Below are 115,343 nucleotides of genomic sequence, written 5' to 3' on the forward strand. Positions count from 1 at the left end.
GGCGGCCCGGCGCGACGCGCCGGGCCGCCTAAAAAATCGTACCTTTGCCGCTTTAAGCCGGCACAAATTATGGCAATGACAACGGAGAAAAAGAATATCAGGCATCTGAGCCTGAGTGAGTTAGAACAATACTTCGAAACCCTCGGCGAAAAGAAATTTCGCGTCAGGCAAGTCTGGGAATGGCTCTGGCAAAAACATGCCCACCACTTCGACGACATGACCAACCTCAGCAAAGAATTGCGCCAACGCCTCGCCGACCACTTCTCTTTCCCCGCCCTCACCGTCGACGCCACCCAATACTCCGCAGACGGCACCATCAAAAGCCGCTTCCGCACCGCCGATCACCATTTGGTAGAAGGGGTCCTCATCCCAACCGACGAACGCAAGACCGCCTGCGTCTCCTCCCAAATCGGCTGCAGTCTCAGCTGTAAATTCTGCGCCACCGGCTACATGCAACGCAAACGCAACCTCGACTACGACGAAATCTACGACGAGGTCGTCCTGATCAACCAACAATCAGAGCGCGTCTACGAGAAGAAGCTCACGAACATCGTGTTCATGGGTATGGGCGAGCCGCTACTCAACTACAAAAACGTCCTCAAAGCCATCGAAAGGATCACGAATCCAAATGATGGCTTGGGCATGAGCCCCCGGCGCATCACCGTCTCCACCGCCGGCGTCGCCAAGATGATAAAGCAGCTAGGGGACGACAAGGTCCGCTTCAAGCTCGCCCTCTCCCTCCACGCCGCCAACGACCAAAAGCGCAACGAGATCATGGGCATCAACGAGACCAACAATATCAAGGCCCTCATCGAAGCATTGAATTATTTCTATCAGCAGACCGGCAACGAGATCACGTTTGAATACATCCTCTTCAAAGACTTCAACGATAGCAAACAAGACGCCGACGAATTGATCAAAATTTACCGTCAAGTACCCGCCGATCTCATCAACATCATTGAATACAACCCCATCGAGCAAGCGCTCTTTTCAAAGCCCGAAGAGAATGCCATCGAGCAGTTCATGAATCACCTGGAAAAGAATCGCGTCAACGCCCGCCTCCGCCGCAGCCGCGGAAAAGACATCGACGCCGCCTGCGGTCAGCTCGCCAACAAAGACCAATAAACACCCCGAATGGACGCCACCCTCCTGCTACAGAGCATCGCCCGCCATATCACCCTCAGCCCGGAGGAACAGGCCCACTTCATGTCCATCCTGCATTACAAAGCGGTAAAAAAGAAACAATTCCTCACCCGCGAAGGCGACATCTCCCGCGGACCGACCTTCGTCATCTCCGGCCTCCTCCGCAGCTACTCGATCGACAACAACGGCAACGAACACGTGATCCAGTTCGCCCCACCCGGCTGGTGGGTCGGCGACCTCGGCAGCATGATCCACCAACGCCCTTCCATCCTCAGCGTCGACGCCCTCGAAGACAGCGAAGTCATCTTTATCACCGAAGCCGACATCGAAGATCTCTACGAACGCATCCCCAAATTCGAACGCTTCTGGCGCATCCTCACCCAGAACGCCCTCGCCGCCCACCAGGCGCGGCTCGTCAACATCCTCAGCCTCCCCGCAAAAGCACGCTACGCCGAATTCTGCCGACTTTACCCTTCGCTTATCGACTGCCTGCCTCAAAAGCAGATAGCCTCTTACATCGGCGTCACCCCCGAATTCCTTAGCAAGATGCTCAACACCCGCGCTTAATCTACATTATTCCGCTCGCCTCGCCCCCATCGTACCTTTGCAACACAAGGAGATAACAATATGACAAAGAACATCGAACGCATCATCCCCCAACCCCTCGCCCCCGGCATGGTCGGCGACGGCTTCCGGGTCTATAATTATATCCCCGGCGGCGACAACCCCGCCACCTCCGTACCCCAACAACGCATCAGCCCCTTCCTCCTGCTCGACTTCGCAGCCGAGGTCGATTTCGCACCCTCCAACCGCGCCCGCGGCGTAGGCGTCCATCCCCATAAAGGTTTCGAAACCGTGACGATCGCCTACAAAGGCAGCGTCGCCCACCACGACAGCGCGGGCAACAGCGGCGTCGTCCATCCCGGCGACGTCCAGTGGATGACCGCCGGGGCAGGCATCCTCCATAAGGAATACCACGAAGAGAACTATTCAAAGAAGGGTGGCCCCTTCGAAATGGTACAGCTCTGGGTGAACCTTCCCAAAAAGGATAAGCTCACAAAGCCCCATTACCAGGCCATCACGGCCGATCAGGTCACAAAGCTCGTCCTCGAAAACAACCAGGGCCAGGTCAACGTCATCGCCGGCACCGTTAATGGAACCACCGGCCCGGCCCAAACCTACACCCCTGTCATCGCGGCCAACCTGGACCTCAACACCGGCGCGCAGTTCACCACGGCGACACCCTCCGGCTACAACACCGCCCTGCTGGTGATCAAAGGCAGCGTGGAAGTCAACGGCCAGTCTGCACCCAACCACAGTTTTGTATTGTTCGCCAATGAAGGCGAAGAGATAAACATAACCGCAACCGAATCCGCCACCCTTTTACTCCTCAGCGGCGAACCCATCAACGAACCCATCGCCGCCTACGGCCCCTTCGTCATGAACACAAAGGAAGAACTCATCCAGTCCATCCACGAAGCCCAGTCCGGCAAATTCGGCACACTAAAATAACTCCAACGCCCCCGGCTTGCGCCGGGGGTATTTTTATTCCGACCGCAACGCCCGCACCGGGTTCGCCGTCGCCGCCCGGACCGCCTGCCAGCTCACCGTCAACAAAGTGATCGATAGCGCCAACCCAAACGTATAAATGAACACCGAAACCCCGACCGTCGTCCGGTAATCGTACCCCGCCAACCACCGATTCATCCCCATCCACGCCATCGGCGCCGCAATAAGAAATGCAATCCCCACCAATCGCACAAACTCCCGGGAAAGCAACGCCCACAGCTGCGGCACACTCGCCCCCAACACCTTCCGCACCCCGATCTCCCGCACCCGCTGCTCCGCCATAAAGCTCGCCAACCCAAACAATCCCAAACAGCTGATAAAAATGGCAAAGACGGTAAAGAACACCGCCAGCCGCAACACCCGTTCCTCACTCAAAAACTTCCGCGCATAGGACTCCGATTCGAACCGGAAATCAAACGGTGCGCCGGGATTATATTTATGAAACACCGACGTTATCACCGGAATCGTCGAAGCCAGGCTCCTCGCCGGATTCGCCTTCACAAGGATCCAGTTGGAATTCGACGTGTCGATCATATAGATCGCCGGCTTCACCGTCTCCTCCGGACTCCGCATCACCATATCCTTCACCACCCCGATGATCCGGTACCGGTTGTCGGCCCGGCTGCTGTAGAGGTAATTGACAACCGAACCCACCGGCTCCTTGAATCCAAGATACTTCGCGGCCACCTCGTTGACCAGTATCGCCGCCGAATCCGTCGCAAACTGCCGCGAGAAATCCCGCCCCTTCACCACCTGCCAACCCAGGGTTTTGCCGAATTCCGGCGTGACAAAGCTGATGTCAAACCCCGGCGTCACATTGGGATCCTTCCCGGCCCAGTTGAACCCGCTCTGCTGCCAGGCCCCGCCCGTCGGCGTATTCGTAGATTGAGTAATATCGACAACAGCGCCGGTCTCCAACAACTCGTCGCGTATGGCTCTGAAATGATGGACCAGATCGTCCGTGTTCATCTCCACCGACAATAAACCCTCCAGCGCATAACCCACCGGCCGGTTCTTCACAAAAGCGATCTGCCGGAACACCACGACCGTCCCAATGATCAGCGAGATCGAGACGACGAACTGCAACACGATCAGCGCCTTCCTCGGGATCGCCGCCGCCGCACCCGCGCGGAAGGTACCCTTCAGCACCTTCACCGGATTAAAGGAAGAAAGATATAAAGCCGGGTAGCTCCCCGCAATAACCCCGACGAGCAGGGTCAATGCCGAATACACCGCCCAAAACCGCCAACCCAATTCAAGAGTGATCCGGCTCCCTGCCAGCGCGCTGAACCCCGGCAATGCCAGCTCGGCCAGCAACACCGCCAGACCCGCCGCCAACATCGCCATCAGCAGGGACTCCCCGAGAAATTGCAGCACCAGCTGCCCCCGCATCGACCCGATCGACTTGCGGATGCCGACCTCCCGTGCCCGCCGCTCACTCCGCGCCGTCGCCAGGTTCATAAAATTGATACAGGCCAGTAACAACACAAACACCCCGATGCTGCCAAACATCCGGAGATAGCGGATAGCCCCGCCCGTGTTACGGCCCTCCTTCCATTCCCCATACAAATGCCAGCGCGACATCGGGACGGCCAGCACCACGGGCTTGTCATTCCGGCCATGCCCGTCCAATGCTGTCCTGATCCGCGCATTCACCCGTTCGACATCGGCGCCCGGTTGCAATTCCGCAAGGATGCCAAATGAATTGGCGTTCCATTCCCCCTCGACGCCCTTCACCCAGCTCGCCGACTGCTCGAAAGCCGTCCAATTGACGATATAGTTCCTCCCCTTCCAGTCGCTGTTCTCGGGGATATCTTCATAGATACCCGTTACCTTCAACACCATCTTATTGTCCATCCGGATGCTTTTATTCAACGCCACACCCTCCCCAAACAGCGCCCTGGCCTGGCTCCGGCTCAGCAACATCGAGCTGGGGTCTTCCAGGCTCGATGACCCCGCCAGCATTCGAAGCGAGACGATATCGGCCAGGTCCGACTGCGCAAAAATGCCGGTGCTCACGATCGGGTCCGCGCCCTCCCGCTGCAGGATATGGCCGTCAGGAAAGCTATTCACCGCTACCCGCTTGAAATCGGCCGCATATTGTTCCCGCAACTTCCCCGCCAGCGGGAAGCAATCCTGGTCCCGGGTCTGCGTGTGCCCATTATGTGTCGAATGATGCCGGATGTCCACGATCCGCGAATAGTTCGCAAACGATTTATTATACCTGAGTTCATCGTTTATCCATGCCCCGATGAGCAACACGATGGCCATCCCCAGGGCCAGTCCCAGGATATTGATAATAGAATAGACCCGGTTGCGCGTCAGGTTGCGCCAGGCGATGGTAAGGTAGTTGATCAGCATAAAAAGAGGAGTTGCGACAAATGCGGAACAAACATCGTCTTTTTTTTGCCCCCCTTGGTACTATTTTTCCCGCCCCACCCTCCTATAGGCATGCACCCCTCCGAAGAACAGTTCTGGTCCCTCGTCAGCCTCGACCTCGCCGGCGAAGCGACCCCCGAACAAAAAACAGAACTGGCGCAGCTCCTCCGAGCCAACCCCGATTGGAATCTGCGCCTCGAACTCTATACCAACCTCTACAAAAGCCGCCCCAAACAAACCCCGGTGGACGAGTCCAACTTCAGCCGCCACCTCCAGCGCCTCAGCAACCACCTCTCCGAACCGACCCTCCAATATGAAAAGCACCCCAAGATCCGGAAACCCTGGATCGCCGCCGCGGCAGCAGTCCTCCTCGCCGCCGCCGCCATCTACCTCCTCAAACCCACCACCCCCAACAACGAATCCAACACCGTCACCACCCGCCCGGGCTCCCGCTCCAAAGTCCAGCTCCCCGACGGAACCACCGTCTGGCTCAACGCCGACAGCCGCCTGTCCTATAAAGTAAACAACACCGGCCGGGATGTCGAACTCACCGGCGAAGCCTATTTCGACGTCGCCAAAGACAAGGACCACCCCTTCCGCGTCCACACCTCCACCGTCGACGTCCTCGTCCTCGGCACCACCTTCAACCTCCGCAGCTACAGCAAGGAATACAACACCGAGACCAGCCTCTTCCAGGGCTCCGTCGAAGTCACGCTCCGCAACAATCCCGACAAAAAGATCATCCTGCACCCCGAGGAGAAGATCACGGTGCACAACAACGAGGCGGTCGTCACCTCCATAAAGAAACCCGAACCCGACGCCGATCAGCCGCTCATCACCGTCGGCAGGATCCACCGCCAGCAAAAGGACAGCAGCATCATCGAGACCCTCTGGACAAAGAATCAGCTGTATTTTGATGACCGTACCCTCGAAGAGGTCGGCTTTATGCTCGAACGATGGTTCGGGGTTCACGTCACCATCACCGACGACAACCTGAAACTCCGCCGCTTCACCGGCAACTTCGAGGAAGAAAGCCTGCCGGAAGTCCTGGAGGCCCTCCGTATCTCCAGCGACTTCCACTATACGATACGAAAAAAAGAAGTCATCATTACCCCATAACTAACGAAAAATTGCCGCATATGAAATTCCACACATAACCACCCCCGACAAACAAGAAGGCGGAAGATGCTCGCAACATCCCCCGCCCGATAAAAACGGGAGTTCACCCCGTCCAAGACAGCAATTGCCCGCGAGGGCAATCAACTATCCATTACTATCAACACTAAATTATGCAATGTCCTCCACTCATCAAATACCTGCTGATGATGAAACTTGCCATTTTGCTGGTCCTCGTCTTCTCCACCCAATCCTACGCCCGTCTCTACGGCCAGCAGCACAGCATTAGCCTCCGGCTCGAAAAGGTGCAGCTGAAAAAGGTCTTCCGGGCCATCGAGAACCAAAGCTTTTTCCGATTTGTCTACAACGACGACGTCATCCCCCGTGAACAGCTGGTCACGATAAACGTCAAGGAAGCAAGCATCGACGAGGTCCTTCAAAAAGTCCTCACAGGCACCCCCCTGAAATACCGGAAGCTCGGCGACAATCTCGTCGTCATCAGTCGCGGCGGGACCCCTCAACCGGCCCGCCAGGAACTCGCGGTAACCGAAGCACCCGCCCCACCGGTGACGGGAAAGGTCGTCAATGCCAAAGGCGAACCGCTGGCCGGCGTCACCGTACAGGAAAAAGGCACCAACAACGCCACCACCACGCGCGATGACGGCAGCTTCAGCATCGATGTGACCAATTCCAACGCCACCCTGGTCTTCTCCTATGTCGGCTATCAACAACAACAAGCGCCGCTGAACGGCAAGACCAACCTCAACATCACCCTCGCCCCCGAGACGACCAACCTCAACGAAGCGGTGGTCATCGGCTACCAGACGGTCCGTCGCAAGGACCTCACCGGCGCCACGGGGATCATCAATATGGAAGATGCCGGTAAGCTCACCACCGGCAATGTCGCCGAATCGTTCCAGGGCCTGGTCCCCGGCGTGACGGTCCGCACCGGCGGCAACCCCGGCAGCAACCCCACCGTGGAGATCCGCGGGGTTGCCAGCTTCACCAACACCTCGCCCCTCTACGTCATCGACGGGATGCTCGCCGACGTCGACGCTACCGTCAACCCCGACGACGTGGCCAGCGTCCAGATACTCAAAGACGCTTCCGCCGCGGCGATCTATGGGTCCCGCGCGGGTAATGGGGTGATCATCATCACGACAAAAAAAGGCCGCGAAGGCGCCGCAAAGTTCTCGGTCACCGGTAAATTCGGGATACAGACCCTGCCGAAGAAATGGGATGTCATGTCGGCCCCCGACTATCTCAAGACCGTCCAGACGGAATACGCCAACTCCGGTATTACGCTTCCCGCAGGAGTCGCCGCCCAGGTGGCGAACAACAGCATCAAAACGGACTGGCAGGACGCCGTCACGCGCACGGGCAACGACCAGGATTACAACCTCAGCATCTCCGGCGGCAGCCACACCAGCAGCTACCTGATCTCCGGCGGCTACTACAGCAACAAAGGCGTCCTTATCGGCAACGACTTCCAGCGCGCCAGCCTTCGCATCAACACCGAGACACACAAGGGCCGCCTCACCGTCGGCGAGAACCTGATGCTCAGCAACTCCAGTGGGGAATACCCCGGCGCCGGCATCAACGCTTTCTATGAGGCGCCCTCCATGCTTCCCATCATCGCGGTCAAGGGCCAGCAATACACCACCATCCCCTCCAATCCCGCCGGCTGGGGCATGGGCACCAACGACGTACCCACCTACGCCAGCAACTACGCCGCCGTCGCCGCGCTCGATCGCATCAACTTCAACTATTTCAAGATCATCGGCAACGCCTACGCGGACTTCAAATTCACCCCCTGGCTCAGCTACCGCTTTAACATGGGCGCCTGGGCAAGCTTCAACTACGGCAACGAGATCCGCGACACAGGCATCTGGCGATACAACAACCAGCCGCCGAACACCAGCGTCTCCAACGATCGCCGGACCTTCACCAATTTCCTCCTCGAACACACCCTCAATTTCAACAAGTCCTTCGGCCTTCATAGCCTCAGCGCGGTGGTCGGTTTTTCCCGGACCCAACAGCAGGATGATTACACCATCGCCAGCCGCACGCTGCTCCAAACCATCGGCGGCCAGCAGTTCACCACCATCGGCACGGCCGTCGGCGCCAGCTCGACCGACGGGGGCACCGACGTCCTCTGGCGCCAGCATGGCTATCTCGGCCGCATCAACTACAATTATGACGACCGCTACCTGCTGACCCTCACCGGCCGGATCGACCAGGATACCCGCTTCGGCCCCAGCAATCGCACCGGCTACTTCCCCTCCGTCGCCGCAGGGTGGCGCATCAGCCGGGAGAAGTTCTTCCATGTTAGTTGGATCGACGAGCTGAAGGTCCGCGGCAGCTGGGGCAAGCTGGGGATCAGCAGCAGCCTCGACGCCTATGGCTCCTTCCCCTATTTGTCAGTGCTCAACAACAGCCCCCGGGCGATCTATGGCGTCAACCAGAACGTCGTGGTCGGCCAATACCAGGCGGCCCTCTCCAACCCCGATATCCGCTGGGAAGAACGCAAGGAGGAGAATGCCGGCTTCGACGCCAACATCCTCGGCAATCGCCTTAGCCTTTCCGCCGATCTCTACACCTCCACCTCGAACGGCGTGTTGGTCGCGCTGCCCCAACCGATGTATCTCGGCACGGTACAGGCGACCGGCCAGCAAACGGTCACCAACGCGGCCTCCATCCGCAACAAAGGCATCGAGTTGGCCGTAACGTACCGCAGCCCCCGCCAGCGGGATTTCAAATGGGATATCTCGGGTAACCTGACGACCATAAGCAATAAAGTGTTGTCCGTAGGCAACCAGGGCGTGGACGCCACCGGCACAAAGGTGGACTATCTCGAGGCTACGAACTTTATCCGCGCCCAGGTGGGTCACTCCATCGGTCAATGGTATATGATCAAAACGGCCGGCATCTTCAAAAGCCAGGACGAGATCGACAATTACAAGAATAAAGCCGGCCAGGTGATCCAACCCAATGCCAAACCCGGCGATGTCAAATACATCGACGAGAACGGCGACGGCGTCATCGATAATAAGGATCGCCAGTACTGTGGTTCCCCCTGGCCCTCCCTGCAGGCCGGCGCCCAGTTCAACGCTTCCTACCATGGCTTCACCCTCAATATCCAGTTGGTCGGCATCTTCGGGTATAAAATATATGACGACGTCCGCCATGTCCTCGACGGCTACCAGCTGACCAATTTCCGCAAGGCCATCAACCCCTGGTCGGCGAGCAACCCCAATGGCAGCGACCCCCGCCTCGCCGTGGACAATCCGGGCGATCCCACGGTATCGATCAACAATATGGCGCAAACCTCCCGCTGGCTCGAGAACGGCAGCTATGTCCGCATCCGCAACATCGAGATCGGCTACCAGCTGCCCAAAAAGACGCTGGCCGCCGCCGGGATCAACAATGCCCGCGTCTACATCAGCGGCCAGAACCTCATCACTCTTACAGGCTACAAAGGGCTGGACCCCGACGTGATGGGCAACTCCATCATCGCCCGGGGCTTCGATACGGGTAACTGGCCCCCCAGCCGCGTACTGTCAGCCGGTTTGCAATTTGATTTCTAAGTCAAAAAAGGTAACAATGAAAAAACTACTCACCATATCGATCCTCATCACCGCTATCGCGGGCTGTAAGAAAGATCTCACCCTCACCGACCCGGATCACGCCACCGCGGCCAGCTTCTGGAAGACGGCCACCGATGCCCAGCAAGGCGTCGCAGCCATCTACAGCACCTATCACCGCGTGGGCCTCGCCCGGAATCTCTACTTCTTTACGATGATCCACTCCGACGAAGGCTACAGCACCAGCCCCAACCCGGATATCGTCAACGTCTACGACGTCTTCAACATCACCGACTACAACGACTGGCAGATCACTACGGTCTACCAGGATGACTACATTGGGATCAATCGCTGCAACCAGGTCATCGACAACGTCCCGGCCATTCCAATGGACGCGGGTGTCAAATCCCAGCTGATCGGCGAGGCAAAGTTCATGCGCGGGTTCTTCTACTTCAACCTCGCCACCACCTTCGGCAATGTCGCCATCCAGCTCCATGAACCCAAACCCGGCGAGTACCCGGCCACAAAGTCCCAGGACAGTGTCTTCGCCCAGGCCGAACAGGATCTCACCGATGCCGCCGCCGCCCTGCCCCCCAGCTATGACGCCGCCGATGTCGGGCGGGCCACAAAAGGCGCCGCCTATGCGATGCTCGGTAAATGTTATATGCAGCAACGCAAATGGCAGCAGGCCCAGGCGGCCTTCGAATGGCTCGTCACCGGCCCCGGCAAGTCCCTATATTCGCTGGTCCCGAACTATCGCTCGAACTTTATCGAAACCTCCGAGAACAACAGCGAATCCGTGTTCGAATGGCAGAACAAGGTGAACCCGAACGATACCCACGACGACGACACGCAACCCGGCACCTCGGATAATCTCAATTATGGCACTTCGATCCCACCCTTCTTCGCACCCTCGCCCGTAGGCTTCACCGATGGACAGGCCCGTCGCTGGGTCGTCTGGGAATTCCTGAAGGAACAGACAGCCGATGGTCACCGCGATCCGCGGCTGCCCGCCACCTTCCTCTATGACAGCACCGACGAACGGGGCCCCGCCTTTACCCTCGCCTACGGAAAACCCTGGAACCAGCTGGGGCTGGCGGCGCCCGGCATTCCTCATAGCAACGTGAACGAAGTGTGTTTCCGCAAGCAGCTCGACGATTCGCTGATGACCGGCGAAGTGTTCCACTCGGGGAATAACTATCGATATATCCGCTATGCCGATGTGCTGCTCCTTTACGCCGAAGCCCTCAACGCACAGGGCCAGACCTCGCAGGCCTATCCCTATGTCGACCAGGTGCGGGTCCGCGCGGGGCTGGCGCCACTCAGCACAGCAAAACCCGGCCTCAGCCAAACGGATTTCCTCAACCAGCTGAAGCATGAACGCATCACCGAACTGACCGGTGAAGGCCATCGCTGGGAAGATCTCGCACGCTGGGGCGACCTCGGCACCGGTCTCGCCGCCCGCGATGCCGGCTTCGCCTATTTCAAGACCGGCCGGGATGAATTCTTCCCGATCCCCCAGTTCGATATCGACGTCAATCCCAATCTCAAACAAAATCCCGGTTACTGATGCGTAAATTTTTTTTAATCCTATTCGCCCTTGCCTGCGGCAAGGGAAACACCCACGGGGGCGGCGTCACGCCGCCCCCCATCGACACCACCACTTTCACCAACCCCCTGCTCAACAGCGGCCCCGACCCCTGGGTCATCCAAAAGGACACCACCTATTATTACACCAACACCACCGGCGATCACCTGGCGATATGGCCGACCGGCAAAATGTCGGCCCTCAACAATGCCCGGCCGATCACCATCTGGACGCCGCCCGCCACCGGTCCCTACAGCAAGGAGATCTGGGCGCCCGAACTGCATTTCTTTGATGGCAAATGGTACATGTATTTCGCGGCCGACGACGGCGACAACTTTCACCATCGCATCTACGCACTGGAGAACGACAACGCCGATCCCACCACCCTCAACTGGACGTTCAAGGGAAAGGTCGCCGACACCACCGCGGACCGCTGGGCCATCGACGCCTCCGCCTTCGACTACAACGGCAAACGTTACCTCATCTGGTCCGGCTGGCCCGACACGCTCAACGTCGAACAGGATATCTATATCGCGGAGCTCGCCGATCCACTCACGCCAAAAGGCCCGCGGGTGCTCCTTTCGCGCCCGACCCTGCCATGGGAACGCCAGGGTTCCACCGGCGGATTGCCCTTCGTAAACGAAGGCCCTGAGGCGTTGATCAATCCCGGCGGACAGTTATTCCTCACCTATTCGGCCACCGGCTGCTGGCAGGACAACTACTGCCTCGGCCTGTTGACCCTTAGATCGGGAGGCGACCCCCTCAATCCCGCCGACTGGACCAAGGCCCAAAATCCCGTATTCACCACCGCGGCCGCCAACAACGCTTACGCTCCCGGCCACAACGGCTTCTTTATTTCGCGCGACGGCAAGCAAAATTGGCTGCTCTATCACGCCAACTCACAGGCCGGCCAGGGTTGCGGCAACGCCCGCAGCCCCCGCATGCAGCCCTTCACCTGGAATGCCGACGGTTCACCCAACTTCGGCACACCCGTCGCCACCGGTAAGCCGATGCCCAAACCGGGTGGGGAATAACCACTATATTTAAGGCACAATAAAAACGATTATGCGCAATCTCCTACTGCTAACTTGTCTTGCCCTCGCATTCCAAACCCAGGCGCAACGCGCTGTCTGGTCAAAAGAAAAAGCCAACGCCTGGTACGCGGACAAACCCTGGCTCCGCGGCTGCGACTTCATCCCGAGCACGGCGATAAACCAACTGGAAATGTGGCAATCCGCCACCTTCGACCCAACCACCATCGACAAAGAACTCGGCTACGCCGAGGGCATCGGCCTCAACTGCATGCGCGTCTTCTTACACCACGCCGCCTGGCAACAGGATCCCAACGGCTTCAAACAGCGCGTCGCACAATACCTCGACATCGCCGGCAAACACGGCATCACCACCCTCTTCGTCTTCTTCGACGACTGCTGGAATGAAACCTATCATACCGGAACCCAGCCCAAACCGAAAACCGGCATCCACAACTCCGGCTGGCTTCGCGACCCGGGCAAACGGTACTACGACGAGCCCAAACTCGTCGACACCCTGGAGGCGTATGTCAAAGACATTCTCACCACGTTCAAACACGATAATCGCATCCTTCTTTGGGATCTGTATAACGAACCCGGCAATTCCAACTACGGCGACAAAAGCCTCCCCCTGCTGGAAAAGGCCTTCCAATGGGGTCGCGAGATCGACCCCGACCAACCCCTCTCCGCGGGCGTATGGAGCGAACGGCTGACGACACTCAACACGTACCAATTGCACAACTCCGACGTCATCACCTATCACAACTACGAACCCGCCGCGGCGCACCAAAAATGCATCGACACATTGAAGCCCTACGGCCGCCCGCTCCTCTGCACCGAATACATGGCGCGGCTGAGGAACAGCACGTTCTATAACATCATGCCCATCCTGAAAGAACAAAAGATCGCGGCGATCAACTGGGGACTCGTCGCCGGGAAGACCAACACGATGTACGCCTGGGATACCCCCATGCCCGATGGGAAGGAACCGAAGGTCTGGTTCCACGACATCTTCCGCCCCAACGGGACGCCATACGATCAAAAGGAAGTGGACTTTATCAAGTCTTTAACAACCTCTCGCTAACGCCTGCCGGCAATAGCGCGACAATTTTCTTGGTGGCGATCGCCACCTGGTTGCGGACGGTCAGCACCGACAAATGCAGGACGTCCGCAACTTCTTTGTATTTCATGCCCTCCTCCTTCACCAGCTGGAAGATGATCCGGCACTGCGGCGGCAACTGCCGGATGGCCGTCCGGATCTTCTCCACCGCATCGGCGGAGATACAAAGCTCTTCCGGGTTATCGAAATGGATCAACACCTCCGGATCGGCCTCGTCCAGGCTCAACACGACCTTCTTGAATTGTTGGGTGAGATAGTTGTAGCAAAAGTTCCTCGCGAGGGTGAACAAATAGACCTTCAGGTTCTCGATGCCCATCAAACGGCCCCGAATCTGCCACAGTTTGATAAAAACGTCGGAGACCATTTCCTGGGCGATATCAGGGCTTTTTACAAAGGCGCAGGCGAAACGATGGAGACCGGGGTACAGGAGGTTATACAGTTGCTCATAGGCCTTCATATCCTCGTACAAAGCGATCTTTTCCTGCAGTTGTCTTATTTGAGTTAGTTCCTGGTCCATCAAGCCCTTAAAGTTAAGCAAAAAACGTACCTTTACAGCTTCGCCCCACTCGGTTCGCCGGAGCCGCTCCGGCCGGGATCCCACATTACTGTTGTAAAACAGCATACACCATGAAGCGTAAAACAGACAATTTCAGCAAATTCTACAACAAAAAGAACAACGCTGCCATCAAGGAATCCTTCCGCCAGGAAAAGAAGGCCGCCAAGCGCGAACGCAAAGAAGCCATCGAACGGCACTTCGAAGAAAAGCGTAAAGCCCGCGCCGCCCAGGAGGCCCAGGCGCAAAAAGCGCCCCTTCCCTCAAAACCCATCAAATCAACCTCCAAACCACCCGCCGCCGCGCCGCAGGCGCCGGGCGAACAGCTCCCATTAAATAAATATATCGCCCATTCCGGCGTCTGTTCCCGCCGCGACGCGGCCGACCTGATAAAACAAGGCAAAGTCACCGTCAACGGCAAGCTCATCACCGAGCCCGGCACCAAGGTAATGCCCGCCGACACGGTGAACGTAAACGGCAAAAAAGTCACCATCTCCCACAACCTGGTTTACATCCTTCTCAACAAGCCCAAGGATTATATCACGACCACCGACGACCCTCAAGGCCGAAAGACCGTCCTCCAGTTGATCCGCCAGGCCACCACCGAACGGGTCTTCCCCGTCGGCCGCCTCGATCGCAACACCAGCGGCGTGCTGCTGATCACCAATGACGGAGACCTGGCCCAAAAGCTCGCCCACCCCAGCCACGAGATAAAGAAAATATACCACGTCGTCCTCGACAAGCCCCTCACCAGGGCCGACTTCGACAAGATCATCGGCGGCCAGATCGTCCTCGAAGACGGCCCCGCCCATGTCGACGTCCTCGCCTATGCCGATCCGAAGGACAAGACGCAGATCGGTCTCGAGATCCACAGCGGCCGCAACCGCATCGTCCGCCGCATCTTCGAACATCTCGGCTATGACGTAAGAGGGCTGGACCGGGTGATGTATGCAGGCCTGACGAAAAAGAACGTCCAACGCGGCAAATGGCGCCTCCTCTCGGAGAAGGAGATCCGGATCTTAAAATATCTCAACTCCTCCTTCAAAGGCAGCCTCGCCCCAACCCGATCCGCCGCTGCCCCAACCCGAGCCGCAAGCCCGGCGCCCGCCAAACCCAAACCCGCGCCGGCGATCCCACCCAAAGGCGAAAAAAAGTCAAAACCCGTCAAGGGCCGCAAACCCTATAACCCTAATTCCGGCTCCGCCGGAATCACCGCGTCCATTGAAAAGACGTCTATTAAACAAGGTAAATCCCCCCGCCCCGAAAGCGATTAATCCCCCGATACCCCCTCGCCGATGCAAAAGCTCGACATCCTCTTCGAAAACGACGACTTCGTCGCCATCAATAAACCCGCCGGCCTCCTCAGCGTGCCCGACCGCGAAGGCAAGGAACAAAGCCTCAAATCCCTCTTAAGAGAAAAATACGGCAACATCTTCGTCGTCCACCGCCTCGACCGTGACACCAGCGGCGTCATCCTCTTCGCAAAGAACGAAGCCGCCCACAAAAACCTCTCCGGCATCTTCGAAGACCGCCAAGTGGAAAAGGTCTACCAGGGCCTCGCCCAGGGCGCCCTGCCCCAAAAACAGGGCAGCATCGACCTGCCCATCATGGAGCATCCCACAAAACCCGGTATCATGGTGATCAATCGGAAAGGCAAAACCGCCCTCACCGATTACGAGGTCCTCGAAGAACTCGGCCCCTACTCGCTCGTACAGTACCGTATCCACACCGGCCGCACCCACCAGATCCGCATCCATTCCCAGTCCCTCGGTCATCCCATCGCCTGCGACGAAGTCTACGGCGACGGCCGCCCCGTCTTACTCTCGTCTATCAAACGGAACTACAAATTGAGCAAACAGGAAGAGCACGAACGCCCCATCCTCTCGCGCCTGGCCCTCCACTCGGCCCTACTCCGCTTCACCGATCCCGCCGGCACGACCCATACCCTCGAAGCCCCGCTGCCAAAGGATATGCGGGCCCTGATCCAGCAGTTGCACAAATGGGGATAGTGATTCATTCGATATCCCCCAATTCCAACTCCACGTCCGTCTCCGCATACCCCACACAGGTGAGCACCAACCCCGCCTCCAGGTCCTTCTCCGTCAACACCTCGTTCTTGCTCATCTTCACCCGCCCTTTCACACACTTCGCCACACAGGTACTGCACACCCCACCCTTACAACTATAGGGCAACGCGATGCCCCGGTCCAGCGCCGCCTGCAATATCGTCGCCGGCCAGGCGGCCGTAAAGTCATATCGCTGATTCCCCGCCCGCACGACCACCTTCTTCGGGGTCGTATCCGCCAGCACCGGCGCGGGCGGCACATATTCCACGGTAAAGTTCTCCCGCCTTATCTGCTCGTCACTAACCCCCAACAGCCTCAACGTAAACACCGCCATCCGCATAAAGCCCACCGGCCCGCAGAGATAGAAATGCTCGTCCCCACGGATATCGGCCAGCATCTCCTGCAACAAGCCGTTGTTCAATCGCGCCACCGGCGCCACTCCACTCAGCAGGCTGATCCACTCCAAACGTCCCGCATCCGCCATGCGCCGCAATTCCTCGCGGAAAGGGATACTCGGCTCATCCCTGTTTTGAGTGATCAGCACTATCCGCAGCCCGGCCATCGCCCCCTTGATCAAACTAAAGACCGGTACCATCCCGCTCCCCGCCGCGAGGAATACCACGGTCCCGCCGGCCCGCTCTTCCAACAAAAATTTCCCCGCCGGCGGCAGGCTCTGCAACACATCCCCCACCCGCAACCGCCCGATCAACATCCGGGACACCTCCCCATTTGGGACCCGCTTCACCGTGATGGAAGGCAACGCATCCACCCCCGGCGTAGAAGAGAAGGAATAACTCCGCCTCAACCCCCGGCCGCCAAAGGAAAACAAAAAGGTAAGGAATTGCCCCGCTTTATATTCCAACGCCTCACCATCCCGCCGCCTCAGAACCACCGTCACCATCTCCGTCGCCTCGGGCCGGATGGCAACCACCACCAGGTCGATAGTCGTCATACGGCAATCTACGAATTCTCCAACAACTCCACCATCTCCGCATCCCCCCGCCGCCTCGCCCACTCCACCGGCCTCGCCCAGGGCCGGTCCGCCGGCGCCGATACATCCGCGCCCCGCGCCACCAACCACCGCACCATCTCCATCTGCCCATGCCGCGCCGCCCATCCCAACGGCGTCGACGCCCACTCCGACTCAACAACATCCAACTCCGCCCCAAATTCCACCAACACCTCCACCACGTCGACCAGGCCCTTCGCCGCACAACGATGCACCATCGCCATGCCCAACCAATTGGCCAGCCGCGGATTCAACCCCCGCTCGATCAGCCAACGCGCCTGCGAAGCAGAAGCAAAGGTCCCCGAATCCCACCAGGCCTGCGACAGCATCGTCTGCTTGCGCAGGATATCCGGCTGATAGTGCAGGATCAACTCCAGCATCGGCTGCAAACCCTCGCTGATGAGTCGACCAAGAAACTGTTCCACCGGCGCCGCCGCATCGGCCTCCAGGATGCCCCGCAACACCGACTCATCCGCCTCATAGGCAATAATATCGGGATCACGGCGGGTGACATGCGAAGCGACCAGCTCCATCAACTCCGGCGAGGCATTCGCATGCTTCGCCATATGCAACACGTCCCCGCTGGACTCCACCATCGCATTCGCATCCGCCCCGTGTTCCAGCAACAGCTCCGCTATCTCGAAATGTCTTCTCCCTACCGCCGAATGCAGCGCCCCGCCGAAGGGCGCGATCCCCGGTTCGGGCTCGTTTGGATTGGCGCCCCGCGCCAGCAACAGCTTCACGACTTCGAGATGCCCGTTCGCCGCCGCATTCCGCAGCGGCAGCCCACTATAGTACCCCACATGGGCTGGTTGACGATTGACCAGACCGGGGTCGGCATCCAGCAACTCCTTCACCCGCTCATACCACCCGATCTTCGCCGCTACCGCAATATCGCAATACGCTCCCCGGGCGATGAGCCAACCCAGTACGACGAGGTGAGATTGCAACCCCGTCGGCGGCAGGTCGCGATACCAGCTTCGATAATCATAATCCCCATTCGTCAGGTCCAACGGCCGCGCCCCATCCGGCCGCTGCGCCATGATATCGGCCCCCCGCGAAAGAAGCCAGTCGATCAGGTCTATCTGCCGCGTCAACACCGCCCAATGGATCGGCCGGTTACCCTTCTTATCCGCCGCATGCACTAACTCCGGATTCGCACCAATCAACTCCTTCACCCGCGCGACATCAAATTCTTTAATAGCCGCCCCAATCGCATCCCCCTCCGGCCGAACCCCATACTTCTCCCGCATCCACCGCTCCAACCAATCCGCCAGCTCCCCATACCCCCGCAGCGCGGCCGCCTCCGTCACCGGCATCCCGAAAGAATACACCGGCCTCACACCCCGCTCCAACAAATATTTTACCACCTCGATCCGGTTCTCACGGATCGCAAAATGCATGGGCGTCAAATATTCCAGCTCACACCTTAACAGCGCCGGATCACGCGCCTCCAACAAGCGAACCTGCTCAAGATCCCCGCTCATCGCCGCCACGAACATCGCCCACACATCCACTCCCCGCCCCCGGCTCCAGGGCAGATACGCTTCTGTTTGTAACACGGGCGGCTCTCGCATTCCGGCCGGTAATTGATAGGTACTCATATGCTAAATATACAATAATGCAAACTGGTTAATATCCTATCTCCCATCCGGTTACCACCCCGGCGCCCTCTTCGCGGCACCCCTACCTCACCACGATCACCGTCCCTTTCCTCTCCACCAACACCCCGCGGTAATCGATACCCGCGGCCATCCAAACAAAAGGAGTCGTGCCGGGTATGATTTGTCCCCCGGTGCTCCCATCCCAACCCACCGCCGGATCGGCCGTATAGAACACCCGCTGGCCCCATCGATTGAACACCGCAAAATATTTAAAGTCACGAATTCCCACCGGCCGGGCATGCAACACATCGTTATGCCCATCCCCGTTGGGCGAGAAAGCATTCGGCACGAAGATCCCCGCCACACTGTACACCTTGACCGATCGGAAACCCGTCGCCTCGCAACCCGCGGCGGTACTGGCAAGCACGGTATAGGTCACGCTCTCCTCCGGGCTCGCCACCGGGTTCCGAAGGGAAGCATCGCTAAGCCCCGTCACCGGTGTCCAGCTGAAATGGGTGAATCCGCTTCCATTCACATCGTCAACCTTCATCGGCACCGGCTGTCCGGCCAGGATACTCGTGTCATTCCCCAGCCAAACCGCAGGCGGCGGGGTCACCGCAATGACGACGGCATCGCTGTGAAGCGACGTGCAGCCCTTGTCGTCGGTCACCGACAGATAATAAGTGGTCGTGTGTAACGGATGCACAACAGTCGCATCCGGCGATGTAGCATCGCTTAGATAGGTCGCCGGTGTCCAACGATAGATCCCGCCTCCACTACCCTGCAGTTGAGCGGACTTCCCGTAACAAACAGTGTCATCCTTGCCGGCATTGGCCACCGGCGCCGGATTCACGCTTACCGTAACATCCGCCGTTTGCCGGCAGACACCCGTGCTTACCGTCAGGTGATACACCGTCGTCACGGCTGGACCCGCCACCGGGGTCAATACATTGCTATTGCTTAGCCCGTCGGCAGGGGTCCAGGCAAAATTTCCGGCGTTGGATACTGCAGCCAACTGTACCTGCTTGCCCTCGCAGATGGGCGCAGGCGTAGGAATAGAGGCAGTCAAATTATTAATGAGGTTCACCGTCGCCGTTCCGTTCACCGGGCAACCCCTCGCATCGACGACCATCACCTGGTGATCTCCCCATCCCACACCGCTAAAACGCCCATTCGTTCCCATCGCTCCCTGGTCGATCGAAAACTGGTACGGCGTCGTCCCACCGAGGCCACTTATCTCGATCACCCCGTCGTCATTCGCACAGGACGCGTCAAAAGTCCGTACCGCCATCGTCGGCGGCAGGATCGCAACAATCGACGCCGTCGCAACACCGGTGAATCCCTTTGCATCAACGATCTGCACCGTATAGCTCCCCGGCGCCAGCGAACCCAGCAACGGGTTCCCCTGCGTATGCGCGCCGGCATCGATCGAGTAGGAATAGGGGGCAGTCCCACCCGACACCTGCACCGCGATCTGCCCGTTATTCTGCCCGCAGCTCGCGTCCAACGGCGTCAATGTCCCCGTGATACAAACCCGCGCAAGCTGCACCTGGGCGCTACTCGTCAGCCCGTCCGCATCGCGGCACAGGATCGTATAGCTACCCGGCGCGAGCCCGGAAAACCCGCCCGTCTGCCAGCTCGTCCCGTTGTCTTTGGAATATTCGTAGGCCGGCCTGCCGCCGCTGGGCGTGACATCGATCGTCCCATCATCCGCGCCGCAACTCGCATCGCGGGAAGAAAGAGCCAGCCGCAGACAAGCCACGCCGACGGTAGCCGGTTGGGAACTAACACAGCCATTGGCATCCCGCACATATCCGGTATAGTCGCCGGTGGCGAGTGGGAAAACAGCCACCGGGCCATAATTGTTTCCATCGAGACTATAAGCAAGAGTCCCCGTCCCGCCGCTGGCCTGCAGCGTCAGCATTCCCCCCTGACCGTTACAATCCACCGGGTGCGGCGTCACCGCCAGGCTCGGCCCCGGCACATCCGTCAATGTCACCAGGATGCTCCTGGTCTTCCCATTCTGATCCTTTACCGACAGCGTATACGCCTGGGCCTGCAGACCCGTGAAATCCGGGAACGGCTGATACGACCCGCCGATGGAATAGGAATAAGGCGGAGTGCCGCCACTCGCGCTCGCATGGATCGCGCCGTTCGATCGACCACAACTGGTATTGGCCGGAATGGCCGATGCCTGCAAACAATTGTCGCCTACCGTCACCGTCGTCGATGCCGTAAACCCATCGGCATCCCGCACCCAGATCGTATAGGTTGCCGGCGCCAGTGGCGAGAAGGTCGGGCTGCTCTGGAAATTGACCCCATCCCGGGAGAACCCGTAAGGAGTTCTCCCACCGATACCCGTCGCGGTAATGCTACCGTCATTGTTTCCGCAATAAGCATCCGACGCCACAGCCGTTACCATGGGGCAGTTGTCTTTCACCTCGGGCGTCACCGATATAAGCGCGCCGGTTTGATCCCGCGCCCATACGGTATAGTTGCCCGGAGGCAATCCGGCAAAATGAGGACTCGATTGCCAGTTCAATCCATCGATGGAATACTCGAAAGGCCCCGTCCCATTGGTCACGGTCCCATCGATGAGGCCATTGCTCTGCCCGCAGTCCGCGTCCGTGACCGTAACCTGCAACCGGAAAAAGCAACCCGGGAAAAGATCATACCGAAAATAGCCGATCTTGCCCGTGTGATCCTTCACCCGGAAGTTGACCAGTCCCGGCCCCAGGTTGTAAAAGGTGCCGGTGCTCTGCCAGTTCACGCCATCGATGCTGTATTGGAACGGCCCCGTCAGCGCGCCATTGTCGATGGCCTCGAACTCCATCCAGCTGTCGTTGCCGCAGGCATAGCCTCCCAAGGCCCCTTTACCTGAGACACAACTGCCCCAGGGCCACCACAACCCATTGCTCTGGCAGCCATTGGCGTCTTTCACATAGAAATAATACCAACCCTGGCTGAATCCCGTAAACAAGGGCGAGGATTGCCAGTTGGCCAAATCCATGCTATACTGGTACGGCGGAGTACCGCCCGAAGCGCGCAGCGTGAGCGTCCCGTCCGTGCCGTCGCAGCCCGTGGGCTGTGTATAGGATGCTACATATACGGTCGGCTGCGAACCGATGTTCCCGACCGCGACCGTTTGACTGACGACCTGCCCCGAAGCATCCTTGACACTCACCGTGTGATTGGCCGGACCATTGGCCAGATGCAACGCGCTGCTCTGATATACGCCGCCGTCAAAAGAATAGGTATACGGCGCGTTTCCGCCGCTAGCATGCACCAGAAGGCTGCCGTTCGTACTGCCGCAATAAGAGTCCGCTTCGTCGACAGTCAGTGTGATGGTTCCGGAAAGGGTGTAATGGTGCTTCGCACCGGCCGGTGCATTGCTCACCCCCGGATAGGGCGCTGCCGGGGCCTGAACCTTTACCGGCGCCGCCGGATACTGGCCGACCGCTGCCCCCGGACTTCCCGCCCCGGCGTCTGCCGGCAGCGAGATCCTGATCGTCCCGGATCGGTACACCCGCTTCGGCCGCACCTGCGCAAAAATTGCGCTCGCACACAACAGCAATAAAGGCAGCAAAAAGGGAGATAAGGGGTTTCGCCTGGGCATACCGGCGAAAAATAATGCAAAGTATTGGGATTAGCAACCCGGTGCGCCGCACCAGCCTACACCCCCCAACGGCCCGGACTCTATAACTCCCTAACTTTATAGTACCAAAAAAAGCCGCCATGTTTGGAATGTCAAAACCGCGCACCATCGCAAGTATTCTATTGATACATCTCGCCGCCATTCACCTGCCCGCTCAATCCCCCTCGAAAGGTAACGATGCCGCAGAACGCAAATGGTGGAAAGAAGCGATAGTCTATCAAATCTATCCGCGCAGCTTCAAAGACGCCAACGGGGATGGCATCGGCGACCTGAAAGGGATCATTTCTAAATTGGACTATATAAAAAGCCTGGGTGTCACTGCCGTATGGCTCAATCCCATCTACGCCTCACCCAATGATGACAATGGCTACGACGTCAGCGACTACCGTGACATCATGAAAGAGTTTGGCACGATGGCCGATTTTGACAATATGCTGAAAGGGTTGCATGATCGCGGTATAAGACTGATCATGGACGTTGTGGTCAACCACAGCAGCGACGAACATGTATGGTTCCTGCGAAGCCGCAGTTCCCGCAATAACCCCTATCGGGAATATTATCACTGGTGGAACGCCGAAAACGGCAAACCACCCTATCGGTATAGCCTGTTTGACATAAATCACGACGCCTGGATGTACGATTCGGCCACCAACGCGTACTATTTACATTACTTTTCCCGCAAGCAACCTGATCTCAACTGGGAGAACCCCAAGGTACGGCAGGAGGTATACAGCGTCATGAAATTCTGGGCCGACAAGGGCATCGACGGATTTCGCCTGGATGCGTTTCAGTTTGCAGCAAAGGATACCACCTGGCCTGAATTCCCCAAGGGTTTCCAGAAGGACTTTATCAAATATTACGCAATGCAGGGCAATCTGCATGGCTATTTGCAGGAGATGAATAAAGAGGTGCTAAGCAAATATGACGTTATGAGCGTTGCCGAGGGGGCCGGGAACACGCTCGAGGATGCACACAACCTCGTTGACTCCAACCGCCATGAACTGAATATGGCTTACCCTTTTGATGGGGTGGATATTGCACGGCCCGAGGGCTACAGCCTGTCGCATTTTAAAGAAGTGTTTACCCGTTGGGACAAGGCTTTTGCTGAAAAGGGGTGGCTGTCTGTCTTCTTGTCGAACCATGACCAGGCCCGGCTGGTAAGCCGGTTTGGGAATGATCAACCTGAATATCGTGAACCGTCGGCCAAAATGCTGGCGACATTTATCTTAACCATGCGGGGCACCCCTTACTGGTACAATGGCGATGAGCTGGGGATGAGCAATGCCGGTTTTAGCGACATAAAAGACTACCGGGATGTTTCGGCCATGAATGAATATCGGCATTTAAAAAGCACCGGCGGCGACATGGCGGCCTTTATGAAAACGCTGCGCTTCAGCAGTCGCGACAACGGACGCACCCCTTTCCAATGGAACGACGCCCGCAATGCCGGCTTTACCACGGGTACCCCATGGATCAGCGTAAATCCCAATTACAAAACCATTAACGAAGCCGCACAGGACAAAGACCCCAACAGCTGTCTCAACTACTTCCGCCAGCTGACCAAACTGCGGAAAGACAACCTGGTGCTGGTCTATGGTAAATATACCTTGCTTGACAAAGACAATACTCAGGTGTATGCCTACACCCGCGAATGGCAGGGTAAAAAGATGCTCGTACTGCTCAATTTTTCTGACAAATCCGCACAAACGACAGCTCTGACAAACAATATACCGGTAAGACTGCTGCTGAATAACTATACAGAAGGTCCCACCCTAACCGCTGCCGGAGCCGGCTTAAAACCATACCAGGCGGTCGTGTACTCGATGGACGAATAGGCGGGAAAACTACCCCTGGCCGTTCCTCGCAACGATCTTCTTCCGCACCCGCTTATACCGCCCGGGCTTGATGGTCAACAGCCAGTCGGGAATCAACGAGAAGAAAGGCAATGCCGCATCCATGTCGCGCAACAGGGTATCCACGTGGTGGATCGTTCCCGGCATCGTACTGAGCCCGCTGGCGGAACCCTGTTGCCGGTACCGCGATCTCCATTGGATAAATTCGGTCCCCGCCTTCACAATCTCCGCCTGGCTCGGCCGATGCACACGTCCCTTCAGATATTCGCATACCCACAGGGCGCCAAATTCGGATGAGATGGGACACTGAATAGAGGTATTGTAGCCGACAAAGGCGAACTTCGGGATACCGGCGGGCAGGATATGCCGGTACAAAATATAATTGCCCTTGCTGTCGGTCAGTTGCTCCTTATACCGGTCGGGCAGGAAGGGGATCGATTGCCGGAAACCCGTGGCAAAAATTACCATATCGCAGTCGATCGTCTCCCCGCTGGTCAGCGTGGCCAGCTTCCCGTCGAAGGAGGCGATCTCACCCTTCCAGGGTACGATCTTCCCTCTTGCGATCTTATCATAAAATCCCGGGGTTTCCAGGTTGATCTCGCCAAAGGCCTGCTCCTGGATCCTTGAGGTCGGGCGGAGACCCATTTGGTCCAGCCCATGCTTCCGTGTCGTATAGTTCTCCATGAAAGAAAGCATTCTCCCCGCCAGGCCGATCTTATGGATAAACCGTTCCATGAAGTTATGCTGCTCGGGCTTTACAAGGGCCTCGCCCAGCCGGTTCAGGATGAGATATTTCATATTGATCCCCTTTATGAAACGAGGGATCTTCCATTTCGCCTCGCGGTAGACGATATTCGTGGTGCGCGCGGTCGCTTCGGCGGCGGTCACGATATCGCTGGCCGACTTGCTGAATCCGACTACGATCAATCGCTTGTCCCTGCATTCCTCCGTCGACCGGAATTCCGTGCTGTGATACACCCGGCCACCTGCCTCGACAAAGCTCTTCAACCCGGGGATCTCAGGGATGAACGGGTCGGAGAACGTCCCATTGCTCACGATCAAAAAATCAACCGCTTCTTCAAACAAGCCGCGTTTGTTGATGCCCTTTACTATCCATTTATTATTCCTGAAATCTACCTGGGTAACCGTATGCGAAAGCCGGATATCGGGAAGCACGTCGAACTTCTTCGCATAGGCCATCAAATAGGATTGTACCTGTTCGCCGCTGGGCCAGGCCGGAAAATGTCCCGGCATGGGGAAGTCTGAGAAGTAATAAGTGTCCTTTGTGTTCTGGGTGGTGACTCCCGGATACCGCCGCGAGGAGGCCCAAACGCCTCCCGGCTCGCTGTCCTTTTCAAATACTTTGACGAAATAACCGTATTCCCGGCAGGTCCTGGCCGCTACCAGTCCGCTCACCCCGGCGCCGATGATCCCGATCGTTTGAACGTCTTCCATGCGTGCGATGTGCTTTTTCGTTTAGGTCTTTTGACTCAACCGCGAAAATAGTCCGGCCGAAACATCGCTACAGCCCCTTTCTCACCAACGGCGGCTCCGGATTTACTACCGGCGGCGATCATCCCGCCAGCGCATCCCGCACAAACCGGTCGACCTCCTCCTTCGTGTTGTCGAAGGAGAACATGAACCGGGCCTCACTCCTCTCTTCATTCCACCAATAAAAATACGCGATGCCCTGCAGTCGCCGGTACAACTCCGCCGGCATCCGGACAAACACAGCATTGGTCTGGACCGGCTGGGTGATGGACAAGCCCCCGGTACCCCCGACACCATCAACGCCGCTGCCGCCCCCGACGCTCCCGACGCTCGCGACGCCCCCGATGCCATCGATGCGGGCGATCTGCCGGGCAAAATACTGCGCAAGCTCGTTGGTATGCCGCGCGATGCCCCGCCAGAGCCCGTCGCGCAGCAGGCATTCGAATTGCGCCGCGATGAACCGGTTCTTCGATGCCAGCTGCATGCTTCTTTTCAAATGATAGACATAGGCATTCCCCGCCGGAGGATGAAAAAAGACTACCGCCTCGCCAAATAGCATCCCGGTCTTTGTGCCCCCCACCGTGAGTACGTCGATCCCGGCGTCCCGGCAGAGGTCTTTCAGGGACGTATTCAGATGGATCGCCGCATTGAATAACCGCGCACCATCCACATGCAGCAGCAGTTGTTGTTCCCGGCAAACGGCTTTGATGGCCCGCAGCTCCGCCGGGGTATACACCGTTCCGTATTCGGTAGGCTGCGACAGCGTGACCGCCCCCGGTTGCGGATGGTGGACGTCCCCACGCCGTTTGATGCTGCGCCGCAAGCCCGCGGCATCCATCTTCCCGTTCACGGAGGGTACGGCATACAGCCGGCAGCCGGTAACGGTTTCCGTTGCCGTGGACTCATCCACATAAAGATGCGCTACATCGGTGCAGAAGATGGATTGGTGCCGCTGCAGGACGGCGCTTAACCCGAAGTTGTTGGCCCCCGTCCCGTTGAACGCGAAATACACCTCGATATCCTCCCCAAAGCTCTGCCTGAACTGCTCCACCGCGCTCCGGGTAATGGCGTCGTTACCATAGGAAGGGCAAACCCCCTCATTGGCGGCGATCAGGGCCTTCAGCAACTCCCCCTGCACACCGGCGAAATTCTCGCTGGCGAAATTGATTTTCGGTCGTTCCATGGTCGTTATTTTAATTGCCGTCTCAAATATCCAAGCGCCGTATTCAAAATAACATCCCCGTCTTTGGCCGCGCTTTGTCCCCTCACATCGACGGTGATGGCCGGTTCGAACAGCTCCCTCGGCGTCCCGTCGACATGATAGAGCCGTTCGGTGGCAATGTTGAAACCGATCTTCGTAACGGGCAGCTCGAATCCATCGACCGCCCCATTCAACCTCGCCAGCTCCGTACCGATGACGGTGGCCCGCTTCATGCCGTCAAAAGCAATGGTGATCCCCTCGGCGATACTACCCGTCCAATGATCGGCGAGCACAACCACCCGCCCGGTGTAGCAAATGCCCCTCGGCGAAACGATCTCTTCCCAGCTCCTTTTCACCCCGGTGGCCTTCTCTTCGGCATAGAGTTCATGCTTCTGGTAAAAATGATCTTTGCGGATAAACCTGCCCAGGATCGCTCTCGCCACCGTCGTATTGCCACCGCTGGGCGTCTCCCGGAGATCGATCATCAGCGCAGGCTTGTCAAGCATCCCGTTCAGCACGCTGTCGAATCGCGCGATGAGGTTGTTGTCGTAGAGGAAATTGTTGATCCTGATATACCCGATCGGTCCATAGCTCGCGGACTCCACCCAGGCGGGATACTGCACATCCTCCAGTAGTAACCCGTCCTTGTCCGGGTAATAGTCCGCCGTCGCCCCGCCGGACTTCAGGGTCATCTTCCGTGCATGGACATGATCGCCCGCCATTAACAGTCGCAACGCAAAGCTGCGGGACTCTCTATTGACGGTATGGGGAAGAAAGGGAAGGATCGCCTGGTTCACCGGCACATCGTCGACCGCGACGATCTCCATCCCGGCCCGGATGCCCACCCGCCCGGCGCCGAAACCTTTCCGGACCTCCCTGACAACCGCCTTTTCGCCCTCCCACTCCGCCCAGATATCCGCCCCTGTCGGTACCAACCGCCGCGAGAATGGATTGCGGGTCCTCAGGGTGCAGTGATGATCATAGAGCTCATACAATGCATCCTCCAAAAGCGCGATAAAAGATTCCCGGGTGGTCACGGTGTCGATGCGGGGACGATAGAATTCCCTGATGCGATTCCAGTCGATCTTCTTTTTTTGGAAGTAACAGTAGTTGTCGTTCACGGTCTGCCAGAACCATTGAAAGTCCTCCTTGTATTGGGCCGTGGTAAAGCTCTGGGGATGGGCGGCCAAGGCTGCCAACAGGCAGAAGACCAGCGCGGCGTTTTTCATTGTCGGGTTATTTTATACTCAAAATTACCCCCGCGTCCGCGCGGCCGGTTGTAAGATATTGCAGTACTTAAAGAGACTGGATATAGGCGCCGGGGCTGACGCCGGTGAATTTCTTGAAGTGATTGCTGAAGTGAGCCGCGTCATAGAACCCCAGGTCGATCGCGATCGTCAGCAGGTCATGGCCTTTGTCCAACAGGCTCTTGCTCCTTTCTATTCGTTTGAAGATAAAGTAATTATTGGGAGTAAGACCCGTCTGGTCCTTGAACAGGCGAAGGAATTTGTATTTGTCCATTCCAAACCGCACCGCCGCTGCCTCCAGCGAGAATTTGGCCGGGTTGACTTCGGCCAGCAATTCCTGGAAAAGCCGCCCCGTTCGCAGGTTCTCAGCGGCCGGCCGGTCCGATCCGTATCGGCGGGCCAGTTCGCAAAAGGGATAACGGATAGCCTCTTCGGAAGGAAGAACGCCGGAACCGCCGATGCAAAGGGATAGGTCGTGCAGCCCGGCGAATAATGCTGCGTCCCCGATCACCTTGCTATTGAAGACAACGGCGCGGCCCCCGTTGCAATGGGTAATAAAGTCCGCCGGCAGGTAAAAAGTAAAAAAGGAAACCCGGCTTCGCTTGTCACAAGGGTTGGCATGGATCTCCCGCGGATTGGTCACCATGATGCTTCCGGCGGTGGCCGCTATTTCCCGGCCGTCGATCTTCGCGGGGAATATACCTTCATAGATCAGGGAAACATTGAAGGTATCGTGGTAGTGGGCGGGAAAGGATGTGCCGTGACCGGCGGCGTAAAGCGCCTCCACATCGCCGAACAGGGGGATCCTGTAATATTTGGACAAGCTATCTTTCATCGGGAAGCCCGGTAAAGATAGCCTTATTTGTCCTAATGCGCCTCCAGCTCCACCCGGGGCGCCGCAGAGGCCGCCGGCGAGCCCGCCGTCGCCGCGGTCCCAACCGGACCCGAAGGTCCCCCCGCACCCGCCGCCTTTTTCTTCCGCCGCACCGTCACCAACACCAGGAAGATGCAAGCCCCATTCAGGATGGCCAGCAACCGGAACGCATCCATATAAGAGATCAGGTAGGTCTGCCGCACCACCGTCCCCTCGAGCGCCGCCAACGCCTGCCGCCCCGCCTCATAAAGACTCGTCGCCGTCGCGGCAAAATGATCCGTCGCCTGCCGCAGGCGCGTCTGCGTCGGCAGATCGTAAGAACTCAGATGCGCCACAAGGCTCGTCCGGTTATACGCCACCCGGTGCGCCACATAGGTATTGATCAGCGCGATCCCAAACGACCCGCCCATCTGCCGCATCATATTGTTCAGCGCCGCCCCCTGCGGGATATCCTTCGGCTGCAGCTCCGACACCGCCAGCGCCGTCAATGGAACGATCAGCAGGGCCGCGCCCAACGCGCGATACACGAGCGGCCACCAAAACTGGGTCGACCCCGATTCCAGGTTCGAATGCGATATCTGCCAGGTGAACAACGCCGTAAACCCAAACCCCAGCATCACCAGCCACTGCGGCCGCACGCCCTTCTGCATCAGTTTGCCAAGGAAGGGCGAGATAGCCGCCCCCATCAATACCCCCGGCATGATCATCAGGCCCGTCTGAAACGCCGTATATCCCAATATCCGCTGGGCCAGCAACGGGAATACATAGATCGCGCTGAAAAGCCCAAAGCCCAGGACAAAGGTCATCAGCGCGGAAACCGACAGGGTAACGCTGCGGAGCACCCGCAGGTTGACCACCGGGAATGGCGCACGCAGCTGCCACCACACAAAAAAGGTCAGGGATAGCGCCGACAGCACCGTCAGCACGATGATATAGTTCGCCGCAAACCAGTCATCCGTTTCGCCCCGCTCCAGCACCACCTGCAATGCCCCCACACCCAGCGCCAGCAAACCGATGCCCGCCCAGTCAATGGGTTTCCCATCCCGCGAAGGCTTCGACGGACGCAGGTACCGGACACAAAGAATGGTCGCCAGAATGCCGATCGGCACATTCACGAAGAAGATCCACGGCCACGACGCGTTGTCCACAATGTAGCCGCCCATAACCGGACCGATCGACGGGCCGATGATGACGCCCAATGCGAAGATGCCGCTTGCCATCGCGCGGTCCTTCGGCGGAAAGGTCTCGAACAAAATAGCCTGCGAGGTAGACAACAAGGCGCCCCCGCCAAGCCCCTGCAGGAACCGGAATGCCACCAGCTCCCAAAGATTGGAAGAGAGCCCGCACATCGCCGACGTCACAGTAAAAAGAATGATGGAACCGATATAGTACTGCTTGCGACCGATCTTCTCGGCCAAAAAACTCGTCATAGGGATCACGATCACATTCGCTATCGCGTAAGATGTAATGACCCACGCAGTATCCTCGAGCGAAGCGGCCAGGTTGCCGCTCATCGTATTGATGGACACATTCACGATGGTCGTGTCTATAAGTTCAATGATCGCCGAAATAATAACCGTGACGGTTATGATCCATTTTCGAAAGCCGGTCTCCATAACTTTTTCCCTTTTGTTTGCGCAAGCCGATCGTCTTGCAAAGGAAAAAAGATACTTCGACTATAAATTGTCCATCCGGCCAAAAAAACTGTCGAATCCGCCAGGGCGGTTGGCGCAGCCCTACGCCTGCCCCAACTGCCACCGCTTCGGCTTCACCTTATACGCCCGCTCAAACAACCGCGAGAAATGCCCGATATTCGTAAACCCCAGCTCATACCCCACCTCTTTGACCGTCCGGCCGCTCTCTGCCAGCAACTCCCGCGCCTTCTCCAACCGCGCATGCTGAAAATACTGGTAGACGCTCACCCCAAAAACCTCCCGGAAAGAGGTCTTCAGCTGCGACTCGCTCATCAACACCGCCCGCGCCAACGCCGCAAGCGTAGGCGGCGTCGCCAGGTCCTCCGTCAGCAGCTGCCGCGCCTTGAACACCTTCGCGATCTCCTCGGGATTCGGACTCCGAACGGGCGCACCCGTACGCTTATTGAGTTGCTCCATCAACAGGTACACCAGCTGCTGCGCCCGTACCTGGTAAAACAAACGCTGCAGGTTTGTCGCCTCCGGCGGAGTACGCAGTTCCGCCAGCACCGCCCGCATCCCAGCCGTCAGCGGCTCATGCAGGAAAAAAGACCCATCCTGCCGCAACAACTCCTCCGGGAACACCTCCGTCGACGCATCCCCCGCCAGCAGGTCCGCGAGCCGCCGCCGGTCGATGCGCATACAAACCACGTCCCGCTGCGTATGCGCAGGGAATTCCAGCACCGCATTGATCGGCTGCGTATATACGTTCGCCCCCTGGTCATAGACAAACTCCGTACCCTGGATATTGGCCGTATGCGGCACCGCCAGTTCGTAAAAGACGACGTAAACGCTCTCGAACAATTCCTCCGTCGCCCGCTTGATCACTTGCAACGGCGCATTGAGCTGGTAAGATTGGAAATTGACATGAAAACCGTCCGAGATAGCCATCGACACCAGCCGGCCCTCGCCGATGGACGCGGGCACTTCCAGATTCCGGTACCCCGCCTTAAAGCCAATGGCGTCCTCGAATATGTCCATCCACGGGTCCCGCGGGTTCGCCTTTATCTTGTAGTGGATCAGCATAGCAAAATTTTAGCACGCAACAGGTAACGTAACAACCAAAGCGCAATATCGTTCACGCCCTGTATCATAATCGCACAGCGCCCAAACCAGGCAACAGTCTAACCTACTGTCCACCAACACCGTACCACTCCGGCACCATCTTCGCAAACAAAACCCCAAGCAAAGCCACGTCGCATGTTCAAAAATTATTTCCTCCTCGCCGTCCGCCACCTCCGCAAGAACCGGGGCTATACCGCCATCAACATCGCCGGCCTCTCCATCGGCATGGCCATCGCCCTCGTTATCGGCCTCTGGATCACCGACGAGGTCAGCTTCGACCACTATGCCCCCGACCATAAAAGACTCGCCGTGGGCATGCTCCATACGCACCTCAACAACGCCAGCAGATCGTCGGATTTCTACACCGACAACACCGTCATGCAACCCCTCGGCAAAGCCTATGCCACCCAATACAAAGATCTTTTCACCCATGTCGCCGCGACCGATTTCAACAGCGGCAGCCATCTGTTCAACTATGGCGACAAGACCGTCAGCGGCATCGCTATTACCGCCCAGGCCGATCTCCCCGTCCTATTCGGCTTCCGGATGTTGAACGGCAGCGCCGGCGCCACAAAGGACCCGTCCACCGTCCTCATCGCCCGGTCGCTCGCCACCGCCCTCTTCGGCAAAGAGGATCCCGTCGGCAAGACCGTCAAAATGGACAACTCCCTGACCTATCGCGTCGGCGGCACCTATTCCGATCTCCCGGCCAACACCAGCTTCCATGGCCTTCAGGCCGTTCTCCCCTGGGACAATAACGCCAACGGCTACCGCCGCGATAACACCAACTGGCAGGACCACAACGGCCATCTATACGTTGAACTGGCCCCCGGAGTCACCGCCGAACAGGCCACCGCCCGGATAAAGGACTTGCCCACCCAATACTTCAAAGACTATCACGAAGAAGCTTTTATCTATCCCCTCGATAAGGCTTATCTCTATAATAATTTTACCATGAATAAGCCGGACGGCGGCCGCATCACCATGGTCTGGCTCTTCGGCATCATCGGCGCCTTCGTCCTGCTCCTGGCCTGCATCAACTTCATGAACCTCTCCACGGCCCGCAGCGAAAAGCGCGCAAGAGAGGTCGGCATCCGCAAAACCATCGGCTCGCTCCGCACCCAGTTGATCACCCAGTTCCTCAGCGAATCGGTCCTGCTGGCCCTCGTGTCCCTGGTCATCGCCCTGCTCCTCGTCGTCGTCTCCCTGCCCTTCTTCAACAGGCTCGCCGCCAAGGAAATGTCGATTCCCTGGACAAGTCCCCTATTCATAACCGGCATCCTCGTCTTCACCTTTTTCACCGGCCTCCTCGCAGGCTCCTATCCTGCCTTCTATCTCTCCGCCTTTAAGCCCGTTAAAGTCCTCAAAGGCACTTTCAAGACCGGTAAGAAAGGTTCCCTGCCGAGGCAGGTCCTCGTCGTCCTCCAGTTCACCGTTTCGTTGACCCTCATCATCGGCACCACCATCGTTTTCCGCCAGATCCTGTTCACAAAGGACCGCCCCGTCGGCTACACCCGCGAAGGTCTCTTCACAGTGGACATGAACACCCCGGACATCAACGATCACTATGAAGCCCTTCGCACCGCGCTTATCCAAAATGGACTCGCGGCCAACGTCGCGGCCTCCAACATGAAGCCCACGGCCTTCAACAACGGCAACAGCCTGGACTGGGCCGGCAAACGCCCCGACCAAAATACCATCGGCTTCAATAACGTCAATATCACCCCCGATTACGGTAAGACCATCGGGTGGACCATCACCCGCGGCCGCGATATGTCCCGCGACTTCGCCACCGACAGCAACGCCGCGATCCTCAATGAAAAAGCCGTCCGATCCATCGGCTTCAAAGATCCCATCGGCAAGGTCGTAAAACTCTTCGGCAAGCCCTACACCGTCGTCGGGGTCGCCGCCGACATGGTCGCCAACAGCGCCTATGACAGCATCGACAACGCGATCTTTGTCGGTGGCGGTTACACCGGGGTAATGATCGTCCGGATCAAGCCCGGCTCCAATCCCCACACCGCCCTGGCCCAAATGGAGCCAATCTTCAGAAAATACAACCCAACCAGCCCCTTCATTTATCATTTCGTCGACGAAGCCTACGCGCAGAAATTCGAAGGCGAAGAACGCATCGGCAACCTGGCCGCCGTCTTCACCGGCCTGGCCATCTTCATCTCCTGCCTGGGCCTCTTCGGACTCGCCGCCTTCGTCGCCGAACAACGCACCAAAGAGATCGGCGTCCGCAAGGTCCTCGGCGCCCGCGTTTTCAACCTCTGGGGCCTCCTGTCGAAAGACTTTCTCAAACTAACGGCCCTGTCCATCCTCATCGCCGTACCTCTTGCCTATTATGGAATGAACCGATGGATACAGACCTACTACTACCGCGCACCCCTGTCCTGGTGGATCTTTGCCGCCGCCGGTATCGGCCTCATCGCGATCACCCTCGCAACCGTCAGTTATCAGTCCCTGAAGGCCGCCTTCATGAATCCCGTGAAAAGTTTACGATCCGAATAATGCAACATTATCACGGTGCCCTTGTCCTTGACAAGGACACCTCCTAAAAAAATATGCTCAAATCTTATCTCACCTCCGCCTGGCGCAATCTCCGCCGCAACAAAGGCTATGCCTTTATCAACATCGCCGGTCTTTCGGCCGGCCTCGCCATCACCCTCCTCATCGGCCTCTGGATCACCGACGAGCTCAGCTTCGATCACTATCATACCCATCACGCGCGTATCGCCCAGATCCTGCGACGCCAGGTCTTCCCCAACCACAACAACGAGATCCATATCGGGCCCATCGTCTCCACCATGGCCGGACCCGTGCTGGGAAAAAACTATAAAGACATCATCAGCAACACCACGCTCCTTTCCCCACAGGCCGGGTTCCTCCTCGGTCACGGCGAAAAGAATCTCTCCACACAGGGCTGCTGGGCACAGTCCACCTTCCCCGGCCTGTTCACCTTTCAAATGCTCGCCGGCGACGGCCAGTCGATAAAAGACCCCTCCACTCTTCTGCTCGCCCAAAGCACCGCGAAGGCCCTCTTCGGTAACGAAGACCCGGTCGGCAAGACGATCCAGTTGAACCGCTCCACCGCCTTCACCGTCGGCGGCGTCTACGCCGACCTCCCGTTCAACACCGCCTTTCACGAGATCCAGGTCGTTCTGCCCTGGGATAACAACCAAAACGCTTACCTGCGGGACAACAAAGAATGGGAAGACCATAGCGCCCTTTGCTTTGTCGAGCTCGCCGGAACAACCACCGCCGCCCAGGCCACGGCCCGCATCAAGGACATCCCCGTAACCCCAGCCGGCCACCCCAAACAGCAAGTCCTCGCCTATCCCCTCGACAAAACGCATCTCTACGGCGAATTCAAGGACGGCGCCCCCAGCGGCGGCCGCATCCAGTTCGTCTGGCTCTTCGGCACCATCGGCGCCTTCGTGCTGTTGCTGGCCTGCATCAACTTCATGAACCTCTCCACCGCCCGAAGCGAACAGCGCGCCAAAGAGGTCGGCATCCGCAAAACGATCGGCTCCCGCCGCTACCAGCTCATCGGCCAGTTCCTCGGGGAATCGATCCTTACCGCGATGCTCGCCTTCGTCGGAGCCATCGCCATCGCCGCCCTCAGCCTGCCCTTCTTCAACACCCTTGCGGCCAAACAAATGGCTTTCCCGTGGACCCATCCAACTTTCTGGCTCTGCGCCCTGGGCTTCACCGGGCTTACCGGGCTCATCGCCGGCAGCTATCCTGCCTTCTACCTCTCCGCCTTCCAACCGGTTAAAGTCCTAAAAGGCACAAAAAAGGCCGGCCGCGAAGCAGCCCTCCCGCGAAAGATCCTCGTCGTCGCACAATTCACGATCTCACTGTCACTCACCATAGCAACCATCGTCGTCTTCAAGCAGATCGAATTCGCAAAAGACCGGCCCCTTGGTTACAACAACGACGGCCTCATCACCGTCAACATCAACACCCCCGAACTCGCGGCCCACTACGACGCGCTGCGCGCCGATCTGCTCAACTCCGGCGTCGTGGCCAACGTCGCCCGCTCGTCCCAACCAACGACGCTGTTCAACAACGGCAATGATCTCACCTGGGCCGGCCAGACCGAAGAGCAAAAACAGCTGAACTATCACAACGTCAACGTCACCCCCGAGTTCGGGCCCACCATCGGCTGGACGGTGATCCAGGGCCGGGATTTCTCCCGCGCCTTCGCCACCGACAGCAATGCCGCCATCCTCAACGATCAGGCTGTCAAAAAGGCGCGGCTAAAAGATCCGATTGGCCTGCAGGTGCGCCTCTTCGGCAAGGCCTATACCGTCATCGGCGTCGTGAAGAACATGCTCACCAACTCGCCCTTTGATCCCATCGAGCCCGCCGTCTTCCTCGGCGACGGATCCACCAACTTCATCACGATGCGCTTACATCCCGGCGCGTCAACCCGTACCGCGCTGGCCACCATCGAACCCCTCTTCAGAAAGTTCAACCCCGGCAGCCCCTTCTCCTACACCTTCAACGACGAAGACTATGCGCGGAAATTCGCCGCCGAAACCCGCATCGGCTCCCTCGCCACCGTCTTCGCCGGCCTCGCCATCCTCATCTCCTGTCTCGGCCTCTTCGGCCTCGCCTCCTTCGTCGCCGAACAACGCACAAAAGAACTCGGCGTCCGCAAGATCCTCGGCGCCGGCGTCGGAAACCTCTGGGCCCTGCTCTCCGGAGACTTCATCAAACTCGTCGCCCTGTCCATGTGCATTGCCATGCCCCTCGCCTGGTACACCATGAATAAATGGCTTCAGAACTATACTCTCCACACCAACCTGTCCGGCTGGATTTTCGTCGCCGCCGGCGCCGGCATGCTTATCCTCACCCTGGCCACCGTCAGTTTTCAATCGCTTAAGGCCGCATTCGCCAACCCGATCCACAGTCTCAAAACAGAATAGCCGTTAAAAATGCCTTAGTATGCTAAGAAATTTCTTCCTCCTCGCCATCCGCCAGCTACGCCGAAACCGCGGCTACTCCTTTGTCAACATCTTCGGTCTGGCCACCGGCATGGCCATCGCCCTCATCATCGGCATCTGGGCGACCGACGAGCTCGCCATCGACCAGGGATATCCGCAGGGCGACCGCATCGTCGAGATCCTGCAGAACCAATGGCCAAAAGGGCAAACCAGCGAGAAAACCCCGCCCGCCTATGTAGGGACGACCCTGTCCCCCGCCCTCAACCCCTGGCTGCAGAAAGGGTATAAAGACATCTTCGCCCAAACGGCGATGACCCTTTGGACCGATCAGCATCTCCTGGTCAATGGCGACAAAAGCATAGCCTGTACAGGCACCTCGGCGGAATACACCTTCCCGCTGATCTTCGGCTACCATTTTCTCTCCGGAACCGCCGAATCGATGCGCGACCCCAACACGGCCCTCCTCTCCCAATCGACGGCCATTGCCCTGTATGGCACCACGGAGGCCGTCGGTAAAACCTTTCAATATGACAATCGCCGGCCCTTCACCGTCGGCGGCGTCTATGCCGACCAGCCGCAAAACAGCAGCCTGCACGAGCTCAACTTCTTCATCTCGATGGCCAGCGAGGAAACCACCTGGCTCCGAAACATCAACGACTTCAACGACCATGACTGCCGCATCTACGCCAGGCTCGCCGGCAACATCACCGCGGAGCAGGCAACGGCCCGCATCAAGAACATCTGCAGCCCCTATGTCAATTTCGTGTACGAAAACTATAAGGTGCTTCCCTTCCAAAGCCTGTACCTGCATTACGACGAGGGCAACGCCACGGGCGACGGCCGTATCGTCTACGTGAGGATGATCTCCCTCATCGGCGTCTTCGTCCTGTTGCTGGCCTGCATCAATTTCATGAACCTGGCCACGGCCCGCAGCGAAAAACGCGCGAAGGAAGTGGGCATCCGCAAGACGGTCGGCTCGCTGCGCACCCATCTCATCGCCCAGTTCCTCGGAGAATCCGTCCTGCTGGCCACGCTCTCCTTTGTCATAGCCATCGTTCTGGCCGCTCTCACCCTGCCCTGGTTCAATCAGCTGGCCGGCAAGACCATGACCTTCCCCTGGACAAGTCCGCTTTTCTGGAGCCTGTCGGTCATCTGCACCCTCATCACCGGTCTGCTGGCCGGCAGCTACCCTGCCTTCTATCTTTCCAACTTCCGCCCGGTAAAAGTGCTCAAAGGCGCGTTCAAGGCCGGTAAAGGCGCCGGCACACCACGGAAGATCCTCGTCGTGGCCCAGTTCTCGATCTCGCTGGCCCTGATCATCGGCACCATCGTCGTCTTCCGGCAGGTCCAGTACGCCAAAGATCAACCGCTGGGCTACGATCAGGCCGGACTCATCACCGTGCCGGACAACACGCAGGAACTGGACAGTCATTATGAGGCCGTCCGCTCGGCCCTGCTCAAAACGGGTGTGGTCGAAAATATCGCCAACGCGTCGAAGACCCTCGGCGAATTTGATCAGAACAATCAGTTGGAATGGGAGGGCATGACCCCTGAGGCAAAGAACCTTACCTTCCGCGACGTCTTCGTCAACGCCGACTGGGGTCCCACCATCGGTTGGAGCATCCTCAAAGGACGCGACTTTTCCCGCGACTACCCCACTGACAGCACGGCCGTCATTGTGAACGAGACGGGCGCCCGGATCCTCGGCTTTAAAGATCCCATCGGCAAGACCCTGAAACATTGGGGGAAATCCTACACCATCATCGGCGTCGCAAAGAACATGATCGCCAACAACCCCTATTACCCGGTCCAGCCCGCGATCTTTATGGGCGCCGGCGGCCATGACGCTTTCACTATCCGCCTTAAACGCAATATCCCGGTTCGCACGGCCCTCGCGGCCATCGAACCCGTCTTCAAACAGTTCAACCCCGCCAGCCCTTTTATCTATACGTTCAACGATGACCTGTACGAAAAGAAGTTCAACACCGAGACCCGCATCGGCAACCTGGCGACCGTCTTCTCCGGCCTCGCCATCCTCATCTCCTGCCTCGGCCTCTTCGGCCTCGCATCCTTCACGGCCGAACAACGCACCAAGGAGATCGGCGTCCGCAAGGTTCTCGGCGCCGGCGTGGTCCAGCTCTGGGCCCTGCTCTCGGGAGACTTCATAAAGCTCGTTGCCCTCTCGATGTGCATCGCCATGCCCGTGGCATACTTCATCATGCACCAGTGGCTCCAAAACTATATTATCCATACCCCCATCTCTGCGTATATCTTCATCGCCGCCGGCGGCGGCATGCTGCTGATCACCCTGGCCACCGTATCCTTCCAGGCGCTTAGAGCCGCGTCCATGAATCCAGTAAGATCTTTACATTCCGAATAAAACTTTTTCCCATGCTAAAGAGTTATTGGCTGCTCGCCCTCCGCCAGCTGCGTAAGAACCGCGGCTACAGCTTCATCAACATCGCCGGCCTCGCCACCGGCATGGCCGTCGCCCTCGTCATCGGCCTCTGGACCGCCGACGAGCTCGCCCACGACACCTCCTATCCCGGCCACGCCCGTATCGGCGAGATCATGCAAGGCCAGAAAGGCGGTCCCTGGGCAAAAGACAAGGAGAAAACATTCATTGGCCCGACCCTCTCTTCGGCGCTCAAACCCTTTTTGAAAAAAGGCTATGACGACATCTTCGCCCAAACGGCCCTGCTCTCCTATCCTACCGAACACCTGCTGGTCGCCGGTGACCGAAGCGTCTCCAGCAACGGCTCCCCGGCCGAATACAGCTTTCCCGCCATTTTTGGCTATCGCTTCCTCAGCGGCAACGCGGAATGCCTGCGCGACCCGTCCTCGGCGATCGTCTCACAAAACACGGCCATCGCCCTGTTCGGTTCGGCGGACGCCGTCGGCAAAACCTTCAAATGGGACAACCGTGTCCCCTTCCGTGTCGGCGGAGTCTTTGCCAGCCAACCGGCCACCAGCAGCTTTGAGGATATCGACTTCTTCACGTCCTTCGCAAACGACAACAACAGGGGTAACCGGGATAACACCGATTTTGCCAACCACGGCTGCCGGATGTTCGCCCGCCTCGCGGGCAACACGACGATGGAGCAGGCGACGGCCCGGGTAAAGAACATCTGCACACCCCATGTCGAAATGGATCACGAAACCTACACCGTCCTGCCCTTCGAAAGCCTGTATCTCCATTTCGACGACAACAACGGCGCAATCGGACAGGGCCGCATCAGCTTTGTCCGCCTCATCGGCATCATTGGCATCTTCGTCCTGCTGCTCGCCTGTATCAACTTCATGAACCTCTCCACGGCTCGCAGCGAGAAACGTGCTAAGGAAGTAGGCATCCGCAAGACGATCGGCAGCCTGCGCACCCAGCTGATTGCCCAGTTCCTCGGCGAATCCGTACTTGTCGCCCTCCTTGCCTTCATCGGCGCGCTGATCCTCGCCGCCATCAGCCTTCCGGGATTCAGCGAAATAGCCGGGAAGACCATGACCATACCCTGGACCAGCCCCCTCTTCTGGGCCCTCTCTCTCGCCTTCACACTCCTCACGGGTCTCGTCGCCGGCAGCTACCCGGCCTTTTATCTGTCCGGCTTCCGGCCTGTTAAAGTGCTCAAAGGTGCCTTCAAGGCAGGAAAAGGAGCAAGCACCCCACGTAAAGTCCTGGTCGTATGCCAGTTCTCCATTTCGCTGGCGCTCATCATCGGGACCATCGTTGTTTATCGCCAGATCCAACTGGCGAAGGACCGGCCCCTCGGCTACGATCAGGCCGGGCTGATCACGGTACCGATCAACACCGACTCTCTCGACCGGCATTACGAGGCCGTACGAACCGATCTGCTCGCCACAGGAGTCGTCGCCAATGTGGCCAACGCCTCGCAGACCACGTACCACTTCGACCAGAACAACGGCGTCGAATGGGCGGGGATGCTGCCTTCTCAGAAAGCGATCTTCTTCCGCGACGTCAGCGTCAACGCCGATTTCGGACCCACCATCGGCTGGACCGTCCTCAAAGGCCGGGATTTCTCCCGCCAATTCGCCACCGACAGCTCGGCCGCCATTTTCAACGAGGAAGGCGCCCGCGACCTCGGCTTCAAAGATCCCCTCGGCAAGACCGTAAAATACAACGGCAAAACCTACACTATCATCGGCGTCGTAAAGAACATGCTGACAAACGACCCTTACTCGCCGATCCAACCCGCCGTCTTTCTCGGCGACGGCGGCCACTATGCGTTCACCATCCGGATCAAACCCGGCGTGCCCGTCAGATCTGCCCTCGCCTCGATAGGATCCGTATTCAAGAAATTCAACCCCGCCAGCCCCTTCATCTATCACTTCAACGACGAGGAGTTCGAAAAGAAATTCCAAACCGAAACCCGCATCGGCTCCCTCGCCACCGTCTTCGCCGTCCTGGCCATCCTCATCTCCTGCCTCGGCCTCTTCGGCCTCGCCTCCTTCGTCGCCGAACAACGCACCAAAGAGATCGGCGTCCGCAAAGTCCTCGGCGCCCGCGTGGTCGGTATCTGGCTCCTGCTTTCGGGTGATTTTGTAAAATTGATCATCATCTCGATGGCGATCGCTATGCCCCTCATCGGCCTCGCAATGCAAAAATGGTTGCAGAACTACGCCCTCCACACCAACCTCTCGCCGTACATCTTCCTCCTCGCCGGCGCCGGCATGCTGCTGATCACGCTGGCCACCGTCAGCTTCCAGGCGGTGCGGGCGGCCTTCATGAACCCCATAAAATCCCTGCGAACCGAATGATCCCCCCGTAACTTTATTCGATCTTCCAACGTCAAAAGAATTATGAAAAAAACCTTTTGGTTCCTGTTGATCGTCCTCCCCGGACTGGCAAAACCCGCCGCCGCCCAGGACACCGTCCTCACCGTCACCAACCATGACTACCTCGACTCCTTAAACTCGTCCATCTTACAGCAAAAGCGCTACATCCAGGTATTCCTGCCGGCCGGTTACAACCCCGGCAACGCAGGCGCCCCCGGCAGCACCCCCAAATACGACGTATTGTACGTACTCGACGGCGGCAACTGGAACACCGGTCTGATCTCCCGCATCCAGCGGTTTGTGGAAGGCGAAGGCAATATGCCGCCGACGATCATCGTCAGCGTCATGGGCATCGACCGCAACGTCGAGCTCACCCCCACCCATCTCGACAGCTGGAAAGGCTCCGGTGGCGGGGAAAAGTTCCTCGCCTATATCACAAAGGAATTGATCCCCCATATCGACTCCACCTGTCCCACCAACGGCGACAACACCCTTTGGGGCCACTCCCTCAGCGGCATGTTCGCGGTGTACACGATGTTGAACTCGCCCGCCAGCTTCAAGTCCTACATCGCCGCCGATCCGAGCATCTGGTGGGACAATAACCTCGTCGCAAAGATGGCCGCCGCCAAACTACCGGCCATGACCGGCCTCAAGGCGACTCTCTATGTCAGCGGGCGGGAAGGCCAGGTGCACGATATGCGGATCGATACGCTGGAGACCGTGCTCAAAAGCGCCGCGCCGCCAGGTCTGCGCTGGCAAGTCGTTCCCTACAAGGACGAGACACATAGTTCCGTCCGGCTGAAAACCACCTACGATGGATTGAAGTTCACCTATGCAGGACTGGTAAGCGATATCCAATTCGTACCCGACAGCGGGATCGTGCTGAAAGACAGCCCGATGAAGATCTGGTACTTCGACGACACCACCAGGATGCATTACACCCTCGACGGAACGACGCCCACCGAGAGCTCCGATAGAGTGCAGCGCGAGATCACCCTGAACGGCCCCGCAAAAGTCACTTTCAAACGCTTCACCAACCGCAGCCGTTACGATAAAACGGTAACGGGTGTTTTTTCCGTCGGAACCCCGCCACTGCCTGTCCGGATGCCTAAGACGGCCAGGCCGGGCGGCTTTAGCTACGCCTATTACGAAGGCGACTGGGACAGCTGGCCGGATCTCAAAAAGCTGCAACCCGTCAAAACCGGCATCACCGACAAGGATTTCGACCCGGACAAGCTGCCCCGCAGGAACAACTATGCCCTCTTGATCGATGGGTTCATCGAGGCAAAAGAAGACGGCTATCATCTATTCCTCTTCAACGCCGACAAGGACTCGAAACTCTACGTCGGCGGAAAGCAGCTGATAAAATGGGAAGGAGGTTACACCCACCAAACCGCTACCTATATGCTGCCGCTCAAAAAAGGGATTTATCCCTTTACAATCCAATACCTGCACAAGAAGGAAGACTTCCGCCTGCGCTACTCCTGGCTTACCCCCGGCCGGATGAGCACCAAGCAACCGCAGCCGATTCCTTTCGACGCGCAATACAGCCTTACTCCACCGTCGGGAACGCCGAGATCCTCAACCTCGCGGCCCCCATCGGCACCAACTCAATAGACTCCACCGGACCACTCGCCTTCACCGGGCTCTGCGGCAATACCCCGCAGAGCCCATTCTTATCCAGCATCCACTCGGGGATCAGCTTTCCCTTTGCCTCGATCACAATCGGCGCCGCCCCGGGCGTCCACGGAAAATCATCCTTCGGCCAGGGCCGCCGGGTAATAGTGAAAGGTTCCCCCGGGAGCAATCCATAATTCCACAGACTCGCCGGGAAGATCTCGTACGAAGGCCAGGCCGACACATCCGCACCCGCCTGCCAATGCGAATCGCCCTGCGCCGCCTGACGGCCATCCATCTCCTTGTACGACTCAGCGATCTTCAACGAAAAGGTCAGCGGTCCATAATTGACGCTCTCACTATTCTTATTCGCCGCCCATTGCCGCGTAGTAAAGCTCATCGGCAGCCGCAACTCCACCCTGTCGCCGGCCACCCATTTTCGCTCCAGCCGCAACCAGGAGCCGGCCACCGCCCGAACAGGCACATCCGCCCCATTCACGGTCACTGTCGCATCAGTGCACCACCCCGGCACCCGCAGATACAACGGAAACGCCAGCCCGCCGCCCTTCACCGAATCCACGGTAAATTCCACCGCCTCATCAAACGGATAATGCGTGCGCTCACTCACCACCACCATCCCACCCTTCCCCGCACCCACACGGGCCCGCACAGACCCCGCAGAATAAAGCACCGCCGCCACCCCATTATCCGGCGTCGCCATCCACAAATGCTCCGCATAGTAAGGCCAGCCCTGCGAATGGTTATGCTGACAGCAACGGCTGCTGAAAGGATTCATCATCAAAAAAGGTCCATCGTTGGCAATCCCCGGCGCATGGTTGCTGCTGTCGCTGACGACCATATTGGGCGCCGTGAGATAACGCAGGGCCTTGAAGTCGGGCATGACCGCCGCAGGGTAGGTATTGAACGCTACATCCTCACAATTGTCCGCCCAGAAGACATCGCCCGTGATCCCGGTCAGCAGCTCGTCCGAGGCCATCTGTTCGACCATGCCGCAGGTTTCGACGGCCTGGTGCGCATCGGTGTGCCCCTTCCGCGCATTCTCATCCGCTCCGAACATCCCACCCGGCACCTGCCCATATAGCTGGCGGATGAACGCAAAGTCATGATAGGTGGCCTGCAGCATCGCGCTGTCGCCGGTCTGCATATAATATTCGGCGGGCTCGCGGAAACACTGCGCGATGTTGACATTATGCCAGTTGGGCAACCTGTCTTTCTGGGTCCAGTCGGCAGTGTGACGGTGGATGCGCTCGGCCAGCCCGAGCAGCCAGGTTTCGCCCGTGTGGTTATACAACCAATAAATGCTATAGAGATTGTCCCCACCGCGGCTGTTCTCCCAGTAGGTCTTTAGCAGCTCGTTCTCCGGCACCGTCAGCTCCCATTGAAAATACCGTTTCATAAAGGGTAGGACCCGCGGATCGTGGCCGTAGTCGTAGTAGGACTGCATACACCACAACATGATCATATTGGGCCAGAGATCGGGCGTGCCTCCCTTCAGTTCCCTCGATCCGTCGGCGCCAAGCCGCGGCCCGAACCAGCCGTCCGGCTGCTGGCTCGCAAACACCTTCTCCAGCCAGTCCTTCGTCTCGGCGATGATCGCCGGATCATTCAAAATATATCCCAGGTCGCCATAGCCTTTCAGCCAGTAAGGCACTTCTTCCCAGCCATGATCGCCCTGCCCATTGCCGCTGTACCAGGCATTGCCCTTCTTGTCCAGCCAGGCGCTGATCGTGCCCAGCTTGCCGGTCAGCCCATCCCGCTGCAGTTCCAGGTATCGCCGCACCCAGCCCCGCGGCTGCACGCTGCCCACCGGCAACGGCACCAGGGCCAACGGCTTTAACGGGCCGCGGTTACTGACATAAAAGGTGTTGACCATCTTCGCCGAAGGCCGGCTTACGACGTCGGCCTTCGTCTGCGCCTTAGCCAGCAGGCCGGCGATGCATACGCCTGCCGTTAATCCAAATCTTAAAAAGTTCATGTCCCAATTTACGCTAAAATGGCATTTTTATTGACGATATTAGAGTATGCAGCAGAACCACTTTAAACACTCCTGGCGCAATCTGCGCTCCCGCAAAGGCTATCTCGCCATCAATACGGTCGGACTCGCAGTCGGCATCGCAGCCTGCCTGCTTGTCTTTTTATTGATCCGATTTGAAACAAGCTTTGACGATTTCCATGCGAAAAAAGATCGCATCTATAGAGTGGTGTCGGCGATAAAAACGCCGGCTGGAATGACCTGGTCCAAAGCAAGCGCCTTTCCCGCCGCGCAAGCCCTTCGGCTGGATTATCCGCAACTCGAAAATGTCGCCCGGATATACGTTCGCGACAACAAACAGGTGGCCGTCCCGACCGATGACGCCAATTCGATACAAAAGAAATTCAAAGAGACCGTATTCTTCGCCGACCCCGAATTCTTCGGCATTTTCGATTTCCCCTTCCTCGCCGGCGATGCAAAAACCGCCCTGTCACAATCGAATACGGCCGTGCTTACCCAGGCAGTAGCAGAGAAGTATTTCGGTGACTGGCATACAGCCATCGGAAAATACATCAACTGCGAGAACGACGGAGTTTGCAAGGTCACCGGCATCCTGAAGGATATTCCCGCCAATACCAACTTCCCCCTCCAGGTCGTCCTTTCCTTTGAAACGGCCCGAAAAGAAGATCTTCCAACCGATTGGTCCGGCGTGGACGGATCCCTGAACACGTTCCTGGTGCTTCCGCCCAATACCACCGCACCACAATTCAATAAACAGCTCCAATCCTTTGTAAAGAAATACATGCCTGCCGGACTGGCCAACCACAGCTATCTCCTGCAACCCCTGGCCGACATGCACTATAACAGCCGTTTCGGAACATACGGCGGGACCACCTTCAGCAAACAACTGATCACCGCGCTCAGCGCAATAGGATTCTTCCTGCTGGTCATCGCCTGCATAAACTTCATCAATCTCGCCACCGCGCAGGCGGTGAACCGCTCCAGGGAAGTAGGGGTAAGAAAAGTTCTCGGCGGCAGTAAGACGCAATTGATCGCCCAATTTCTGAGTGAGACCTTTCTCATTACCGTTATTTCCGTCGGCATGGCGATAATCTTTGCACTCATTGCCTTGCCGCTGCTGAACCGTATATTACACACTTCCGCCGGGATGTCGCCCGATGGTTCACTGATCGCCTTCTTGTCAGGCACGATCGCCGTTGTTACCCTCCTGTCGGGCCTGTATCCCGCCGTCATTCTTTCGCGGTTCAATCCCACGATCGTTCTAAAAAGCAAACTAACCAGCAAGACCGCGGGAGGGTTTTCCATGAGAAGGATATTGGTGGTTTTCCAGTTTGCCATCGCACAGGCGTTGATATTGGGAACACTGATAGTGGTAAGCCAGATGAATTTCTTTCAAAACGCCTCCATGGGTTTCGACAAGGACGCGATCATTACCGTGCCCCTCGCCAACGACACCTCGCGTCTTCATCAGGCGGACGCGTTGAAGACGGAATTGCTGCAACAGGCCGGGATAAAAAATGTCAGTCTCAGCATTTTTACCCCAATAGATAAAGCAAGCTGGGAAGGCGATTTTACATTTGACAACGGCGCAAAGAAATCGGACTTCGGCGCGCAGTTCAAATGGGCGGATGCCGATTATTTTAAAACCTATAATATCTCCTTCGTCGCCGGGGCGCCCTATAAACAAGCCGACACCGTAACCGGATTTGTGGTAAATGAATTGATGGCGAGAAAATTAGGCTTCAGGACACCCGGTGAGATCATCGGAAAAAGATTATCATTTTGGGATGGAGCGATTACCGCCCGGATCGTCGGCGTGGTAAAAGACTTCAACAGCACCTCGTTGGAAACGGGTATGAAGCCGGTGGTGCTGGGTTCGTACAGACCGTTGTACCGGCTGCTCAACATAAAGATAGAGCCACAACAGGTGAAGCAGACCCTGGCCGGCATAGAATCCCTTTGGACAAAGGCATATCCCGGTTTTACGTTTGAATATCAGTTTCTCGACGATAAGATTGCGAGCCTTTACAGGCAGGAAAACCGCCTGTCGCAATTGTACCAGCTATTTGCAGGCATTGCCATATTCATTTCCTGTCTTGGCTTGTATGGCTTTGTCTCCTTTATGACTGTGCAGCGTTCGAGAGAGGTCGGTATTCGAAAAGTCCTGGGCGCATCCGTCCTGAACGTCATCTATCTATTATCGCGGGAGTTCATCCTGCTCATCGGCCTGGCGTTTGTGATCGCGGCCCCCGTCGCGTACTATTTCATGCATCAGTGGTTGCAAAAGTTTGCCTACCGGACAAATATCGGCATCGGCTTGTTCCTGGGAACCCTTTTGATCGCCGAGACGATCGCGTGGCTTACCGTCGGCTATCGGGCGGCAAAGGCAGCAGTTACCAACCCCGTAAACAGTTTGCGAACGGAATGACCGCTCGCAGCGGAATGACCGTTCGTTACAGCAAGATCACTCGTTACGGTAAACCACCCCCTCCTTCATCACAAACCTCACCTGTCCCATCGCATGAATATCCTTCGTGGGATCTCCCTCGACGGCAATAACATCCGCCCATTTCCCGGGTTCCAGCGTCCCGGCCTTGTCGCTGATGCCCAGCAGCTCCGAGGCATTCACCGTCGCGCACTTGATCGCCTCCAGCGCCGGCATGCCCGCCTCGGTCATATAGATGAACTCCATCCAGTTCTTTCCATGCGCATACACTCCCGCATCCGTGCCAAAAGCTATCTTCACGCCTGCTTTGTACGCCTTCGCAAAAGTGCCCTGGATGACGGGGCCGATGGCGATGGCCTTGCCGGCGATCACCGCCGGATAATAACCCGGTTTCTTCGCCGAATCCGCCACCGACTTCCCCGCAATAATGGTCGGCACATACCATGTCCCGTACTGTTTAAAAAGCCCGATCGCCTCGTCATCCATATACGTCCCATGTTCGATCGAGGTCACTCCCGCGCGGATCGCCCGTTTCATCGCCTCGGCGCCATGGGCGTGGGCGGCCACCGGCATCCCATAGTCCCTGGCCGTGGCGACAATGGCCTTTAGTTCTTCATCCGAGAATTGCGCTCCCGTCCCGTCTTTCTCGAGACTCAATACCCCACCCGACGCCGTGATCTTGATCAGGTCGGCGCCCTCCTTATACATCTGCCGCACCGCCTTGATGCACGCATCCTTTCCGTCAGCCACCGTTTCGGTAAAGCTCGGTTCGGCGTACAGCCCGTCGCGATACCCATGCGTCGGATCTCCATGCCCCCCCGTCGACGAAATGATCTTACCCGCCGTCAGCACATGCGGCCCGACCACGATCCCTTTGCGGATCGCATTCCTCAGCGCGATATTGACACCCGTCCCACCGACATCCCGCACCGTCGTGAAACCCGCCATCAGCGTTGTGCGGGCATACACCGTCGACTCAAAGGCCGTCTCCGCCGTCCCCACGGTAAATTCCCGCAGTTGCGCGTTCGGGCTCGTCTGGTGTTCGAGATGTACATGCGAGTCGATCAGCCCCGGCATCACCGTCCTGTTCTTCAAGTCGATCGTCTTATCCCCCGCCGCGGCCGGCGCATACCCCTTCTGTACGGCCGTCACCGTCGTCCCGGTAACCATCACCGACATCTCCGTCAGCACCTGGCCCGATTTAGGGTCTATCAGGCGCCCGCAATAAAGAATGGTTTTGGCCCCGGGAGCCGGCGATTGCGCAAGCGACGCCGAAGAAAGGAAAAGGGCCAGGCAGGCCCCTAACAGCGTGGTTATAGGCAGTAGTCTTGTCATGTTCCGAAAATACAAAAAAAACCCTACCTTACTTCTATGACACCGGCAACCCTTATCCGTCTACTGCTGCTTACGACCATTCTGTACTCCCTCCCCGCCGGCCTGGCCGCCCAACAGGCTCCGCCGAATTGGGGTGCCTTCGTTCAGTCAGTCGACGTAACGGCCTGGCAGGGGCATCGCTTTAAAGTCACCGCCGCCGCCCGCACCGAATGCATGGATCAGCTTGCGCATTGCGCCATTTGGACAAGGGTGGACAAAGCGGATAAGACCATGGGCTTCTTCTACAATATGTCGGACAGGCCGATTCGTGACAGCCAGTGGAAAGTGTACACTATTACAGGCAAGCTGGACAAGGCTGCCCAAAGGCTCGTTTTCGGCGGCCTCTATCAGAACAAAGGCAAATTCTGGTTCGACGACTTCCATCTCTTCATAGAGACCGGCAACGCTCGCTGGGATGAGATTCCGCTGAATGCGCAGGGTTTTGAGACCGACACGGCCGGGCTGCGAAATAGCTGGGGGTTCTTCCGTCAGCAGAATTTCTTCGTCCACAGCCTCGATCCGGAGAAGGCCTATGAAGGGCATACGTCATTGCTCGTCGACGCCACCCGGTTCGTTGCGATAAAGGTCGCCACCTGGGGCAATAACGACTCCGTAGGGCGCTTCGTACAGGCCAACGGCGTTTCCCTGTATGTCGAAACCTATGGACAGGGTCAGCCACTGCTCCTTCTTCATGGCAATTCGTCGTCTATCTACAGCTTCCACGCCCAGATACCCGAATTCGCCCGGCAGTACCGCGTCATCGCGGTGGACACCCGCGGCCAGGGCCGGTCCTCCGAGGATGGCAGAAAGTACACGTACGACCTCTTTGCCGAAGACATGAACGCCCTCCTCGACACCCTACGCCTCGACAGCGTCGACGTGCTAGGATGGAGCGACGGCGGTAACACCGGCCTGATCATGGCGATGAAGTATCCCCGCAAAGTGAGGAAGCTCGCGGCCATGGGCGCCAATATCTTCATCGATGGCAGCGTCGTGGACCGGTGGGTCTTCGATACTCTCCGCGCGCAGCAGCGCGATCTGCAGGGCGACACAACCTATGCGGCCGCCAATCGCAGCCGGCTGATAACACTCCTGCTCACCGAACCCCGTCATCAATTTGACGAGCTCGCGGCGATACACTCTCCCGTCCTCGTTATGGCCGGCGATCACGACGTGATCCGGGAACCCCATACCCGCCTCATCGCCAAACACATCCCCGGCGCCACTCTCGTCATCTTCAGGAAGGGCACCCACTACGAGCCCTGGGAACATCCCGACCGTTTCAACAAGACGGTTCTCGATTTCTTCGCCCGCCCCTGAACACTCGCTCGACCGCTGGAGAACACTCGCTCGCATGCCGCTGCTTTCGCGGGCAAACAAATCCCGGTAATAAAAAGGGGCGGTCGGGAAAACCCGGTCGCCCCCTATAGAAACCCGTTCAATTACAACTCAAAATTTCACCGACCCGTCCGGATCGGGCGCCGCGCAACCTACTTGTTCGGCCACACGCCGCTCTTCGAACTTCGTCGGAGCTGCTTCGACACGCTCCTCCTCGTTCGGGTCCTTCGCTTTCGCTCGGACCCCTAGCGGTTCGGCTGCGGCGTGTAGCGCAAGTAAGGCTTCACCACCTTCACCCCCTTGGGGAACTTCTTCTGCGCATCTTCCGTCGAGATAGACGGCACCACGATCACATCCTCACCTTCCTTCCAGTCCGCCGGCGTCGCCACGCTATGGTTGGCCGTCAGCTGCAGGGAGTCGAGCACGCGAAGCACCTCGTTGAAATTACGACCCGTCGAAGCCGGATAGGTAATAATGAGCTTTACCAGCTTATCGGGGCCGATGATCACCAGCGAGCGAACCGTAGCCGTCGCCGATGCATTCGGATGGATGAATTCATACAACGTGCTCACCTTACGATCTTCGTCCGCGATTATCGGGAACTCCACGCTGCAATTTTGCGTCTCGTTGATATCCTTGATCCAACCCAGGTGTTTGTCAACGGGGTCGACGCTCAGCGCCAGCACCTTCGTCCCTCTTTTGGCGAACTCGTCCTTCAGGCTGGCCGTCCGGCCCAGTTCGGTCGTACACACAGGCGTATAGTCGGCAGGGTGAGAAAAGAGAATGCCCCAGGAATCACCCAGAAATTCGTAGAAGTCGATGTCGCCAATAGACGTTTTGGCCTGGAAGTTTGGCGCTTTGTCGCCGAGACGTAAACTCATATAAAATGTTTAGAGAGTGAAAAAATCCGCCGACATCGGGTGACCCCGGTGTCCCAAACGGACGGTAAAGATATTAATTCCCTATCAAAATAGTAGACTTAAATGTTAAATTTTCCCGCCGCCCCTCACAGCGCGCCTGTTCCCTGCACCGATCCTGCAAGCCCGCATCAACGCAGCCTGGAAACAACCCGCAAGCCGCCCGTCCCCGGGGCACAGCCAATCACAACTCATTGTTTATCAAATCTCTTGATCATGACATAGTCCTCTACGGTCCGGTCGCCACCCATCGGCGTCAGCACCTCCGCCGTGACGGCATACCCATTCTTTCGGTAGAGCCCCACCGCCCCCTCGTTCTTCCGCAATACCAGCACCCTCACCCCCCGAACCCGCAGCTCCTCTGCCTCGCGGTGGATAAAATCCATCACCCGCTGACCGACTCCCCGGCCCCTCCAGTCCTTCAATAAATACAACTGCGTCAGGACCATCGTCCGATCTTCCTCGTGTAAGGCAAAATAGCCAACGACTTCACCCGCCATTTCCACCATATAATGCCGGTATCCCTCGCCCACCTGCGCCTCAAAGGCCTCCACGGTATGCGAGGTCTCGACCAGCCAGTCCCCGCACTCGGCCGGCAAATATTGCGCATAGAAATCCGGCACGATCCGCCGCCCCAACGCCTCCATCGTCTCAAATTGTTCGCGTGTGTATGCTGCAGTGATATTCATGGTCAGCTTATTCCTCCTCCTTCCCCGTCCGCCGCAAAAACCGCGACACCGCCTTCCCCTCACCTGAGTCCCGCTCCCCGCGCTCCGCCTGCTGTCCGCCCGCCTTCACCACCGCCCCTTTCCCCCACTTGTTCTTCACCTCGTCGATAGCCTTATACAGCTCCGTCTTCTTCTTCGTATCCTGGAAAAGGTTCGTCTGTATCGCCTCACCCGTCAATTCGCTCAGCCGCACCCCCAGCAAGCGGATGGGTTGCCCCTTCCGCCAAAGTTTATGGAACAGCTCCTTGGCCTTCGCGATCAGCTCGTCGTCACAGAAGGTATACGGAATGGTCACCTGCCGCGAGGTTGTTTCGAAATCCGGATACCTGATCTTCACCGCCACACACCCGGCCGTCTTATTATCCTGCCGCAATTCATACCCCACCCGTTCGGTCATCCGCACCAACTCCGCCATCAGGAAATCGACATCGGTCTTATCGGCTTCAAAGGTGTTCTCCGTCGAGATGGACTTTGCCTCGTGATACGGCACCACCTCGCCTTCATGGATGCCCCTCGACTTTGCCCACAGGTCGGCCCCGTATTTCCCGAACCGCTTCTCCAGCAACTCCATCGGCTGTTCGCTCAGGTCGCGGATGGTCTCGATGCCCATTTCCCGCAAGGACTGGTAGGTATGGTCGCCCACGCCGGGGATCTTATTCACCTTCAGCGGCGCCAGGAATTCCTGCTCCATCCCGGCCGGCACCTGGATATATCCGTTGGGCTTCGCCTCCTGCGTCGCGATCTTCGAGATCATTTTATTGGACGCCAGCGCAAACGAAATGGGAAGGGTCGTCGCCCTGATAATTTCCTCCCGCAGGTCGATCGTCCACCGATAAACATCAAAGAACCGGTCCATTCCCGTCAGATCGAGATAGAACTCATCGATCGACGCCTTCTCGAACAGCGGCGCCTTCGCCGCAATGATCTCCGTCACCCAGCGCGAATATTTACTGTATTCCCCCCGCGCATTCCCCACCACCGTCGCATGCGGACAAAGCCGCAACGCCGTCTTCATCGGCATGGCGCTATGAATGCCAAACTTGCGCGCCTCATAGCTGCACGCCGCCACCACGCCCCGGTCGCTGTGCCCGCCCACCAGCAAGGGCTTCCCCTTCAGGGAAGGATCATTGATGCACTCCACGCTGACAAAAAAAGCGTCCAGGTCAAAATGCGCGATATATCTCTGCGAACCCACGGTCAAATATACTAAAATTATTAGCTTTGTGTGCAAACAAAATTTTAAGTTCTCTTTTAGAGAACTTTCCAAATATTCTAACTACCTTTACTATGAAAATTCATTTGATCCGCAAAGAAACCATTGAAGACTACGTGATTGAGCATTCAGGAAGTCGCGCTTCCTTCAAGGATTTTCTCGAAAAGCTCAAATATGCCGATTGGGAGAAACCCACAGACATCCAGGCTACCTTTCCAGCGGCGGACCTGTTGGGAAAAAGCTGTAACCGTGTGGTCTTCGACATCGCAGGCAATTCGTATAGGATGATCGCTAAATACGCATTCGGCGAAAAAAGGGTTCACTTGTTTATATGCTGGATCGGCACACACGCAGAATACACCTCGCTGTGTAACGCCGTAATGCAATACACCGTAAATCAATTTTAAAATGTCAGAACTGAAATACAAAGTCATCGCCAACAAAACCCAATACAACGAGTACTGCAATAAGCTCGAAGAACTTGTATTCTCCGGCGATACCAAGGTAAAAGATGAGATAAGCCTCCTGACCCTTCTCATTGAAAAATGGGACGCGGACCACAATACCTTCAGCGACCTCGATCCGATCCAACTCCTTCTCGCCCTCATGAAGGACCACAAGCTAAAATCCAGCGACCTCGTCGCCATCCTGGGCGTCAGCAAAGGTTATGTCTCCGAGATTCTTCATTACAAGAAGGGACTCTCTAAAGATGCCATCCGCATCCTTGCCAGCCGCTTCAAGCTCTCCCAGGAAGCCTTTAACCGCCCCTACCCCCTCAAAAAGATCGACAAACCACAGTCCCATGCCCCGCGGGCGCGGAAGCCCAGGAGGAAAACCACTTCAGCCTAAATCCCACCCCGCTTCTTCAAAAGCCGGTTCAAACTCCTCAGCGTAATCCCCAGATACTCCGCCAGCTCCTGCTTACTGCAAGGCAGCTTCTCGCGTTCCAGCACCCCCATCAGTTGCTCCAGGTTATGTTCCAAGGTATTCAGCTGCTGTCTCGCCGATCGCGCCGCGGTACTGGCCAGCCGCAGGGCCATCAATTCCAGAATGGCCGCATTCAGCGCCGCATGCTTTCCCAACAAGTCCAAAAAACTCCCTTTATCCAGCGCAAATAATGACAGCTCGCTCATCGCCCGCACCCCCGACAGGGCCGGCATGGCGCAAATGGCCTCGAGCTCCCCAAGCGTCTCCCCTTCCCCCAAAAATTCGAGGATATATTCTTTATCAACGTCTTCCGCATAGGTGCATTTCACGATCCCACTCTTGATGACATAGACATTCGCCAGGACTTCCCCCTGTTCGATCACCCAATGGCCCTTTTGAAAATGCCGCAGCCGGATGCCTTGACCCGCGGCCTCCAGCTCCTGCACGATCCTTAATAGTACCGGACTTTTCCTGATCATAATGTTGGTCCTCCGGACAAATGTCCCAAATAAAAATCACCGCTGCAATATCTTTGGCCATGCGATCTATAATCATCTTCATCCTCCTCAGCCTCGCGTGCGCCATCAACGCCCAACCCCTGGCCATCCCCAACCTCCCCAAGATCGAACTCCACCTCCATATCGACTGTTCCCTCAGTTACGCCGTCGTACACCGGCTCGACCCAACCATCACCCCCGAAATCTATGATCAACAATTCATCGCCCCCGCCCGCTGTACCAACCTCGCCGACTATATCCGCCGCGCCGACCGGGAGATCGACCTCATGCAAACGCCACAACAATTACGCCTGGCCACCCTCGATCTCTTCACCCAGTTACGACGCGACCACGTTATCTACGCCGAAATGCGTTTCGCGCCCCTGCAACACTGCAAAAAAGGCCTCAGCCCGAAACAGGTCGTCGCCATCGTCGACAGCGCCGTAGCCGAGGGGATACAAAAAACAGGCATCCAGGCCGGCCTCATCCTCTGCACCCTGCGGCATTACTCAGAGGAACAAAGCATCGAAACCGTAAAACTCGCCGAAGAATTTCATCGTGGCAACAGACACGTCGTCGGCTTCGACATCGCCGCCGACGAAGCCGGCTACCCCATCACCCATCACATCGCCGCCTTTCAATACGCCCATGATCATGGCATACCCTGCACCGCTCACGCCGGCGAAGCAAAGGGCGCCGAAAGCGTCCGCGAAACGCTCGCCAACTTTCATCCGTCCCGTATCGGCCACGGCGTCCGCAGCGCGGAAGACAGCTCGCTCCTCCAGTACCTCCGTCAACACCATATCCATCTCGAGGTCTGCCCCACAAGCAATCTCCAAACCAACATCTACCCCACCCTCGCCGACCACCCGGTCGACCGGTTGTACCATCAAGGACTTTCCGTAAGTATCAATACCGACGGTCGGACCATCTCCAACACCACACTCGACCGCGAATACGCACAACTCGCCACCCAGTTCCACTGGACAAAAAAGGACTTCCTCACCTGCAACCTCGAAGCCCTCGACCACGCCTTTACCAGCGATGCCATCAAGGCCCGCCTGCGGGCCGTCCTCATTCAAGCCTATGGCAATGAGAGGCTCCCCAAAAAGTCCTCCACGAGCCGTTAAGGCCACTGGTTATGGAAATTCGGCGAATTCCCATCTTTATGGAAAATGGCCCCGTTTCCATGAAAAAGCTGATGCCCATCCTGGTCCTGCTCGTCACATCCGTCGCGGCACGGAGCAATATCAGCAAACCATATGTCAGCAGCAAAGGCGGCATCACCATCTCCTGGCTGGGTGACTATGGCGATACGCTAACCCAGCAAAGAATGCTCGACCATCTCGTGGACTTCATGCTGGATCACATCGCCAAACCACCCCGGCTAAACCTGTTCCTGGTATTGCCACCCATAGAAATCGCCACAAGGCATATCGGCAGACATCGTATCGATTTGGTCACCATCGGCTACGACAGCTTCGCCAACAAGGACAGCCTCAGTTTCGATCAACCCGTACAGCAGTGGCAAAAAGATATGTACGGTCTGACCGACTCCCCCTACCACAGGGTAGCCGACCTCTACGCCGGCGATTGGCCTGAAGTCCGTCCCCATCTGCAAGGCAAAGAGGGGCTGAAGATGTATTTTCAAGGTGAATTCGATTCGACAAAGAATTTCTACGACCATCTCCTGAGCCTCGTCGATTTCGCCGTAAGACATGTCAACGAGATCCAAACGCAACAAAAACGCCTCATCCTTCCCGCCAAGATGGCCCATGTCCACGTCTCCGTTCTCACCCTCGACACCGCCAGGTTGAACCGTATTCCCATCCGGCAATGGGGCTTCGATCCTTCGCCCCCCTCAAACCTTCGCCGCAACGGGTTCTTCATCGCAATAGGGGTTGCGCTCCTCGCCGCCACCTTCCTCCTGCTCCGGCGCCGAAATAGATCCCGGCCGCTGTAACAAGGTTGGTTTCCCCTTCGTCCTATCCCGGAACCGGCTCACCACCGGCATCGGCCGTTGCTATCCAAAAAACCAACTCCCATGCTCAAAAACTATCTTCTCACCGCCTGGCGGAACCTGACGAGAAGCAAGCTCTTCCCGGGCATCAACCTCTTTGGGCTCGCCATCGGCCTGGGTTGTTTCCTGCTCATTGCCCTCTATGTCCTCGATGAGCTCAGCTACGATCGCTGGAACACCAACGCCAACCGCATCTATAACAATGCATCGTCTTCCAGTTCACCATCTTCCTGTTCGCGGGTCTGTCCACATATGTTATCGCGCTGGTGACCGTGAGCTTCCAGAGTCTGAAAGCCGCCATGACCGATCCGGCAAAAGCGCTGCGCGCGGAATAGCTTCCGGAGCATTATCGGCCCGAAGATCCGGGGAACATCGCGAATTCGAGGGAATGCGTGTCCCGGTTATAAAATGCATACACCCATCTCCCGTTGTTGGCGAAAAGCCGGCCGGCTTGCGGCGGGATCTTTATTGATTTGCCATATTCCCCGATCCGGTCCCGGATATCGTCGGCGGCCTTCCCCGGTACGTGCTCCAGGGTAGCGGGGTCCACAAGCATTTTGAACCGTGTCGAATGGATCTCCGTATAATTAGGTACCCCCGGCCTGCTTACCGTTTCCTCTTTCCAGGACCCGATGGTAAGCCCCATTAGCCCGTCGTCCTCCGGGGCGGGCAACACCATTGCACTGCCATCCGTCATCTCGTACAGGAGATCATGGGTTGTTCCCAACGCCCGTGGGTGATCGTAATAATGATGGGGACCTTCCACGACGACGGGTGTATTCCTCAGGGATAGGTCTTCGTCTCCCCGCACGGAGAACTCCTTCAGCAGCGCCCCACTGGCAAAGTCCCTGATCTGTACATAGAGCCTGAGCTCGTCGGCCGAAACAAAATAGAGCCTGTTGTCGAGTAACATAGAATTATCTTCATAGCGCGGATGCGGCATGCTCAAGGTCGCCGCATTGTTATGCGTGATTGTCCTGAAGACCACTTTTTTCGTACGCATGCCGAAACCAAACACCGCCGTTACCCCTTTTTGCCATTTGTTCATCAGCAGGTACAGGGTATCGCCTCGCGCGTAGAGCTTGCTCGGGGCGGAAGCCCAGCCCATTTCCAGCCAATGGTCGGGATTCCCGACGGCAATATGGAGCTCGCGGTTGAAAAACCCATGGGCCGTCAGCGAGTTGAATAGTCCCGCTTCGAAGGTATAATGCAGGGTGTCCGCTGGCTTGTACCCACGAAAGTCGTATATAACGATTTGGTCGGTCTTCTTATTGATCGCAACAGAAAGGAAATGATCTCCACCATTCAGCTGCGCTACCGCCCGTTCGGAGTGCGGGCGGAAAGGCCATTTGAAGTCATTGGCGACGCCATCGGCAACGATCAATTCCACCTCGTGTATTTCGGCGGCGCCGGCAGACTCGAAATACGCGTGAACCCGACCCTCTTTTATGAACCCGCCGAGGAACTCCTCGCCCCGAAGACGCGTGAAATAAAACCGCCGGACGATCGCCTTCTGGTTGTCGAGTATGAAGGCGCGGATGCTGTCGCCATCGAAGAGGAGCAAACAATCCTGCTGCCTGGCGGCGTCGGAAATAACCTGTAGTTCGAGGGCGTTTCCCCGCCAACCGACGGGCTCTTCAATAAATTTTTCCTGGGCAGAGACGGATACGGCAAGGGTCAGGGCGCATAATAGAAGTAACGATCTCATAAGCTTCCAAGATACATCTTATGCCCCATAACCCGAAACCCCAACCCAAACGGCACAGGCGGCCTGTCGCCCGGCCCTTGCCGCCACGGACAAAAAATTAACTACAAATGTAGTTGCATAATTACAAGAATAGTTATATCTTCAATGCATGAAAGACATGAAACGTCTCTCCCCAAAAGAGGAAGCCCTCATGACCATCGTCTGGCGCCTGCAAAAAGCCTTCGCAAAAGACATCCGCGAAGCCCTGCCCAACCCAAAACCCCATATCAACACCGTGGCCACCATGCTCCGCCGCCTCAGCGACAAAGGCTTTCTCCGCTATGAAGACTTCGGCACCACCTATCGATACGCCCCCGCCGTCAGCCAGCAGGAATACCAGAAAAAAGTCATAAAACCCCTGCTCAAAGGCCTCTTCGGCAACTCGATAAAAAACGCCGTCGCCTTCTTCGCCCAGGAAGAAGAGATCAGTCCCGATGAATTAAGAGAGATCATCAAAATGATTGAAAAAAAGAAATGACATGATGTACGCGATCCAGGCCAGCCTCACGCTGGCCATATTATACAGCCTCTATTGGCTCGCCTTCCGGCGCTCCGGCCTTCACCGATTTAACCGCCTGGTGCTTATCGGCATCGCCGCGGCCTCCCTGGCGCTCCCGATGCTCGCCAGCCTGGCGCCCGATCTCATGCCCCCACCCCATTTCAGGGCCGACGGTTTCGTCAAATACAGCCCCTCCCCCTCCCTATCCACAGCCATTACCCAACCGGACTCCCAAAAACGCAACCTCGGCCCGGTGGTCATCGCCGGCGTATACGGCTTCGGCACGGCGATCTTCCTCATCCGGCTCATCGCTCCCCTCCTCGCCCTGCGGCAACTCATCCGCAAAAGCCCGACCCATCACTCAGCCGAATACACCCTCGTCCGGCTGGACCAACCCTCCCCACCCTTCTCCTTCTTCCGGTATATCTTTCTCCACGAAAAGGATTACACCCAAACCCAGCAAACCAACATCCTCCTCCACGAACAGGCGCATATCCGGCAACACCATACCCTCGACATCCTTTTCATGGAGTTATATACGGTGCTATTCTGGTTCAACCCCTTCGCCTGGCTGCTCAACCGGCAAACAAAGCTCAACCTGGAATACCTCGCCGACCAGCAGATGCTACAGGCAGGCATCGAACCAAAAGAATATCAATACCAGTTATTGCAAATGACCATCGGTCCCTCCTTCACCCGGATGGCCAATTATTTCAATCGATCCCATCTTCAAAAACGTATCGCCATGATCAACAACAACACCCGCCGCACTAATCGCTGGAAGTACCTGCTCTTCGCGCCCGTCCTCGCCGTTCTGACCCTCTTCCTGGCCACCGGCAAGGCCCAGGCTCCGTCAAAGCCCGATCGCAGCGACATCTACCTCGTCATCCGATCCAACACCCCCGAAAGCGTCCTGCGCCAGGCAACCACCGAGCTGGCCACGGACGGCATCACCCTTTCCTTTAGCCATCTCGGCTTCACTACCGATCACCAGATCTCCGGCTTCCACATAACCGTTAGTCAAAACGGTCAAACCCTTGAAGATCTGGCGATGGATTCCAACGGCCAGCCCCTGAGCGAGCCCGTCGTCTTCTACTGGCTCCGCAGCCGCAACGGCAATCCCACGCTCACGCGCGGCCTCCCCGGAAACATTGACGAAAAGGATCGCACCACCATGCAGAACCTCAGTGGTCTCCTCCGCAAAGGGCCCGGCAGGGGCGAGATCGAGCTCCACGGCTCCGCGCGCATCGGAAACTAAATATTATCTTTAGTGGGCAAAGCCCATACCATGCCCATCAACCTCGTCTTCGTCCACGGCTGGAGCGTCACCAACCTGAACACCTATGGCCAGTTACCCGTAACTCTCCGCACCGCGCTCGCCGCAAACACCGGCGAAGCCGCCAATATCCATGAGATCTGGCTGGGCCGGTACATCAGCTTCCACGACGAAGTGAAGCTCGCCGACATCTCCCGCGCCTTCCAGGCTGCGGTCGACGACCAGCTCGCCCCGCTGATCGCCCAAGGCGAACGGTTTGCCTGCATCACCCACTCCACAGGCGGTCCCGTGATCCGCGACTGGTGGTTCCGGTATTGGAAAGACAACGCCAAGCCATGCCCGATGAGTCATTGCATCATGCTCGCGCCCGCCAACTTCGGCTCCGCGCTGGCGCGGTTGGGCAAGGGGACCCTCAGCCGGCTCAAATCCTGGATGGATGGCGTACAGCCCGGTCAGGGCGTACTGGACTGGCTCGAGCTCGGCAGCCAGGAAGCATGGGACCTCAACACCGATTGGATCGTTAACGCAAAAAGTCCCGCCGGCGCCAATGGCTTCTACCCTTTCGTCATCATCGGCCAATCCATCGATCGCAAGCTGTATGACAATCTCAACAGCTATACCGGCGAGATCGGCTCCGACGGCGTCGTCCGTTCCGCCGCGGCCAACCTCAACGCAAGCAAGGTCATCATAACACAGCAGGGCATGCAACAGGGCACACAGCAAGGCGCACAGCAGCGCACACAGCAGGGCGCACAGCAGGGCACGCAACAGGACACGCAGCAAGGCACGCAGCAAAGCAGCGAGCCCACGATCGAATATCACACCGCACCCGCCACCCCGTTTCTCATCGTCAAGGGCAAATCCCATTCCGGCAACGACAAGGGCATCATGAGCAGTGACGCCGGCCAGGAGCTTATCACCGCCATCCTCGCCTGCCTGCAAGTCACCACCGACGCCAATTACGAGCAGGTGATCACCACCTTCGCCGAACAAACCAACGCCAACCAGCAAACCGAACGCCTCGAACAAGTCACCGACCGCCTCATCACGCTCAACAAACGGTACTTCATCCACGATCGCTATTGCATGGTCATCTTCCGCGTCAGCGATACCGAAGGCAACCCGATCACCGATTATGATCTCCTCTTCACCGCCGGCGACAACAGTCCCAACCATCTCCCCGAAGGCTTCTTCTCCGACCGGCAGCAGAACAGCCGCCACAAGGAGACCGTCACCTATTTCGTCAATTATGATATTCTGAAAGGCGCCGCGCCCGTGATCAACGGCGAAAAACAGGTCCGCGATGCCGCCCCCGGCATCACCAGGCTCGGGCTGCAGGTCAATCCCCGCCCCGACGAGGGCTTCGTCCGCTATAGCCCCCTCGAGATCGTCGCCCAACCCGAATTCTTCGAAAAGATGGTCAAGCCCAACGGCACGATCCTCGTCGACATCCGCCTGCAGCGCCTCGTCAGCAAGCAGGTGTTCCGCCTCGAAGGCCCCCTCGGCACGGCGATGCCGGATAACAGGACCGGCGACTTCGCCGATGTAAAGGAAGGAGATGCGTTTATAGGGTAGGGAACCGGCAGCACTACTCCCGTCAAAATCCTTGCGACGCTCCGTTCAACCGCACCGCGACCCCCGGGCACCCCCCACTCAATGCGCCGGGATCGTCATCTGGCTCCTGTCCACCAATGTATACCGGCTGGGCACCGCAAACAAACTCCCGTTCGGCGGATTCGTATCCACCGCAATAAGGTCCATCGTCGTCATCAGACCGGGCATGTTGACCAGACTCTTCACCACGACCCCGGCACCACCGGCCGCCAACAATTTTGTTTCCTGTACAAATTCCGGTGTCCAATACAGATATCCTCCAGCTACCTGGATCCCCGGCGTCCCCAGGCTGGCCGTGACCCAGATCTCCCGCTTGCTCACATAGCTCCCCGTCTTTCCCAGCATTTGATAATGCGTGCAGGCATAGCCATTCACGGTCTCGGCCCCGATGGTCTGGACCGTCACCGTCGAATTCGTCGCCGCCGCCACCTGTTGAGCCATCGCCCCCGTATTCGGCATAATATAGGCCATCCCCGTCTTGTACTGCAAATGCGTCGTCTTGTGGGCTGCCAGATCGAACAGCAGGGTGTCCTGTACATTGACCACCTGGGTCGTATCGGTGTTGGACACGCTCCGCGCATCGACCCGCGCGTTATTTCCGTTCTGGTAATACACCATCGTTAGGGTGCTCGTCGGGTTGACGATCCGGTAGGTGAGCTTTCCCGAAAACTGCGCTTGAGCCGCCCGGCAGGCAAACAGACTTACAAGAGCGGCAAGGATGATTTTCATGGTTATAACTTTTCACCAATCTATCCATTCGCCAACCACCCGCAAGACCAAATCCATAACCGGTTGCCCGCATTGTATATCCGGCGCCCGCCGCCCCGGCAGGCGCCTCAGATCGGCTTTACAGGAACAAAATTTCCGTCCCAATAATCCAACTTCAATAAGAATTTCTTCTTCGCCGTCAGGCCAAAAACCTGGACCAGCGGCAACATAATAGCCGGGGATAGTCCGGCTCCTGCAGGGCAAAGGAACGATAGGAAAGGTAAACGCCGGGGGCAGCGCATGATCGCCGGGCAACGTCGACAGGGCCCGCCCCAGCGAATGGTCCCCGGCGACACTGTCCGTCATTGCCGAAAAAAGACTCCCGAACTGTTCGCCAAGTGGCCAGCCGGGAACAACCTGGATATCATATCTGGTGCTGGTGGTGATCATGCCGATCGTCGCGGTATCCGCCCGCCCGTCGACAAATTCGAGTCGCGCATACCGGCTCACAACCTTGTGGGAAGGCGTGCCGAAAAAAAACCGGGCCGTGTCCGGCTTCACCCCCCGCGGAGGCATCGCCGGCATCCGCATCGTCCGCGTTCTGCGCCATGGCGCCAAAACCGGAAAAGAGCAACAAGAAACTTAAAAGGGTGGTAAGAGGTATAACTCTGCCCATAATAGACTAAAAATAGGACAAATCAATCATTTCGTCCAAGGCACTTCGAAAGACACCCCACCCCGCGGCAGCGAATCATCGATAGATCTCCAGCAACCCATCCGGCAACTCCACATGCACCTCACGCTTCCGCGCATCCACCTTCCGCAACGTCTGCTCATGAACCGGGATCAGCGCCTCCTTCCCCTCCCAATCGATCCGGCACAACACCTGGTGCGGCTGCTCGATGACCTCGAGGATCTCCCCCAGGTCCCGCCCCGCGTCGAACAACCGGAACCCCACCATGGAAATAGGCGCCGACTTCCCCGCAAAATGCCCGAAGTCCCGCTCGGTCAGCCACACCTCCTTCTGCACCACCCGCCGCGCCGCCTCCTTCGTATCGAGCCCCTCGAGCTTCACAAAAATCTCCTCGTCACTCTTCACGCGCGTCTCCTGGATAAACCAGGGCAATAGCTCATCCTTCCGCTCCTCGAGGAAGATCGCCTTCAAACCCTTCAAACTCGTCTTGCGCCCCAACCGGTGCAGCAACACCAGCTCACCCTGCAATCCATGCACGGCCACCAGCTTACCAATATTGCGATAATTTTCAGCCATAATGAGCCATAATAAAAAACAGGAGGCGCAAACCTCCTGTCGAATTTGATTTTTTGAGCCATCGGCGAAATCTACGCTTCGGCAGAAGCCGCAGGTGCACCACCTTCAGGCTTCCGTTCCGGCCGCTCAACCCTTCTGACGGGAGCACCGCCAGGACCTCTACGACCCGGACGCGCCTTCCGATTTTCTTCCTGGCGCTTCTTCATTTGAGCTTCGTGCTCGCCATGCCACTTCTGGAATTTCTCCATCGCAGCGGCATCATCGAATAACCCGAGCTTTACCCCACGCAGGAGGTGCTTCAGGTAGAGAACACCTTTGTAAGAAAGGATGCGGCGTACCGTATCCGTCGGCTGAGCACCCTTGTGCAGCCAATCAAGCGCCTTCTGGCGATCGAGCTGAACCGAAGCAGGAACTGTCAAAGGATTGTACGTACCGATCTTTTGGATGAACTTCCCATCTCTGGGTGCACGGGCATCGGCTACTACGATGAAGTAAAACGGACGTTTCTTAGACCCGTGGCGTTGCAGTCTGATTTTAACTGGCATTTTAAATAGAAATTTAAATGCGTGAAATAATAAGGTTACATTCAAAATTGGGAGTGCAAAAATAGGCCTCCCGTATCAGATTTCAAAAATAATACTTAACGATTTAAAGAGCGAATGTTGCAGGGAATTTTTTACCAGCGGCAGCCAACTTTAACGTTAACCCCAAATTTTTGCATTTTTCCCACCGAATCGGTCAAAAAATTGAACAAAAACGGCCGGAGGCCCATCTTCCTTCCCATCCCCGCGGGCATTCGGTGATTCACCGTCATCACGCGATTCTGCGAAAAGTCGCGCTCTTCCGGTGAACATCTCACCGTCTGGCCTTCGGCCCAAATGCCCCAACGGGCATTTTATTCATCATTTTCATCATCTGCTTCATCTGCTCAAACTGTTTCAAAAACGCGTTCACCTCCGTAATATCCTTCCCCGCCCCGCGCGCCAACCGCTTCCGCCGGCTCTGGTCGATGACATCCGGATTATTCCGCTCAAAAGGCGTCATCGACTGGATAATGGCCTCGATGCCCTTGAATGCATCGTCACTGATATCTATGTCTTTGATAGCCTTCCCAACGCCCGGGATCATCCCCATCAGGTCCTTCAAATTCCCCATCTTCTTGATCTGCTGCAGCTGTTGCATGAAGTCCTCGAAATCAAACTGATTTTTCCTGATCTTCTTCTCCAGCTTTTTCGCCTCCGCCTCATCGAACTGCGCCTGCGCCTTCTCCACCAGCGTCGTGATGTCACCCATGCCCAGGATCCGCTGCGCCATTCGCTCCGGATAGAACACATCCAGCGTGTCCATCTTCTCCCCGCTGCTGATGAACTTGATCGGCTTATGGACCGTATATTTTATCGACAGGGCAGCCCCGCCGCGGGTGTCGCCATCCAGCTTCGTCAGCACAACCCCCGTAAAGTCAAGGCGATCGTTAAAGGCCTTGGCAGTATTCACCGCGTCCTGGCCCGTCATGGAGTCCACGACAAACAAGATCTCCCCCGGATTCACGGCCCCCTTGATGGCCGCCACCTCGTTCATCATCGCCTCGTCGATGGCCAGGCGGCCCGCGGTATCGATGATCACCACATTCTTGTTCTTGCTTCGGGCCTCCTTTATCGCGTTTTGCGCGATCGCAACCGCGTCTTTGTTCTCCGGCTCACTATAGACATCCACGCCGATCTGCGAACCCAGCACCTTCAGCTGCTCGATAGCCGCCGGGCGATAGATATCATCCGCCACCAACAGCGGCGACAACCCCTTCCGGCCCTTCAGATAGTTGGCCAGCTTGCCCGAGAACGTGGTCTTACCACTACCCTGCAAACCCGCCACCAGGATCACCGCCGGGCTACCCTTGACGTTCAGCTCGCTCTCGCTGCCGCCCATCAGCTCCACCAGCTCGTCCTTGACGATCTTCACCATCTGCTGCCCCGGGCTTACCGCCGTCAGCACCTTCTGGCCCGTCGCCTTCTCCTTGATGGTATCGGTAAATTCCTTGGCGATCTTGAAATTGACGTCCGCATCGATCAACGCCCGCCGGATATCTTTCACCGTCGAGGCGATATTCAATTCGGTGATCCGGCCTTCGCCCTTTATCTGTTTAAAGGCCGATTCCAGCCTCTCGGATAAACTCTCGAACATATTGGAAATGAAGAGAGTGAATGTAAGCACGTTACATTCACTCTCGGGGGGACAAAATTAAGTAAATTTAATGTATCCGTCTAGTCAAATTTTAAGCATTTAAATTCCCAAATAGCTGCGCAACATCTTACTCCTGCTATTGCTCCGCAGCTTGGTGATCGCCTTATCTTTTATCTGCCGGACCCGCTCCCGGGTGAGGTTGAACTTCTCCCCAATATCCTCCAAACTCATCGGGTGATCCACCCCGATCCCAAAGAAGAAGCAAATCACCTCTTTCTGGCGCTCCGTCAACGTCTTCAGGCTACGGTCTATCTCCTGCTTCAGCGATTCCTTATGCTCGATATTCGTCTCGGCCCGCTCCGCATTCGGATTCTCCAGCACGTCGATGAGCGTATTGTCCTCCCCCTCCGACAGCGGCGTATCCATGCTCACGTGCCGGGCAGCGATCCCGAGCGTCGAAGACACCTCTTCGATATCCAACTCGAGAATTTCCGCCAGCTCTTCGGCGGAAGGCTCCCGCTCGAACTCCTGCTCCAGCTGCGAATAGGCTTTCTGTATGCGATTCGTAAGACCGACCTTATTGAGGGGAAGACGAACGATCCGCGACTGCTCGGCCAATGCCTGCAATATACTCTGACGGATCCACCAGACGGCATAAGAAATGAATTTGAAACCCCGCGTTTCGTCAAACCGCTGGGCGGCCTTGATCAGCCCCAGGTTGCCCTCATTGATCAGATCGGGCAGCGACAGCCCCTGGTTTTGGTACTGCTTGGCTACGGATACGACAAAGCGCAAATTGGCCTTTGTCAGTTTATCAAGAGCTTTTTGATCTCCCTGCTTGATACGGATCGCGAGTTTAACTTCTTCCTCGGGACTGATCAGTTCTACTTTCCCGATCTCCTGCAGGTACTTCTCCAAACTCTGAGATTCACGATTCGTTATACTCTTCGTGATCTTCAGTTGACGCATGCTCATAGGCAGAGGTCTTTAAAGGGTTTTTAGGTTTTAAGGCTACTTTCAACAGGCCCCCCAAAAGGGAGGTTTTAGCATCAAAAAATGTCTTAATGTATTAGTATTAGTAAAAACGAATAAAAAGTCCTTTTCTTGTATCAAAAAGTCGTCAACTGATTCCGGTGTAGATATGTCTACCAATTTACCATTTTTGGGCGCCATCACCAATTTTTTTAACAAAACATTGACAATCAATACCGGATGGTTAAAATTTGATTAAAAACTACCCATTTGCCATAGTGATTTTTACCTGAAATAAAATTTTGATGGATGGATTTTTTTTCTATCATTGCGCTTGATCGATATCAAAGATTCAAATGCAATAGATGACGAAGAAACAACAATTTACACTGGAGTATCCGGTCAGATGTTCACCCTCGATCTTATACGAATTTTTAAGCACCCCGGCAGGTTTGCAGGAGTGGTTTGCAGATAAAGTAGACGAACGGGATAATGTGTTCAGCTTTTCCTGGAATGGTACGACCGACAAAGCGGAAGTAACCGAAAGCGAATTCGAAAAGTTCATCCGTTTCCACTGGATGGACGCTCCCGTCGAGGAGTTCTTCGAGTTCCGCATCGAAAAGTCCGAAGTGACCAACCAGACCATTCTCGTGATCAAGGACTTTGCGGGCAAGGGTGAAGTAAAGGACCAAAGCCAGCTCTGGAGCTACCAGGTGAAGGATCTCTTTCACCGGCTCGGCAACTAACGTCTTTGCACGTCTATTTGCGAATCGCGCACGGTAAACAGCTAAAACAACACGCCTATGAGGGTTTTGAACATGCTCAACAATTCCGCAGGCGCGTCCTCCCAACGGTGAAGCCCAACCGCCGAAGAAAGCTTTAAGAAATCCACATCGTCCCGCACCAGGTCCACCCCTCCGCTTACCTCTCTGTAATTTTCCGGCACATGCTCGTGCCGCCACTCGTCATCCGATACCCCCATATGAAACCCCGCGGCCGCCAGCTCCGCCCACCGTCCCTGCACCATCGGCAGGAACCGATCCCGGTATCCCCCCTTCAAATGCAGGGTCACACTAAAGGCATGCCCCCACCAGAACAGGGTCCGGATGGCAAACACCTCCTCCTTCCCAAAATACCGCGGGTAATCGAGCATCACCCAGGGCAAGCCCCGGTAATTCTCCCCCCGGCTGATCTTGGGCTCAACCCCCTCTTCTTTCCATATCTTTTGATATTCCCCGCTCAGGCCCCCAAACATTTCTATCACCTTGGCCATCACCGAATTCTTCGTTAAAATGACCCCCGGATCGGTCACCAGCCGCATTTCCTCTGGGGAAAGATGTACCTTCGCGTAGCTCATACCATAAAGATAAGTCACTCGTGCTCAGCCGCCTGTTCAAAAAGTTAGATATCCTGATCATCAAGGCCTTCATCGGCCCCTTCCTCGCGACCTTCTTCGTCACCCTCTTCGTGCTGGTCCTCCAGTTCATGTGGCTGTATATCGATGACTTCGTCGGCAAAGGCCTCGATACCTTCACCGTCCTCCGCATGCTGATGTACGTCGCCGCCACCACCGTCCCCCTCGCCCTCCCCCTGGCCGTCCTGCTCTCTTCGATCATGACCCTGGGCAATCTCGGCGAAACCTACGAGCTGGTCGCGATCAAATCCGCCGGCATCTCCCTGCTCCGGTTCCTCCGTCCCCTCTTCGTCGTCTCCTTCGTCATCACCTGCATCGCCTTCTACTTCAACAACAATATCCTTCCCTATGCCAACCTCAAGATGAATACCCTCAAATACGATATCATCGTATCCAAACCCGCATTCGCCATAAAAGAAGGGGTATTCTATGACAAGATCGAAGGCTTCGTTATAAAGATCGGCAAAAAGGAACGCGACGACTCCACCATCCGCAACGTCGTCATCTACGAACAGAACAACAACGGCCAGCAGGACAATATGATCGTCGCCGACTCGGGCACGATGGTCGTCAGCCCCGACAAACAATCCCTCATCTTCACCCTCCGCTCCGGATCCCGCTACCAGGAAAAGATGGAACGCGGAAGCACAACCGGGTCCGAACTGATCCGCATGTCGTTCAAGACCTACAAAAAAGTGCTTGACCTTAGTTCCTTCCGGATGAACAAGACCGACGACAGCACCTTCAAGGATAATTACCAGATGAAGAGCGTCATTCAGCTGGCAAAGATCATCGACAGCATCAAAGGGGTCGAGAACCGCTATGCCCGTCAGGCCTCGCAAGGCGTCAACATGGGCATGAAATTCCCAGCCTATCTCGACACTACGGGCTGGGACGCCATCGATAAGAAACCCGTCTACTCCCATTATCTGTTGCCCATCGACAGGGTGCGTGACACGCTGCGCCGGGAGTGGGCTGTCGCGCTCCGTCGCCAGGATTCCACCGACCGGGCGCAGGACTCGATCCGTAAAAAGCAGGATTCGCAACGCCTCGCTCAGGAAGCGCTCCAAAAAGAACGCGACAGGAGCAACCCCAGCGGCGGAGCCTCCTCAAACGCGACAGGCAGCACCCCCGCAAACACCGCAAGCGCCCCCGCACCCCTGAACACCAACACCCCGCCCGGCCAGGCCCCCGGCCAGGCCAGCCGCGTCCCCAGGACCGCCCCGGACCCGCGCTTCAGCGACCTCCTCCCCGACAGCGTCCGCCTCACCGTTATGGATAAGGCCATCAATGCCATCAGTTCGGCAAAGGTCGCCCTCGTGCAACCCGTGACGCTCTATGCCGCCGAACAGAAAACCCTCCTCCATCACGAGGAGGCCTGGCACGAGAAGTTCACGATGGCCGTCGCCTGTATGGTCATGTTCCTTATCGGCGCGCCGCTCGGCTCCATCATCCGAAAGGGCGGCATCGGCATGCCCCTCGTGTTCGCCGTTATCTTCTTCGTCATCTTCTTCCTGTTGAATAACTTCGGCCGCAAATTCGTAAGCCAGGCCGTTATGACCCCACTCGCCGGGATGTGGATGCCGACCTACGTATTGACCCCGATCGGCCTCTTCCTGGTATACAAAGCCCTCAACGACTCCCAGCTGTTCAACAAGGAATTTTATTTCCGGTTGACGAAGAAAATCAGACCTTTGTTCACCTTAATCGGCAAATGGACAAAGCGAAAGAAAATATCTCCATCCAACGTTGGGTAGCCATCATCGGTACCGGGCTTTTCTTTCTGAAACTGATCGCGTATTACCTCACCCAAAGCGTGGCCGTCCTCACCGACGCCCTCGAAAGTACGGTCAATGTCATCGCAGGCTTCATCGGCCTGTATAGCCTGCACGTCGCGGCAAAGCCCCGGGACGAGGATCACCCTTACGGTCACGGCAAAGCGGAATTCCTCTCCGCCGCAGTCGAAGGCGCGCTGGTGGTCATGGCCGGCCTGATCATCATCTACGAAGCCATCATCACCCTCATCCATCCCCATCCCCTCCAGAAGCTCGACCAGGGCATCTATCTCGTTGCGGCCACGGCCGTCGTCAATTTCATCGTCGGCGCCGTCTGCGTCTCGAAAGGCCGCCGCAACAATTCCATGGCCCTGCAGGCCGGCGGCAGGCATCTCCAGTCCGACACCTGGTCCACCGTCGGGATCATCGTCGGCCTCATCCTCATAAGATTCACCCGCCTCCCCTGGCTCGATGGGGTCGTATCCATCATCTTCGCCGGCATCATCCTCTACACCGGCTACCATATCCTCCGCAAAAGCGTCGCCGGCATCATGGACGAAGCCGACATGCAACTGCTGCAGGAGATGATCACCTATGTCAACCAACACCGCCGGAAGAATTGGATCGATCTGCACAACCTTCGCGTCATCAAGTACGGTGGTCTCCTCCACGTCGACTGTCACCTCACCGTGCCCTGGTACCTTAACGTCCTCGAAGCGCACAAAGAGGTGGAGGCCCTCACCGGGCTCATCAAGTCCCGTTTCGGCGAAGCCATGGAATTCTTTGTCCACACCGACGCCTGCACCGATTTCGCCTGTCATATCTGCACCAGGGAAGAATGCCCCGTCCGCAAACACGACTTCGAAGAGCGCATCGAATGGACCCTCGGCAACGTCGTGGCCAACAAACGCCACGGAAGTCCCCGCACCGGCAAAGATCAGCTCGCCCTCGAATTCCCCGGCGACTACGACCGCGATAACATCCAGGCGAATTGGGAGAAAATGAAAAAGGGAAGATAAAGAGTACTATAAAATCCCCGAATTAGATAACTCCTTGCCGGTAGCATCCAATAGCTTTGTAGCGTTTACCCAATTCCTTACCTACAAACGGATGCGTATGTACCAGTCCATCGATAATGCAGTCGCCGCGTGCATCACCCTCACGCCGGAAGAACGGCTTGTTTTCCATTCGCTGCTCAAATTCCGGAAAGCCCGCAAACGCACCTGGCTGCTGCAGGAAGGCGAGGTCTGCAATTTCGAAGCCTTTATCGTAAAAGGATGTATCCGGGTTTTCTACTGTGATGACGCCGGCGCGGAGATCAACCTCCACTTCGCCGTCGAAGGCGGCTGGGTCAGCGATCTCCAAAGCTTCAGCCAACAGTCGCCCTCCACGATGTTCATCGAGACGCTCGAAGACTGCGAGCTGTTCGTCCTCGACCATCCCGCCAAGACCGAGCTCCTCAACCGGATTCCCCGCTTCGAACGCTTCTTCCGTCTCCATCTCCAAAGCTCCCTCATCACCCTCCAAAACCGCTGGCATGCCCTGCTGGCCCACACCGCCGAACAACGCTACAACGCCTTCCTCGATCATTACCCCGATATCGCCCGCCGCGTCACCCAGATCCAGATCGCCCGCTATATCGGCGTGTCGCCCGAATTCCTGAGTAAGATGCGGAGCCTGATGTATCGCCGGGAGAGCTGACACGCCGACTTACCCGCCTATCAATGCACAGCACTCCCTTCTCTTCATGAGGATATGATCCCCATTCACCGCGCAAAGGACTGTCTGTTCGGGATCGCCATCGCACACGGAAGAAGTCTCGTCCAGCTCCATTCCTTTCGTTTTGGCAATAGATTGAAGCGCATGATTAAAGGCAAGGACATGGGCTTTTTGCTTCGTCGGCTTTAAGGAGATCATCATCGGCTTTCCGGCGGGAGTGGCTTTGCCTGCCGCTTTCAGCAGGACTTTTGCATGCTTGCTAAGCAATTTTTCGGTAGCGCTGAGCTTTTTAGCACCTTTCTTCTTAGCCGCTTTTTTGGCAGTTTTTTTTACAGCTTTCTTCGCTTGTTTTTTGGGAGTAGACATATGATTGTTTCTAATTTTGTCGGGGTGATACAAATATCCGGATACTAACGGTAGTACCCGTCGGATTGCCCGATGCATCGAGGACGGTTGCCTTTATGACGATATAGGCGCCGGTCGTCGGATCGGTTAGCTGCGGTGGAAAATAGACCGTTGACACAATGGAACCCGTATCCATGGTCACCACCGGCGAGATAAATGACCCCCCCGCAGGGCTATTGGTGCCATCGGCAAAATCCGAGAATTGTACTTTTACTCCCTGCGACACCATCCCTCCATCGCTGTTGCGAAGCCTCCCCGAAATCGTTACCTGCGCGCCAAATTCATTCGTCACCGTATAGGTCGAAGGGGTCAGTTGGATAGTCGAAGCCGTCGAAGGAGCAAGCGTTAGATACAGATAGTCTGTTTGCTGTGGCACCGTCGAAGTACTCGCCGAAAGGGTATCCAGCCCGCTCCGGAGCGAAGCATGCCAGGTGACGACAGCAGTGATCTTTCCGACCGTAACGTCCGTCCGATTGGCAAAAACAGACATCGTATCCGCCCCGTTGTCAAAAAGACCTGAGCTGGCCTTGAAAGTCACGCCGCGGAAAGCGGCCAGCGCGTCAACCGGCAAGTCGGCATAAATAAGGTCCTGTGTGCTGCCGTCCGCCAGGGGTGTGTTGCTGGCTGCATGAATGGAAATGACATCCTTTACATTCAGGTGCTTCTGGCAACTCCAGAGCACACCCAGTGTAAGAACAAAGACGACAAAGCAGGTATATATCGAATGACGTCGCATATTAGAATAATTTGGCTTTAGCATCCTGGAACCATTTGGCGAGGTCCAGGTCGAGAGAAAGAGCTACCATCGGCCCGACAGTAACCCGTTGCGGCAGCAAAGGATTGGCATTGTCCCTTCGATATACAAGACCGCCAAACGTAACCCGGAACGCCCGGCTACACCGATAGGCAATACCCCCCACCGCGGAAAGACCTTTTACAAGGTCGGCAGTGCCCTGGCGGGTAAGGGCGGAAGTCGTCAGTCCCACCACCGCGGACAAATGATGCAGGAACCGCTTATTTTGGATCGCATTCAAAGGCTGCGACTTGTCGATCGCGACAAAGCTGAAGTTCACCCCGAGATAGGGTAGTAAGGTATAGGTGCCTCGATTGTTGACGAAGGTGAACGAATTGGCCAGTCCGAAGTCGGCAATGATATAGTGACCTGAAGCCGTCTGAAGATCCTCCCCGGTAGGCGAAACACCTCCATAGGTCAGCTGTGCGGAAAAAACCTGCGGAATTTGATTTAACCGCTTCCTGACTGCGGAATAAGAATCCTTCATTGTCTTTATTCGCTTTTCGATGACAGGCAATACATCATAGACAGCGTTGTATACAATTCTTTTCACGCTATCGCTGAATCTGTCGGCAAAGGAGCTGAGATGGAAGAAATAGCTGATATTAACCAGGGACTTTTTCAATCGTTTGAAGTTCTCGATTCGCTTTTGTATTTCATTCATATCCAGCCGTTCAAAAGGCTCGAATTCCTGGATATTATTCAGACCCGCGGAAACATCGGGTATGAAATCATGGACATTCAACAGAGTTTGCAGAGGGATCAGGAATTGGGTGGAATCCGCGAAAAGTTCTTTGGCGACAAAATCCTTTTCGCAATTGCACTCGAAAAGATCGCTCATTTTGAACCCCGTGCCGCGAATGGTTTCCGCAATGGAGTACAGTCTATTCTCGACAACCGTATCCTTCGCGTTCAGTTGATCATACAAGGGCCGTAGCGAATTTTCGAATATTTGCAGGTATTGCTTAAATGAAATGGGCCAGCCAATAGGAATGTTGGAATGCTTGGCCGAAACATCGGCGTCAGCCTCGTCGAAATCCGACTGGGCGGCGGCCAGATCGCCATCATATATCTGCTGGTTTATGTGGTTGAACTTATCCAGATAGCCATTGCTCAGCTTCACAAAGAGGAATACCGCGAACGGCGTATTGGGAAGCATTTGACGGTCCACGTAGAATTTCAGGAATTTGATCCCCGCTACTTTCGGCGTGTCTTCCACAAAATAAGCATTTCCCAACTGCATCTGTGCATAGTGTTTGATCCGGGTATATCTTGTCTGATCCGAAGTGTCCCTCCGGTTGACTTTATAGATATCGATGGCGTCCAGTTCATCCAGCTCAAGCGTAGTATCCACCGGCAGAACGATAAAAAAGCTCCTGTCGAATGGCGCCGCCTGTTGTGCTACCCCCGAGTGTGGATCGAAATGGATCACGGGAACATTACTCTGTTGCGCCAACACGCCGGTGACTGCCCACAAACTGAAAACGACCAAAACCAGACGATAAAACAGCTTACTCCTTGTATGCCGGGTCATTTTTGGCTTTTTTTGCAGTTTTGGGATATTTGATATCGAACAAAATACCTGCTACGCCGCCCAGCGTGACCGTCGTATTCACGTCCCCAAGAAACCGCTCAGCCACGTTTTTTCGCAGGACCACGGCAGGAGCAGGGACAGTTGCAGTATAACTGTCATAAGAATATACTACCTGGTATCCCGCCGCTACCGGCTGAAGATAAAGTGTGGGCGCCACGGTCGCCCTGGGCAATTCGGAATACAGCTGGAGCAGCTTTTCGAAATTATCCCGGATGATCTGGACCGGACCGATCGCTCCCCATTGAAACTCATATTCGGACTGGGGGATGCTATACACCAGCAACGGGACCGGGTTCCCGACATTCAGATAATTGGAGATATTGTAATAGCCATTGCCCGTCTCTTTTCCCAATTTCAGGATATTGTTGTCGTTAATGGCAACGGTGTCGACAATTGCAACATGCGACTCGGGGAATCGCTCGATCACCAGTGCATCGATCAGGTCGGTAAGATTCTTGTCATTCGTCGCAGGAGATGCGTTACAGGGAGGAAAAACATCTCCTTTCAACGCTTTCCCAAGCGCGGCTTTGAAAGGTTCGCGAGATTTCAGGTCCTTCATTTTCCCGACGACAAGCGTTTTATAGGGACCTCCTCCTAGGACGATAGTCAATTGATAGGAAGTGTTTCCCCCATGCCCCGTTTCGGATGCAGTAACACTGTAGTTAACCCCACAGTAATTTAAGGTCCGGGTAGCATAATTCGCCAACCCTGCGAAATGGATTAAACAAAGAGCCATGACCGACAGTATCCGCCTCATAAGCGTTTTTTTCTGCAAAAACCGAAAAAACGCCGGTCCCGTCAACGGGAAAAACACCCATTTTTATTTCACCGCATGCTTCCGCCGGAACTCCTCCGGCGTCACTCCTTCATACTTTTTAAAAAACCGGTTGAAATAACTATTATCCTGGAAGTTCAGCTCATCCGCTATCTGCGCCCCCGTCATCCCCGCATTCGTCAACAGGCGCTTCGCCTCCAGCAAAACGCGGTCGCGGATGACCTCGCCCGCACTACGGCCCAACAGATGGCGGCTCAGCACGTTAAGATGATTGGGCGTGACAAAAAGCAGGGCGGCATATTCGCTGGGCAGCCGCATCGTCTTATAATTCTGGTCGAGCAGCTTGCGAAAGCTTCCCATCACCTGCTGCTTCTGCGTCGCTGCGGCAGGCAACGCCGGCCTGCCGGAAGCGATCCCCGACTGCACCCATAAAAACAGTTGCACCAGCTGCGCCCGAAACAGATCGGCCGCCGCCGAAGCCCGGTACTCCTCCGTCATCTCCCCCAGCAGCCCGGCCACCTTCTCCTGCACCGGCCCGGTCAGCCGCACCACGGAGTCCGTCGCATTGCCCGAAAAGAAGGAGAACCGATCGAGATAATTCGCGTCCAGCAAAAAACTCTTCAAAAACCCCTCGGAAAAATTCACCACATAGCCCGTTGGCACCCCCTCGAAATTCCAACTATGCACCTGCCCCGGGGTCATAAAATACACCTGCCCCGCCTCGACGGGGAATTGGGTGAAATCGATGCTATGCTTCCCTTTGCCGCCCCTAAAATACACCAGGTGATAAAAATTGTGGCGGTGAGCGTGGTGAAGATGGGGGGAGTGTCTGCCCAGGTAGGGCCCGAAGTCTTCGATCATGAAGTCAGAAGGATCAAGCGATGGGGCCGCCAGGTTGGAGATAGTATAAACAGGTATCTTTTCCTTTGCCATGACCCTGGCAAATTAGGCCTTTTTCAGCGTAACCAGCAGCACCGCCGCCCCCTCCGGGGCCACGACGACCAAACCGAGCCGGCACTACGATCGGCCCCGCGGAGCCAATCGTAGGCCGGGTCAGCCGGACCATTTATCGAAGATAATGCTTCAGCTCGGACGCCGCATGCCGGATCAGCGATCGGGTGACCGGCTCGTTGGCCAGCCCATTCAACATCCCCCAGTCATGGATCGCCCCGTTATACCGTACCGTGGTAACAGGTACCCCGGCCGCCTCCAGGTGACGACCATATTCTTCCCCCTCGTCCCGCAGGATATCGTTCTCGGCCACCTGAATCAACGTCGGCGGCAACCCCTTTAATTGTTCGACCGAAGCATTCAATAGGGACGCATGCGGCTCCTTCCTGGCCTCCAGGTCGGTGGTATACTGATCCCACATCCATTTCATCAACGGCGTGGTGAGGAACCGGTCGGCCCCAAATTGAACATACGACTTCTGGCCGAAGGTCGCATCGGCCACCGGCCACATCATGATGAGCCCGCTGATGGTCGGCCCCTTCCTTTCCTTCGCCATCAGCCCCGTTACTCCCGTCATATTCCCGCCGACACTGTTCCCGACAACAGCCAGCTTGCCGCCATCGACGTTGATCGATTTGCCATTCTCGGCCACCCATTTCGTCGCCGCATAGATCTCATTGATCGCCTGCGGATATTGCGCTTCCGGGGAGGGGGTGTAGTTGACGAAAACAGCCGCAAACCCCGACTCTACGACCAGGTCGCGAACCAGCCTCCGGTGGGTGGGATAGTCGCCCAGGATCCAGCCCCCGCCATGGATAAACATGAATACGGGCAGGACCCCGGTGGCGCCCTCCGGCCGGACGATGTTCAGTTTGATCTTGAACCCATCCGCCTCGATCTCCCTTTCATCCTCCTTGATCCCCGAATAATCAACGGCAAAAGCTTTTTGGGCATCGATAAGAACCTGGCGGGCGGCCAGTTTCGGCAGGCTTTCGACGGGTTTCCCGCCCGGAGCGTTGACGATCTTCAAAAACTCCCGCACCCCTGGGGCGAGATGCATGTCGGTCTGATAGTCGGCTACTTGCGTCGGCGCTGTGGTTGTGAGCGTACTCATAAAAATGAAATTAGATAGTTAGAAGATAAATCATCCCACAAAGCTAGGCAGCAACCCAAACAACCCGAATAATCCAGTTTAAGATGTGTCCTTAATCTGCATTAAGAAAAAGTAGCGCCAAAATAGGGTGTTTTTCACGCGGGCCGCCAAAGGCGGACCACCCTACCTTTACCTATGTTTTTCCAAAAAGTCCTCAAAGGCATAAATGATCTGTCCCCTGACGAGGCCCCGGACATCTATTGCAACATCCGCCAAATTGTATACCCTTGAGCGATCTTTCTTCTTTGCTGGGTCTTTCGGGGGCGGCGCTGCAACGGCTGGGCGACGCCTACGAAAGGTATGCCGCGGCTTCGGGCATCGCCCTCCGGCAGGAGCAGGAGATGAAGGGACAGGATGCTATGGAGACCGAAAAGGAACTGCACATGGGCAGCTGCTATGTCATCGCGGCCATTTACCGGTCCCTCCTCGACCCTGGCGCGTCCATTCCATTATTCGGTATCGCCGCGGGTGTCTATCGCCGCCGTGGCAACTCCTTTTGGAAGCCGCTCGCCATTTGCGGGCTCAACCGGGAATGGCTCTTCGGCCAGGAAGCCGGCCGGGTGGAAGCCAGCCCCCAGGAATTCTTCTACGAATTGCTCCGTCAATACTACCTCTTCAACTGCGGCGACGAAAATGCGCTGGGCCGGATGCTCGAACACGCGGCTACATCCCCCGCCCTGATCGCCCAATCGGTGGGAAATCCACCCGTCCGGTTACAGGAGTACATCGCGTTTATCCGCGGCGATATTGACAAGGTATATTACAAGGGCAATGCCGCCGGGGACGGCAACCGCGCCTGGGCCGCCGCGCTTCGGCTGCTGCTGCAACGGACCGCCGAACAGCTCCAGCTCGCCCAAAGCAACCGTTTTCAGTGGACGAATGAGATCGGTCTTCTCCCCTTCGAGCCCGATATCCTCGCGACCCTGCTTGGATTCTGTATTCGCATCCGCAACCGCGGCGAGATCCGCGCCTTCGTCGAAGAAGAAGAAGCGCGCCACGACAGCCCGGCTCTATTCCTGGTCCGGCTGGCGCTGGAGATGATCGCCGCGTCGCATTAGGCAAAGCGGCCTCGCCACTCCCTATTCAGGCAAATCCCTATATTTGCCCCCTATGTCAACATGGAAAGAATACCAGGAAAAAAATAAGGCCCGCTTCTTAAGCGAACTCCTCGAGCTCCTCCGCATCCCCTCCATCAGCGCCCGCAGCGAGCACAAAGCCGACATGCTCAAATGCGCCGAAGCCGTAAAACAACGTCTCCTGGATGCCGGCGTCGACAAAGCCGAGATCTACCCCACCGATGGGCACCCCGTCGTATATGGGGAAAAGATGATGGACAAAAGCAAGCCGACCGTCCTGGTATATGGCCATTATGATGTACAGCCCGCCGACCCCCTCGAGCTCTGGCACAGCGGCCCCTTCGAGCCGGTGATCAAGGATGGGAAGATCTTCGCCCGTGGCTCCGCCGATGACAAGGGGCAGTTCTATATGCATGTAAAGGCCTTCGAAACGATGGTCCAGACAAATACCCTGGCCACCAACATCAAATTCATCATCGAAGGAGAGGAAGAGATCGGCAGCCCCAACCTGGCGAAATTCGTCAGCACGCACAAAGATCTCCTTAAATCCGATGTCATTTTGATCAGCGACACGGCCATGCTCAGCCTCGACACGCCGTCGATCGACATCGGGGTGCGCGGGCTAAGCTATATCGAGGTGGAGGTCACAGGTCCCAACCGGGATCTCCACAGTGGGGTTTACGGTGGTGCGGTTGCCAACCCCATCACGATGCTGGCGAAAATGATCGCCTCCTGCCACGACGAGAACAATCACATCACCATCCCCGGCTTTTACGACGATGTGGTCGAAGCCACACCCGCTGAGCGGCAGCTGATGGCCAAGGCGCCCTATGACGAGGTGGAATACAAAAAGGATCTCGGCGTAAAAGAGTTGTGGGGCGAGAAAGGCTATACTACCCATGAGCGTACCGGCATCCGGCCCACCCTCGAGCTCAACGGCATCTGGGGCGGCTACACCGGCGAGGGCGCCAAGACCGTTCTCCCGTCCAAGGCCTTCGCAAAAATTTCCGCCCGCCTCGTGCCCAACCAATCGGCAACCGTCATCACCGAAAAGCTGCTCAATTATTTCCGGCAGATAGCGCCCCCCGGCGTGACCGTCAAGGCCGAAGAGCATCACGGCGGCGAGCCCTATATGACCCCGATCGACAGCAAGGCTTACCGGGCCGCGGCAAAGGCCATCGAAGCCACCTTCGGCAAGGTCCCCATCCCCGTGCGCGGCGGCGGCAGCATTCCCATCTGCTCGCTGTTCGAGCAGCATCTCGGGGTAAAGATCGTCTTCATGGGTTTCGGCCTCGACAGTGATAACCTTCACTCCCCCAACGAAAAGTTCGATCTCGCGAATTTCTACAAGGGCATCGAGACGATCCCGTACTTTCATAAATTTTTTGCGGAAGGCTAGAGGATCTTCCTCGCCTTCCCCTCCCCATCCGTCCGCCAATTCACGCCATCATCCGAAAACTGGATCTTGTAAACGTAATCGTTAGCCGAATGAAAGATGTTCAGGGTCCGGTTGTACACTTTCTTGTCCCCATTCATAAACTCGCTGTTGTAAAATAGCGTGTCGCCCCTCGCCACCACCCCGATGCTGAAGGGTTGCATTCCCGGCACCCCCACGAGCGAAAGAGTATAATCCCCCTTATCCGGGTTATAATGGTAGATAGAAAGATTGTTCGTCTCCTTGCCTTTGTTGTTCACCAACTGATCCGCCACCAGGTACCGCCCGTTAGGACTCCATTGACAGGTATAGGTCGCGGAGACGGGGTCCGGATGCCCGGCGTCGACAACGCTCTCCGCCTTCCAGGTGCCTATAAAGACGCTCAACCGCTTCAACCCTTCGCCGGTCAGCACCTTCGCCGATTGAGCGCGAGCCGGCGCCATCGCGAGAAGCAAAACACAAAAAAAGAGAAACCGGGTCTGTAAGGCAATGAAATTCATAGCAGGTTTACATTTGATGACTAAATTAGGCAAGAAAAATTTTGCTGTTTGAATTATTCACACAATCTTTATATGTCTGAACATTCTAACAAGAAGCCATTGATTGACCATAAAAGTAAGCTACCCCTCCACGTCCAGGTGGAAGAACATATTCGCAACCTCATCGCCATGGAGAAGTTCCGCAAAGGGGCCTTCCTCCCAAAAGAGGTCGAGCTGGCCAACCGCCTGGGGGTATCGCGAAACACCATCCGCCAGGCGACGAACAAACTCGAGAACGAGGGATTGATCGTCCGCAAGAAAGGAGTTGGCACGCGAGTGGCCGACAAGAAAGGGCTGATGACGGGGCTGGACCATTGGTATAGCTTCACCCAGGAGATGCAGGAGAAAGGCATCGTGGTCACCAATTTGCAGCTCAAGGTAGAATGGGTGGCGGTAAACGAGACGATCCGGACCTTTTTTAATCTCGACCCGGACAAGAAGGTGTTGAAGCTGTCGAAGCTGAAAGGCGAGGAGTCGGGCGAGCCGATCGTGTATTTCGAATCCTGGTTCCATCCGCGGATCGGCATCACCGAAAAGGACGATTTTGATCGCCCGCTCTACCCCATGCTCGAAGACCGGTATGGCATCGTGGTCCAGCGCAGCAGCGAGAACATCAGCGCGCGCGCCGCGGCGTCCCTCGGCCGGAAGTTGAAGGTGGATGGGCACTTTCCGGTGCTGTTCCGCGAACGGTTCGTCTATGATATAGGCGACCGTCCTGTGGAATACAACCTGGGCTACTACCGGAGCGATAAGTTTACCTATAGTATCGATATTAAAAAGGGGAGCGTCTAGCCCTCCTATATTTTTTTGCCTGACCAAACTATGTTCAAACATACCAACAAAATATCATGTGGCGTCGACATCGGCGGCACGCATATCTCGGCCGCACTGACGCAGAACGATGCCCTGTTGGCCGAAACCTACCGCCGCTTACCCGTTGACCCCAATGCCGATGCCGTCACCTTGCTGGATACCTGGGCGGGTCTCATCACCGCCGTCATCGGACTCGCACCAAAAGGCCAACCGGTCTCCACCATCGGCATCGCCATGCCCGGCCCCTTCGACTATATCAATGGGGTCTCGATGATCCGCGGCCTCAACAAATACGAAAGTCTCTACGGCCTCAATATCCGGGAAGCGCTCCACGGGCGGATCAAAAGCCCGAACACAATATGTTTTGAAAATGACGCCGCCTGCTTTGGCCTCGGCCAGGTCCACCACAAGCACCGCAAGATTATCGCCATCACCCTGGGCACGGGCTTCGGCGCCTGTTTCATCCAGGATCAACAATTATTAGCACAGGGCCCTGGCGTTCCGCCAAACGGCTATCTCTATAACATCCCCTTCCAACAAGGCATCGCCGAAGACTATATCTCCGCGCGTTGGCTGCTAAACGCCTATCCCGCCGACAATGTCCGCGAGATCGCCGATCGCGCCGCAAAAGATCCAAAAGCCGCCGCCACATTCACCCAATTCGGAAAGAATCTCCAACAGGTGATCACCCCCTGGATCAAACAATTCGAAGCCGATGCATTGATCATCGGCGGCAGCATCTCCAAAGCTTACCCCCTCTTCGAAAAAGAACTGCGCCTCGATATCCCCGTGATCGTAGCAGATAACACCGAACACAGCGCCATTACTGGCGCCGCAAGCCTGAACAATCAACCCACTCCAACCCCTCCCGCCCGAAAGTCCCGCCAGCCCCAGCTGCCAAAACGAGTGGAGCCCCAAAAGAACGATGTCTATGACATCTACCCCTTCGAATCCCTCGGCAACAACCGCATCTTCGATGGTTACGAATCCCTCGCCCGCTGGATCATCCAACAAAAAGGCGCGCGACTCGACGGCTATGCCGGGGTAGACTGGAACCTGGTCCGCGCGCGCCTCATCCCCGCCCTCCGCGGCCAGGGCGCCGACGTCCACTGGTACGAGACCCGCGCCTGGCAAAAACCCGAAGAAGCCATCGATGCCCTGATCAAACCCTTCCTCGGCGCCGAAGGCTCGGTCTGGGGCACAAAAACAACTCTTGAGCTCGCCGACCTCTATCTTGAAGCGTTCCGCGAATGGCAGCCGCAATCGAACCAAACCATCACGATCCTTGCCGGCGCCGGCGCCGGCCTCAGCAAATATTCCGCCCCCATCATCTACTTCGATCTCCCTAAAAACGAGATCCAATACCGCATGCGGGCGCGAAGCGCCACCAACCTTGCCGCAACAACCGCCGCGCAATACAAACGCAGTTACTTCGTCGACTGGCCCCTCCTCAACGCCCACCGCCGTAAAATAGAACCCGCCATCGTCGTAGACGCCCAGCACGAAGACTCCCCCAACTGGACGCACACAAGAACCCTCCGCCAGAGCCTCCAATCGATGGCCTATAACGGCATCCGCGCCCGCCCCTGGTTCGAACCCGGCGTCTGGGGCGGCCAATGGATGAAACAGCATATCCCCGCCCTCCCAAAAGAAGAGATCAACTACGCCTGGAGCTTCGAGCTCATCGCCCCGGAGAACGGCCTGCTCTTCGAAAGCGACGGCCTCCTATTGGAAATAGCCTTCGACTGGCTCATGCAATACGAATCAAAGGCCGTCCTCGGCATCGACGCGGACCGATTCAGGGAAGAGTTCCCGATCCGCTTCGATTTCCTCGACACCTTCGGCGGCGGCAATCTCTCCATCCAATGTCATCCGTCACTCAACTATATCCAAAAACAGTTCGGTGAGAACATCACGCAGGACGAGACGTATTACATTCTCGATTGCAAACCGGGCGCCGGGGTCTACCTCGGCTTCCATGAGGATATCGACCCAACGGCCTTCAAAAACGCCCTCGAAGAAAGCCAGGCGGCCAACCAGGCGATCGATATCGAGGAATACGTCCAGTTGCTGCCCGCCCATAAACACGATCTCTTCCTGATCCCTAACCAAACGATCCATGGATCGGGCATCAACAACCTCGTCCTCGAGATCAGCGCGACGCCCTATATCTTCACCTTCAAGATGTATGACTGGATGCGGCTGGACCTCGACGGAATGCCGCGCCCCATCAATATAGAGCACGCTTTTCATAATCTCGACTTCACCCGCAAAGGCGAAGCCGTCAAAAGAGAACTGGTCTCCAAACCCAAACTTCTGAAGTCCGATACCCAACACGATCTCGAGCTCCTTCCCACACACGCCGAACATTTCTACTCTATCCATCGCATCACGCTGAAGGGCACCCTAAGTATAGGCACCGAAGGCCGCTGCCATTTGCTGATGCTCGTAGAAGGGAAAAAACTGACCCTCAGGACCGCACAAGGGAACACCTATGTCCTTCACTATGCCGAAACCTTCGTCATTCCCGCAGCCGCAGGAGAATATGAAGTAATAAACGACGATCATCAACCACTCCAAATCATAAAAGCCTTTGTAAAGTAGACCGACACATATTCATTTTTTAACAACCCACAATTGTTTGCATTATGGGAAATGCTAGACTGCATCCAAAAATGAGCGGTAGGGCCCTCTGCGTCCTTGCCTTGCTCCTCCTCACCATCGGGCTCGCCAATGCGCAGCCCCGCGTCAGAACCGGCCATGTCACCGATGAAAATGGTAATCCGCTGGCCGGCGTGTCCGTAACGATAAAAGGTCAAAAAGGCGGCGTCACGACCGATGACCATGGTAACTACCAGATCAGCGCCGAAGGAAATCCAAGACTCGTCTTCTCCTTTATCGGTTACACGACACTGGAACAAACCGCCGATCAGGCGGCTATGATCTCCTTAAAAGTCTCCCGCGTCAATATCGACTCGGTCGTGGTCGTCGGCTACGGTACCGCCCGTAGGGTCGACGTCACGGGCGCCGTCACTACCGTCAAATCCGGAGAGATCCTTGCCCAGCCGATCACCAACGCCCTCGAAGGCCTCCAGGGCCGCGTAGCCGGCGTGGACATCGCTCTCAACTCGGGCGCCCCCGGCGGACTGGCGAGTGTGATCATCCGCGGCATCGGATCGATCAACTCCTCCACCGATCCGCTTTATGTCGTCGACGGCGTGGCGATGACGAATATCCAGTATCTGAATCCCTATGACATCCAGAACGTGGAAGTGTTGAAAGACGCCTCCTCCACGTCCATTTATGGCGCCCGTGGCTCCAATGGGGTCATCCTGATCACCACCAAACGGGGTTCCAGCCAACGCGGCGCCACCGTCAGCTATGACGCTTCCGTCAGCATGGGTCATCTCCAGCACGAGATGAAGGTGCTCGACTCCAAACAATGGCTGCAGGTGCTGGCCGGCGGGATGGCGAATAATGCCCTCTGGGGCGCCGCACCGCGCACACTCGATCTCTCGGATACCCGCCTCTTCAACACGGACGGCTCGCCGAAGTACAACACGGACTGGCAAAAGGCCTCCACGCGCACCGCCGTCTCGAACAACCACGAGCTGTCGATCCAGACACGGGGCGAGAACTCCTCCACCGGCGTCTTTCTCAACTACACCTATAACCAGGGGATCCTGCTGAACTCGGATATCCGCCGCTACAATGTCCGGTTCACCCACGACGCCAAACTGGCCAAATGGGTGGATTTCGGAGCAAACGTGCTCGTCAACTACTCCAGGGAGAATGAAGTGGACCCGACCACGGGCGCCAACACGCCCACCCGCACGATGATCGAGATGCCGCCTATCTTCCCGGTGAAATTCCCGGACGGCAGCTGGGCGAACAACCAGGTATCTTCCACGTTTTCCTTCCTCGACGCTGCGGAGAACCCGGCAAAGGTGCTCCTGCAGCAGACCCGGCTCAACACGCGTACGCAAATCTTCGGCAACGCGTTCTTCAATTTCCATCTCACAAAAGACCTGGACTTCAAGACCCAGTTCGGCACGGATATCCAGAACAACCAGGGGGACTACTACTCCCCCTCCACCCTGCTGAATATCTCGGCGAACCAGAAGGGTGTCGCGTCGATCAACAGCGAACAATACAGCTACTGGCAACAGGAGAACTACCTGACGTATAAGAAGACCTTTGGCGAACATCATATCAACGCCCTGGCCGGCGCCAGCTGGCAGGAACGCATCGATGAACAGCTCAACGGCAGCACCCAGTATTTCTCGGATGACTATTACCGTCAGTACAACCTGGGAGCCGGCAGCCAGCCCAACTCACCCGCAAGCAGCTATGACCGCTGGTCGATCAATTCCTACTTCGCAAGGGTAGGCTACAATTATGCCGACCGGTACCTGCTGACGCTGACGGAACGCATCGACGGCTCCTCCCGTTTTGGCGCGGACAACAAATACGGATACTTCCCGTCCGTAGGCGCCGGTTGGGTACTGAGCAAGGAAGATTTCCTATCCGCTATCCCGGTGATCAATTACCTGAAGGTCCGGGCCTCGTATGGGCTTACGGGGAATACCGAAATCGGCAGCTATCAATCGCTCGCGACGATCGGTTCCGGCACGACGCTCATCAATGGCAACCGCGCCGCTTCTTCCTCCATCAATGGCCTGGCCAACCCCGATCTGAAATGGGAAAAGACGGCGCAAACGGATGTCGGATTCGAGCTCCAGCTGCTCAACGGCCGGATCGCGCTGGAAGGCGACTATTATTACAAGAAAACGACGGACCTGTTGCTCAACAAACCGATACCCAACAGTACTGGGTTTAGTGGGGTGTTGTCGAACATTGGAGCGATGTCCAACCGTGGGGTGGACCTGATGCTGTCGACCCGCAATATCGAAGGCCGCGACTTCGGCTGGACGACCTCGTTCACGGCCAACTATAACAAAAACAAAGTGCTCTCCCTCGGCAGCAACAACGAGGATATCTTTCCCGGTCCTTACTGGGGTCCCGTCAGCGACGGCTTTACGATACTCCGCGTGGGCGCGCCCGCCGGTTCGTTCTGGGGCTACAAACGGCTAGGCACCTACAGTACCGACGATGTGGCGAAAGGCCTTGCCGCCGATCCGAATTTCCCCTACCATGCGGGTGAGGAAAAGGAGTCTGCCGACAAATATATCCTCGGTCATGGCTCCCCCAACTGGAACGGCAGCCTCGTCAACACCTTCCGCTATAAGGCCTTCGACCTCATGATCGATCTCCAATACTCCCAGGGCGCCAGCATCGCCCAGGCCTTCCTCTTCTCCAGCGAGGACCGGACCGGCTACAGCAATTCCCTCGTGACCGAACTGAATGCCTGGACCCCGCAACACCAGAACACGGACATCCAGCAACTGCGATTCGCCCCCGACGCAGGCCAGAGCGCATCCTTCGACAGTCACTGGGTCGCCAACGGCAGCTTTATCCGCGGCCGCAATCTGGTATTGGGCTATAATATGACGCCGGGTATGCTGGAGAAGGTCCACATCAAACGCCTCCGGTTTTACCTCAGCGCGCAGAACCTGTTCCTGATCATGTCCAGCCAGTACAAGGGCTACGATCCACAGAGCGTGAGCTGGAATACGCCAAACGCCCCGCCCTTCGGCCAGAACATCGAGTTCTATCAGTACCCGAAGGCGAGGACCTTCACCGCCGGCGTGAACATGAGTTTTTAACCGATTTGCCAATTCTCAACGTGAACAAATGAAAAAGATAACAACGATATTGACGGGATTGACCCTTCTGCTCTCGTCCTGTCATAAATTTCTCGCGGAAAATCCAAAGAGTCAACAGCCGGTCGACGCGTACTATCAGACGATCGACCAGGTGCAAAGCGCCGTCAACTACCTCTACAACGTCAACACCGGCCCCGCCAATTTTTACAACATCGGGGGCCTCTATGACGGCACCAACGCAATGGCCCTGGACAATCTCTCCGGCCTGGCCAATAACGTCGTGGCGCAGAATCCCAGCGTCCGGTATTACGCCTCGCTTACCATGACGGCGGACAACCAGGCCAATTATGTAGGCGGTATCTGGTCCTCGTTCTACAGCAACATCGCCAGCGCCAATACCATCATCGCAAAGACGGGCCAGAGCAAGACGATCGATCAGTCGGCGGCAGCACCGTTGTTAGCGACGGCGCGTTTCTTCCGGGCCATGGATTATTACTATTTGGTACGGCTCTTCGGCGCCGTTCCTCTGATCCTCCAGCCCTATGAGAATCTGAATAATCTTTACGCCCCGAGGTCTTCCGTCGACTCGATCTACGGCGCGATCGTCGCGGACCTGCAATGGGCCTATACGAACGGAAACCTCGCGGATAAGCCCATGGGCGCCAATGGCAACACCATTTCCAAAGGCACCGTGGGTGGTATCCTGGCAGAAGTCGAATTGACCATGGCCGGCTATCCCCTGCAAAAAGGCGCGGCGGCCTATACCCAGGCCCTGCAACAGGCCCAGGCGCTGCTGGGCAGCGCCGGGGGTTATGCACTTTTCGACAATGGAAACGGATCGACGCCCTTTGACAAGCTCCGGCTCACCAGCTACGACCAGGGTAGCGAATACCTCTATTTCATCGAGTACAATCCGTCGATCCAACAGTCGGCCTATCCCGAATATTCCCTGCCCAATACCTTCCCCCAGACGCTGCCGAACAGCAACCTCCACGTCGCCTATACCCTCGTCACCCAGGTGTGGACCCCGTCGGCGACCCTGCTGAACCTCTATGACAGCGTCAACGACATCCGCCGCCATGAGAAGCAGTTCTATAGCACCAGCTTCAATTACACCACTTCGGGCGGATCGCCGGCCTCCATCGCCTATTCCTTCATGCCCTACCGCTGGTTTGACAGCACGGCGCTGTTCAGCACCGCGGCCTCCGGCAAATACGCCTCGGTGTATCGCCTGGCCGATGTCTATCTCATCGCTGCCGAAGCGGCCAACGAGCTGGGCCAGGACCCCACGCCATACCTGATGCCGATCCTCCAACGGGCCTACGTCGTTCCCCCCGCGATCCCCGCCGGTCAAAGCGATCGCCGTAACCTGATCCTCGCCGAACGCTACCGCGAGCTGGCCATGGAAGGACATTTCTGGTTCGATATGTTGCGCACCCGGCTGTATCCCGATGCGGATGGTTCGCATCATGTGACTTTCTCGGCGCTGGTCGGACACTCGAATGGCAGGGGACAGCAATATAGCAATACCGATCTGTTACTACCTTTGCCTACATCAGAGATGCAGCGCAATCCGAATCTCAAACCACAAAATCCCGGCTACTAATGAAAAAGTCTGTCAGCATACTATTTTTTTCGATCCTATTCACCGCGGCCCACTCCCAGGGGCCGCGGCTGGATAGCGCCCGTGGGCTACCCTTTCTCGCCAAATCCATGCAGTCGGTCGCACTCTATCTTAGCAACCCCGGCGACTCTACCACGATCACTATCCGCGCCAAAGGCGCACCCGATCTTACCCTGGGCGTCGGCCACGGCGCCCGTCAACTGGAGTTCTTCGTACCCGAGGTAAAAAAGCCCACAACCGTCCCCTTCACGCTCGCGACAGCGAGCGGGACCCTGACGAAGGGCAAGGTCGATCTGACGCCCGTTCGCAAGATGACCATCTACATCCTCCCCCACTCCCACAACGATATCGGCTACACCGAGATCCAGACGAATGTGGAGCGAAAGCAAATGAATAATTTGCTTACCGGTATCGACTACGCCCGCCGCACAAAGGACTATCCCGCCGGCGCCCGTTTCGTTTGGAACCTCGAGGGGATATACGCCGCCGATCTCTTCCTTCACCGGATGAGCGAGCAGCAACGTCAGGATTTCATAAATGCGGTAAAAGATGGTGGCGTAGCGCTGAACGGGATGTATGTCAACACCCTCACCGGCCTCTGCCGCCCGGAAGAGCTGTTGCAGCTGTTCCATCGCGGCGGCGAGGTTGCCGCGCTGGCAGGCATGAAGGTCGACGCCGCGATGATCAGCGACGTCCCCGGCTACACCTGGGGCACCGTCACGGCCATGGCCCAGGCGGGGATCAAATATTTCTCCGCCGCGCCCAATTATTTCGATCGTATCGGGGATATCCTCCAGCAATGGGAAGACAAGCCCTTCTACTGGGTCAGCCCCAGCGGGAAGGAAAAGGTGCTCGTCTGGATCCCGTATAAGGGCTATGCCCTTTCCCATGGCATGCCCCAGGGACTGTCAAAAAAATTCGTGGACGAGTACATCGCAGAGCTGAAGCGCAAGAATTTCAACTACGACATCTCCTATATCCGCTGGAGCGGTCATGGAGACAATGCGGTACCCGATATCACGATCAGCGATTTCGTAAAAGAATGGAACACCACCTACACCTGGCCGAAGTTCATTATCTCCTCGACCAGCACGGCCTTCAGCGCCTTTGAACAAAAATACGGCAGCCAGTTGCCGCAGGAAAAAGGGGATTGGACCGGCTACTGGGAAGACGGCGCCGCCTCCTCTGCCTTCGAGACCGCCGAGAACCGCGCCACCAGCTACCGGCTCAGCCAGGCCGAAGCCCTCTGGGCAATGACGGGCACGGGCAGCTATCCCGCCGACAAGGTCCGGGCCGCCTGGAAGAATACGATCCTCTATTCCGAACACACCTGGGGGGCGGATGTCAGCGTGACCCGTCCGCTCAGCCAGAAGACGATGGAGCAATGGATCATCAAGAAGTCCTACGCCACCGAGGCAGATAGCCTGTCCTTGCAGCTTCTTGATAGCGCGCTCCCGCAGGGAGCGAGCATCCCAAACAGTATCGATATTTATAACACCAACTCCTGGCCCCGAACCGATCTCATCCTCTTGTCCCATAAAGCCTCCGCCGCGGGCGATAAGGTCACCGACGCCGCAGGAAACACCTTCCCCTCGCAACGCCTTTCCACCGGTGAACTCGCCTTCGTCGCAAAGGATATCCCGGCCTTTGCCTCCCGGCGCTATTTTATCGGCCAGGGCGCAATCCCCAGATCCGCAGCCATCAGCATCGACAAAAACTCGATCGACAATGGAATAATAAAAGTCGTCATCGACCCCACCACCGGCGCCATCACCAGCCTGAAAAACAAGTCCATCGACAATGAATTCGTCGACACCGACTCCAGTGGCGGGCTTAACGACTATCTGTTCCTCCCCGGCAATAACCTCAAAGACCTCCAACGCAACGGACCGGTAACCATCACCGTCAAAGAACAGGGGCCCGTGCTCGCGGAGTTGAGGATCGAATCCAAGGCCCCCGGCGTGGAAAAACTCGTAAGAGACATCCGGCTCGTCAACGGCTTCGATTATGTGGAAATGACCAATGTCCTCGACAAGCTACCCGCCGAGCTCGACCCGCATCCGGGTGATTACCGCTGGGCCAATCTTCACGGTAAGGAAAGCCTTAACTTCGGCTTCCCCTTCCATGTAAAGGAAGGAACGATGCGGCTGGATATCCCCATGGCCATTATGCAACCGGAAAAGGACCAGATACCCGGCTCCTGTAAGAACTGGCTCGAAGTAGGCAGCTGGGCAGACGTGAGCAATGCCGATCACGGCATCACCTGGGTGACCCTCGACGCCCCGCTGGTGGAAGTGGGCGGCATCACCGCGACCCTGCTCGGCGGTCAGTCCAATCCCGCCGTCTGGCGCAAGCATATCGAGCCCACGCAGAAGTTGTATTCCTGGGCGCTGAACAATCACTGGGAGACCAACTACCGCGCCTACCAGGATGGGATCATCACGTTCCGCTACGCGTTGCAGCCACACAGGGCCTATGATCCGGTGGCGTCGACAAAGTTGGCTACGGGACTGTCCCAGCCGCTCATCATCACTGAAGCGAAGGGTGAAGCGCCCACAACCCCGCGCGTTCAGCTCTCGAACCAGCAGCTGGTCGCCCTCGTCCTCAAACCCAGCACCGACGGCAAGGCCTGGATACTCACCCTCTTCAACCCCAGTGAGCAGACCCAGTCCACAACGCTTAGCTGGAACACCCCCGTAGGCGGCGCCAAAACAATAACGGTCGCCCCCCAGGACGTCATCACCCTCCGCGTAGAAAAACAATAAAAATGAAAACCCGCTACCAGGTCCCGGTATTCCTCGGCTTCTTCGTCATGGGCTTCGTCGACGTCGTCGGCATCGCCACCAACTACGCAAAAAAGGACCTGGAGCTCAAAGATTCCGTCGCCAATCTGCTTCCCCTGACGGTCTTCATCTGGTTCGCGCTGTTCTCCGTTCCCATCGGGATGTGGATGAACCGCATCGGCCGGAAGAAGACCGTCGGGCTGGGGCTGGCCCTCACCGCCATCGCCATGCTGATCCCGCTGGCAACGTATTCGTTCGCCACGCTATTGATCGCCTTCGCCCTCGCCGGCATCGGCAATACCCTGCTCCAGGTGGCCCTCAACCCGCTGCTCACCAACGTCGTTGAGCCGCAGAAGCTCACCAGCGCCCTCAGCGCCGGTCAGTTCATAAAGGCCATCGCCTCCTTCCTCGGACCCATCATCGCCGCCACCGCAAGCACCGCCTTCGGCGACTGGAAGCTGATCTTCCCCGCCTTCGCCGCCATCAGCGCGATCAACACACTCTGGCTCCTCGCCACCCCGATTCCCGAAAATCCGGCTACCGCAAACACCACCTCCATTGCGGCCTGCTTCAAGCTCTTAAAAGACCCGGTCATCACCCAGCTCCTCATCGGCGTCATCGCTATCGTCGGCATCGACGTCGGCCTCAACACCACACTTCCCAAATTCCTCATGGCCCGAACAGGGCTGCCCCTCGAAAAAGCCGGCCTCGGCACCAGCCTCTACTTCATCGCCCGCACGACAGGCAGCCTCGCAGGTGTCGTCCTCCTGATGCGCCTCAAGAACCGCTTCTTCTTTCTCCTCAGCGCACTCACCGGCCTCGGGGCGCTCGCCGCCCTCCTCGTCGCCCCCACGCTCAGCCTCATCCTGCCGCTCATCTTCATCCTCGGCTTCGCCCTCGCCAATATCTTCCCCATCCTCTTCGCCACCGCCCTCCGTCTCGCACCCGGCCACGAGAACGAAGTCTCCGGCCTCCTCATCATGGGCGTCTCCGGAGGCGCCATCCTGCTGCCCATCATGGGACTTCTGGGCGACGCCGGCGGCCCCGTCCCCGCGCTGGCCTTCCTCCTGCTCGCATGGGGCTACCTGGCATGGACAGGCAGCAAGCTGCGGTGACACTGCGCCACTCCGGGATATCTTGGGAGATGAAATTTCCCGATAAAAAAAATAGCCTTATCCTGGTGATCGCCGTGATCGTCTTGCTCATCCCAGTCATCTTGCTTGAGACAAATCTCCTTAGACAGACCAACGGCAACATCAGCTATCCACTCGATAGCTCCTTTCTCAACATCAGCACCGCCAAAAACCTCGCCTTCTACAAGGTTTGGGGAGTCTCGAAATACACCTTCCAACCCGCAACGGCTTCCCTGCTATATCCCTTCGTCCTGGCGCTCATCTTCTTTATCGCCGGCGCGCATCTCATCATACCGGTGATCCTCAACACGATCATGGCTATTTTATTTCTATATACCCTGCAACAGGCGTTTATCCGCCGCCAGATCGAACCGGCCACTCAAGCGATCCTTCTCCTCGGAACGACCCTGATCACCGCCCTGCCGCTACTGGTGGTCAGCGGCACGGAAACTGTTCTGCAATTACTCCTCTGCCTTCTCTTCATAGACACGTTGATCCAAACCCTTCACAACAGCAAAAGCAAGCTTCCCCGCCGGGTCTACCAGTATGCTTTCCTCGCAGTAGCCGCCCGGTATGACAATCTCCTGCTCATCCTCCTCATCGCCATCCTCTTGCATTCCCTCAACCGCCGCCGCGAGGCCCTCAAGCTCACCGCGATCGCCATTACCCCCATCGTCATCTTCGGCGGCGTCAGCCTCATCAAGGGTAGCTATTTCCTGCCCACTCCCCTGGTAACGGGCTCCTATCCCCTCTACCTTGTAACGCTCACCATCATTGCATTTGGGATTGCTCTCCTTTTGATCCTGAAGCACCACCGGCCGGTCACAGCCGCAACCGTAATGGCCCTTCCCCTGATCGTCCAAAGCGTCCCGGCCCTGGCCCATTTCACACAGGACAGCGTCCGCATCTACGAACAACAATACCCCATTGCCGCATTCGTTCATCGCTATTATCAACGGGGAACGATCGGCGCCAACGACGTGGCAGCCCTTACCTATTTTTCAGATGGCCGAAAGATCGATTACTCCGGCGCCACCGGCGCCGATATCGATTCTCTAACCCGCAAGAATGGAGTATCGACCGCGATCCTCTCCGACTCATCATTCGAGTCAGGGGCCCCTTCTAACTGGTTCAGGATCGCCTCCTGGGATATGCCTGACGCCCGCCCCGGCGCCACACGAACCTTCACCTTTTATTCGGTCTACCGCTGGGACAGTGTTTTGCAGCGCCGCCTGCGAGACTTCCAGCCGCTGCTGCCCACCCGTATATCGGTCCGCTACTACTAGGCCGAATTTTCGTAAATTTGTCCCCCGGCAAAAGCCGCCGCATCAGATGCCCGAAAAAGAAAAACTTCGTCTCGATAGATATCTCTGGTCCATCCGCCTCTTCAAAACGCGAAGCGAAGCCGCCGACGCCTGCACAAAAGGCAAGGTCAAATACAACGGCGACGCCGCCAAGGCCTCAAAAGCCGTCTCCATCGGCGACGAATACGAAGTAAAGACCGAGCAAAAACGCTGGCGGATCAAGGTCACCGCCCTCCTCGACCACCGCCTCCAATACTCCCAGGCCATCAACTACTACATCGATATCACCCCCGCCGAAGAGATAGAACGCCTGCAATTCCAGGCCGCCAGCTTCAACACCGGCAAACGCCAGAGCAAGATCGGCCGCCCGACAAAAAAACAACGCCGGGAACTCGACGATTTCCTCGAAGAATGAAGAATATTGTAGGTTTGCGTCATGAGCCTCCAGATAGACATCCTCACGGTCCTCCCGGAACTCCTCGAATCCCCGTTTAACCATTCCATCCTCAAACGGGCGAAAGAAAAAGGATTGCTAGGGATCCGTGTCCACCCCCTCCGCAAATGGGCCGTCAACGACTACGGTCAGATCGACGACTACCAATACGGCGGTGGCGCAGGCATGGTCATGATGCCCGAACCGCTCGCAAACGCCATCGAAACGCTATCACAGGAAGGCCCATTCGACGACATCATCTACATGACTCCCGACGGCGAACGCCTCAATCAAAAAATGGCAAACGGTCTGTCTCTGAAAGGCAGGCTATTGCTCATCTGCGGGCATTACAAAGGCATCGACCAGCGCATCCGGGATAAATACGTTACACGGGAAATATCCATCGGCGACTATGTGCTCAGCGGGGGGGAGCTCGCTGCTGCGGTCCTCGTCGACGCCATCGGCCGGCTGATCCCCGGGGTCCTGAACGACGAGACCTCGGCGCTCTTCGATTCCTTTCAGGATAATCTATTGGCCCCACCGGTCTACTCGAGACCGGCCGAATGGCGGGGCCTAAAGGTCCCCGACATCCTGCTCAGCGGCGATCCGAAAAAAATAGAGGACTGGCGACACGAACAATCCCTCCAACGAACCCGGCAACGAAGGCCTGATCTGCTGGAGGGAGAGGAGGATTGATCCTGTCGGTCTGAATTCGAGTCGACTCCTTATCGTAATGTCATCGCTACCCAGATCAACAACTGCAGAATAAGGTAGTAGCCAAGAATAAGGAGCGTGTTGATGACGATCGTCTTTCTCATAAGGGTGTGGATTTAAGGCTGACGGCCCCGAAGTCCGTCTTTAACGGGAACGTGGATAGGTTTAACGGCAATGGACCTGAAAAGGCAGCCTAACCTCACAAAAGACATAAATTATACCAATTCCAGCTTATCCACATAGGAATTGTACCCGCTAACCCCTGAAAAATCCCTTCGACAATCCCACATGACCTTCCCCGCGCCCATTGTGCAATAAATTCCACGTCCGCCATTGGACTTTAAATGTTTTTTAATCGCTTTTTAATTTGTTAAAAACCCGCGTTCACCGGGATTTTTATCGAATTAAGACGTTAATTACCAGTTATCCATTTGTTAAACCGTGCGCTCTCATACAATTTCCCGTCTATCAGCGTTTAATCCTCTCTTAATCCTTTTGGTCCAACTAAGCACGGTAATTGTTCGTCTATATTTGAGACAACCAAAGCTCCAACATTGCGTATTGAAACACACAAAAAAACTGGCTATGACTATCAGCGGCTTTACCATGGTGCGCAACGCAACCAAACTCTATTATCCTATCAAACAGGCGATCTCCTCCATCCTCCCCATCTGTGACGAATTCGTCGTCGCCCTCGGCGACTGCGACCCAGACGATAACACCCTAAAGGAAATTCAAAGCATAGGCTCGGACAAGATACGTATCATCCACACTGTCTGGGACTTAGACAAATATCCCCGGGGAACGGAACATGCCCATCAAACGGATATCGCAAAGGCCGCCTGCAAAGGAGATTGGCTTTTTTATGTCCAGAGCGACGAGGTGGTGCACGAGGACGACCTGCCCCGTATCCGCCTGCGCTGCGAAGAACTGCTGCAGGATACGTCCGTGGAAGGCATTCTCTTCAAATACCGCCATTTCTGGGGTGACTACGACCATTACATTACCAGCCATGCCTGGTACGCCAATGAGATCCGCATCATCCGGAACGACAAGGACATCCACTCCTGGGAGTCGGCCCAGTCCTTCCGCCGCATCCCCGAGTTCGACGGCGTCCACTATCGCGAGAAAAAAGGCACGTTCAAGCTGAAGGTAGCCCGCGTCGACGCCCATATCTATCATTACGGCTGGGTCCGCCCGCCCCATTATATGCAGAAGAAGCGCAAGGCCTTTGCTACCATCCACAGCGGCAAGACCAGCGCCGAAGAATATTTCCGCCAGCAGGAAGAAGAATTTGATTTTGGCAACCTGGATCAGCTGACGGTATACCAGGACAGCCATCCCGCCGTCATGCAGGAGCGTATTCGCCTCTTCAACTGGGCCGACCAGCTCGAACGCCGCCGATTCCGCCAACCCGTCGTCCGGCACAAACACGAACTCCTGAAATACCGCATCCTGACCTTTATAGAGCAGAACTTCCTCGGCGGACGACAGATCATGTGCTTCAAGAACTACCGCCTCGTAAGCCGGTGAGGGGCCCGCGCAGGAAAGTCACAAAACGCAAAGAGCCGCTGTATCGCTACAACGGCTCTTCTTATTTGGATAGGTCGACTCCTGCGCATCTCGGGCTTCGGGCGTCAAAGAAAATGTCCGCCCCCGCCCTCAAAATTTTTGCGTCGCAATAGGCCCCCTCCGGGGCCCGGGGCCTATTTAGGCATATCAAAGATACTGGGATCTATCGGTTTATTCACCTCTACTTTCTTGTGGGTGATGTTCAGCGTATACATCGGCAGCGTCACCTGCTGGCTAAAGTTAAGAACATATCCTCCATCCACTTTACGATAATCGGAAAACAGCACCGTCGTCTCCATATCCTGGCCCTGTATACTGGCGGTGCTGACCGTCTTGTCGATGAGGTAGGTCTTTTTATTGATGAAGAACGTGACGTTCAACGCAGCGGGCGTGGTCAGCTTGATCTTGTAGTCGCCGGTGTCCTGGCCGATCAGTTCCACCTTATTGCCTTTCGCAGCGTAGTCGAACAGCGGCCCGCCGACATTGATCTGTCCCTTCATGGCCTTCAACTGCTCGTCTGGGATCGGCTGTGCAGTCGTCTGCCCGGTCATGGGATTCACGGTCCAGCCGCCCTTATCGGTATAGCAGTTTTGGATCTTGGTGCCGCCAAACTCCACTTCATTCTTGTATCCTTTGCCATTGACGATCCAGGTCGTGCTGGGTGCATTGTTGCCCGCTACATCTACATCGCTCTCTATATAAAGGGTCTTGACATTTTCAACAGCCGACTTGCCGCCGATCGCAGCAACATGTTTATTGACGATCTCATCAGCCGTTTGTGCCTGCACACTAGTGCAGACAAGGACGGCCGCTAGTACGAAAACGGACGGTTTCATTAGTGTTTTCATGTATTTCTTTTTATAAAAAATATTTAACATACTACAAACTTAGTCAATATTTCCCTGCAGCGTCTTACCTTCCGTAAAATAACCTTTTCTTTAATTTAAACCTTATTTCTATGCAAAAGGAAATTTTCCAGCGGTTAAACCGCATCGACCATCTCATTCGCATCAAGGGCACCGGTACTCCTTCTGAGTTGGCAGAGAAGATCGGTATGTCGGAACGCAGCATGTACGAGTACATCCGGCTCATGAAAGAATTCGGCGCTCCCGTCGTCTACTCCCGGTCCAGAAAAAGCTATTACTATCTCGAAGACGGAAGTTTCACCATCCGCTTCCTTTCCGAATAGACCTTGTGCCTGGCCTATCTACTTTTCATTCGAAACCCGCCCGCCATCGCGAGCGGGCTTTTTTATCTTATCCCTGCTATGCCGGTTTGCTTTTATTCCGTACCGATGCCTGCGGCATCTGGCAGGGCCGATGATGGGCCTTCGGCCAGCCTCCCTGTGGTCGGCTATAAAAACAGAAGCGGAGCCACATGTTGACTTCCGCTTCAAGGTTTGATTGGCAAAGGACACAAATGAGTTTGATACCTTAAAGATAGTCAAAAATGCCGGAATTCCGCCACCAGAGCGGAAAAAAAGCACTTGGCAACAGACGAATGAGCCCATCTTTTCGTTCTTCAAATGAGCCAAATCCATGAAAAGGATGAGCCAAATCCCAGAAAAGCCAATGCGCACTATCGCAATATTGATCCCGGTGCTCCTGGTCGCAGCCTGGTCCTGCGACAGTAGCGAAGCCCATGAACCCAACTTCGGCGCGGAATTACCAACCACCAATTTCATCGTCGATCCGGCAAAGGATACCGTGTTGAAGACCCCCGGCGGCGCCCAGATCAGCATCTCCGCCGGCTCACTCGATGCCGGTGACGCCCCCTCCGTTACGCTCGAAGTGAAAGAAGCCTTCACCAACGATGATATGAACCGCGGTGGCCTCCTCCATGGCAGCAGGGAAGCCAACAACAGCGCAGGGATGATCTACATCAACGTCACCGGCGGTCAGTCGGTCAGTATCCATAAGCCGTTGAATATTTCCATCCCCGCAAAGACTCCCGGAACAGAGATGATGGTGTATAAAGGCGTGGCCGGTGATGATGCCTTGCTGAAGTGGATCGAAGCCCGCGCCCTGACCAGCGCCCCTTCGCAACCGTCCACCGACGCAGGCAAAACTCTTTTCGAAAACCGCTGCGCCTCCTGTCACGGCGGGAAGGAAGAAGTGGCCGGTCCCCCACTGGCCTGGATCACCAGCCGCCGCGACCGTCAATGGCTCTATGCCTTCACCCGCAACAACGCCATCCTCCTCTGGCGCGGAGATGGGTACAGTTGCTATCTCTTCAATCGCTACAAGGCGCCCATGCCCCTCTTCAAGGATCTCAGCGATGACGACCTGGGTAACCTCTATAATTACATTGCCGCCGCCAGCAAATCCGTCGACAGCAACGCGGTGATGGATCACAAGCGTGGCTTCGACAGCTGCGTCGCCAACGACGCCAACTGTGGCGCCGCAGCTCAACGGGTCGCCCATACAGACACCGTGACAGCCGCGCCCTCAAACGAAGCTCCCGTCGCAGACTTCTACACGTTCGCAGTCGATAAACATGGGTGGTATAATGTAGCCGGCAAGATCGGTGATGCCGCCGTCGCAGGAGCGGCCTTCCCCACAGTATCGGCAGATTCCCTGCATCCCGCGGCGGAGTCGCTTCAGGCATGTCCTTGCTGGTGTAACGAATCGGCGTATCGCCGCGCCGACAGCCTCGGCCGGGAAAAGCCGGCCCGCCGCGGAAGATAGCCGGCCGCTAAAAGGCCGGCCGCAAACGATGGCCGCCCCCAACGACGCCCGCCGCTAGAAAGCGCCTTTGATCTTTTCGATCGACACCCCCAGCACCTTGCGGGCAATGGCATCCAACCCCGCTTCCGGCCCCGTAAAATGGTACACGGAATGCCTATGCGTCTGCGACTGCCCCGCTTCCAGGAACGCCGCCGGTGACACACTCTCCAATTCATAAAAAGGCCCCATCTGGCTGCCATCAGCCAGCGGCCCGTCGTTATAGGCATTCACAGCATCACCGCTAAAAGGCGGCTTCGAAGTATTCCACTCCTGGTTAAGGTATCGTGCGCCGGAATCGACGTCAAACGCCGTAATAGTGAGAATATGATGTTGGGCATCATAACTCCCGGCAACCGGCTTCGCCCGCTGCGGATGAATACCCAGCTTCCCCCGGCTCTTCCCATCCGCTTTGAAAAACAGGACGTTATCGGCATATTTGATGCGGTCGGCCGGGATCTCCCCAAAATAGTCCGTGGTGGCAGGTTTGGACGAGTCCCCGCCATAAGGAATAACGATGGTCGTCGCCGGAGAAGGGTTGAACATATCCAGCAGCCAGAGACAGGGCATCCCCGTAGCCTCCGTCCAGGCAGCCTGCCCCCTATTCGTCAGCACATTCACCGTCCGATATCCCACAGCCTTTACCGCCGTGTCAGCCGCCAACCCCAGCACACTATCGATCACTCCCCGATCCAAAATGGAAATGGTTCGCTTGATACCGATCGAAAGAGCCGTCCCCGCATAGTTCGTCAATTCAAAATCCTTCCGAAGCTCCACCTGCCGCCCCTCCGCCGACACCACCGTCCACGGCTCCGTATCAAAGGCCGCCGGCGTCTTCCAGTTGGCAAACTCCATCTTCGACCCCGGCGGAAAGAACAGCGAGAACTTTCCCCCCTCCGGCCCCAGCCAGAGCCGGTTCTCCCCGCCATAAGCATTCATATGCGGGTCGGCGGGTGCCTCAAAGGCCTTGTAATGAATCCACCCGAAGCTGGTCCCCTCATCCCCCGCCGCGCTGGACGTAAATACTTTGCCCTGGTATTTGGGTGACACCGCAACCCGCGCTTCCCCCGCTTGCAGCACGCTGATGCTGTCGTGGCGCTGGAGAAAGGCCAGGTCATAACCAAAACTGCCCGCGGGCAGATCGATGTGTTTGTTGTCGTTACAGGATGTTGCAAGCATGAGGAGGCAAGAGATGGCGGCAAGCGATCGGGTGTTCATGAAATGAAGATAGCAAAAATTGAACTGCCGGTCTTACTCCTGTTATTCGCCAAATAGCCCCCTTTTTAGCGTCATTTTTCTAATATTGTCTTGAAAAAATCTGTTCCAAGCCGATTTTGTTGGCCGCGTCCCTTTTAGGTCGTGATTTTTCCAATTATCATTAAAGCTCCTTAATTCATAGCCCAAATTTGAGCATTTCTCATACAGGGCAGGATAATCTCTTGCATAGTATTCGAATACCTGAAATGTAAACAAAGGTTTCGCAGCATCGGCAGTCCTGTCGGATATTGCACCTGATTCAATTATCTCGAATCGAACTATTTCCAGCACAAGTACCAGATAAAATTCAAATTGATCAATAGTATGTTGGCCAAAGTCGGCAGTATTGTCCTTCAACTTAATAAAAGCAACGGTCTCATCCAGTTCCTTTATTATTGGCAGTTTCATTCAGGTGCTTTTAGGCAATGTTGTTACTACATGTTCCGCGTTCTCGCCATCCTCGGGTATGCTTAGCGGTTTCCGAATTTTATTTAAAGTATCAACTTACTCATACATGCTTGTGGCAATCATAATTTTTGTAAATAATTTCCATGCCTAAAATATTTTTTTATAGTACCTATTGGTGACGAAAATAATGGATTAGTTCCCAATCAGCAAAACTTTTGTGCTTGTATAGCATAAATAAATACCCTAATTTTGCCTACCCCCGATTTCAGGGCATTTAAAGCACTTTTTTTATGACTTTTGGAAAACGCGTCGTCCTGCACCGCAAGCAGTTGAAGCTATCCCAGGATGACCTGGGCAAGAAGGTAGGCACCTCCGCCCCCATCATCGGCCGGTATGAACGCGATGAGATCAAGCCCTCCGTCGAGACGGCTAAAAAGATCGCCGACGAGCTGGGCGTAACCGTTGATTACCTCATCGCCGGATCGTCGAACATGGTACTGGATAAAAAACTACTGAAGCGCATCGAAGATATCGAGGCCCTGCCGGCCGAAGAGAAAGACAAGGTCTATTATTTCATCGATATGGCCATCACCTACAACAAAACCAAAAAGGCATTCGCCAAATAACTTTTTTTATGACTCACCTCAACGAGAACTTCGTCGTCGATGCCAAGGGCAACCGGGTAGGCGTTTTCCTGCCCATCAAAGATTACAATAAGCTGATGGAAGAGCTGGAGGAATTGGACGATATCAAAGCCTATGACAAAGCCATGAGCCGTAAGCTGGAGTTTGTCCCCCTGGAGCAGGCGTTAAAACAGATCGAGACCTCCCGGAAAAAGAAAAAGTAATGTACCAGGTTGTCATAGAGAAGCAAGCCCAAAAACAACTCGCGAGAATTCCACCCCCTGATTTCAACAAGGTCGTTGCTGCCGTAAAAGCCCTGGCCAATGATCCCCGGCCCCATGGCTACAAGAAACTCAAAGGCCGGCCCGGTTATCGCATTCGCGTCGGCGACTACCGAATCATCTACCAGGTCAAGGATAATATCCTCACCGTCTTTGTCCTGGTCATCGGTAATAGAAGAGATGTGTATGAGTAGAATGAAGTGATCTCTCGGGAGTGTAAAATAAACTGTGTCAGTAAGGATTGTTATGCAATAAAAGTAGCTTTTTACCCGGGAACAATTTTAAATAAGTTTGTTCCATCAACTCGCTCCAATTCTGTGCCGATAGGCAAATTCAAATATGGAATTATCGCTGGATCATAGTTTGCAATAGTGTTGACTGCGTATATCGAAGAATTATCTAGATTGTCCAGATATTCCTGAGTCTCAGTTCCTGAGAAAAATTGCCAACCGCTGTCAACATCATTTTTAGGAGTATCGCGATACATCCACTTGACTTTAAGTCCTTCAACTGTAATCGTATCAGGCGCAATGCATCCACCCATTCCGGGAGTGAGTTGAACTAACTCATTAGCCTTAAGTTTGAAATTCTTTTTGCTGCTCATTTTTTGAGACAAATAAAGATGAAAATTGTGTCATTGCAAACGGGATTCCGCCAAAAATATCAGTTGCCAACGAGCTCTATCCCAGTCTCAATCGTAAGCGTTGCCAGGTAGATTGGTTTTAACAAGGCCATGTCGGATCGCTGCACAATACCCGTCGCCACATCCAGCAAAGTCTTCGTCTCGCCGGCCTTCAGATCCTCAAAGGCATGCCCCTTCGCCGTCGCATTGCTTTTTCCGCCCTGGCCTTTACCCCCGTTGAGGTTTTCAAAGCTGGAGACCCGGGAGTGAGTGCCGGCCGGCAGCTGGTAGAGGGGCTGCGCACCGAGGCGAATGCCCGCGAGAAGCAGGGGGATGACAAGCCATTTGTTCATAATGGGATCTTTTGCTATAAAGATACCGATCGCAAAGCGCACCTATCTTGAACAATTCCCTCATCTTGAATTCATCGACATTCTCCATCAGATGGGTAAATCGGGTCACTTTCTTTCCACAGTCCGCGGCAACAATGGATTTGGGGATATGGTTGAAAATCTCATTCAGCGACTTGATAGCTCCATCATTGACCATTGATCGGATGGACCTGTAACGAGGATCACGGTTCATACGCAAAGAAAAGATTTAAATTAACTATATCTACGTCCACATGATCCCATTTTTCCTGCCGGATATTCCTTTTTTTTGGTCCGATTCTACCCTATTTTTCGGCCGCTTAATCCTTTTCCGGCGCGGGTTCTACAAGATTTTAGACGGACAACGAATTTACTAAATCTTTTAGATTATAATTGCTATTATTTTTAGTATTTTTGATGATAAAAATCCCCGGCGCCCGGCCGGGGATCCAACATCCATTGTCGACGCACCTCACTTCTTTAACAACGTACTATCCACATATTTAACGATTAACTGCTTTTTCAGCTCCTCTCGCTTATTCCTCTCGGGATCATCGGTATGCATCGGCTTGAAATCAGCCGGCAGCTTGATCGACGTAAACTTCCCAAAACGGGCCGCTTTGGAGGGAACCTTCAATGGAGCGGCATCGGCATCGACTTTTTTGATGATCCCGTGCGCCACCAATTGCCTTATTTGCCTGGCGATAGTATCCTGTCTGGCCTTTGGCATCGCATTCAATTTCTCATGCACCCGTTCCATCGCCGGCGCTTCGAATTCTGTTTCACCCGCACCAATATTGCCCAATGCCAGCGGTCTCAGTATGGTTCCCTGCCCGAAGCCCGGCAGCCGGTCAAAAGCCAGGTCGCCGACAAACCAACCCTTCTCGGAAGGACTGTTCAAATGAAAGGTCAGCAGGGCTCCGTCGGGCTGATATTCCACCGACCATCCCATGGGATTGTACTTCGCATCCCCGGGTTTATAAACATTGGCGGCCGTCATTTTCCCCGCGCCGGGAATTTTTACTCGCACATAGTCGTAGAACAGGTATTCCTGTCCACTGCTGCAAAAACCTTCGTCACCCCAGTTGCGGACAAAGAAATGGTACACCAGGTTGCTGTTGGTGGCAGGAACCGGGAACGTATTATCCAAAGTAGCAACGGGTTGTTTCAGGAACATGGCATAGACGGGATGCAATTCACAGGGATTGTCGTGCTGCCCGTCGATGTTCAAAAGCCCGATGACAATGGCTGAGTCATTGTCCATATGCGCCTTGGCCGCATCATCGCTTGCGTCTACCGCATGATGATGAAAAAGGTTCCACCAGGTGTTCGTTCCATCCCAATTGTCCACGGTTTCTTCGCTATTGAACTCCCAGTGGATATAGTTCCTGGCCGTGGTATAGATGGCCCGGTCGGCCCGGGTGATCGCCCCGTAGTAGTCATCGTCGTCATAGATGGGATTGCTGTGACCTTCCCATCCCACTTGTCCCTGGTAGGTAACGGGCATGAAATTGTAGTGCGTGCCGCACCAAAAACCTGAATTTCTCCAGAACGGGTAGTCGTCTGTCAGGTTCTTGAAATCGGGGCTCTGACCCGAATTCACCTGCTTTCCCCATTTCGGGTTCAACGGAAATCCATTGTCATCCAGTTCCGTCGCCACCACATCAAAATCTCTGAAGGTCGCCGGAGGAGGCGGCGGCGTCACGTGATGGGTAATGGCGATGGTGACCCAGGCATTGCCGACCCCCTTGCATTGGTTTTCGGTTCCGTCATCATGGCCCCAATACCCGTTATCACTGTACTTGTCATCCGCGTATCCAAGAGTAAGAAACGAACTCTCATTCGGAGGCAGCGTGAAACTGAGTTTTCGGTTGAGGAATTGCTCCATCCTGACGAGTCCGGAGGTGACACTGGGAATTTGCAGCTTTCCAAAGTAGTAATACGCGCTGTTGTCACCGGAAGGGTGGACATATCTTTTCCAGGTCTTACCGGATCCACCCGTCTGCGCACAGCCGCCGGCCGTTATGTAGATCTCATCATCCTTCTGGAACCGTATCTGCGTGAAAGGCTCCGAAGGTCTTTTAACGTTGGGTTCATTGATGGTCCAGGTAATGGTATTGCCGTTGTTGGAGATAACGCTGGTGACTTTTTCCTGTGCGAATACACATGGAGCCGCCAGCAAGGTCGCGATCAAACAGATGGAAGATTTCATGGGAGAAGTTTAGTAATACGTATAGTTGGTTGTCGTCTGGAATCTTTTTCCGGAATCCGATCCGGCCGTAAATAACAGGCTACCCGACTTCACTAATGGAGTTCCATCGCTGTTATAGGTGTAGGTATAGTCCTCCGTATAGGCCAGGTTGTCCGGCCCGGCCGAAAAGATCTCCCGCCCGGGATTGTTCTTCTGTAAGCGGAACCCCTGGAACAGGAAGAGATGGTCCTGGTAGGTGGCATGGATCAGGCTGAAATCGTCGACATTGACCTTGTTGTCGTATGCCTCGAATTGCCGGACGCTGGTATTTTCCGGCGAACCGTCAAAGCCAGGCCGGTGATCGGTAATGGTCTTCACATTCCCATCATCATAATAGGCGAATGTCAGGTTTCGATCGATCAGGAAACCCACATCCCCCACCTTGTGGTCAAAATCGATCTTTTTTACCAGGTCGCCCTCATATAGGAAGATGACATGCCGGTAAACGACATTCGACTGGTTGATAAAGATGATCATAAACACTTTCCCGGCGTCGTCATACAAATAGCGCAGGGTGTCGTGATTGACGATAATATTGTTCCGCATTTCCGCGATATTGTTTCCCTTGTAAAGGACGTCATACGTCGAATACCCCGAGGCAAAATCGACCTTGGTCGCCAGGCTGTCACTATTGTACTCAAAGTGGTAATAGGGGGAAGGCAGGCTGGGGATCACGATATCTTTCAACAGCACTTTCCTCGCCGGTTTGGGAGTGGGGGGTACAGTAGGAGGAGGGGTATGGTCCTTTCTGCACGCCTGAAGTAACATCCCAAGCGCAAGGATCCAAAATACAAATTGGCCACGCCGCATATCCATTTTTTTTGGGTGCGAAACTAAGGCGTTGACGGCTCGGGTTATAGGGGAAACCAAGGAGGGGTGAAGCCCGTCTTAGGAGTGGCGGGTTTCAATCCATCAACGGCTGGCTCATGTCGAGGCTATAAAGCAGTTTCTCCCGGTCTTCCAGCCTCTCGGGGCGTTCGAAATGGAAGCCCAGCTTTACCAGCAGCCGGATAGAGGCTGTGTTTTCAGGGAATACCACCGCATATAACCGGGGATAATGCGACTCGGCACGGAGGTGGTCCAGCAGAACGGACGCCGCCTCGAAGGCATAGCCATTTCGGCCAAATTCCGGCAAGAAGGCAAAACCAAGGTCCGGGAAATCGAGGTAGTCCCGCTGTATCAGGCTGATAACGCCGATGGGCGCTGACTTATCCGGCAGGCAGACCGTCCAATAGTTGACGGCCGGGTTTTCATTTATCTTGTTGATATAGGCGTACGCCTCCGCCTCGTCGCGGACGTTGCGATCCCCGATGAACTCGAGCCAGCCCGGCGTGTTGAGCAGCTGCCGGATGAACGCGGCATCATCCAGGTGTAGTGCCGCAAGGGCCAGGCGCTGGGTCGTGAAATTTGTTGGTATCAGGTTTTTGGTCTTTCCGGAAAGATAAGTAGTATTGGGACAGAAAATTGCTTCCCATCATGAAAAAGAGAAAAACCACGCCGGTGAAAAAGGCCTTGACCCGGGGCGAGTTCATCAAAAAAGTCGCGCTGGCCGGCGCTGGGTTTTATATCGTTCCAAGGTTCGTTCTTGGGGGAAAAGGGTTTGTGGCCCCGAGCGATAAACTGTACATAGCGGCGGTCGGCTGCGGGGGAGAAGCAGAGAACGATATCCATCACTATGCATCGGCCCCGAAAAAGAACGCAGTCGTAGCATTCCTCTGCGATGTGGACGACCGTCAGGCAAAACCCAGGATCAAGGAATTTCCGAAGGCAAAATTCTATCACGACTGGCGGGAACTCTTCGACAAGGAAAACAAGCATTTTGACGCCGTAACGGTGGCGATTCCCGATCATAACCATGCCCTGGTGGGACTGAGCGCCATGCAGCTGAACAAACATCTCTATCTGCAAAAACCGTTGACCCACGATATCTACGAAGCCCGGCTGCTTACGGAAGCCGCAGAGAGATACAAGGTAGTGACCCAAATGGGCGACCAGGGCGCTTCCTGCGACGGGATGCGGACGTTGCGGGAGTGGTTCGAAGCGGGGCTTATCGGTGACATCGAAAAAGTATATTGTTGGACGGACCGCCCCGTCTGGCCCCAGGGCATTTCCTGGCCCGGAGGCAAACCGCCCGTGCCGGCCGGCCTTAAATGGGATCTATGGCTGGGTACGGCCCAATATGTCGACTATATCGACAACCTGGTGCCCTTTAACTGGCGGGGATGGTGGCAGTTTGGCACCGGTGCGCTCGGGGATATGGGTTGCCATATCATGGGGCCGCCCTTCAAATTGCTGGAGTTGGGTTATCCCACCGAAATTTCCGGCAGCGCGAGCACAGTCTACAAGGGCATCTTCAAAGAGGGTGTCTATCCACAGAGCGGCCCCGTCTCCAGCTCGCTCAAATTCCGGTTCACCACGAAGAACGGAAGAGAGGTGGATCTGTTTTGGATGGATGGTGGGATAACGCCCGAGCGCCTGACTGAGGTGGACCCCGGCTCGAATTCCAATGAAGTGCTGGGCGACTGGCCCGGGGAGAACGATTTCGAAGGTTGCACCCTGTTCATCGGGACAAAGGGAAAGGTTTCCTGTGGATGGGGCGGCAGCCACCCGAGATTGCTCCCGCTTTCCCTCAACAAGGACGTCCACATCCCCGAAAAATATCCCCGGGTGGAAGGCGGAATGGATGGACATTGGTGGCAATGGGTGGATGCCTGCATCGCCGGCCATGGGAAGATGGAAGTAGATTCGCCGTTTGTAGGGTATGCGGGCCCATTGACGGAAACCGTGTTACTGGGGAACCTGTTGTTGCGCAGCTTCAATATCAAAGAAAAGATCAAGCGCAATGACCCCGTATATGGGAATATGGAAGGCTATCGATTCAGTGGCCGGTATCTGGCCTTGAAATGGGATGGTGAAAATATGAGGGTGACGAACTATGAGCCGGCGAATCAGTTTATCAAACGAGAATACCGCAAGGGCTGGGGCCCGCTTTCGCTTTAAAAGACCAATATATGCAAGTCGTTGTTTGTAGCACGTACGAAGAAATGTCCCTTCGGGCCACCGAAGACCTGGTCACCGTTATGGGCTCCCGCAAAAGCCCACTCCTCTGCCCTGCATCCGGCGATTCGCCCGCGGGGCTCTACCGCAATCTCGTTGCGCGGGGGGGGCAAAGAGAGGGGGATGTTTCGGGCTGGCGCTTTGTGGGCCTGGACGAGTGGGTGGGTTTGAATGGCGGTGATGAGGGCAGCTGCAGGTATCATTTGGACAGGGAGCTCTTTGGGCCGCTTCATGTGCCGGAAGAGCACCTCTTCTTTTTTGATGGCAGGGAGGAAGACCTGGCCTCGCAATGCCGCCAGGCGGAAGCGTTCATCGCTTTCCATGGCGGTCTCGATGCAACGATACTCGGCCTTGGGCTGAATGGGCACGTCGGGATGAACGAACCGGGCACCTCCGTTACATCCCGTTCGCATGTGACGGTTCTTGATCCCATCACCGCCCAAACCGGGCAAAAATACTTCAGGGAGGCCCAAATCCTAACCAAAGGGATCACCCTGGGCCTCGGCACCATCCTCGATTCGAGGAACATTTTTCTCCTCGTGAGCGGAGCGAAGAAAGCATCCATCGTCAAGACCGTTCTGGAGGGAGAGATTTCGGAACAAGTTCCCGCCACCCTGCTGCTCCGGCATCCTGGGCTTCGCATCTATTTGGACGCTGACGCCGCCGCATTGCTCAGCAGCCGGTAAACCCATTTCCCCAAAAGAATATACCTCCCGCAGTGTAGGTAGCCATAAAAATGGCCGCTGATAGACAATTGTCTACATTATTTTAGTTTATTTATATACTTATATTCGATATAATAGTATATTTGTATTCTAATTTGTGCTAATCCACCCATTTCCCAACATGAATTATACGCTTCTCAAGGAGTTGATCGATATGTGCGAACAGTTTGAATCGGCCAGTCAAAACAACAAATACCCGAATGATATCCATGGCTTCCGGCAGTGGGTTTGCGGAAAATCGGGGGCGGAAGAGCCCCGGCCGGAACCGGGCTGGGACGGGAAGGAAAAGGGACGGACGCCGGAAAGCGTCATCAGCACGATGATCGTCCATATGAACCGCTACGCGAAAACCTACTCCAAATCCGCCATCCACGGCACCGACTTCTCCACGCAGGAAGAATTCATCTACCTGATCACGCTGACCGCCTATGGTGAAATGACAAAAACCGAGCTGATCCGGAGAAATATCCAGGACAAGCCATCGGGAATGTTGATCATCAACCGGCTGCTCCAGCAAGGATGGGTGGTACAGGTAGATTCGGCGGTGGACAAAAGAAGCAAAGTGCTCCGGCTGACCGCGAAAGGAAAAGCTGCGCTGGGCCAGATCAAAAAAAGGATCGACACCGCCACCCAACTGGTAGCCGGCGATCTGACCCGGCCGGAGAAGCTCGAATTGATCCGGCTGCTGCAAAAACTGGAACAGTTCCACGAACCCATCTTTCTAAAGAATATAGACCGGGCCGAACTGCTGGATACAGTGAGGACCGCAATTCCATCCAAAACAATTTAGCTTTTATCATGCGTAGAAAAGTGGCGATCATCGGGGCAGGCATCTCGGGTCTTTCTGCGGCGGCTTACACGGCCAAAGCGGGAAACGAAGTGCATGTTTATGAAAAGAACAGCACTCCCGGCGGCCGCGCGAGACAGCTGAAGACGGCGAACGGGTACATTTTTGACATGGGACCCAGCTGGTATTGGATGCCGGACGTCATCGACCGTTTCTTCAAGGATTTTGGCTACCGGACCAGCGATTTTTATGAATTGATCCCGCTCGACCCGCAATTTGAGATCATCGGCAAGGAAGGGAACCTTTCCATCCCGGCTTCCTACGAGGAGTTGCGCGGGCTTTTCGATCGGGTCGAGCCCGGTTCCGGCAAAAGGCTCGACAAATTCATGGAATCCGCGCGATTCAAGTATGAGGTGGGGATGGGGCAATTCGTCCATAAGCCCTGTCACAGTTGGTGGGAGTTTGTCACGCCGAAGATAGCCTCCAGCGCCATCCGTTTGGATCTGCTGTCCAATTTCAGAACCTACGTCAAAAAACACTTCGGGCACCCTTCGCTGCGGACCCTGATGGAATTTCCGGTGATCTTTCTCGGCGCCTCTCCCGAGCAGGTCCCCGCCTTGTACAGTTTGATGAATTATGGAGGGTATGTATTGGGCACGCATTACCCGATGGGCGGCTTCTACCGTTTGGTCCAGGCGATGTGGCGGATCGCGGAAGAACTCGGAGTGCAGTTTCACTTCGATCAGCCGGTTGAACGCATCATCGCCTCCGGCTCCCGGATATCGGCCATCCAGGTGAATGGAGATCCCATCGCCGTCGACGCCGTCATCGCCTCTTCGGACTATCATCACACCGAATCGTTGTTGGATCCTTCGAAGCGAAATTATTCCGAAGACTATTGGCGGAGCCGGACATTTGCTCCCTCCTGCCTCATTTACTACCTCGGATTCACCGAAAAGATACCCCGCCTGCAACACCATTCGTTATTTTTCGAGCACGACCTGGACGACCACATCGACGCAATCTATAAAAGAAAGCGCTGGCCGGAAAAACCATTGTTTTATGCCTGCTGCCCGTCTAAGACGGACCCTGGCGTTGCCCCCGATGGTCATGAGAACCTCTTCTTGCTCATGCCCCTGGCAACCGGTATCGAAGACGACAAGCGTACCAGAGGAGAATATCTGGTGGCCATGATCGACCGGCTGGAAAAACATACCGGGGTCTCCGATCTCCGATCCAGGCTGGACTATTTGCAAAGCTATTGTGTCAGCGACTTTGTCAGAGACTATAATGCTTACGAAGGCAACGCCTATGGGCTTGCCAACACGCTCTCACAGACCGCTGTCGGGAAACCTTCCGTCCGGAACCGTCAGCTGGCCAATCTATTCTATACCGGACAACTAACGGTCCCCGGTCCGGGGGTGCCGCCATCGATCATCTCCGGAAAGATAGCAGCCGGGGAGTTGGATAAACTTATAAAGGAGGCTTATGAAACAGCTGTTTGACGAACTGTCCTACCAATTAAGCAAGATCACGACCCAAAAATACAGCACGAGTTTTTCCTTGGGGATCATGGCTCTTCATCCGTCGATTCGCCCGGCGATCTATGCCATTTACGGCTATGTCCGGTTGGCGGATGAAATTGTCGACAGTTTCCATGGATATGACAAGGCGGTGTTGTTGCAGCGCTTCCGTCAGCAAACCTGGGAGGCGCTGGACGAAAAGATCTCCGTCAACCCTATCCTGAACGCGTTTCAGGAGACGGTGAACGAATACCGGATCGACCGCGGCCTTATCGACCAGTTTTTGCAGAGCATGGAGATGGATCTGTCGCCCCTAACCTACGACCCGGAGTTGTACTCCCGCTATATCCTGGGATCTGCGGAAGTGGTTGGGCTGATGTGCCTGAAGGTATTTGTGAAAGGGGATGCCGACGCGTATGAAGCGCTGAAACCCTTTGCCATGAAGCTGGGCTCGGCCTTCCAGAAGGTGAATTTCCTCCGGGACCTGAAAGACGACTATCAACAGCTCGGACGCACCTATTTTCCACATATTGAAATGGGGAGGTTTGACGATACCGTCAAACGCCAGATCGAACAGGAGATCGAAAAGGAGTTCCAGGAAGCCCTCAAAGGCATCCAGCGGCTTTCCGGAACGGCCCGGTTCGGCGTCTTTCTCGCTTACAGGTATTATTTGTCGCTTTTTCGAAAGATCAAACGGACGCCGGCGGCCAGGATCCTGCATCACCGCGTCCGCATTCCCAATGGCCGGAAGCTTTCCCTGATGATGACCAGTTATGTACAATATAAAATGTCCATCACCGGCGGATGGTGAACTACCCAAGCCCGGAAGATCGATCCAATGATTCTAAACGTCAAAAGATGAGACACACGCTACAGCGAACCCAGCAACTCTCCTGCACTGCGGAAACGGCCTGGCGTTTCTTCTCCTCGCCGGTGAATTTGGCGCAGATCACACCCCCGGAGTTGAATTTCGTCGTATTAACCCAGCTAAAGAGTCACGACATTTACGAAGGGATGATCCTGGACTACAAAGTCAGTCCCCTGCTGGGGATCCCCCTGCGCTGGCAGACCGTGATAAAGCAGGTCGACCCGGGCAAGAGCTTTACCGATTTTCAGGGCAAGGGGCCTTACAAGTATTGGAATCACCACCATGAATTCATTCCCAACGACAATGGGATTCTGATGAAAGACACGGTCGAATACGAGCTGCCGCTGGGTTTTTTAGGGGAGATCCTGCACCGGCTGGTGGTGCGGAAGAGATTGGAAGCCATTTTTGACTACCGTTACAGGATCCTCGAGAAATTGTTTGGCGCAAAAAAATGAACCCAATGAATGTATTGATTTTGCTGGCGACTTTCTTTTCGATGGAGGGGCTTACCTGGCTGATCCATCGATACGTGATGCACGGCTTCCTCTGGGTGCTGCACAAGGATCATCATGACCATCGCCATGACGGGCCTTTGGAAAAGAATGATTATTTCTTCCTGATCTTTGCCCTGCCCGCGATCGTGTTGATGTATGCCGGGAGCAGGGCGCATTTCAACTACCTGTTCTTCATCGGCGCGGGGGTCAGTCTTTATGGAATGGCCTACTTCTTTGTCCACGACATTTTTATTCACCAGCGGATCAGGTTTCTTTCCAGAACGCAGAATCCCTATTTACTGGCCATCCGCAGGGCGCATAAACAACATCACAAACATACGGGCAGGGAGGATGGAGAATGCTACGGGTTCTTGTGGGTGCCGGTAAAGTACTTCCGGATGTACTTCCAAAAAAAAGCAGCATAATGGCCTATACCTACCTCTGTATCGATCTTTTGGCCGTAATCGTTTGTTTCCTGTTCTCATTCGACAGGAGGATCCGTTTCTATCCCTATTTCGGGATCGTTCTGAAAAGTATGCTCCTGGTCGCTCTTCCCTTCATCGCCTGGGACGCCTGGTTCACTGCGAGGGGAGTCTGGTGGTTCCGGGAGCAATATACACTGGGGATGTCGATGCTCGGACTGCCGGTGGAAGAATGGCTCTTTTTCATCTGTATACCCTTCTCCTGCCTCTTTACTTTCTTCTGTTTGGACAGGTTTGTCAACCTGGATTGGACGGCCAAATACCAGCCGGCGGTCGTGTGGATCTTATTGGGTCTTCTTACCGTCACGATCGCCTTGCACTTAGAAAGACTCTACCCGTTGGTAACCGGATTGTTTACCGTTGCCGTGCTCGTCTTCCTTCATTTCATCGCGAAAGTCACCTGGCTGGCGAAGGCAACGCTGACCTATATCCTCCTTATGCCGGGCTTTTTCCTGGTGAACGGCGTCCTGACCGGCACCGGGTTGCGCGCCCCTATCGTCAATTATAATCCCGCTGAGATAATGAATGTGCGGATATTGACCATTCCGGTCGAGGATATGGTGTATGGATATGCGCTGATCCTGCTCAATCTTTATTTTTTCCTCCTCTTCCGGAAAAGGAGGGAGCGCAGCTTTGTAATCAACTATTAATTCACAAAACCTTTGCTGCCATGGAAAGAAATCATGTGGTACTGGTCGATCCCGATGACAACCCGGTTGGAACGATGGATAAAATGGAGGCGCATGAAAAAGGAGTCCTGCACCGGGCATTCTCCGTCTTCATCTTTGACAAGGAGGGCAGAATGCTCCTGCAGCGCCGGGCCTTTTCCAAATACCATGGAGGCGGTCTATGGACGAATGCCTGTTGCTCGCATCCGCAGTGGGGCGAGGACATCAGAAGCGGCGCCATGGAAAGGCTGCAATATGAAATGGGCCTTCGATGCGATCTTACCCCTGTTTTCCATTTCGTTTACAAGACGCCGGTGGAGAACAATTTGATCGAACACGAGCTGGATCATGTGCTGATGGGTATCGCGGACGGCGAGCCCCATCCCAACCCGCAAGAAGTCGCGGGTACCCGGTGGGCATGGCCGGCGGAGTTGCAACAGGAGATCGAAATCGATCCGGGCCGGTTTACGTATTGGTTTCGGATGTCGATCAATAAAGTCCTGCTTTCCCCCTGGATGCCCGGCGCCAGCTCGCCTGCCGGTACTTCGTGAGGCTGAGGCCGCGGCGGCGGGACATTGATTGGTTTGGCGGAAAGGGAGGGATTCGAACCTGCCCTTCCAAATCCTTGTCTGTGGCGAGTTCCAGGAGATTAACCATTTCCGGGTCCCCATGATGGAGAATAACTTGTCTTTTTCCTGGTTATTTTTCAACAATAATAAGGTTTGCCGCTCTATTTCTTCATTCTTGGCTTCCAGTATCGAGTTGTTCTTTTGTTTGATTGCCCTGCTTCTGATCGGTAACAGAACCAGCAGACTCAGGAGCAGGATCAACAGCAAAGCAATGAAAATCTGCAGTTCCTTTTTCTGGACAATGCTTTTATTCAGGGCGCCCTTTTTTTCCTGGGCGGCTTCTAAAAGCGCTTCCTTTTTCTCGAATTCATAGCGCGTCTCCTTTTATTATATTCCGGGCGTCCTCACTTCTTCCTATTTCCTGATAGGCATTATTCCCTATATTGTACATGGCTTTCGCCATTTGCAGCGAATCGTTTGCCTTCTCTGCCACGCGAAGAGCATCCTGATAATGCAGTAACATTTTTGAATAGTCACCCAGTTCATAATAGGCATTTCCTTTCTGCCTTAGACTTATGGACTGGCCCCTCGCATACCCGATTGGGTTGCAATTGCCAGGGCTTTGTCGCTGCAGAAAATCAGGCTGTCGACGCTTATCCTGAAATAGGCAAAGGCCAGGCTGTCAAGTAAATCGACATAGGCATTATCTTTTTTCAAAGCCTCGCAAATATTTTGACTTACAAGATTCATAGACAAAAATTACAACATCGTTGCAAAAAACGGATTTTTCTATACATTTGCTTAGTGAGTAGAAACCAAACAATACAACCAAAGCAAATAGCGACTGCTATTTTAATGGCTGTATTTGTGTTTATTCACGTCGTAAAAGTCTTTCACCACCATGAAGGAAATTTTGGCAAAGCCCAGTCCTCGCAAACCGGTAAATGGGTGAGTAAAGTGTCTGAC

98 protein-coding genes are annotated in these 115,343 nt (G+C 56.0%); 56 read left to right on the forward strand and 42 right to left on the reverse strand.

Going from position 1 to position 115,343, the window contains the following annotated elements; translation table 11 throughout:
• The first annotated feature begins 75 nt into the window (after window positions 1–75).
• Genes rlmN through VHE34_RS25530 form a run of 3 tightly spaced genes read left to right on the forward strand, consistent with a single transcriptional unit; the run spans window position 76 to window position 2,655 of the window.
• Complete coding sequence (rlmN, locus tag VHE34_RS25520; RefSeq protein ID WP_325593258.1) at window positions 76–1,125, forward strand: 23S rRNA (adenine(2503)-C(2))-methyltransferase RlmN; 1,050 nt, start codon at window positions 76–78, stop codon at window positions 1,123–1,125.
• 9 nt (window positions 1,126–1,134) lie between these two features.
• Window positions 1,135–1,710: a Crp/Fnr family transcriptional regulator gene (locus VHE34_RS25525; RefSeq protein ID WP_325593260.1), complete on the forward strand. Its 576-nt coding sequence runs from the start codon at window positions 1,135–1,137 to the stop codon at window positions 1,708–1,710.
• A 60-nt stretch (window positions 1,711–1,770) separates the two neighbouring features.
• Complete coding sequence (locus VHE34_RS25530; RefSeq protein ID WP_325593262.1) at window positions 1,771–2,655, forward strand: pirin family protein; 885 nt, start codon at window positions 1,771–1,773, stop codon at window positions 2,653–2,655.
• A gap of 33 nt (window positions 2,656–2,688) precedes the next feature.
• Here the strand turns inward: VHE34_RS25530 and VHE34_RS25535 are convergent, their stop codons facing one another.
• Entirely contained in the window at window positions 2,689–5,073 is a 2,385-nt protein-coding gene (locus VHE34_RS25535) for an ABC transporter permease (protein WP_325593263.1), read from the reverse strand.
• Window positions 5,074–5,163: 90 nt separating this feature from the next.
• Here VHE34_RS25535 and VHE34_RS25540 point away from each other — a divergent pair, with 90 nt between their 5' ends.
• The 5 genes from VHE34_RS25540 to VHE34_RS25560 all read left to right on the forward strand — a co-directional run bounded on the left by VHE34_RS25540 (window position 5,164) and on the right by VHE34_RS25560 (window position 13,494).
• Window positions 5,164–6,210, forward strand: a complete 1,047-nt coding sequence (locus VHE34_RS25540) for a FecR family protein (RefSeq protein WP_325593265.1) — start codon at window positions 5,164–5,166, stop codon at window positions 6,208–6,210.
• Window positions 6,211–6,380: 170 nt separating this feature from the next.
• On the forward strand, window positions 6,381–9,794 hold the full coding sequence (locus VHE34_RS25545) for a TonB-dependent receptor (RefSeq protein WP_325593267.1): 3,414 nt from the start codon (window positions 6,381–6,383) through the stop codon (window positions 9,792–9,794).
• A 16-nt stretch (window positions 9,795–9,810) separates the two neighbouring features.
• Entirely contained in the window at window positions 9,811–11,361 is a 1,551-nt protein-coding gene (locus VHE34_RS25550; RefSeq protein ID WP_325593269.1) for a RagB/SusD family nutrient uptake outer membrane protein, read from the forward strand.
• On the forward strand, window positions 11,361–12,413 hold the full coding sequence (locus VHE34_RS25555) for a glycoside hydrolase family 43 protein (protein ID WP_325593271.1): 1,053 nt from the start codon (window positions 11,361–11,363) through the stop codon (window positions 12,411–12,413). The genes VHE34_RS25550 and VHE34_RS25555 overlap by 1 nt, the downstream gene beginning before the upstream one ends.
• A gap of 31 nt (window positions 12,414–12,444) precedes the next feature.
• Window positions 12,445–13,494 (forward strand): cellulase family glycosylhydrolase, encoded by a 1,050-nt coding sequence (locus VHE34_RS25560; RefSeq protein ID WP_325593273.1) that lies wholly within the window; start codon window positions 12,445–12,447, stop codon window positions 13,492–13,494.
• On the opposite strand, the gene VHE34_RS25565 is transcribed toward VHE34_RS25560, so the two are convergent.
• Window positions 13,469–14,047, reverse strand: coding sequence for an RNA polymerase sigma-70 factor (locus VHE34_RS25565; RefSeq protein WP_325593275.1), 579 nt, complete (start codon window positions 14,045–14,047; stop codon window positions 13,469–13,471). The genes VHE34_RS25560 and VHE34_RS25565 overlap by 26 nt on opposite strands.
• A 110-nt stretch (window positions 14,048–14,157) precedes the next feature.
• Here VHE34_RS25565 and VHE34_RS25570 point away from each other — a divergent pair, with 110 nt between their 5' ends.
• Both VHE34_RS25570 and VHE34_RS25575 read left to right on the forward strand, forming a co-directional pair.
• The gene (locus VHE34_RS25570; protein WP_325593277.1) at window positions 14,158–15,357 is read left to right on the forward strand and encodes a pseudouridine synthase; all 1,200 of its coding nucleotides are present in this window, start codon (window positions 14,158–14,160) and stop codon (window positions 15,355–15,357) included.
• 21 nt (window positions 15,358–15,378) lie between these two features.
• Window positions 15,379–16,092: an RluA family pseudouridine synthase gene (locus VHE34_RS25575; RefSeq protein WP_325593279.1), complete on the forward strand. Its 714-nt coding sequence runs from the start codon at window positions 15,379–15,381 to the stop codon at window positions 16,090–16,092.
• A gap of 4 nt (window positions 16,093–16,096) precedes the next feature.
• On the opposite strand, the gene VHE34_RS25580 is transcribed toward VHE34_RS25575, so the two are convergent.
• The 3 genes from VHE34_RS25580 to VHE34_RS25590 all read right to left on the reverse strand — a co-directional run bounded on the left by VHE34_RS25580 (window position 16,097) and on the right by VHE34_RS25590 (window position 22,378).
• Complete coding sequence (locus VHE34_RS25580) at window positions 16,097–17,101, reverse strand: iron-sulfur cluster-binding domain-containing protein (RefSeq protein ID WP_325593281.1); 1,005 nt, start codon at window positions 17,099–17,101, stop codon at window positions 16,097–16,099.
• An 8-nt stretch (window positions 17,102–17,109) separates the two neighbouring features.
• On the reverse strand, window positions 17,110–18,762 hold the full coding sequence (locus VHE34_RS25585) for an ankyrin repeat domain-containing protein (protein ID WP_325593283.1): 1,653 nt from the start codon (window positions 18,760–18,762) through the stop codon (window positions 17,110–17,112).
• Between the two features lie 82 nt (window positions 18,763–18,844).
• On the reverse strand, window positions 18,845–22,378 hold the full coding sequence (locus VHE34_RS25590; protein WP_325593285.1) for a gliding motility-associated C-terminal domain-containing protein: 3,534 nt from the start codon (window positions 22,376–22,378) through the stop codon (window positions 18,845–18,847).
• A gap of 128 nt (window positions 22,379–22,506) precedes the next feature.
• On the opposite strand from VHE34_RS25590, the gene VHE34_RS25595 reads away from it, so the two are divergent.
• Window positions 22,507–24,252 carry an alpha-glucosidase gene (locus tag VHE34_RS25595; RefSeq protein ID WP_325593287.1) on the forward strand — a complete coding sequence of 582 codons (1,746 nt, stop codon included), beginning with the start codon at window positions 22,507–22,509 and terminating at the stop codon, window positions 24,250–24,252.
• A 9-nt stretch (window positions 24,253–24,261) separates the two neighbouring features.
• On the opposite strand, the gene VHE34_RS25600 is transcribed toward VHE34_RS25595, so the two are convergent.
• The 6 genes from VHE34_RS25600 to VHE34_RS25625 form a co-directional block, all read right to left on the reverse strand.
• Window positions 24,262–25,725, reverse strand: a complete 1,464-nt coding sequence (locus VHE34_RS25600; RefSeq protein ID WP_325593289.1) for a flavin-containing monooxygenase — start codon at window positions 25,723–25,725, stop codon at window positions 24,262–24,264.
• A 118-nt stretch (window positions 25,726–25,843) separates the two neighbouring features.
• Window positions 25,844–26,944, reverse strand: a complete 1,101-nt coding sequence (locus VHE34_RS25605) for a threonine aldolase family protein (protein WP_325593291.1) — start codon at window positions 26,942–26,944, stop codon at window positions 25,844–25,846.
• Window positions 26,945–26,949: 5 nt separating this feature from the next.
• Entirely contained in the window at window positions 26,950–28,191 is a 1,242-nt protein-coding gene (locus VHE34_RS25610) for a S41 family peptidase (RefSeq protein WP_325593292.1), read from the reverse strand.
• Between the two features lie 67 nt (window positions 28,192–28,258).
• A complete protein-coding gene (locus tag VHE34_RS25615) occupies window positions 28,259–29,044 on the reverse strand; it encodes an AraC family transcriptional regulator (RefSeq protein ID WP_325593294.1) in 786 nt (261 codons plus the stop codon).
• Window positions 29,045–29,076: 32 nt separating this feature from the next.
• Window positions 29,077–30,699, reverse strand: a complete 1,623-nt coding sequence (locus VHE34_RS25620) for a DHA2 family efflux MFS transporter permease subunit (RefSeq protein WP_325593296.1) — start codon at window positions 30,697–30,699, stop codon at window positions 29,077–29,079.
• A gap of 120 nt (window positions 30,700–30,819) precedes the next feature.
• Entirely contained in the window at window positions 30,820–31,800 is a 981-nt protein-coding gene (locus VHE34_RS25625; protein ID WP_325593298.1) for an AraC family transcriptional regulator, read from the reverse strand.
• 174 nt (window positions 31,801–31,974) lie between these two features.
• Here VHE34_RS25625 and VHE34_RS25630 point away from each other — a divergent pair, with 174 nt between their 5' ends.
• Genes VHE34_RS25630 through VHE34_RS25650 form a run of 5 tightly spaced genes read left to right on the forward strand, consistent with a single transcriptional unit; the run spans window position 31,975 to window position 43,199 of the window.
• Complete coding sequence (locus VHE34_RS25630) at window positions 31,975–34,353, forward strand: ABC transporter permease (RefSeq protein ID WP_325593300.1); 2,379 nt, start codon at window positions 31,975–31,977, stop codon at window positions 34,351–34,353.
• A gap of 53 nt (window positions 34,354–34,406) precedes the next feature.
• Window positions 34,407–36,776, forward strand: coding sequence for an ABC transporter permease (locus VHE34_RS25635; protein WP_325593302.1), 2,370 nt, complete (start codon window positions 34,407–34,409; stop codon window positions 36,774–36,776).
• Window positions 36,777–36,795: 19 nt separating this feature from the next.
• On the forward strand, window positions 36,796–39,174 hold the full coding sequence (locus tag VHE34_RS25640) for an ABC transporter permease (protein WP_325593304.1): 2,379 nt from the start codon (window positions 36,796–36,798) through the stop codon (window positions 39,172–39,174).
• 11 nt (window positions 39,175–39,185) lie between these two features.
• Window positions 39,186–41,564, forward strand: coding sequence for an ABC transporter permease (locus VHE34_RS25645; protein ID WP_325593306.1), 2,379 nt, complete (start codon window positions 39,186–39,188; stop codon window positions 41,562–41,564).
• 42 nt (window positions 41,565–41,606) lie between these two features.
• A complete protein-coding gene (locus VHE34_RS25650; RefSeq protein ID WP_325593307.1) occupies window positions 41,607–43,199 on the forward strand; it encodes an alpha/beta hydrolase-fold protein in 1,593 nt (530 codons plus the stop codon).
• Here the strand turns inward: VHE34_RS25650 and VHE34_RS25655 are convergent.
• A complete protein-coding gene (locus tag VHE34_RS25655) occupies window positions 43,135–45,195 on the reverse strand; it encodes a beta-L-arabinofuranosidase domain-containing protein (protein ID WP_325593309.1) in 2,061 nt (686 codons plus the stop codon). The genes VHE34_RS25650 and VHE34_RS25655 overlap by 65 nt on opposite strands.
• Window positions 45,196–45,241: 46 nt before the next feature.
• Between VHE34_RS25655 and VHE34_RS25660 the strand changes: the two genes are divergently transcribed.
• The gene (locus VHE34_RS25660; protein WP_325593310.1) at window positions 45,242–47,641 is read left to right on the forward strand and encodes an ABC transporter permease; all 2,400 of its coding nucleotides are present in this window, start codon (window positions 45,242–45,244) and stop codon (window positions 47,639–47,641) included.
• 36 nt (window positions 47,642–47,677) lie between these two features.
• On the opposite strand, the gene VHE34_RS25665 is transcribed toward VHE34_RS25660, so the two are convergent.
• Window positions 47,678–48,994 (reverse strand): metal-dependent hydrolase family protein, encoded by a 1,317-nt coding sequence (locus VHE34_RS25665; protein WP_325593312.1) that lies wholly within the window; start codon window positions 48,992–48,994, stop codon window positions 47,678–47,680.
• A gap of 36 nt (window positions 48,995–49,030) precedes the next feature.
• Here VHE34_RS25665 and VHE34_RS25670 point away from each other — a divergent pair, with 36 nt between their 5' ends.
• A complete protein-coding gene (locus VHE34_RS25670) occupies window positions 49,031–50,353 on the forward strand; it encodes an alpha/beta hydrolase (RefSeq protein ID WP_325593314.1) in 1,323 nt (440 codons plus the stop codon).
• Between the two features lie 263 nt (window positions 50,354–50,616).
• On the opposite strand, the gene VHE34_RS25675 is transcribed toward VHE34_RS25670, so the two are convergent.
• The 3 genes from VHE34_RS25675 to dinB form a co-directional block, all read right to left on the reverse strand.
• Window positions 50,617–51,252: a peroxiredoxin gene (locus tag VHE34_RS25675; RefSeq protein ID WP_325593316.1), complete on the reverse strand. Its 636-nt coding sequence runs from the start codon at window positions 51,250–51,252 to the stop codon at window positions 50,617–50,619.
• A gap of 227 nt (window positions 51,253–51,479) precedes the next feature.
• Window positions 51,480–51,977 (reverse strand): GNAT family N-acetyltransferase, encoded by a 498-nt coding sequence (locus tag VHE34_RS25680; protein ID WP_325593318.1) that lies wholly within the window; start codon window positions 51,975–51,977, stop codon window positions 51,480–51,482.
• Between the two features lie 7 nt (window positions 51,978–51,984).
• Complete coding sequence (dinB, locus tag VHE34_RS25685) at window positions 51,985–53,211, reverse strand: DNA polymerase IV (RefSeq protein WP_325593320.1); 1,227 nt, start codon at window positions 53,209–53,211, stop codon at window positions 51,985–51,987.
• Between the two features lie 92 nt (window positions 53,212–53,303).
• Between dinB and VHE34_RS25690 the strand changes: the two genes are divergently transcribed.
• Both VHE34_RS25690 and VHE34_RS25695 read left to right on the forward strand, forming a co-directional pair.
• Window positions 53,304–53,636, forward strand: coding sequence for a type II toxin-antitoxin system HigB family toxin (locus VHE34_RS25690; RefSeq protein ID WP_325593322.1), 333 nt, complete (start codon window positions 53,304–53,306; stop codon window positions 53,634–53,636).
• Between the two features lies 1 nt (window position 53,637).
• On the forward strand, window positions 53,638–54,078 hold the full coding sequence (locus VHE34_RS25695; protein ID WP_325593324.1) for a transcriptional regulator: 441 nt from the start codon (window positions 53,638–53,640) through the stop codon (window positions 54,076–54,078).
• Here VHE34_RS25695 and VHE34_RS25700 read toward each other — a convergent pair.
• Window positions 54,075–54,635 (reverse strand): Crp/Fnr family transcriptional regulator, encoded by a 561-nt coding sequence (locus VHE34_RS25700; protein ID WP_325593326.1) that lies wholly within the window; start codon window positions 54,633–54,635, stop codon window positions 54,075–54,077. The two genes, VHE34_RS25695 and VHE34_RS25700, sit on opposite strands and share 4 nt — an antisense overlap.
• Window positions 54,636–54,694: 59 nt before the next feature.
• On the opposite strand from VHE34_RS25700, the gene add reads away from it, so the two are divergent.
• The 3 genes from add to VHE34_RS25715 all read left to right on the forward strand — a co-directional run bounded on the left by add (window position 54,695) and on the right by VHE34_RS25715 (window position 56,943).
• Window positions 54,695–55,783 (forward strand): adenosine deaminase, encoded by a 1,089-nt coding sequence (gene add, locus VHE34_RS25705; RefSeq protein WP_325593328.1) that lies wholly within the window; start codon window positions 54,695–54,697, stop codon window positions 55,781–55,783.
• 59 nt (window positions 55,784–55,842) lie between these two features.
• Window positions 55,843–56,616, forward strand: coding sequence for a hypothetical protein (locus VHE34_RS25710; protein WP_325593329.1), 774 nt, complete (start codon window positions 55,843–55,845; stop codon window positions 56,614–56,616).
• Window positions 56,617–56,697: 81 nt separating this feature from the next.
• Window positions 56,698–56,943 (forward strand): hypothetical protein, encoded by a 246-nt coding sequence (locus VHE34_RS25715; RefSeq protein ID WP_325593331.1) that lies wholly within the window; start codon window positions 56,698–56,700, stop codon window positions 56,941–56,943.
• A gap of 76 nt (window positions 56,944–57,019) precedes the next feature.
• On the opposite strand, the gene VHE34_RS25720 is transcribed toward VHE34_RS25715, so the two are convergent.
• Window positions 57,020–58,381 (reverse strand): hypothetical protein, encoded by a 1,362-nt coding sequence (locus VHE34_RS25720; protein WP_325593333.1) that lies wholly within the window; start codon window positions 58,379–58,381, stop codon window positions 57,020–57,022.
• A 148-nt stretch (window positions 58,382–58,529) separates the two neighbouring features.
• Between VHE34_RS25720 and VHE34_RS25725 the strand changes: the two genes are divergently transcribed.
• From VHE34_RS25725 to VHE34_RS25735, 3 genes are read left to right on the forward strand one after another with little or no spacing between them, the layout of a single operon-like run.
• The gene (locus tag VHE34_RS25725; protein WP_325593335.1) at window positions 58,530–58,898 is read left to right on the forward strand and encodes a BlaI/MecI/CopY family transcriptional regulator; all 369 of its coding nucleotides are present in this window, start codon (window positions 58,530–58,532) and stop codon (window positions 58,896–58,898) included.
• 1 nt (window position 58,899) lies between these two features.
• Entirely contained in the window at window positions 58,900–60,177 is a 1,278-nt protein-coding gene (locus VHE34_RS25730) for a M56 family metallopeptidase (RefSeq protein ID WP_325593336.1), read from the forward strand.
• A gap of 30 nt (window positions 60,178–60,207) precedes the next feature.
• Window positions 60,208–61,770: a hypothetical protein gene (locus VHE34_RS25735; protein ID WP_325593338.1), complete on the forward strand. Its 1,563-nt coding sequence runs from the start codon at window positions 60,208–60,210 to the stop codon at window positions 61,768–61,770.
• 78 nt (window positions 61,771–61,848) lie between these two features.
• On the opposite strand, the gene VHE34_RS25740 is transcribed toward VHE34_RS25735, so the two are convergent.
• The 6 genes from VHE34_RS25740 to VHE34_RS25765 all read right to left on the reverse strand — a co-directional run bounded on the left by VHE34_RS25740 (window position 61,849) and on the right by VHE34_RS25765 (window position 66,940).
• Entirely contained in the window at window positions 61,849–62,538 is a 690-nt protein-coding gene (locus tag VHE34_RS25740) for a DUF4412 domain-containing protein (protein WP_325593340.1), read from the reverse strand.
• A gap of 12 nt (window positions 62,539–62,550) precedes the next feature.
• The gene (locus VHE34_RS25745) at window positions 62,551–63,135 is read right to left on the reverse strand and encodes a hypothetical protein (RefSeq protein ID WP_325593342.1); all 585 of its coding nucleotides are present in this window, start codon (window positions 63,133–63,135) and stop codon (window positions 62,551–62,553) included.
• Window positions 63,136–63,268: 133 nt separating this feature from the next.
• Window positions 63,269–63,787: a ribosome maturation factor RimM gene (gene rimM, locus VHE34_RS25750; protein ID WP_325593345.1), complete on the reverse strand. Its 519-nt coding sequence runs from the start codon at window positions 63,785–63,787 to the stop codon at window positions 63,269–63,271.
• 71 nt (window positions 63,788–63,858) lie between these two features.
• On the reverse strand, window positions 63,859–64,377 hold the full coding sequence (rpsP, locus tag VHE34_RS25755) for a 30S ribosomal protein S16 (RefSeq protein ID WP_349255693.1): 519 nt from the start codon (window positions 64,375–64,377) through the stop codon (window positions 63,859–63,861).
• Between the two features lie 265 nt (window positions 64,378–64,642).
• Window positions 64,643–65,965 (reverse strand): signal recognition particle protein, encoded by a 1,323-nt coding sequence (ffh, locus tag VHE34_RS25760; RefSeq protein ID WP_325593347.1) that lies wholly within the window; start codon window positions 65,963–65,965, stop codon window positions 64,643–64,645.
• A 99-nt stretch (window positions 65,966–66,064) separates the two neighbouring features.
• A complete protein-coding gene (locus VHE34_RS25765; protein WP_333783483.1) occupies window positions 66,065–66,940 on the reverse strand; it encodes an RNA polymerase sigma factor RpoD/SigA in 876 nt (291 codons plus the stop codon).
• A gap of 362 nt (window positions 66,941–67,302) precedes the next feature.
• On the opposite strand from VHE34_RS25765, the gene VHE34_RS25770 reads away from it, so the two are divergent.
• Window positions 67,303–67,683, forward strand: a complete 381-nt coding sequence (locus VHE34_RS25770) for an START-like domain-containing protein (RefSeq protein WP_325593349.1) — start codon at window positions 67,303–67,305, stop codon at window positions 67,681–67,683.
• Window positions 67,684–67,724: 41 nt separating this feature from the next.
• Here the strand turns inward: VHE34_RS25770 and VHE34_RS25775 are convergent, their stop codons facing one another.
• Complete coding sequence (locus VHE34_RS25775; RefSeq protein ID WP_325593351.1) at window positions 67,725–68,294, reverse strand: hypothetical protein; 570 nt, start codon at window positions 68,292–68,294, stop codon at window positions 67,725–67,727.
• A gap of 20 nt (window positions 68,295–68,314) precedes the next feature.
• Between VHE34_RS25775 and VHE34_RS25780 the strand changes: the two genes are divergently transcribed.
• The 3 genes from VHE34_RS25780 (at window position 68,315) to VHE34_RS25790 (ending at window position 71,827) form a co-directional block, all read left to right on the forward strand.
• Window positions 68,315–70,108, forward strand: coding sequence for an LptF/LptG family permease (locus tag VHE34_RS25780; RefSeq protein ID WP_325593353.1), 1,794 nt, complete (start codon window positions 68,315–68,317; stop codon window positions 70,106–70,108).
• Complete coding sequence (locus tag VHE34_RS25785) at window positions 70,066–71,145, forward strand: cation diffusion facilitator family transporter (RefSeq protein ID WP_325593355.1); 1,080 nt, start codon at window positions 70,066–70,068, stop codon at window positions 71,143–71,145. The genes VHE34_RS25780 and VHE34_RS25785 overlap by 43 nt, the downstream gene beginning before the upstream one ends.
• 97 nt (window positions 71,146–71,242) lie before the next feature.
• The gene (locus tag VHE34_RS25790) at window positions 71,243–71,827 is read left to right on the forward strand and encodes a Crp/Fnr family transcriptional regulator (RefSeq protein WP_325593357.1); all 585 of its coding nucleotides are present in this window, start codon (window positions 71,243–71,245) and stop codon (window positions 71,825–71,827) included.
• A gap of 9 nt (window positions 71,828–71,836) precedes the next feature.
• Here VHE34_RS25790 and VHE34_RS25795 read toward each other — a convergent pair whose 3' ends face one another.
• From VHE34_RS25795 to VHE34_RS25820, 6 genes are all read right to left on the reverse strand, one after another.
• Window positions 71,837–72,211: a hypothetical protein gene (locus tag VHE34_RS25795; protein WP_325593359.1), complete on the reverse strand. Its 375-nt coding sequence runs from the start codon at window positions 72,209–72,211 to the stop codon at window positions 71,837–71,839.
• Window positions 72,212–72,221: 10 nt separating this feature from the next.
• The gene (locus VHE34_RS25800) at window positions 72,222–72,986 is read right to left on the reverse strand and encodes a hypothetical protein (RefSeq protein ID WP_325593361.1); all 765 of its coding nucleotides are present in this window, start codon (window positions 72,984–72,986) and stop codon (window positions 72,222–72,224) included.
• A 1-nt stretch (window position 72,987) separates the two neighbouring features.
• Window positions 72,988–74,577: a hypothetical protein gene (locus tag VHE34_RS25805; protein ID WP_325593363.1), complete on the reverse strand. Its 1,590-nt coding sequence runs from the start codon at window positions 74,575–74,577 to the stop codon at window positions 72,988–72,990.
• On the reverse strand, window positions 74,555–75,247 hold the full coding sequence (locus VHE34_RS25810) for a hypothetical protein (protein ID WP_325593365.1): 693 nt from the start codon (window positions 75,245–75,247) through the stop codon (window positions 74,555–74,557). The genes VHE34_RS25805 and VHE34_RS25810 overlap by 23 nt, the downstream gene beginning before the upstream one ends.
• 210 nt (window positions 75,248–75,457) lie before the next feature.
• A complete protein-coding gene (locus VHE34_RS25815) occupies window positions 75,458–76,345 on the reverse strand; it encodes a helix-turn-helix transcriptional regulator (RefSeq protein ID WP_325593367.1) in 888 nt (295 codons plus the stop codon).
• Between the two features lie 133 nt (window positions 76,346–76,478).
• Window positions 76,479–77,477: an alpha/beta hydrolase gene (locus tag VHE34_RS25820; RefSeq protein ID WP_325593369.1), complete on the reverse strand. Its 999-nt coding sequence runs from the start codon at window positions 77,475–77,477 to the stop codon at window positions 76,479–76,481.
• Between the two features lie 266 nt (window positions 77,478–77,743).
• Here VHE34_RS25820 and VHE34_RS25825 point away from each other — a divergent pair, with 266 nt between their 5' ends.
• Both VHE34_RS25825 and VHE34_RS25830 read left to right on the forward strand, forming a co-directional pair.
• Window positions 77,744–78,574, forward strand: a complete 831-nt coding sequence (locus tag VHE34_RS25825) for a hypothetical protein (RefSeq protein WP_325593371.1) — start codon at window positions 77,744–77,746, stop codon at window positions 78,572–78,574.
• 52 nt (window positions 78,575–78,626) lie between these two features.
• A complete protein-coding gene (locus VHE34_RS25830) occupies window positions 78,627–79,991 on the forward strand; it encodes a dipeptidase (protein WP_325593373.1) in 1,365 nt (454 codons plus the stop codon).
• On the opposite strand, the gene VHE34_RS25835 is transcribed toward VHE34_RS25830, so the two are convergent.
• On the reverse strand, window positions 79,988–80,527 hold the full coding sequence (locus VHE34_RS25835) for a hypothetical protein (protein ID WP_325593375.1): 540 nt from the start codon (window positions 80,525–80,527) through the stop codon (window positions 79,988–79,990). The two genes, VHE34_RS25830 and VHE34_RS25835, sit on opposite strands and share 4 nt — an antisense overlap.
• Window positions 80,528–80,599: 72 nt before the next feature.
• On the opposite strand from VHE34_RS25835, the gene VHE34_RS25840 reads away from it, so the two are divergent.
• The 10 genes from VHE34_RS25840 (at window position 80,600) to VHE34_RS25885 (ending at window position 96,629) form a co-directional block, all read left to right on the forward strand.
• Entirely contained in the window at window positions 80,600–81,358 is a 759-nt protein-coding gene (locus tag VHE34_RS25840) for a GntR family transcriptional regulator (RefSeq protein WP_325593377.1), read from the forward strand.
• 30 nt (window positions 81,359–81,388) lie between these two features.
• Complete coding sequence (locus tag VHE34_RS25845; protein WP_325593379.1) at window positions 81,389–83,983, forward strand: ROK family protein; 2,595 nt, start codon at window positions 81,389–81,391, stop codon at window positions 83,981–83,983.
• A gap of 44 nt (window positions 83,984–84,027) precedes the next feature.
• A complete protein-coding gene (locus VHE34_RS25850; RefSeq protein WP_325593381.1) occupies window positions 84,028–87,105 on the forward strand; it encodes a TonB-dependent receptor in 3,078 nt (1,025 codons plus the stop codon).
• A gap of 28 nt (window positions 87,106–87,133) precedes the next feature.
• Complete coding sequence (locus tag VHE34_RS25855; RefSeq protein ID WP_325593383.1) at window positions 87,134–88,711, forward strand: RagB/SusD family nutrient uptake outer membrane protein; 1,578 nt, start codon at window positions 87,134–87,136, stop codon at window positions 88,709–88,711.
• Window positions 88,711–91,494 (forward strand): glycoside hydrolase family 38 C-terminal domain-containing protein, encoded by a 2,784-nt coding sequence (locus VHE34_RS25860; RefSeq protein WP_325593385.1) that lies wholly within the window; start codon window positions 88,711–88,713, stop codon window positions 91,492–91,494. Before VHE34_RS25855 ends, VHE34_RS25860 begins: the two co-directional genes overlap by 1 nt.
• 2 nt (window positions 91,495–91,496) lie before the next feature.
• A complete protein-coding gene (locus VHE34_RS25865) occupies window positions 91,497–92,627 on the forward strand; it encodes an MFS transporter (RefSeq protein ID WP_325593387.1) in 1,131 nt (376 codons plus the stop codon).
• A 29-nt stretch (window positions 92,628–92,656) separates the two neighbouring features.
• Window positions 92,657–93,931 (forward strand): hypothetical protein, encoded by a 1,275-nt coding sequence (locus VHE34_RS25870; RefSeq protein WP_325593389.1) that lies wholly within the window; start codon window positions 92,657–92,659, stop codon window positions 93,929–93,931.
• A gap of 46 nt (window positions 93,932–93,977) precedes the next feature.
• Window positions 93,978–94,364: an RNA-binding S4 domain-containing protein gene (locus VHE34_RS25875; RefSeq protein WP_325593390.1), complete on the forward strand. Its 387-nt coding sequence runs from the start codon at window positions 93,978–93,980 to the stop codon at window positions 94,362–94,364.
• Window positions 94,365–94,385: 21 nt separating this feature from the next.
• Complete coding sequence (trmD, locus tag VHE34_RS25880; RefSeq protein ID WP_325593392.1) at window positions 94,386–95,078, forward strand: tRNA (guanosine(37)-N1)-methyltransferase TrmD; 693 nt, start codon at window positions 94,386–94,388, stop codon at window positions 95,076–95,078.
• 603 nt (window positions 95,079–95,681) lie between these two features.
• Complete coding sequence (locus tag VHE34_RS25885; protein WP_325593393.1) at window positions 95,682–96,629, forward strand: glycosyltransferase family 2 protein; 948 nt, start codon at window positions 95,682–95,684, stop codon at window positions 96,627–96,629.
• Window positions 96,630–96,802: 173 nt separating this feature from the next.
• On the opposite strand, the gene VHE34_RS25890 is transcribed toward VHE34_RS25885, so the two are convergent.
• The gene (locus VHE34_RS25890; RefSeq protein WP_325593395.1) at window positions 96,803–97,516 is read right to left on the reverse strand and encodes a hypothetical protein; all 714 of its coding nucleotides are present in this window, start codon (window positions 97,514–97,516) and stop codon (window positions 96,803–96,805) included.
• A gap of 110 nt (window positions 97,517–97,626) precedes the next feature.
• Between VHE34_RS25890 and VHE34_RS25895 the strand changes: the two genes are divergently transcribed.
• Together VHE34_RS25895 and VHE34_RS25900 are read left to right on the forward strand one after the other, a co-directional pair.
• Window positions 97,627–97,857, forward strand: a complete 231-nt coding sequence (locus VHE34_RS25895; protein ID WP_188936814.1) for an HTH domain-containing protein — start codon at window positions 97,627–97,629, stop codon at window positions 97,855–97,857.
• Between the two features lie 382 nt (window positions 97,858–98,239).
• Window positions 98,240–99,355: a cytochrome c gene (locus tag VHE34_RS25900; protein WP_325593399.1), complete on the forward strand. Its 1,116-nt coding sequence runs from the start codon at window positions 98,240–98,242 to the stop codon at window positions 99,353–99,355.
• 54 nt (window positions 99,356–99,409) lie between these two features.
• Here VHE34_RS25900 and VHE34_RS25905 read toward each other — a convergent pair whose 3' ends face one another.
• Together VHE34_RS25905 and VHE34_RS25910 are read right to left on the reverse strand one after the other, a co-directional pair.
• The gene (locus VHE34_RS25905) at window positions 99,410–100,609 is read right to left on the reverse strand and encodes a DUF6786 family protein (RefSeq protein WP_325593401.1); all 1,200 of its coding nucleotides are present in this window, start codon (window positions 100,607–100,609) and stop codon (window positions 99,410–99,412) included.
• Window positions 100,610–100,651: 42 nt separating this feature from the next.
• Window positions 100,652–101,056 (reverse strand): hypothetical protein, encoded by a 405-nt coding sequence (locus VHE34_RS25910; RefSeq protein WP_325593403.1) that lies wholly within the window; start codon window positions 101,054–101,056, stop codon window positions 100,652–100,654.
• A gap of 290 nt (window positions 101,057–101,346) precedes the next feature.
• Between VHE34_RS25910 and VHE34_RS25915 the strand changes: the two genes are divergently transcribed.
• The 3 genes from VHE34_RS25915 to VHE34_RS25925 are packed head-to-tail and all read left to right on the forward strand — an operon-like array spanning window position 101,347 to window position 102,154.
• Window positions 101,347–101,682, forward strand: coding sequence for a helix-turn-helix transcriptional regulator (locus tag VHE34_RS25915; RefSeq protein WP_325593405.1), 336 nt, complete (start codon window positions 101,347–101,349; stop codon window positions 101,680–101,682).
• Window positions 101,683–101,690: 8 nt separating this feature from the next.
• Entirely contained in the window at window positions 101,691–101,903 is a 213-nt protein-coding gene (locus tag VHE34_RS25920; RefSeq protein WP_325593407.1) for a hypothetical protein, read from the forward strand.
• Window positions 101,903–102,154, forward strand: coding sequence for a type II toxin-antitoxin system RelE/ParE family toxin (locus VHE34_RS25925; RefSeq protein ID WP_325593410.1), 252 nt, complete (start codon window positions 101,903–101,905; stop codon window positions 102,152–102,154). Before VHE34_RS25920 ends, VHE34_RS25925 begins: the two co-directional genes overlap by 1 nt.
• A gap of 71 nt (window positions 102,155–102,225) precedes the next feature.
• On the opposite strand, the gene VHE34_RS25930 is transcribed toward VHE34_RS25925, so the two are convergent.
• The 5 genes from VHE34_RS25930 to VHE34_RS25950 all read right to left on the reverse strand — a co-directional run bounded on the left by VHE34_RS25930 (window position 102,226) and on the right by VHE34_RS25950 (window position 106,669).
• Window positions 102,226–102,564 (reverse strand): DUF2185 domain-containing protein, encoded by a 339-nt coding sequence (locus VHE34_RS25930; RefSeq protein ID WP_325593412.1) that lies wholly within the window; start codon window positions 102,562–102,564, stop codon window positions 102,226–102,228.
• 59 nt (window positions 102,565–102,623) lie between these two features.
• The gene (locus tag VHE34_RS25935) at window positions 102,624–102,935 is read right to left on the reverse strand and encodes a hypothetical protein (RefSeq protein WP_325593414.1); all 312 of its coding nucleotides are present in this window, start codon (window positions 102,933–102,935) and stop codon (window positions 102,624–102,626) included.
• Window positions 102,936–103,425: 490 nt separating this feature from the next.
• Window positions 103,426–105,165, reverse strand: coding sequence for a hypothetical protein (locus tag VHE34_RS25940; protein ID WP_325593416.1), 1,740 nt, complete (start codon window positions 105,163–105,165; stop codon window positions 103,426–103,428).
• Window positions 105,166–105,174: 9 nt separating this feature from the next.
• Window positions 105,175–106,014, reverse strand: a complete 840-nt coding sequence (locus tag VHE34_RS25945; protein ID WP_325593418.1) for a hypothetical protein — start codon at window positions 106,012–106,014, stop codon at window positions 105,175–105,177.
• 94 nt (window positions 106,015–106,108) lie between these two features.
• A complete protein-coding gene (locus VHE34_RS25950) occupies window positions 106,109–106,669 on the reverse strand; it encodes a GNAT family N-acetyltransferase (RefSeq protein WP_325593516.1) in 561 nt (186 codons plus the stop codon).
• 11 nt (window positions 106,670–106,680) lie between these two features.
• On the opposite strand from VHE34_RS25950, the gene VHE34_RS25955 reads away from it, so the two are divergent.
• The 9 genes from VHE34_RS25955 (at window position 106,681) to idi (ending at window position 114,359) form a co-directional block, all read left to right on the forward strand.
• Window positions 106,681–108,204 carry a Gfo/Idh/MocA family oxidoreductase gene (locus VHE34_RS25955; protein ID WP_325593420.1) on the forward strand — a complete coding sequence of 508 codons (1,524 nt, stop codon included), beginning with the start codon at window positions 106,681–106,683 and terminating at the stop codon, window positions 108,202–108,204.
• Between the two features lie 11 nt (window positions 108,205–108,215).
• Complete coding sequence (locus VHE34_RS25960) at window positions 108,216–108,947, forward strand: glucosamine-6-phosphate deaminase (protein ID WP_325593423.1); 732 nt, start codon at window positions 108,216–108,218, stop codon at window positions 108,945–108,947.
• 160 nt (window positions 108,948–109,107) lie between these two features.
• A complete protein-coding gene (locus VHE34_RS25965) occupies window positions 109,108–109,776 on the forward strand; it encodes a MarR family winged helix-turn-helix transcriptional regulator (protein WP_325593425.1) in 669 nt (222 codons plus the stop codon).
• Window positions 109,777–109,784: 8 nt separating this feature from the next.
• On the forward strand, window positions 109,785–111,278 hold the full coding sequence (locus VHE34_RS25970; protein WP_325593427.1) for a phytoene desaturase family protein: 1,494 nt from the start codon (window positions 109,785–109,787) through the stop codon (window positions 111,276–111,278).
• Entirely contained in the window at window positions 111,262–112,107 is an 846-nt protein-coding gene (locus tag VHE34_RS25975; RefSeq protein WP_325593429.1) for a phytoene/squalene synthase family protein, read from the forward strand. The genes VHE34_RS25970 and VHE34_RS25975 overlap by 17 nt, the downstream gene beginning before the upstream one ends.
• 47 nt (window positions 112,108–112,154) lie before the next feature.
• Window positions 112,155–112,619, forward strand: coding sequence for an SRPBCC family protein (locus VHE34_RS25980; protein ID WP_325593431.1), 465 nt, complete (start codon window positions 112,155–112,157; stop codon window positions 112,617–112,619).
• A 5-nt stretch (window positions 112,620–112,624) separates the two neighbouring features.
• Window positions 112,625–113,083, forward strand: a complete 459-nt coding sequence (locus VHE34_RS25985; protein WP_325593433.1) for a beta-carotene hydroxylase — start codon at window positions 112,625–112,627, stop codon at window positions 113,081–113,083.
• Entirely contained in the window at window positions 113,083–113,790 is a 708-nt protein-coding gene (locus VHE34_RS25990) for a lycopene cyclase domain-containing protein (RefSeq protein ID WP_325593435.1), read from the forward strand. The genes VHE34_RS25985 and VHE34_RS25990 overlap by 1 nt, the downstream gene beginning before the upstream one ends.
• 20 nt (window positions 113,791–113,810) lie before the next feature.
• Window positions 113,811–114,359, forward strand: a complete 549-nt coding sequence (idi, locus tag VHE34_RS25995; protein ID WP_325593437.1) for an isopentenyl-diphosphate Delta-isomerase — start codon at window positions 113,811–113,813, stop codon at window positions 114,357–114,359.
• Between the two features lie 385 nt (window positions 114,360–114,744).
• On the opposite strand, the gene VHE34_RS31240 is transcribed toward idi, so the two are convergent.
• Together VHE34_RS31240 and VHE34_RS26000 are read right to left on the reverse strand one after the other, a co-directional pair.
• Window positions 114,745–115,011, reverse strand: coding sequence for a tetratricopeptide repeat protein (locus tag VHE34_RS31240; RefSeq protein WP_414709928.1), 267 nt, complete (start codon window positions 115,009–115,011; stop codon window positions 114,745–114,747).
• Window positions 114,951–115,127 (reverse strand): hypothetical protein, encoded by a 177-nt coding sequence (locus VHE34_RS26000; RefSeq protein WP_325593439.1) that lies wholly within the window; start codon window positions 115,125–115,127, stop codon window positions 114,951–114,953. The genes VHE34_RS31240 and VHE34_RS26000 overlap by 61 nt, the downstream gene beginning before the upstream one ends.
• Between the last annotated feature and the right edge of the window lie 216 nt (window positions 115,128–115,343).

The sequence above is a fragment of the Puia sp. genome, assembly GCF_035546395.1.
Classification (GTDB): domain Bacteria; phylum Bacteroidota; class Bacteroidia; order Chitinophagales; family Chitinophagaceae; genus Puia.

What these genes read in the sequence shown, in the direction of transcription:
- rlmN (WP_325593258.1), top strand. Translation starts at nt 76, where the DNA reads ATGACAACGGAGAAAAAGAATATCAGGCATCTGAGCCTGAGTGAGTTA.
- VHE34_RS25525 (WP_325593260.1), top strand. Translation starts at nt 1,135, where the DNA reads ATGGACGCCACCCTCCTGCTACAGAGCATCGCCCGCCATATCACCCTC.
- VHE34_RS25530 (WP_325593262.1), top strand. Translation starts at nt 1,771, where the DNA reads ATGACAAAGAACATCGAACGCATCATCCCCCAACCCCTCGCCCCCGGC.
- VHE34_RS25535 (WP_325593263.1), bottom strand. Translation starts at nt 5,073, where the DNA reads ATGCTGATCAACTACCTTACCATCGCCTGGCGCAACCTGACGCGCAAC.
- VHE34_RS25540 (WP_325593265.1), top strand. Translation starts at nt 5,164, where the DNA reads ATGCACCCCTCCGAAGAACAGTTCTGGTCCCTCGTCAGCCTCGACCTC.
- VHE34_RS25545 (WP_325593267.1), top strand. Translation starts at nt 6,381, where the DNA reads ATGCAATGTCCTCCACTCATCAAATACCTGCTGATGATGAAACTTGCC.
- VHE34_RS25550 (WP_325593269.1), top strand. Translation starts at nt 9,811, where the DNA reads ATGAAAAAACTACTCACCATATCGATCCTCATCACCGCTATCGCGGGC.
- VHE34_RS25555 (WP_325593271.1), top strand. Translation starts at nt 11,361, where the DNA reads ATGCGTAAATTTTTTTTAATCCTATTCGCCCTTGCCTGCGGCAAGGGA.
- VHE34_RS25560 (WP_325593273.1), top strand. Translation starts at nt 12,445, where the DNA reads ATGCGCAATCTCCTACTGCTAACTTGTCTTGCCCTCGCATTCCAAACC.
- VHE34_RS25565 (WP_325593275.1), bottom strand. Translation starts at nt 14,047, where the DNA reads ATGGACCAGGAACTAACTCAAATAAGACAACTGCAGGAAAAGATCGCT.
- VHE34_RS25570 (WP_325593277.1), top strand. Translation starts at nt 14,158, where the DNA reads ATGAAGCGTAAAACAGACAATTTCAGCAAATTCTACAACAAAAAGAAC.
- VHE34_RS25575 (WP_325593279.1), top strand. Translation starts at nt 15,379, where the DNA reads ATGCAAAAGCTCGACATCCTCTTCGAAAACGACGACTTCGTCGCCATC.
- VHE34_RS25580 (WP_325593281.1), bottom strand. Translation starts at nt 17,101, where the DNA reads ATGACGACTATCGACCTGGTGGTGGTTGCCATCCGGCCCGAGGCGACG.
- VHE34_RS25585 (WP_325593283.1), bottom strand. Translation starts at nt 18,762, where the DNA reads ATGAGTACCTATCAATTACCGGCCGGAATGCGAGAGCCGCCCGTGTTA.
- VHE34_RS25590 (WP_325593285.1), bottom strand. Translation starts at nt 22,378, where the DNA reads ATGCCCAGGCGAAACCCCTTATCTCCCTTTTTGCTGCCTTTATTGCTG.
- VHE34_RS25595 (WP_325593287.1), top strand. Translation starts at nt 22,507, where the DNA reads ATGTCAAAACCGCGCACCATCGCAAGTATTCTATTGATACATCTCGCC.
- VHE34_RS25600 (WP_325593289.1), bottom strand. Translation starts at nt 25,725, where the DNA reads ATGGAAGACGTTCAAACGATCGGGATCATCGGCGCCGGGGTGAGCGGA.
- VHE34_RS25605 (WP_325593291.1), bottom strand. Translation starts at nt 26,944, where the DNA reads ATGGAACGACCGAAAATCAATTTCGCCAGCGAGAATTTCGCCGGTGTG.
- VHE34_RS25610 (WP_325593292.1), bottom strand. Translation starts at nt 28,191, where the DNA reads ATGAAAAACGCCGCGCTGGTCTTCTGCCTGTTGGCAGCCTTGGCCGCC.
- VHE34_RS25615 (WP_325593294.1), bottom strand. Translation starts at nt 29,044, where the DNA reads ATGAAAGATAGCTTGTCCAAATATTACAGGATCCCCCTGTTCGGCGAT.
- VHE34_RS25620 (WP_325593296.1), bottom strand. Translation starts at nt 30,699, where the DNA reads ATGGAGACCGGCTTTCGAAAATGGATCATAACCGTCACGGTTATTATT.
- VHE34_RS25625 (WP_325593298.1), bottom strand. Translation starts at nt 31,800, where the DNA reads ATGCTGATCCACTACAAGATAAAGGCGAACCCGCGGGACCCGTGGATG.
- VHE34_RS25630 (WP_325593300.1), top strand. Translation starts at nt 31,975, where the DNA reads ATGTTCAAAAATTATTTCCTCCTCGCCGTCCGCCACCTCCGCAAGAAC.
- VHE34_RS25635 (WP_325593302.1), top strand. Translation starts at nt 34,407, where the DNA reads ATGCTCAAATCTTATCTCACCTCCGCCTGGCGCAATCTCCGCCGCAAC.
- VHE34_RS25640 (WP_325593304.1), top strand. Translation starts at nt 36,796, where the DNA reads ATGCTAAGAAATTTCTTCCTCCTCGCCATCCGCCAGCTACGCCGAAAC.
- VHE34_RS25645 (WP_325593306.1), top strand. Translation starts at nt 39,186, where the DNA reads ATGCTAAAGAGTTATTGGCTGCTCGCCCTCCGCCAGCTGCGTAAGAAC.
- VHE34_RS25650 (WP_325593307.1), top strand. Translation starts at nt 41,607, where the DNA reads ATGAAAAAAACCTTTTGGTTCCTGTTGATCGTCCTCCCCGGACTGGCA.
- VHE34_RS25655 (WP_325593309.1), bottom strand. Translation starts at nt 45,195, where the DNA reads ATGAACTTTTTAAGATTTGGATTAACGGCAGGCGTATGCATCGCCGGC.
- VHE34_RS25660 (WP_325593310.1), top strand. Translation starts at nt 45,242, where the DNA reads ATGCAGCAGAACCACTTTAAACACTCCTGGCGCAATCTGCGCTCCCGC.
- VHE34_RS25665 (WP_325593312.1), bottom strand. Translation starts at nt 48,994, where the DNA reads ATGACAAGACTACTGCCTATAACCACGCTGTTAGGGGCCTGCCTGGCC.
- VHE34_RS25670 (WP_325593314.1), top strand. Translation starts at nt 49,031, where the DNA reads ATGACACCGGCAACCCTTATCCGTCTACTGCTGCTTACGACCATTCTG.
- VHE34_RS25675 (WP_325593316.1), bottom strand. Translation starts at nt 51,252, where the DNA reads ATGAGTTTACGTCTCGGCGACAAAGCGCCAAACTTCCAGGCCAAAACG.
- VHE34_RS25680 (WP_325593318.1), bottom strand. Translation starts at nt 51,977, where the DNA reads ATGAATATCACTGCAGCATACACACGCGAACAATTTGAGACGATGGAG.
- VHE34_RS25690 (WP_325593322.1), top strand. Translation starts at nt 53,304, where the DNA reads ATGAAAATTCATTTGATCCGCAAAGAAACCATTGAAGACTACGTGATT.
- VHE34_RS25695 (WP_325593324.1), top strand. Translation starts at nt 53,638, where the DNA reads ATGTCAGAACTGAAATACAAAGTCATCGCCAACAAAACCCAATACAAC.
- VHE34_RS25700 (WP_325593326.1), bottom strand. Translation starts at nt 54,635, where the DNA reads ATGATCAGGAAAAGTCCGGTACTATTAAGGATCGTGCAGGAGCTGGAG.
- add (WP_325593328.1), top strand. Translation starts at nt 54,695, where the DNA reads ATGCGATCTATAATCATCTTCATCCTCCTCAGCCTCGCGTGCGCCATC.
- VHE34_RS25710 (WP_325593329.1), top strand. Translation starts at nt 55,843, where the DNA reads ATGAAAAAGCTGATGCCCATCCTGGTCCTGCTCGTCACATCCGTCGCG.
- VHE34_RS25715 (WP_325593331.1), top strand. Translation starts at nt 56,698, where the DNA reads ATGCTCAAAAACTATCTTCTCACCGCCTGGCGGAACCTGACGAGAAGC.
- VHE34_RS25720 (WP_325593333.1), bottom strand. Translation starts at nt 58,381, where the DNA reads ATGAGATCGTTACTTCTATTATGCGCCCTGACCCTTGCCGTATCCGTC.
- VHE34_RS25725 (WP_325593335.1), top strand. Translation starts at nt 58,530, where the DNA reads ATGAAAGACATGAAACGTCTCTCCCCAAAAGAGGAAGCCCTCATGACC.
- VHE34_RS25730 (WP_325593336.1), top strand. Translation starts at nt 58,900, where the DNA reads ATGATGTACGCGATCCAGGCCAGCCTCACGCTGGCCATATTATACAGC.
- VHE34_RS25735 (WP_325593338.1), top strand. Translation starts at nt 60,208, where the DNA reads ATGCCCATCAACCTCGTCTTCGTCCACGGCTGGAGCGTCACCAACCTG.
- VHE34_RS25740 (WP_325593340.1), bottom strand. Translation starts at nt 62,538, where the DNA reads ATGAAAATCATCCTTGCCGCTCTTGTAAGTCTGTTTGCCTGCCGGGCG.
- rimM (WP_325593345.1), bottom strand. Translation starts at nt 63,787, where the DNA reads ATGGCTGAAAATTATCGCAATATTGGTAAGCTGGTGGCCGTGCATGGA.
- ffh (WP_325593347.1), bottom strand. Translation starts at nt 65,965, where the DNA reads ATGTTCGAGAGTTTATCCGAGAGGCTGGAATCGGCCTTTAAACAGATA.
- VHE34_RS25765 (WP_333783483.1), bottom strand. Translation starts at nt 66,940, where the DNA reads ATGAGCATGCGTCAACTGAAGATCACGAAGAGTATAACGAATCGTGAA.
- VHE34_RS25770 (WP_325593349.1), top strand. Translation starts at nt 67,303, where the DNA reads ATGACGAAGAAACAACAATTTACACTGGAGTATCCGGTCAGATGTTCA.
- VHE34_RS25775 (WP_325593351.1), bottom strand. Translation starts at nt 68,294, where the DNA reads ATGAGCTACGCGAAGGTACATCTTTCCCCAGAGGAAATGCGGCTGGTG.
- VHE34_RS25785 (WP_325593355.1), top strand. Translation starts at nt 70,066, where the DNA reads ATGGACAAAGCGAAAGAAAATATCTCCATCCAACGTTGGGTAGCCATC.
- VHE34_RS25790 (WP_325593357.1), top strand. Translation starts at nt 71,243, where the DNA reads ATGTACCAGTCCATCGATAATGCAGTCGCCGCGTGCATCACCCTCACG.
- VHE34_RS25795 (WP_325593359.1), bottom strand. Translation starts at nt 72,211, where the DNA reads ATGTCTACTCCCAAAAAACAAGCGAAGAAAGCTGTAAAAAAAACTGCC.
- VHE34_RS25800 (WP_325593361.1), bottom strand. Translation starts at nt 72,986, where the DNA reads ATGCGACGTCATTCGATATATACCTGCTTTGTCGTCTTTGTTCTTACA.
- VHE34_RS25805 (WP_325593363.1), bottom strand. Translation starts at nt 74,577, where the DNA reads ATGACCCGGCATACAAGGAGTAAGCTGTTTTATCGTCTGGTTTTGGTC.
- VHE34_RS25815 (WP_325593367.1), bottom strand. Translation starts at nt 76,345, where the DNA reads ATGGCAAAGGAAAAGATACCTGTTTATACTATCTCCAACCTGGCGGCC.
- VHE34_RS25820 (WP_325593369.1), bottom strand. Translation starts at nt 77,477, where the DNA reads ATGAGTACGCTCACAACCACAGCGCCGACGCAAGTAGCCGACTATCAG.
- VHE34_RS25830 (WP_325593373.1), top strand. Translation starts at nt 78,627, where the DNA reads ATGTCAACATGGAAAGAATACCAGGAAAAAAATAAGGCCCGCTTCTTA.
- VHE34_RS25835 (WP_325593375.1), bottom strand. Translation starts at nt 80,527, where the DNA reads ATGAATTTCATTGCCTTACAGACCCGGTTTCTCTTTTTTTGTGTTTTG.
- VHE34_RS25840 (WP_325593377.1), top strand. Translation starts at nt 80,600, where the DNA reads ATGTCTGAACATTCTAACAAGAAGCCATTGATTGACCATAAAAGTAAG.
- VHE34_RS25845 (WP_325593379.1), top strand. Translation starts at nt 81,389, where the DNA reads ATGTTCAAACATACCAACAAAATATCATGTGGCGTCGACATCGGCGGC.
- VHE34_RS25850 (WP_325593381.1), top strand. Translation starts at nt 84,028, where the DNA reads ATGGGAAATGCTAGACTGCATCCAAAAATGAGCGGTAGGGCCCTCTGC.
- VHE34_RS25855 (WP_325593383.1), top strand. Translation starts at nt 87,134, where the DNA reads ATGAAAAAGATAACAACGATATTGACGGGATTGACCCTTCTGCTCTCG.
- VHE34_RS25860 (WP_325593385.1), top strand. Translation starts at nt 88,711, where the DNA reads ATGAAAAAGTCTGTCAGCATACTATTTTTTTCGATCCTATTCACCGCG.
- VHE34_RS25865 (WP_325593387.1), top strand. Translation starts at nt 91,497, where the DNA reads ATGAAAACCCGCTACCAGGTCCCGGTATTCCTCGGCTTCTTCGTCATG.
- VHE34_RS25870 (WP_325593389.1), top strand. Translation starts at nt 92,657, where the DNA reads ATGAAATTTCCCGATAAAAAAAATAGCCTTATCCTGGTGATCGCCGTG.
- VHE34_RS25875 (WP_325593390.1), top strand. Translation starts at nt 93,978, where the DNA reads ATGCCCGAAAAAGAAAAACTTCGTCTCGATAGATATCTCTGGTCCATC.
- trmD (WP_325593392.1), top strand. Translation starts at nt 94,386, where the DNA reads ATGAGCCTCCAGATAGACATCCTCACGGTCCTCCCGGAACTCCTCGAA.
- VHE34_RS25885 (WP_325593393.1), top strand. Translation starts at nt 95,682, where the DNA reads ATGACTATCAGCGGCTTTACCATGGTGCGCAACGCAACCAAACTCTAT.
- VHE34_RS25890 (WP_325593395.1), bottom strand. Translation starts at nt 97,516, where the DNA reads ATGAAAACACTAATGAAACCGTCCGTTTTCGTACTAGCGGCCGTCCTT.
- VHE34_RS25895 (WP_188936814.1), top strand. Translation starts at nt 97,627, where the DNA reads ATGCAAAAGGAAATTTTCCAGCGGTTAAACCGCATCGACCATCTCATT.
- VHE34_RS25900 (WP_325593399.1), top strand. Translation starts at nt 98,240, where the DNA reads ATGCGCACTATCGCAATATTGATCCCGGTGCTCCTGGTCGCAGCCTGG.
- VHE34_RS25905 (WP_325593401.1), bottom strand. Translation starts at nt 100,609, where the DNA reads ATGAACACCCGATCGCTTGCCGCCATCTCTTGCCTCCTCATGCTTGCA.
- VHE34_RS25910 (WP_325593403.1), bottom strand. Translation starts at nt 101,056, where the DNA reads ATGAAACTGCCAATAATAAAGGAACTGGATGAGACCGTTGCTTTTATT.
- VHE34_RS25915 (WP_325593405.1), top strand. Translation starts at nt 101,347, where the DNA reads ATGACTTTTGGAAAACGCGTCGTCCTGCACCGCAAGCAGTTGAAGCTA.
- VHE34_RS25920 (WP_325593407.1), top strand. Translation starts at nt 101,691, where the DNA reads ATGACTCACCTCAACGAGAACTTCGTCGTCGATGCCAAGGGCAACCGG.
- VHE34_RS25925 (WP_325593410.1), top strand. Translation starts at nt 101,903, where the DNA reads ATGTACCAGGTTGTCATAGAGAAGCAAGCCCAAAAACAACTCGCGAGA.
- VHE34_RS25930 (WP_325593412.1), bottom strand. Translation starts at nt 102,564, where the DNA reads ATGAGCAGCAAAAAGAATTTCAAACTTAAGGCTAATGAGTTAGTTCAA.
- VHE34_RS25935 (WP_325593414.1), bottom strand. Translation starts at nt 102,935, where the DNA reads ATGAACAAATGGCTTGTCATCCCCCTGCTTCTCGCGGGCATTCGCCTC.
- VHE34_RS25940 (WP_325593416.1), bottom strand. Translation starts at nt 105,165, where the DNA reads ATGAAATCTTCCATCTGTTTGATCGCGACCTTGCTGGCGGCTCCATGT.
- VHE34_RS25945 (WP_325593418.1), bottom strand. Translation starts at nt 106,014, where the DNA reads ATGCGGCGTGGCCAATTTGTATTTTGGATCCTTGCGCTTGGGATGTTA.
- VHE34_RS25955 (WP_325593420.1), top strand. Translation starts at nt 106,681, where the DNA reads ATGAAAAAGAGAAAAACCACGCCGGTGAAAAAGGCCTTGACCCGGGGC.
- VHE34_RS25960 (WP_325593423.1), top strand. Translation starts at nt 108,216, where the DNA reads ATGCAAGTCGTTGTTTGTAGCACGTACGAAGAAATGTCCCTTCGGGCC.
- VHE34_RS25965 (WP_325593425.1), top strand. Translation starts at nt 109,108, where the DNA reads ATGAATTATACGCTTCTCAAGGAGTTGATCGATATGTGCGAACAGTTT.
- VHE34_RS25970 (WP_325593427.1), top strand. Translation starts at nt 109,785, where the DNA reads ATGCGTAGAAAAGTGGCGATCATCGGGGCAGGCATCTCGGGTCTTTCT.
- VHE34_RS25975 (WP_325593429.1), top strand. Translation starts at nt 111,262, where the DNA reads ATGAAACAGCTGTTTGACGAACTGTCCTACCAATTAAGCAAGATCACG.
- VHE34_RS25980 (WP_325593431.1), top strand. Translation starts at nt 112,155, where the DNA reads ATGAGACACACGCTACAGCGAACCCAGCAACTCTCCTGCACTGCGGAA.
- VHE34_RS25985 (WP_325593433.1), top strand. Translation starts at nt 112,625, where the DNA reads ATGAATGTATTGATTTTGCTGGCGACTTTCTTTTCGATGGAGGGGCTT.
- VHE34_RS25990 (WP_325593435.1), top strand. Translation starts at nt 113,083, where the DNA reads ATGGCCTATACCTACCTCTGTATCGATCTTTTGGCCGTAATCGTTTGT.
- idi (WP_325593437.1), top strand. Translation starts at nt 113,811, where the DNA reads ATGGAAAGAAATCATGTGGTACTGGTCGATCCCGATGACAACCCGGTT.
- VHE34_RS26000 (WP_325593439.1), bottom strand. Translation starts at nt 115,127, where the DNA reads ATGAATCTTGTAAGTCAAAATATTTGCGAGGCTTTGAAAAAAGATAAT.